We start from the raw sequence: 110737 nt of genomic DNA, 5'->3' as shown, positions 1-110737 counted from the left end.
TGATGTTGAATTTCTTGGCAACGCGCTTGGTGTAGATCTTGACGATGTCTTTGTCGGCAGCCGGAACCAGCTGATCGGCAAATTCCACCACGTCGATCTCGGAGCCCAGGGAGGAGTACACGGTACCCATCTCCAGACCAATGATGCCGCCACCGATAACCAGCAGTTTGCCGGGAACGGTTTTCAGCTCCAGCGCGTCGGTAGAGTCCCATACGCGGGGATCGTCATGAGGGATGAACGGCAGTTTCACCGGACGGGAACCGGCCGCGATGATGGCGTTGTCAAAGGTGATGGTGGTCTTGCCATCGGCGCCTTCCACCTCGAGGGTGTTCGGACCGGTGAACTTGCCAAAGCCATTCACAACCTGAACCTTACGCATCTTGGCCATACCGGCCAGACCGCCGGTCAGCTGGGTGATGACCTTCTCTTTCCACAGACGCACCTTGTCGATGTCGGTCTGCGGGGCACCGAAGACGATGCCGTGCTCGGCCAGCGCCTTCGCTTCTTCAATGACTTTGGCGACGTGCAGCAGGGCCTTGGAGGGAATGCAACCCACGTTCAGGCAGACGCCACCCAGGGTGGAGTAACGCTCGACGATAATGGTATCCAGGCCCAGATCGGCGGCGCGGAAAGCAGCGGAATAACCGGCAGGGCCAGCACCCAGTACTACGACCTGGGTTTTGATTTCTTTACTCATCATGACCTCTTTGTCGTTCTTATATCCCCAGGACTGCGCACTCTTAAACCTTCTTTTTGTTGCAAAACAAGGCGGCTGCAGCCGTGAAAAAAACGGGGCAAGTTTACAATCCTGTTAACGAAATGAGAAGTAAAAAGGGCAGGCTCTGGGCCCGCCCTCTCACTTACAGGACCAGTCGACGAATGTCGGACAGGACACCATTCATGGTGGTGATGAAGCGGGCTCCATCGGCACCATCGATAACGCGGTGGTCGTAGCTCAGAGCCAGCGGCAACATCAGACGCGGCACAAACTCCTTGCCGTTCCACTTCGGCTTCATTTCGGACTTGGAGACGCCCAGGATGGCCACTTCCGGCGCGTTGACGATCGGGGTAAAGCTGGTACCACCGATGCCACCCAGGCTGGAGATGGTGAAGCAACCGCCCTGCATGTCGGCAGCGGTCAGCTTGCCGGCACGGGCCTTCTTGGAGATCTCGGCCAGATCGCGAGACAGCTCCATGATGCCCTTCTTGTTGACGTCGCGCACCACGGGCACAACCAGACCGTTGGGGGTATCCACCGCCACACCGATATGGATGTACTTCTTCATGATCAGCTTGCTGCCATCTTCGGACAGGGAGCTGCAGAAGCGCGGATGGGCTTCCAGAGCCTTGGCGGCGGCTTTCAGGATGAACACCAGCGGGGTGATCTTCACGTCTGCCTTCTGCTTCTCGAGCATCGCGTTCTGCTCTTTGCGGAACGCTTCCAGCTCGGTGGTATCGGCTTCGTCGAACTGGGTGACATGGGGGATCATGACCCAGTTGCGGTGCAGGTTCGGACCAGAGATCTTCTGGATGCGGGTCAGATCGACCTCTTCCACATCACCGAACTTGCTGAAATCGACCTTCGGCCACGGCAGTACGCTCATGCCGTTGCCAGTGCCGGTGCCGGCAGCTGGTGCGGACTCGGCGCGCTTGACCGCATCCTTCACGTAGGCCTGCACGTCTTCTTTGACGATGCGGCCCTTGCGACCGGAGGCCTTCACCTTGGCCAGGTTGACGCCGAATTCACGGGCCAGACGGCGCACCGCCGGAGAGGCGTGGACGTAGGCATCGTTGGCGACGAAGTCGGAGGCGGCAGCAGCCTGGGCAACCGGAGCAGGAGCAGCGGCAGCCGGAACTGCAGCAACAGGTGCAGCGGCAGGAGCCGGAGCAGCCACGGCAGCCGGAGCAGCACCAGCCACTTCGAATACCATGATCAGGGAACCGGTGGAGACCTTGTCACCCGCCTTCACCTTGATCTCCTTGACCACACCGGCGAACGGCGCAGGCACTTCCATGGAGGCCTTGTCACCTTCCACGGCGATCAGGGACTGGTCTGCTTCGACCTTGTCACCCACGGCCACCATGATCTCGGTGACTTCCACTTCGTCACCGCCGATGTCCGGTACGTTGACGTCTTTCGCGCCAGCGGCAACGGAGGCGGCAGCAGGAGCTGGTGCAGCAACGGCAGCCGGCGCGGCGCCAGCCACTTCAAAGACCATCACCAGGGAGCCGGTGGAAACCTTGGCGCCGGCGGCAACCTTGATCTCGACCACGCGGCCAGCGAACGGTGCCGGCACTTCCATGGAGGCCTTGTCACCTTCCACGGCGATGATGGACTGATCGGCCTCGACCACGTCGCCCACGGCAACCATGATCTCGGTGACTTCGACTTCGTCACCGCCGATATCCGGTACGTGCACGTCCTGACGGGCGGCAGCAGCCGGAGCGGCGGCAGGAGCAGCAGCAACCGGTGCAGCCACTTCTGCAGGTGCGGCGGCAGCGCCTTCGGCTTCGAAGATCATGATCTGGGAACCGGTGGCGACCTTGTCGCCCACCTTGATCAGGATCTCTTTAACGATGCCTGCGGCCGGCGCCGGGACTTCCATGGAGGCCTTGTCGCCTTCTACCGCGATGATGGACTGGTCGAGCTCGACCTTGTCACCCACGGCTACCATGATCTCGGTAACTTCAACCTCATCGGCGCCGATATCCGGCACCATAATCTGTTTGGACATTGTGCTTTATCCTCTTGCGTACATCCGCGTTGCTGGCTGACAGCCTCACGCGCATCTCGCGTTAACCTTTGCAAGGCCGTGCCGGGCAGCTTGTCCCGGCACGGCACTTGATCCTCTTACGCGTACAGCGGGTTCACCTTGTCGGCGTCGATGCCGTACTTGGTGATGGCCTCGGCCACAACCTGCTTGTCGATCTCGCCGCGCTGGGCCAGCTCGGTCAGGGCAGCAACCACCACGTAGAACTCGTTCACTTCAAAGTGACGACGCAGGTTGGCACGGCTGTCGGAGCGGCCGTAACCGTCGGTACCCAGCACACGGTAGTTCTCGGTCGGAACGAAGGCACGGACCTGATCGGCGAAGGACTTCATGTAGTCGGTCGCGGCGATGGTGGCCTCGGTGCCCAGCACCTGAGCGATGTACGGCACGCGAGCTTCGCTGGTCGGGTGCAGCATGTTCCAGCGATCCGTGTCCTGACCGTCACGAGCCAGCTCGTTGAAGGAGGTGACGCTGAACACGTCGGAGCCGACACCGTATTCGGTGGCCAGGATCTGGGCGGCCTTGCGCACGTGACCCAGGATGGAGCCACAGCCCAGCAGCTGTACCTTGGCCTTGGTGCCGGCCACGGTTTCCAGCTTGTAGATACCCTTGCGGATGCCTTCCTCGGCGCCTTCCGGCATGGCCGGCATGGCGTAGTTCTCGTTCAGAGTGGTGATGTAGTAGAACACGTTCTCCGGGTTCTCGCCGTACATGCGACGCAGACCGTCCTGTACGATCACCGCTACTTCATAGGCGTAGGACGGGTCGTAGGAGACGCAGTTCGGGATGGTGTTGGCCAGGATGTGGCTGTGACCATCTTCGTGCTGCAGACCTTCGCCGTTCAGGGTAGTACGACCGGAGGTCGCACCCAGCAGGAAGCCACGGGCTTGCTGGTCACCGGCTGCCCACGCCATGTCGCCGATCCGCTGGAAGCCGAACATGGAGTAGTAGATGTAGAACGGGATCATCGGGCAGTCGTTGGTGCTGTAAGAGGTCGCAGCAGCCAGCCAGGAGGACATGGCGCCCAGCTCGTTGATACCGTCTTGCAGAACCTGACCCTGCTTGTCTTCCTTGTAGTAGGAGACGATGTCACGGTCTTGCGGGGTGTACTGCTGACCGTGCGGGCTGTAGATACCGATCTGGCGGAACAGACCTTCCATACCGAAGGTACGGGCTTCGTCAGCCAGGATCGGGACGATGCGCTTGCCGATGGACTTGTCTTTCAGCATCACGTTCAGGGAACGCACGAACGCCATGGTGGTGGAGATTTCGCGCGCCTGTTCGCCCAGCAGCGGGCCGAAGGCATCCAGTGCCGGGATTTCAAGCTTGGTGGTGCTCTCGCGCAGACGGGTCGGTACATAGCCCTTCAGTGCGGCACGGCGGGCGTGCAGGTACTTGTGCTCTTCGGTACCTTCTTCGATCTTCAGGTACGGCAGGTCGGCCAGCTGCTCGTCGGATACCGGTAGGCTGAAGCGATCACGCAGGTGACGCACGGAGTCCAGCTCCATCTTCTTGACCTGGTGAGCGATGTTCTTGCCTTCGGCCGCTTCGCCCATGCCATAGCCCTTGATGGTCTTGGCCAGGATAACGGTCGGCTTGCCCTTGGTTGCTGCGGCTTTGGAAAAGGCAGCAAACAGTTTGCGAGGATCGTGACCACCGCGGTTCAGGGCGAAGATCTCCTCGTCGGTCATGTCTTTGACCAGGGCGGCGGTTTCCGGATAACGGTTGAAGAAGTGCTCGCGAACGTAGGCGCCGTCGCGGGACTTCATGGTCTGGTAGTCACCGTCCACGGTCTCGTTCATCAGCTGGATCAGCTTGCCGGAGGTATCCTTGCGCAGCAGCTCATCCCACTTGCGGCCCCAGATCACCTTGGTGACATCCCAGCCGGCGCCGGCGAACAGGCCTTCCAGCTCGTTGATGACCTTGCCGTTGCCCACAACCGGGCCATCCAGACGCTGCAGGTTGCAGTTGACCACAAACACCAGGTTGTCGAGCTTTTCACGCACGGCAACGGTCAGGGCGCCCTTGGCTTCCGGCTCGTCCATCTCGCCGTCACCCAGGAAGGCGTAAACGGTCTGCTCGGAGCAATCCTTGATGCCACGGTCGGTCAGGTACTTCAGGAAACGGGCCTGATAGATGGCGGCGATGGGGCCCAGACCCATGGAGACGGTCGGGAACTGCCAGAAGTCCGGCATCAGTTTCGGGTGCGGGTAGGAGGGGATACCCTTGCCATCCACTTCCTGACGGAAGTTGTCCAGCTGCTCTTCGGTCAGACGACCTTCAGCGAACGCACGGGCGTAGATGCCCGGGGAGATGTGACCCTGGAAGTAAACCAGGTCGCCACCATCCTTCTCGTTGCGGGCACGGAAGAAGTGGTTGAAGCAGACTTCGTAGATGGTCGCGGAAGAAGCGAAGGAAGACATGTGACCACCCAGGTCCAGGTCTTTCTTGGAGGCGCGCAGCACGATCATCATGGCGTTCCAGCGGATGATGGCGCGAATACGGCGCTCCATCTCCAGGTCGCCCGGGTAGTCAGGCTCTTCGCTGGACGGAATGGTGTTGATGTAATCGCGGTTTGCCTTGGCAGCCACGTCCACACCGCTTGCGCGGGCTTTCTCGGCCAACTGTTCAAGGATGAACTGAGCGCGTTGGGGACCCTCTTCACGCAGCAGGGATTCCAGAGAGGCAAGCCACTCCAGCGTTTCTATCGGGTCCACATCGTTCTTCAGGATATCAGACATGGCTGGTTCCTATTTTGTTGTGATTGCACGGCATTGCACGGCGAAGGGCGCAAGCATTCGACAATAAAAGAAAGCCTTGTGGGATTAGTTTTCCTGCTGACGGATCCGACGCATGGATCGCTGGATCCGGCTGTCTTCCCTCTGCATATCCAACAAGGTGTCCTCGATAAAGGCCAGGTGCTCATGACAAGCAGCTCTGGCCCGCTCCGGAGCCCCCGAAAGAATAGCCTCGATCAGACTCGCACGATGGCGACGGATCTTGGCTACCACTCCCGGGCGGCGATTCAAAATCTCGTTATTTTGCAGAATGTTCTGCTCCAGCATGGGGCTCATGGCCCGCAACAGGTGCAGCAGCACCACGTTGTGGGAGGCCTCGGCCACCGCCAGATAAAACTGGGTCACGGCAGCGGATTCCGCCACCAGCGACCCCAGCTGCCCAGCCTCCTCGATGGAGATCTGCACTTTGCGGATCCGCTCGAAGTCTGACTCAGTACCCCGCAATGCGGCGTAGTAGGCACAGATGCCTTCCAGCGCATGACGGAACTCCAGCAGATCGTAGCGAGCCTCGGGGTGGGTGCTGAGCAGCTCGAACAGGGGATCGGCGATCCCCTTGCTCAGGGCATTCTGCACATAAGTGCCACCGCCCTGACGGCGATAGAGCAGCCCGCGCGCCTCCAGCCGCTGGATGGCTTCGCGCAGGGAGGGGCGCGAAACCTGAAACTGGATGGCCAGCTCGCGCTCGGGGGGCAGTTTCTGTCCCGGCTGCAGGCTGCCTTCCAGAATCATCTGTTCCAGTTCGGCGACGATGGCGTCAGCTAACTTGGGTTGCGTGATCTTGCGATAGGGCATGAGGCTACTTTGTTAAATTGGTATTACCAATTTTATGGATGGGGCGAAAATTAGCAGAGGGGCATTGAAAAGTCCACCCAAAAGATGATCTGAATCAAGAATGAAAGGCACCACTTAAGGGGTAAATTGGCGCAAACATGATTTAGCTCATAGAAAATGGTCTTACCAATATTCTTGAGATAGCTCACAAATAACATTTGGATAACCAGCAATAAAAATGGCCTACCACATTGGCAAGCCATTGATTTAAAAAGGCAAAGTGAATTTTAATTTTTACAGGAAACGTTGAGTTTCTGGCGAAAATCCTGCCATTGGAAGCTGTCCCCCGGATCCGTCTTGCGCCCCGGTGCGATATCGCAATGACCCACAATTTTTTCCAGAGTGATGGCCGGATAATGGTCACAGATGGCCCGAGCGAGCCCAATCAGCACTGCATATTGCGCCTCCGTGTAGGGAAGCTCATCCGTCCCTTCCAGCTCGATACCGATGGAGAAGTCGTTGCATGCTTCCCTTCCCTGCCAGCTGGATACTCCCGCATGCCAGGCGCGGGCACCGAACGGCACATACTGCACCAGTTCACCATCGCGGCGGATCAGGCAGTGGGCCGAAACCCGTAGCTGATGGATGTCGGCAAAATAGGGATGAGCCCCGGGATCCAGCCTGCCCATAAAGAGATCGTCGATAAAGGGGCCGCCAAACTCGCCAGGGGGCAGGCTGATGCCGTGCACCACCAGCAGGGAGATATCGTCCGGTACGGGGCGCTCGTTGTGATGGGGGGACGGAACCCGGCGTGCCTCCCGGCACCAGCCGGCGGCGTCGATGGAAAAATGTGTGTTAGGCTGGGTCATCTTTGGCTCGATATGGATGAGGTATGCAGCAAACGGCGCGCTGGTTCTGGTTACTGGCCTGGCTCTCTCTGATGGGTCTGCTGACCCTCTACTTCCACTCCCGCTCCCAGCCGAGCGTCACCGCCAGCGGCGAACTGCTGCTAAGGGCCGACCAGAGCGGACACTATCGTCTGGAGGGTGCCATCAACGGTCAGCCGGTGCAACTGCTGCTCGACACCGGCGCCACCCGCATAACCGTGCCGCTGCCGGTCGCCGAACGGCTGGGACTGCCCGCCCATGGCAGCAGCCAGGTCAACACGGCGGCCGGGATGATCCGGGTCGGCAACGGCACCATCGAAACGCTGGCGATGGGCCCTTTGACCTTGTACGATCTGGCCATCTTCATCAATCCGGCGGCAGAGGGAGACGAGGTGCTGGTAGGCATGAATGCCCTCGGTCGGCTGGAGCTGGTTCAAAAGGAGCGGCAGTTGCTGCTCAGACCCTTGCAGGAATAAGGCATGTTTCAACAGGATGTCAGCCGCGCCGTGCGCGCCGCACTACTCGAAGATCTGGGCGATGCCCTCACCACGCTGGACCAGCCGGATGCCAGCGCCGATATCACGGCCCAGCTAATCCCCGCCGATCGCATCTCCAGCGCCCGGGTCATCACCCGCGAGGCCGGCGTCTTCTGCGGCCAGCCCTGGGTGGATGAAGTCTTTACCCAGCTCGGCGGTGAGGTGAAGGTGGAGTGGCTGGTACAAGATGGCGAGCACCTCTCCCCCAATCAGGAGCTGTTTCGCCTCCATGGTCCGGCCCGCCTGCTGCTGACTGGCGAGCGCAATGCCCTCAACTTTGTGCAGACCCTCTCCGGCGTCGCCACCCTCACCGCCCGTTATGTGGCCGAGCTGGAAGAGACCGGTTGCCGCCTGCTCGACACTCGCAAGACCATTCCCGGCTTGCGCAGTGCCCAGAAGTACGCCGTCACTTGCGGCGGCGGCAAGAACCACCGCATCGGCCTCTTCGACGCCTACCTCATCAAGGAGAACCATATCCTCGCCTGTGGCGGCATCGCCGGCGCCATCCAGGAGGCCCGCCGCCTCAATCCGGACAAACCGGTGGAGGTCGAGGTCGAATCCCTGACCGAACTGGAGCAGGCACTGACCGCCGGTGCCGATATCGTGATGCTGGACAACTTCGGCCTGACCATGATGCGCGAAGCGGTCGCCATCAATCAGGGGCGCGCCAAGCTGGAGGTCTCCGGCAACGTCACCCTGGAGACCTTGGCCGAGTTTGCCGCGACCGGAGTGGACTATATCTCGGTGGGCGCGCTGACCAAGCATGTGCGGGCGCTGGATCTCTCCATGCGCTTTATCTAAACGGATTGTGACCGTTTCGGCTACGCCACCCGAATGTCTGGCAGATACCATCACCTCTATAGGTAATGGCTTGATAAGGCAGCTAAAACAGACTCATTGAGAGGCCCGTCAACATAACCGCCCCCTCGACTTGCAAAAGGCGCCCTCGGCGCCTTTTCTTTATATGTCGTACCAGCAACAAGAGAAGGGGGAGGCAATTAAGCAGAAACGGGTCAGTTTTCGCTCTTTTTTCACCCAAATAGAGGATTGGATCAAAAACTTTAATGACGGGCCTGCGCACTTGTTGCCAACGCCATTCGCTCAGATAAGATATTGACGTGTGGTTAGTTTTCCACCGTCACTTCCCAGGAACAATGGATAAAAGGACATTTCCTATGAAAAGCAAAATGAAGAAACAGTCAGGCTTTACCCTTATCGAATTGATGATCGTGGTCGCGATCGTCGCCATCTTGGCTGCAGTAGCACTGCCGGCTTATCAGACTTACACCAAAAAAGCGAAATTTACTGAAGTAGTTGCAGCTACTGGTGCCTATAAAACCGCAATTGAAATTTGTGCTCAAACAACAGGTGCAGCCTCAGGGGCGCTGAGCACCTGTGATGCAGGATCTAATGGTGTACCCTCCAACCTTACAGCCGGAACAGGAGAGGTTAAAAGTGTTGAGGTCAGTGATACAACCAACGCGATAACTGCAACCGGTAAAGAAGCTACTTTTGGTACTGGTATGACATATATCTTGACACCGAATGTTGAAGCGGATGGCAAAGTAACATGGGCTACATCTGGTGCCTGCAAGACAAGTGGCATCTGCTAAAGCTAACGCATGACCTCTAGCCCCCATAGCGGCCTGGCGATAAGCCTGGCCGCCTCTTCGTTGATCAGCGAAGAGGATTCCCAGCGCTACCTGAGTCAGGCCAAGGCCCAGCGCAAACCCTTCGTGGCGTTTCTGGTGGAAAACCAGATCCTCGACAGCAAGGCGTTGGCCGATTTCTGCGAGCTGGAGTATGGGGTACCTCTGCTGGATCTTGCCGCCTTCGACCTGGCCGAGATCCCGCAGAAGTACCTCAATCAGAAGCTGATTGAGAAACATCATGTGCTGCCCATCTACACCCAGGGCCACACCCTCTATATCGCCATGTCGGATCCGACCAATGTGTCGGCACTGGAAGATTTCGGCTTCAGCTTCGGGCTCCATACCGAGGCGCTGCTGGTGGAAGAAAACAAGCTCACCACCGCCATCGGCAAGCTGCTGGAAAACGAAACCGATGTCCTCGGCATGGAGGATATCGACGAATCTGAAATCTCGGATCTCGAGGTCTCTGACGAGGGCAGTCGCCTCGACGAGAGCGTCAACACCACGGACGATGACGCCCCCATCGTCAAGTACATCAACAAGATCCTGATGGATGCCATCAAGCGCGGCGCCTCCGACCTGCACTTCGAGCCCTATGAGCAGAAGTACCGCATCCGCTTTCGCATTGACGGCATCCTGCACGAAATTGCCACACCACCGGTCAATCTGGCCAACCGCTTCTCGGCCCGCCTCAAGGTGATGGCACGGCTCGATATCGCCGAACGGCGCCTGCCCCAGGATGGCCGCATCAAGCTGAAGCTGTCACGCAACAAGTCGATGGACATGCGAGTCAACACCCTGCCCACCATGTGGGGAGAGAAGATCGTTATCCGTCTGCTGGACTCCTCGGCGGCGCGGCTCAATATCGAGCAGCTCGGCTTTGACGATCGGCAGAAAGCGCAATACCTGCGCGCCCTCTCCAAGCCCCAGGGGATGATACTGGTGACCGGCCCCACCGGCTCGGGCAAGACGGTCTCGCTTTACACTGGCCTCAACATTCTCAACACCACAGAGGTGAATATCTCTACCGCCGAGGATCCGGTGGAGATCAACCTGCCCGGCGTCAACCAGGTGCAGGTCAATCCCAAGGCAGGCCTCACCTTCGCCAGCGCACTGCGCTCCTTCCTGCGTCAGGATCCTGATGTGGTGATGGTCGGGGAAATACGGGACTTGGAAACCGCCGAGATCGCCATCAAGGCGGCGCAAACCGGCCACCTGGTACTCTCCACCCTGCATACCAACTCGGCGGCCGAGACCCTGACCCGGATGATGAACATGGGGGTGCCCGCCTTCAACATCGCCTCCTCGGTGACCCTGATCATGGCCCAGCGGCTGGCCCGCAAGCTGTGCGATCACTGCAAGGCGCCCGAAGTGGTGCCTGAAGCCGAGTTGCTGGAGCTGGGCTTTACCCCGCAGCAACTGGCGGCGGGGCTGAGGCTGTTCAAGCCGATAGGTTGCAAGGAGTGCTCGGGCGGCTACAAGGGACGGGTCGGCATCTACGAAATCATGCTGATGTCGGAAAATATCGCAAAATTGATCATGCAGGGAGCCAACTCGCTGCAGATCGCCGCCATCGCCCAGAAAGAGGGGATGCGGACCCTGCGCACCTCCGGGTTGGAAAAGGCACGCCTGGGTGTCACCAGTCTGGCGGAAGTGAACCGGGTCACCACCAACTGACTAAGTGATGCCCCTCTACGGACAATGTCGGATCGTGCCGCAACGCCTTCTGGAAGCTGGCAACATAAATACGGGATGCCAGAGAGCAAATCGGGCTGGCGCCAAGATGGCCCCCCATCGAATCAGTATCCCGCTGGCAAGTGCCAACCGGGAACCTTGACCAGGTCAATGGCGAAGAGGTACGACACCCCATACGCCCGACCCAATTGCAGGATGCAGTGATGGCAACGCTAACCAACAAGAATAATGCCCCCAAGAAAGTCTTCGCGTTTCGCTGGAGCGGGGTTAACCGCAAGGGCCAGAAAGTTTCTGGCGAACTCCAGGCCGACAGCATCAATACCGTCAAGGCCGAGCTGCGCAAGCAGGGGGTCAATGTCACCAAGGTGACCAAGAAATCCCAGGGGCTGTTCTCCAAAGGCGGCGCCAAGATCAAGCCGATGGATATCGCCATCGTCTCGCGCCAGATCACCACCATGCTCTCCGCCGGTGTACCGCTGGTGCAGAGCCTGCAGATCATCGCCCGCAGCCATGAAAAAGCCTCGATGCGCGAGCTGATGGGGATCGTCGCCGCCGATGTGGAGACTGGCACCCCCATGTCGGAGGCGCTGCGCCGCCATCCCCGCTACTTTGATGCCCTCTACTGCGACCTAGTGGAGGCGGGCGAGCAGTCCGGCGCGCTGGAGACCATCTACGATCGCATCGCCACCTATCGGGAAAAGTCGGAAGCGCTCAAGTCCAAGATCAAGAAGGCGATGTTCTACCCCACCATGGTCATCCTGGTGGCCATCGTCGTCACCTCCATCCTGCTGCTGTTCGTCATCCCCCAGTTCGAGGACATCTTCAAGAGCTTCGGCGCCGAGCTGCCCATCTTCACCCAGTTCGTCATCGGCATCTCCCGCTTCATGCAGAACTGGTGGTATGTCTTCTTCGGCGGAGCGGCGCTCGCCATCTTCCTCTACGTCCGCGCCTGGCGCGCCTCTCAAAAGGTAAGAGACAACACCGACAAGTTTGTGCTGACCATCCCGGTGGTCGGCATGATATTGCACAAGGCGGCCATGGCCCGCTTTGCCCGCACCCTCTCGACCACCTTCTCAGCCGGTATCCCACTGGTGGATGCACTCATCTCGGCGGCGGGGGCCTCCGGCAACTATGTCTATCGCACCGCAGTCATGGCCATTCGTAACGAGGTAGTAGCGGGCATGCAAATCAACGTGGCGATGCGCACCGTGGATCTCTTCCCCGACATGGTGATCCAGATGGTGATGATCGGCGAGGAGTCAGGCGCCATCGATGATATGCTCTCCAAGGTCGCCACCATCTTCGAACAGGAGGTGGATGATCTGGTGGATGGCCTCACCAGCCTGCTGGAACCCCTCATCATGGTGGTGCTCGGGGTGCTGGTCGGCGGCATGGTGATCGCCATGTACCTGCCCATCTTCAAGCTTGGCGATGTCGTGGGTTGATTCATGAGGGCATGCCGGCCAAGGCCGCCCATGCCCTTTCCTTCATTTGATGACTGACGGTTGGTTATGACACTTCTTATCGAGCTGGCGCACGGCTTGCCCTGGCTCTATCTCTCCCTGGTTTTTCTCTTCTCTCTGATGATCGGCAGCTTCCTCAACGTGGTGATCCACCGCCTCCCCATCATGTTGGAGCGGGAGTGGCAGGCCGAGTATCACGGCTACTTCGAGACACAAACGCCAAACAACGAGTCGGCTGAACGCTACAACCTGATGGTGCCGCGTTCTGCCTGCCCCCACTGCGGCCATGCCATCACGGCCGTCGAGAATATCCCGCTCCTGAGCTGGCTCTGGCTCAGGGGTCGCTGCCGGGAGTGCCAAGCCCCCATCTCGGCCCGTTATCCCCTAGTGGAATTGCTGACTGCCCTGCTCTCGGTGGCGGTAGCCACGACCCTGACCCCGGGCTGGGGGGTATTGGCAGCCCTGCTGCTGACCTGGGTGCTGGTGGCGCTCACTTTTATCGATCTGGACAAGATGCTGCTGCCCGACCAGCTTACCCTGCCGCTGCTGTGGGGCGGGTTGCTGTTCAATCTGCTGGGTGGCTTTGTACCACTGGCCGACGCGGTGGTCGGGGCCATGGCCGGCTATCTGGTGCTGTGGAGCCTCTACTGGGCTTTCAAGCTGCTGACCGGCAAGGAGGGGATGGGTTATGGCGACTTCAAGCTACTGGCGGCACTCGGTGCCTGGCTGGGCTGGCAGTCGCTGCCCATCATACTGCTGCTCTCCTCCCTGGTGGGCGCCATCATTGGCATCACGCTGATCGCGCTGCGCAAGCACCATCAGGGCAACCCCATCCCCTTTGGCCCCTATCTGGCCATCGCGGGCTGGATCGCCCTGCTGTGGGGCGATACCATCACCCGCTGGTATCTCGAAATGGTGCTCTGACCCATGTATGTAGTCGCAATCACCGGCGGAATTGGCAGCGGCAAGACCACGGTGGCCAACCAGTTTGCCGAGCTCGGCATCGACGTGATCGATGCTGACGTCATCGCCCGCGAGGTAGTGGAACCGGGCACCCCGGCCCTTGCCGCCATCGCCGCCCACTTTGGCCCGGATGTCATCGCCTCCGATGGCCGGCTCGATCGCCGCCAGCTGCGGGAGCGGGTGTTCAGCGAACCCGATGCCAAGGCCTGGCTCAATGCCCTGCTTCACCCCCTCATCCGCAGCGAGATGCAGCGCCAGTGCGCAGCCGCCCGCTCCCCCTATTGCCTGCTGGTGGTTCCCCTGCTGGTGGAGAACAGGCTCACCGGGCTCGCAGACCGGGTGCTGGTGATCGACGTGGACGAAGCGACCCAGATCGCACGCACTTGTCGCCGGGATGGAGTGAACCCGGAGCAGGCCAAGGCCATTCTGGCAGCTCAGGCCAGCCGGGATGAACGTCTCGCGGTCGCCGACGACATCCTCGACAACCGGGTAGAGGACAAAATGGCAATCAGAACGCAAATTTTGGCCCTGCACCAAACATATCTGGCGTTTGCCTCTCAACAAGCCCGGCAACTGTGAGTACACTAGGCCGGTTTATGGCTGGCCAGGATTAGGCATGATTTACGATTTTCCCCTCAATGAAAAAAGCCGGACTTATCTGCGTCTGGAATCCCTGTTTTCCCAGATCCACGACAATCTGGAGAGTGACCAGTCCTGGGCACATATCGCCTTTTTCAAGGGGCTGTTCGATCTGCAGGAGTTGCTTGAGCGCGGCGATCTGCGGGCCGATCTTATCAAGGATCTGGAGCGCCTCAGCCAGCGTCTGAGCCACTGGGCCAACTTACCTGACGTGGATCTGGAGCAGGTCAAGCTGATGCAGCAGGAGTGCAGCCAGCTCTCCCGCAGCCTGCTGAACGCCCCCCGCCCCGGTGCCCGTCTGAAAGAAGATCGCCTGCTCGGCTCCATCCGCCAGCGTTTCTCCATTCCGGGCGGCCTGTGCGCCTTCGACGTGCCGCAGCTGCACCACTGGCTCGCCACACCTGCCATCAGCCGTCATCAGCAGATGCAGGGCTGGCTCAGCGACATCACCCTGATGATGAATGCCATCTCCCTGCTGCTGCGCCTGTGGCGCGAGTCAGGCTGCTTCAGCGATCAGGTGGCCACCAACGGCTTCTTCCAGGACACCGCCGAGAGCGCCGAGCTGATCCGCATCCGTCTGGCGGACAACCTGCTCTGCTACCCGACCCTGAGCGGTCACAAGAATCGCTTCGCCCTGCGTTTTCTGCCCACCACAGAGCAGCAGATTGGCGATGTACCGTTCCAACTCGCCTGCTGCTAAGGAGTGCTCATGGTCACCAAGGTCAAGTGCCCTACCTGTAACAGTGAAGTGGAATGGGGCCCACAGAGCCCCTTTCGCCCCTTCTGCAGCAAGCGCTGCCAGCTGATCGATCTCGGCGAATGGGCCGATGAAGAGAAGCGCATTCCGGGGGAGACAAACCCGGACCTGTTGCCAGATCCGGAAGAGGGCGACCGCTGGCTGTAAGCAGCATCCGCCAAGATACAAAAAAGGGCCTGAAGGCCCTTTTTCATTTCCGGATCAGAGGATCAGCCCTGCAGGCGCGCCACTATGGGGCCATTGGCATCGGGGAAGTGATAGTTGTGCAGCTCGGCCACCGGCACCCAGAGACACTCCTGCCCCTCTTTGCCGAACGGCTCACCGCTAAAGCGCGTCACCTTCCAGATATCCAGCAACACCTGCTTCTCGGGATAGTCGTGGTGCAGTTCCATGAAGGGGGAGCAATCCTGCACCCGGATGCCGATCTCCTCCCACAGCTCCCTGTCCAGGGCGGTGAGCAAGTCTTCACCCGACTCCACCTTGCCACCAGGAAATTCCCAGCGATCCCCCTGATGGCGGTCGGAAGATCGCTTGGCGATGAAGATCTCGCCCCGCTCGTTCTCGATGACGCCCACCGCCACCCAGATCCGTTTTTTCTGTTTCATCTCGGTTACCTCGTCAGATACGGCCACTGCGCGTTCCTCATCAATAACAAGGCGGGCACTGGGCCCGCCTTGTAATGGCATCGCGCGTTATCAGGTCAACTGACCGTGACAGTGCTTGTACTTCTTGCCGGAGCCACAGGGGCAGGGATCGTTGCGACCTACTTTCTGCTCGTCCCGCACGAAGGTGGTGTGGCCCTCGTCGGAGGCTGCCTCTTCACCCGCCAGCTGGTTCTCGGCACTGGCATGGGTGTAGGTGCGGGGGGCAGCTTCAGCCTGCTGGCGCTGCTGGGCCTCCATCGCCTCCACGTCGCGCTCCTGCACCTGAACCCGGCTCAGGATGCTGACCACGTCGCGCTTGAGGGTTTCCAGCATCTGGGTGAACAGATCGAAGGATTCGCGCTTGTACTCCTGCTTGGGGTTCTTCTGGGCGTAACCGCGCAGATGGATGCCCTGACGCAGGTGATCCATGGCCGCCAGGTGCTCCTTCCACAGGCCATCCAGGGTCTGCAGCATCACGGCCTTCTCGAAGTTGCGCAGCACCGCGGTGCCGACCAGCTCTTCCTTGTGGGCGTAGAGCTTGCGAGCCTCGTCCAGAATGCGCTCGCGCAGCTTCTCTTCGTAGAGTTTGTCGTCTTCTTCCAGCCACTTGACCAGTGGCAGGTCGAGGGAGAAGTCACCCTTGAGGCGCGCTTCCAGGCCGGCCACGTCCCACATCTCTTCCAGAGACTGGGGCGGAATATATTCGTCGATCACGTTGTTGTAGACGTCATCGCGGATCACGTGGATGGTCTCGGAGATGTCATCGGTATCCAGCAGCTCGTTGCGCTGCTCGTAGACCACCTTGCGCTGGTCGTTGGCCACATCGTCAAACTCGAGCAGGCTCTTGCGGATGTCGAAGTTACGACCTTCCACCTTGCGCTGGGCGTTCTCGATGGCCTTGGTCACCCAGGGGTGCTCGATGGCTTCGCCCTGCTCCATGCCCAGCTTCTTCATCATGCCGGTCACGCGATCGGAGGCGAAGATCCGCATCAGGGTATCTTCCATGGAGAGATAGAAGCGGGAGGAGCCCGGGTCACCCTGACGACCGGAACGGCCGCGCAGCTGGTTGTCGATACGGCGGGACTCGTGGCGCTCGGTGCCGATGATGTGCAGACCGCCAGCGGCCAGTACCGCGTCGTGACGCGCCTGCCAGGCTGCCTTGATCTCACGGATCTGTTCATCGGTCGGGTTCTCCAGCGCGGCGATCTCCGCCTGCCAGTTGCCACCCAGCACGATGTCGGTACCACGACCAGCCATGTTGGTGGCGATGGTCACGGCGCCGGACTGGCCAGCCTGGGCGACGATCTCCGCCTCCATGGCGTGGAACTTGGCGTTCAGCACCTTGTGCGGGATCTTCTCCTTGGTCAGGATGCCGGAGAGCAGCTCGGAGTTCTCGATGGAGACGGTACCAACCAGCACAGGCTGGCCCCGTTCGACGCAACCACGGATGTCGTCGATGATGGCGGCGTATTTCTCATTGGCGGTCAGGTAGACCAGATCGCCCATGTCTTTGCGCACCATCGGCTTGTTGGTCGGGATTACCACGGTATCCAGGCCATAAATCTGCTGGAATTCAAAGGCTTCGGTATCAGCGGTACCCGTCATGCCCGCCAGCTTGTTGTAGAGGCGGAAGTAGTTCTGGAAGGTGATGGAGGCCAGGGTCTGGTTCTCGTTCTGGATCTTGACCCCTTCCTTCGCCTCGACGGCCTGGTGCAGGCCGTCGGACCAGCGACGACCCGGCATGGTACGGCCGGTATGCTCGTCGACGATGACGATCTCGTCCTTCTGGACGATGTAATCCACGTTGCGCTCAAACAGGGTGTGGGCACGCAGACCGGCGTTGACGTGGTGCAGCAGGCTGATGTTGGAGGCGGAGAACAGGGAGTCGTTTTCGTCGAGCAGCCCCTCTTTCTTGAGCAGCTCTTCCACGAAGATCTGGCCGTTCTCGGTCAGCAGCGCCTGGCGGTTCTTCTCGTCCACCGTATAGTGGCCGTCGCCTGTGTACTCTTCGGTGTCTTCCTTGTCCTGCTTGACCAGCAGCGGGATCAGCTTGTTGACGCGGATGTAGAGTTCGGAGCTGTCTTCGGCCGGGCCTGAGATGATCAGCGGGGTACGGGCTTCATCGATGAGCACGGAGTCCACTTCGTCCACCAGGGCGTAGTTGAGCGGACGCTGCACGCGCTGTTCCGGCGAGAAGGCCATGTTGTCGCGCAGGTAGTCGAAACCGAATTCGTTGTTGGTACCGTAGGTGATGTCGGCGGCGTAGGCATCGCGCTTCTGGGATGCATCCATGCCCGGTACGTTGCAATCCACCGTCATGCCGAGGAAGGTGAACAGCGGGCGGTTCGCCTCGGCGTCACGCTTGGCCAGATAGTCGTTCACCGTCACCACGTGTACGCCGCGACCGGAGAGCGCGTTCAGATAAGCCGGCAGGGTGGCGGTCAGGGTTTTACCTTCACCCGTCTTCATTTCGGCGATGCGGTTGGAGTTCAGCACCATGCCGCCGATCAGCTGTACGTCGAAGTGGCGCATGCCAAATACCCGCTTGGAGGCTTCGCGCACGGTGGCGAACGCTTCCGGCAACAGCTGCTCCAGGGTCTCGCCCTGCTCCAGACGCTGACGGTACTCGGCGGTCTTTGCCTGCAGTTCGGCGTCGGACAGCGCCTCGAACTGCGGCTCCATCGCATTGATCTGTTTTACAATTTTGCGCAAAGCCTTGAGCGTTCTGTCGTTCCGGCTGCCGATAATCTTGGTAAGCAGTGTGCTAATCATGGGTACCAACTATTTCTGGTTATAAAAGCGTTCCGTCACTGGAACCTGAAGAAAAAAACCTAACCCCGGCTGGCACTCAGAAAGCGTGCGGGGTTGACCTGACGACCGTCTTTCAACACTTCGTAATGCAGATGGACGCCGGTCGCGCGACCGGTACGCCCCATCAAGGCAATCTTCTGACCCTGATCGACCAGGGTACCAACTTCGACCAGCAACTTGGAGTTGTGGGCATAGCGGGTCACCAGGCCATTGCCGTGGTTGATCTCCACCATATTGCCAAACTCCGGATGACGACCGGCCCATCTCACCACCCCCGGGCCCGTGGCCAGGATGGGGGTGCCCACCTTGCCACGATAATCCACCCCTTTGTGCATCTTGGCCCGACCGTTGAACGGGTCGACCCGTCCTCCGAAGCCGGACGACACCCAGACCCGCTCCTGCTGGACCGGCGTACCGGAGATGAAACCGGCATCAGTGATATGGTGATTCATGATGAAAGATTCAAGTACCGACAGCTGCTCTTCACGACTGCTGAGCTGCTGGCTGAGATGCTTCATGGAGTCCTGCAGCTCGTTGAGGCTGACTTCCAGATCTTCATCGTAGGAAGGCCCGCCCATGGGGGGCAGCTCCTTGAAATTGAACTCCTCGGGATCGAGGTCTGCCTGCTCGGTCAGACGTTCACCGAGGGCATTGAGACGCCCCAGCTGCCCCTGCATGGTGCCCACCTGAGCCGCCAGCATGGCAAGTTGTTCACGGGCTTCGTCGCCACTCTGTTTGGCGGATTGCTGCTCGGCCATGGCCAGCGCCAGTTCCAGCGCGTCCATTTTCTGCTGCCAGCTCTGCCAGAGCCAGCCGCCACCAAGGGCCAACAGGGAGAAAATGATACCGCCGACCCAGGCCAGACGCTGTTTGGGTACGTGCAACTTGCGTCGCTGCTTGCCGTGGAGGATCAGGGTAATGCTCATAGAAATCTGTCTGCTCGGTCAGGTACGGTCCAGGGACTGCACGGGAAATAAAACCGGGAGATAATCGGTATTGAAGGATGGAATAAACAAATGACGGAACGTCGGTGCGGAGAGAGGACCGACGTTCCGTTGCACAGCTATCAGGCCAGAACCAGACCGTTGTCGTAGTAAGCGATAGGCGCTTTGTCGCCCTCGCCTTCAAAGGTCACCAGTTCCCAGGCCTCCTGCTCGGCCAGCAAGGCACGCAGCAGCTTGTTGTTCAGGGCATGGCCGGTCTTGTAGGCACGGAATTCGCCGATGATGCTGCGGTTGCACATGTAGAGGTCACCGATCGCATCCAGCATCTTGTGCTTGACGAATTCGTCCTCGTAGCGCAGACCATCTTCGTTCAGCACCCGGTAGTCATCCAGTACCACGGCGTTTTCTAGGCTTCCGCCCAGCGCCAGGTTCTGGGAACGCAGGTACTCGATATCACGCATGAACCCGAAAGTACGGGCACGGCTGATCTCTTTCACGAAGGAGGCACCGGAGAAGTCCAGTACGCAACGCTGGTTGCGCCCTTCAAACACCGGATGCTGGAAATCGATCTCGAGATCCATCTTGAAGCCGTTGCGATAGGGGTGGAATTCCGCCCACTTGTCGCCGTCTTCAACCCGGATGCTCTTCTTGATCCGCACAAACTGCTTGGCCGCATTCTGTTCACGGACCCCGACTTCCTGCAACAGGTAGATAAAGGGGTGTGCACTGCCGTCCATCACCGGGATCTCGGGTGCGTCAACCTCGACGTAGAGGTTGTCGATCCCCATCCCGGCAAGGGCTGCGGAGAGGTGCTCAATGGTAGAGACACGAACACCGGCTTCGTTGACCAGTGCGGTACAGAGCACGGTATCGCGCACCTGATCGGCATTGGCTGGCAGCTCCACCACAGGATTCAGGTCGGTACGCAAGTAAACGATCCCTGTGTTCACAGGAGCCGGACGGAATGTCATGGTGACTTTCCGGCCAGAATGCAGGCCGACGCCAGTCGCCTGTACACTCGTTTTCAAGGTTCTTTGTCTAATCATGGGTGTACCCTAAACAGCTTAAAATCCGGACCAGATGGTCGTTGGCAGGCCATCTTAGCACATTCCTTAAGCAACAAACAAACCAGCCCCATAAGAGGCTTAGTCAGCCTGCTTGCGCAGGAACGCCGGAATATCCAGATAATCCGGTTCGCGACGAGCCTGCGGTTCGGCGTTGACCACCTTGGCCGGAGCCTCTTCCATCACGCGGCCCTGCATCATGTCGCTGACCAGCGGCTGGCGCACCGGGCGCTCTTGCACCTGGCTGCTCTTGACCAAGGTGATGTCCGGCTTGCGCTCGGCACCGATACCGGTCGCAACCACGGTCACACGTAGCTCGTCGTGCATTTCCGGATCGATTACGGTACCCACCACCACGGTGGCGTTCTCGGAGGCGAAGGCCTTGACCGCATTACCCACGGTCTCGAACTCTTCGATGGTCATGTCCATGCCGGCGGTGATGTTGACCAGGATGCCACGGGCACCGGCCAGATCCACGTCTTCCAGCAGCGGGCTGGAGATGGCTTTCTCTGCCGCTTCTTCGGCACGATCGTCACCGGAGGCGGAACCGGTACCCATCATGGCAGTACCCATTTCGCGCATAACGGTACGCACGTCCGCGAAGTCGACGTTGATCAGACCCGGACGGGTGATCAGCTCGGCGATGCCCTGTACCGCGCCCAGCAGCACGTCGTTGGCAGCCTTGAAGGCGTCCAGCAGGGAGATACCGCGGCCCAGCACTTTCAGCAACTTGTCGTTGGGGATGGTGATCAGGGAGTCGACATTCTTGGACAGCTCTTCGATACCATGCTGGGCAAAGCCCATCCGCTTCTTCCCTTCGAAGGAGAACGGCTTGGTCACCACTGCCACGGTCAGGATGCCCATCTCGCGGGCCACTTCGGCCACGATCGGCGCAGCACCGGTACCGGTACCGCCGCCCATGCCGGCTGCGATGAAGACCATGTCGGAACCGGTCAGCAGCTCACGCAGCGCTTCCCTGTCTTCCATGGCGGCGTCACGGCCCACTTCCGGGTTGGCGCCAGCGCCAAGACCCTTGGTGATGCCACCGCCGATCTGCAGGGTGGTGTTGGCACTGGAGTTGCGCAGTGCCTGGGCGTCGGTGTTCACCGTGATGAACTCTACGCCCTCGATGTTCTGACGCACCATGTGCTCGACGGCGTTGCCACCGCCGCCACCGACACCGATCACCTTGATGACGGCTTCGTCAGTATGGCTATCCATGAATTCAAACATATCGTCTCTCCGCTTTATTTGCTGACTTCAGCAAAATTCTTAGAACTCGCCACGCAGCCAGTTGCTGACCCGTTTGACCAGACCACCGACACTTGCCTTGGCGGCATATTCTTTGTTGCTACCTGTCGCCTGATGAGTACGGCCGTACTGCAACAACCCGACCGCAGTCGAGTAGACAGGCGCCTGCACGTAATCGCTCAAACCACGTATATTCATGGGCTCACCCACCCGGACCTGGCACTGGAAGATCTGCTCTGCGCACTCCACCACGCCTTCGATCTGGGCCGCACCACCGGTCAGAACCACACCGGCAGCCAGTTGATGCTTGACCCCTTGCGCTTTCAATTCGCTTTGTACCCGCACCAGCTCGTCATTCACCATGGAGAGCAACTCGGTGTAACGGGGTTCGATCACTTCAGCCAGTGTCTGCCGCTGCAGGCTGCGCGCCGGACGGCCGCCGACACTGGGTACTTCAATATTGTCTTCCTTGCTGACCAGTCGGCCGAGGGCGCAGCCGTAGCGCACCTTGATCGCCTCGGCGTCCAGCGGCGGTGTGCCGAAGGCGTAAGCGATGTCGCTGGTGACAGTGCTGCCGGCATACGGAATCACCTTGGTGTGACGCAGGGCACCGCCGGTAAACAGCGACATGTCCATGGTGCCACCGCCGATGTCCACCACGCAGACACCCAGCTCCTTCTCGTCTTCGGTCAGCACCGCATAGCTGGAGGCCAGGGCGGAGAAGATCAGCTGATCTACCCGCAGACCTACCTTCTCCACGCATTTTTCGATGTTGCGCGCCATGTCGTTGTGGCAGGTCACCAGATGGACCTTGGCCGCCATCCGCACGCCGGAGAGACCGACCGGGTTCTTGATCCCTTCCTGGTAATCGATGGCGAACTCCTGGGGCAGCACGTGCAGCACCCGCAGCTCGTCAGACAGACGTACCGATTTGGCGGTGTGGATCACGTTGTCCACATCCTCCTGGGTCACCTCCTCGTCGGAGATAGGCACCATGCCGGTCTCGTTGCGACAATCGATATGCTTGCCGGACAGACCGAGGTAAACCGAGCTGATCTGGCAGTCGGCCATCATCTCGGCCTCTTCCACGGCACGACGCAGAGACTTGACCACGGAGTCGAGATCGTTGACCCCGCCCTTCTCCATGCCGCGGGATGCGTGACTGCCCATGCCGATGACGTTCAGTTCGCCATCCGGCAATACTTCCCCGACCAGAACCGCCACCTTGGTAGTGCCGATATCCAGTCCGACAATCAAATTCCTATCTGCGGTGTTGGTCATGCACTTTCTCTTCGCTCTTCTTCCAGCCAACCGCCATTCCGGTGTCGTATCGAAGATCCACGTACGCAACCTGCGAACGGGGTTCGATCACCGGGAAGGCATCGATAAACCGCTGCAACCGGAGCGCGATGTCGTTGCGTCCGAGGAACAGCTTGATATTGCCATCCAGGGTCAGTTCCCAGGCATGGCGGGGAGTCAGATTCACTCCCAGCAACTTGTATCCTTTGGCAGCCAGTTGCGACTCGTACTGCTGGCTCTCTTTCAATACCCGAGCCGCCTGGTCATCCGGTCCTGATAGCTGCATCAGCGCTACCTTGACCCGATCCGGAGCACTGAACACCTTGCCCTGGGTATTGACGAAGCGGTTGCCATTCCAGCGCGCCGCCACATCTTCTTCGGTGAGGTAGACCTTGATCTTGTTCGGCCACTTCTTGCGGACCGACACCGAGGCCACCCACGGCAGGGCATTCAGACGCCCCTGCAATTCGTTCACATCCAGCTCGAAGAAGTTGCGCGACTCGGCACCATCCAGCACGGCCTGCCGCAACTCCTCTGTCTGCAAATACTGATGTTGCCCCTGCAGCAACAACTCGCTCATGGGCAACCGATTGGCGTCAGTCAGCCAACCTTTAACATCCAGCGCCGTCCGGTAGCAGCCCCATATCACCAGCAGGAAAAACGCCACTCCTGCGATGAAGCCACCCTTGGTGCGCCCCTGTGCCCTTGACTCCACCCGATCGATCCCCGTGTAACGCGCTAAACCGGCCTTTTGGCAGACCGGTTCGCCATTATATAGGCCCCGGCTTGGCGGTCAAAATACTCATTGGGCCCTCAAGCACCAGATTTCATGCTCTCTATGCTCAATTTCATCTCACCGAGACGACGGGCCAGGGCACCGACGTTACCGGCTCCCTGGGTCAGCACCAGATCCCCCTCGCCAACCAGGTCGGCCAGCACCGCTGGCACGTCATCCGGCGTGGCCACAAAGATGGGTTCCAGGTTGCCGCGAGAGCGGATGGAGCGACACAGGGCACGACCATCGGCACCGGGGATCGGCTCCTCGCCAGCAGCATAAACCTCCAGCATCACCAGCACATCGACCTTGGAGAGCACATCGGCAAAGTCTTCGTAGAGATCGCGGGTGCGGGTATAGCGGTGTGGCTGGAACACCATCACCAGTCGCTTCTCGGGCCAGCCGGCACGAGCCGCGTTGATGGTCACCTTCACTTCGCTCGGATGGTGACCGTAATCGTCCACCAGCATGGCCTTGCCACGACCGGTCTCGAACTCGCCATATTGCTGGAAGCGGCGGCCCACCCCCTCGAACTTGGCCAGCGCCCGGATGATGGCCTCGTCGCTCACCCCGTCCTCGGTCGCGACAGCTATCGCCGCCGCCGCGTTCAGGGCGTTGTGGATCCCCGGCAGATTGAGGGTGACTTGCAGCTCGCCCGCCTCTTTGCGACGAACCCGGAAGCAGCTGTGATTGGTGGTCTGGACAAAATCCAGCACCTGGACGTCGGCATCGTCCGACAGGCCATAGGTCAGGGTCGGACGGGCAATCTCCGGCAGCAGGCCGCGGATCACCGGATCATCGATGCAAACCACCGCCAGTCCGTAGAAAGGCAGGTTGTGGAGAAACTCGATGAAGGTGGCCTTCAGCTTGGCGAAGTCGCCGCCGTAGGTGTCCATGTGATCCGCTTCAATGTTGGTCACGATGGACACCATGGGTTGCAGATGCAGGAAGGAGGCGTCGCTCTCGTCCGCTTCGGCGATCAGGTAACGGCTGCTGCCCAGGCGTGCATTGGTACCGGCACTGTTGAGCAGGCCGCCGATGACGAAGGTCGGATCCCGGTCTGCCTCGGCATAGATGCTCGCTACCAGGCTGGTGGTGGTGGTTTTGCCGTGGGTACCGGCGATGGCGATGCCATGACGGAAACGCATCAGCTCGGCCAGCATCTCGGCACGACGCACGACGGGGATGCGCAGCTCACGAGCCGCCAGCAGCTCGGGGTTGTCCTGCTTGATGGCGGTAGAAACCACCACCACGCTCGCTCCGGCGACGTGCTCGGCACTGTGGCCGACGAAGATGTGGGCACCCAGCGACGCCAGTCGTTCGGTCACTGCATTGCGTGCCAGGTCGGAACCCGTGACCTGATAGCCCTCATTGGCCAGCACCTCGGCAATCCCCCCCATGCCGGCCCCACCGATGCCGATGAAGTGGATGCGACGCACGCGGCGCATTTCGGGGATAACGGTACGCAGTTTTGCCAGTTCAACCTTGGTCATAATCGTCTCTTTATTCTGCCGCAAGCCACTTGCATTCACCGGCAACCCGCCCGGCGGCATCGCTATATTCGGGGATCGCACGGCACGACTCGGTCCGTGCAATCTTGTTCATCACGCTGGCTCGCCCTGCTTGGTGGCGAGCCGTTTGCATTCATCCGCAACCCGCTCTGCCGCATCGATGATGGCGACGCGACGGGCGGCCTGGGCCATGTTAAACAGGGTTTCCCTGCGCCCGGCCAGCCAGGAGAGGCGCGCAGCCAGCGAGGCCGTGGTCAGCTCGGACTGGGGCAGGAATTCAGCCGCACCGCCGTCGACCAGGGTCAGGGCGTTGCGGGTCTGGTGATCGTCCACCGCATGGGGCAGCGGCACGAAAATGGCGGCTACACCGGCGGCGGCCACTTCGGAGACGGTCAGGGCCCCCGCCCGGCAGACCACCAGGTCGGCCCAGGCATAGGCACCCGCCATGTCCTTGATAAATTCACTCACTTCGGCCGCAACGCCCTGCTTGGCGTAGGCTTCGGCCACGGCCTCCCGATTGCCCTTGCCACATTGATGGCGCACCGCAATGGGGATACCGGCAGCCGCCACCGCGGCAGGCACTTGCTCGTTCAGCACCCGGGCCCCCAGGCTGCCACCAACCACCAGCAGGTGCAGCGGTTCGCTGTCACTGCGCAGTTCGGGCTCCGGCAGCGCCACCACTTCGGGACGCACCGGATTGCCAACAACGGCAGTGCGATGGCTCGGCGCAAAAGCCCCGGGGAAGGCCATCAACACCCGTTTGGCAATGCGGGCCAGCAGCTTGTTGGTCATGCCGGCCGCAGCATTCTGCTCGTGCAGCAGCAGCGGGATGCCGGCGAGCCAGGCGGCAACGCCACCCGGGCCGGAGGCAAAACCGCCCATGCCGAGCACCACGTCAGGGCGCACCGTCTTGAGCACCCGGCGCGCCTGCAGGATGGATTTGATGATGCGATAGGGCGCCACCAGCAGCCGCTTGATGCCGTTGCCACGCACCCCCTGAATATCGATGAAGGAGATGGGGTAGCCATGGGCGGGCACCAGCTCGGCCTCCATCCGGTCGGCGGTACCGAGCCAGTGGATAGTCCAGCCCTGCTCCTTCAATCGATCGGCCACGGCCAGACCGGGGAACACATGGCCCCCGGTACCACCTGCCATCACCAACAGCGTTTTGCTCACTAAACCTCCCGCACGCGCGCCTGGGCAGTCGCCTGGCGCAATTCAAAATCGATTCGGATCAGCATGCTCACCGCCACCGTCATGATGATGAGACTGGAGCCGCCGTAACTGACCAGCGGCAGGGTCAACCCCTTGGTCGGCATCATGCCGCTGGCGGCGCCGACGTTGACGAAGGTCTGGAAGCTGAACCAGATACCGATGCCGATGGCCAGATAGCCGTCATAGAGGCGGTCGGCCTGCAGGGCGCGATGGCCTAGCTTGAGCGCCTTGACCGCCAGGGCAAAGATGAGGAACAGGGCACCCAGCACGCCGATATAGCCCAACTCTTCACCCAGAATCGCAAACACGAAGTCGGTGTGGGCCTCCGGCAGGTACTCCATCTTCTGGATGGAGTTGCCGAGCCCCTCGCCGAACCAGCTGCCACGGCCAAACGCCATCAGGGACTGGGTCAGCTGGTAGCCGCTGCCGAACGGATCGGCCCAGGGGTCCATGAAAGAGGTCACCCGGCGCATCCGGTAGGGCTCGACGATGATCAGCAGGATCACGCCCCCCAGACCGCCGCCAATCAGGATCATGAACTGCCACAACTTGGCGCCGGCCAGAAACAGCATGCCGAACGAGGTGACGAACATCACTACGGTGGAGCCCAGATCCGGCTGCAACAGCAACAGGATGGCCAGCACCCCGAACACCGCCAGCGGTTTCAAGAAGCCGAGCCAAGCCTCGCGCACTTCGTTCTGGCGACGCACCAGGTAGCCCGCCAGATAGACGAACAGCGCCAGCTTGCCGAATTCGGCAGGCTGCAGGTTGAACGGTCCGAGCGGCAGCCAGCGCACCGCCCCGTTGACGTTGCGCCCCACCAGCAGCACCAGCACCAGCAACAGGATGGCCAGCAACAGCATGGGACCGTTGTGCTGTTGCCAGCGCGCCATGGGCACCTGCAACACAAACCAGGAGATACCGAGCGCCATCACCAGGAACATGCCGTGACGCTTGACGAACATGAAGGGATCATCGCCCAGGGCAATCCCCTCCGGGATCGAGGCGGAGGCCACGATCACCACCCCGACCGCCATCAGCGACAGCGCCAGCAGTACCAGCTGCCGGTCGTAGAGACCGGCGGGTCGCGCCGGCAACAACCAGCGCTGGAACAGGCCTGCGACTGCGCGAAGGGCGTTCATAGGGCCATCACCATTTCGGTGAAGCGGTCGCCACGCACTTCGAAGGATTTGAACTGATCCAAGCTGGCGCAGGCTGGCGCCAGCAGCACCCAGTCGCCGGGCCTGGCATCGGCGGCCGCTTTGGCGACGGCGGCGTCAAGGTCCGCCACTCGCTCGGTCTGCTCACCCAGGGCCAGCAGCACCTCGGCATCCTGGCCGAAGCAGTACATGTGATCAATCTGGTTGCCAAGCAGCGCCTGGATGGGGCCGAAATCCTGCCCCTTGCCCTGGCCACCGGCCAGCAGCAGCAGACGCCCTTTTACGGACTCACGCACGCCGGCCACGGCGGCCAGGGTCGCCCCCACGTTGGTGGCCTTGGAGTCGTTGATCCAGCGCACGCCCCCCACCTCGCGCACGAAGCGGGCACGGTGCGGCAAGCCTTCGAAGCGGCGCAGCACGGCGAGCTGGGCATCGCGGGGGATGCCGACCGCATCGCACAGGGCCATGGCGGCCAGCGCGTTGGCCTGGTTGTGGGCACCGACGATCTTCATCTCGTCGACCGCCAGCAGGGGATCGCCATGGAGGGTGAGCCACTGACGGCCATCAAGCAGGCAGCGGCCGTAGCCGTTGCAGTCGAGGCCGAAACTCTGCCACACCTGACCCACATCGGGCAGAGTCTGGGCATCGTCACGGTTGACCAGAATGTGTTGGGAGTGCTGATGGATCTCCATCTTGGCGGCGCGATAGTCGGCCATCCCCTGATAGCGATCCATATGATCTTCGGAGAGGTTGAGCACCACGGAGGCCGCGGCGCGCAGGCTGTAGGTGGTCTCCAGCTGGAAGCTGGAGAGCTCCAGTACGCAGAGATCCATCGGTTGCTTGAGCAGCTCCAGTGCCGGTGTGCCGATATTGCCGCCCACACCGACCTTGAGCCCGGCCTCGGCGATCATCTCGCCCACCAGGGTAGTCACCGTGCTCTTGCCGTTGGAACCGGTGATGGCGATCACCGGCACTTCGGTGTCGCGCACGAACAGCTCGATGTCGCCGATGATCTGCACGCCGCACTCGGCAGCGGCTTTCAGCTCGGGAGTCGCCAGCGCGATGCCCGGACTCGCCACTATCATGTGCGCCTGCTTGAGCAACTCTGCATCGAGCCCCTGGACCAGCTCCACCTCGGGCGGCAGCTGATCCTTGCCCGGCGGGTTGGCGCGGGTGTCCATCACCAGCGGCGTGACGCCACGACCGAGGAAGTAATCGACGCAGGAGAGTCCGGTTTTACCCAATCCGATGATGATGACCATGGCCTTATCTCACCTTCAGGGTGGCAAGACCCAGCAGCACCAGCACGAGGGTGATGATCCAGAAGCGCACGATGACGCGCGGCTCCGGCCAGCCCTTCTTCTCGTAGTGGTGATGGATCGGCGCCATGCGGAAGATCCGCACGCCACGCAGCTTGTAGGAACCGACCTGCAGGATCACAGAGACGGTCTCCATCACGAAGACCCCGCCCATGATCACCAGCAGGAACTCCTGGCGCACCAGCACGGCGATGGTACCGAGCGCGCCACCCAGTGCCAGGGAGCCCACGTCTCCCATGAAGACCTGGGCCGGATAGGTGTTGAACCAGAGAAAGCCCAGACCTGCCCCGACGATGGCGGTACAGACGATCACCAGCTCGGAGGTGTAGGGCACATAGGGGATATGCAGATAGCTGGCGAAGTTGACGTTACCGGTCGCCCAGGCTATCAGGGCAAAGCCCCCCGCCACCATCACGGTCGGCATGATGGCCAGGCCGTCGAGACCATCGGTCAGGTTGACCGCGTTGGAGGTGCCGACGATGACGAAGTAGGTCAGCAGGATAAACATCAGGCCGAGCTGGGGCATCACATCCTTGAGGAAGGGCACCACCAGCTGGGTCTGGCCATCGTGGGTCGCCGTGGTATAGAGGACGACCGCCACGATCAGCGCGACTGCCGACTGCCAGAAGTACTTCCAGCGGGCGATCAGACCGTCGGTATTCTTGCGCACCACCTTGAGGTAGTCATCGGCAAAACCGATGGCACCATAGGCCCCCAGCACGAACAGCACCAGCCAGACATAGGGGTTGTCGAGGCGGCACCAGAGCAGCACAGAGGTGAAGATGGCGGCCAGGATCATCAGACCGCCCATGGTGGGGGTGCCACGCTTGCTGAGGTGGGACTCGGGACCGTCGTTGCGGATCACCTGGCCGAATTTCAGGATCTGCAGGCGGCGGATGAGACGCGGCCCCAGCCAGAGCGCGACCCCCAGACCCGTGATGATCGACAGGATGGCGCGAAACGTCAGGTAGGAGAAGACGTTGAAGAAGGTGAAGTGCGGGGTGAGCAGTTCCGCCAGCCAGACTAGCATGAGGCTGACTCCTGACGGTCTTTGACCATCTCGACGATATCTTCCATACGGGAGCCGCGGGCCCCCTTGACCAGAATTGAAATTTCCTGATTTTTATCAATCATTTGCGCAAGCACTTCGAACAACGACGCCTTATTGTCAAAATGTCGGCCAGCCGCGGCATCTGCGGTATGGCGACTATGTTCCCCTACTGTCAGCACGGCATCCAGACCGCACTCGCGGGCATGACGGCCGACCCGGGCATGTTGCTCGGCAGACTCCTCACCCAGTTCCCGCATGTCACCGAACACCAGCACCTTGAAGCCACCCATGGCGGTCAGGGCATCGATGCCCGCCAGCACGGACTCCACGCTGGCGTTATAGGTATCGTCCACCAGGGTGAGGCCACCCCAGCGCAGGGCGCAGAAACGCCCCTTGACCGGCGCCATTTGCTCCAGGCCCGCCTTGACGGAGGCCAGTGATGCACCCAGCGCCAGGCAACCCGCCGCCGCCGCCAGGGCATTGGCCACGTTGTGGCGGCCCGGAATGGCCAGGGTCAGTGCCACTTCACCCTGTGGTGTCACCATCACGAATTCGGCACAGCCCTGCCCGTTGATCAGCAGATCGCGGGCATGGAATGGCTGGCTCTGATCGTCGATGGAGAAGGCACAGGTAATGCCGCGCTCGCGCCACTTGGGCCAGAACTCGTTGTCGGCATTGACGATGGCGGTGCCACCCTCGCCCAGCCCCTCGAAGATCTCGCTCTTGGCGTGAAACACCCCTTCCAGGGAGCCAAAACCCTCCAGATGGGCGGCCGCCACATTGTTGATGAGGGCGGCGTCGGGTCTGGCAAGGGAGGTGGTCCAGGCGATCTCGCCCGGGTGGTTGGCGCCCAGCTCCATCACCGCGAACTGGTGTTGCGGTTCCAGGCGCAGCAAGGTGAGCGGTACCCCCACCTCGTTGTTGAAGTTGCCGGCGGTGGCCAGCACCTCCCCTTCGTGGCGCAGGATGGCGGTCGCCATCTCCTTCACCGTGGTCTTGCCACAGCTGCCGGTGATGGCCAGCACTTTCGGATTGATGCGCTCGCGCACCAGCTTGCCAAGCAGCCCCAGCCCCTTGAGGCTGTCGGCCACCACCAACTGGGGCACGGCCAGCGGCAGTTCACGCTCAACCAGCAGGGCGGATGCCCCGGCGGCAACGGCCTGCTCACAAAAATCATGGGCATCGAAACGCTCGCCACGCAGGGCGACAAACAGGGCTCCGCCACCCAGAGTGCGGGTATCGGTACTGACTGCGGTGATCTCACCATCTTCACCAATCAGACGGGCATCGAGCGCCTGCGCCAGGTCGGCAAGCCTGAGGGTCATCATGTGAATGACTCCAATAATGTATGCAAGGCGGCGGCGACGGTTTCCCGGTCGCTGTAGTGCCGCTTGTCGGTTCCAATAATCTGATAATCCTCGTGGCCTTTGCCGGCCACCAGGATGATGTCCTGCTTGCTCGCCTGTCCAAGTGCCAGGTTGATGGCCCTGACCCTGTCGTGTTCCACCTGCACCGTCGCGGGATCGCGAAGACCCGCTACCATGTCGGCCATGATCCGGGCCGGATCCTCGGTGCGGGGATTGTCGTCGGTCAGGATCACCCGATCCGCAAACTGTTCCGCCACGGCGGCCATCATGGGACGCTTGCCGCGATCCCGGTCGCCACCACAGCCCACCAGACACCAGAGCTGGCCCTTGCAGTGCACCCGCAGGGCCTGCAACGCCTTCTCCAGGGCATCCGGGGTGTGGGCATAATCGACAACGGCAAGCGGCGCATCGCCACCGCCGAAACACTCCATGCGGCCAGTCACTGGTTGCAGTTGCGGCGCGGTGGCCAGCAGGGCGTCAAAGTCGTAGCCCAGCACCAGCATGACCCCCATGGCCGCGAGCACATTGCTGACGTTGAAGCGGCCGAGCAAGGGGGCGGATAATACACCATCCCCCCAGCTGGAGTTAATCCGTGCACGGAAACCTTGCTGATGAAAATCGAGTTGCTGCGCCGTTAACTGACGGCCAGGATGGTTCTCAACCGGACCATGGACACTGAAGGCGACCGCATCCGGGTATTTCGCCAGCCATTGGGCACCCAGTTCATCGTCCCGGTTTATCACCGCATGGCGTTCATCCACCAGTTGCAACAGCAGCTCCTTGGCGGCGCCATAGGCCTCCATGGTGCCGTGGTAGTCGAGGTGATCCCGGCTCAAGTTGGTGAACACGGCGGCGGCAAATGGCAGGGCTGCGACCCGGTATTGCACCAGACCATGGCTGGAGACCTCCATCGCCGCCAGATCCGCCCCTTGCGCCTGCAGGTCAGCGAGATTGGCCTGCACCTGGACGGCGCTGCCTGTGGTGTTTTCCGCCTCAATCAGCTCACCAAACAGCCCGTTACCTATGGTGCCCATCACCCCGGCCTTGCCCCCCAGCAGGGTGCGCCAGTTGGCGACCAGCAGCGCGGTCGTGCTCTTGCCATTGGTGCCGGTGATCCCCACCAGTTGCAGCTTGTTCGCCGGCTGATCGTAGAAATAGCCCGCCAGCTCGGAGAGACGGGCAGGCAGATCCACCATGCCGATACAGGGGATTGACGTCGCAGGAGCGACGAATTCATCGTCCTCCTCATACACAACAGCGGTCGCTCCCTGAGCCACCGCTTGTTCGATAAACCGTCTGCCGTCGACCTGATGCCCGCGAATGGCGATGAAGAGAGAGCCCGGGCCGACCCGCCGACTATCCAGCTGGATGTCGGTCAGGGGAAGCGCCGGCGCCTCGACTCCGAATGGGCGCAGCAACAGATCAAGTGCGCGGGACTGCATTGTTAGCCTCCGTACGGGCAAGTTTGGTGGGAACTGATGGCGGTACTGCATCGGGACGAATATTGAAGAGCTGCAGCACCCCTCCCATGGCCTCGGCAAAGGGTGGCGTCGCCACGGCGCCACCATAGTAGGCCTTGCCTTTGGGTTCGTTGATCACCACCACCATGACGAAGCGGGGATCGCTGGCCGGGGCAAACCCGGCAAACCAGGCCATGTAATCCTTGCCGTAGCCGCCAGCCACGGCAACCTTGGCAGTACCACTCTTGCCGCCGACCCGGTAACCCGGGATCTTGGCCTTGGGAATGGCGTTGTCGACCACGTATTCCAGCGCCTGCAGCATGGCGGCGGCGTTGTTGTGATCGATGACCTGCTCACCCTTGGGCGGCTTGGTCACCTTGACGATGGAGATGGGTACCCGCTTGCCCTTGTTGGCCAGGGTGGCGTAGGCAGACGCCAACTGCAGCGGGGTGACCCGCAGGCCATAGCCAAACGACAGGGTCGCCCGTTCGATATCGGACCAGCGACGACGCTGGGGCAGCATGCCGCTGCTCTCCCCCATCAGGCCGCTACCGGTATCCATGCCGAAGCCGAACATGCTGAGGGTGTTGATCATCTCCTGGGCCGGCATCCGCAGGGCGATGCGTGACATGCCGATGTTGGAGGAGTAACGCAGGATGTCGTACAGGTTGGTCGCCTTGTGGATACTCACGTCACGGATTTGCTTGGCCCCGATATAAAGCGGCCCGCCCGGAATGAAATCCTTCCAGCTGGTGACGCCTGCCTGCAATCCACTCAGCAAGATCAATGGCTTGATGGTGGAGCCCGGCTCGTAGGTATCGGTCACCACCCGGTTGCGCACCCGGAAGCTCTGGTACTGACCGCGGTTGTTGGGGTTGTAGGAGGGGGTGTTGACCATGGCGAGCACTTCGCCGGTCTTGATGTCCAGCATCACCATGGAGCCGGAGGTCGCCTTGTTCTCGTCGGTGGCGCGCTTGAGGGCGCGATAGGCCAACGCCTGCACCCGCTGATCGATGCTCAGCTGCAGATCGTTGGCGTTCTTGCCCTCCTTGACGATCCCCAGCCGTTCGATGACCCGGCCCTGCCTGTCCTTGCGCACCCGCATCTCGCCTGGGGTAGCGGTCAGCCACTCGTTGTAGCTGCGTTCGATCCCCTCGATGCCGCTGCCGTCGATGTTGGTTACTCCCACCAGATGGGCACTGATCTCGCCAGTCGGGTAGAAACGGCGCGACTCGGGGCGCAGGTAGACGCCCCCCAGCTTGAGCCCCTTGATGTACTCGGAAACCGCCGGCGTCACCTGCCGCTGCAGGTAGACGAAACGTTTGTTGGGATTGGCGATGCGCCGCTTGAGGGTGTTGATGTCGAGCTTGAGCACGGCGGAGAGCGCCAGCCAGGCCCGCTCGTTGTTGATGGCGCCGGACTCGTGCACCGTCTTGGGATCCGCCCAGACCGCCTCGACCGGCACGGAGACTGCCAGCTGTTCACCGTTGCGATCGGTGATCATGCCGCGCACCGCCTGGGTGGAGGTGGTACGCAGGGAGCGCATATCCCCCTCCTGGCGCAGGCGATCCGGATTGATCACCTGGATCCACGCCAGGCGCAGGATCAGGCCGACAAACGCAATGCCGATGAAGACCACCAGTGTGCGAAAGCGCCATGGATAGATGGAGGGCGCCTTGATATTCGCTTTGGCCGATTTGGCTGTCGCCTTGCGTTTCATGGTTGGGTTATTACCTTCTCGGTGGTCACCAGCGGGCGAGCCATCTGCAACTTGTCCATGGCCAGACTCGCCACCCGGGAGTGTTCCGCCAGAGTGCCCTGCTCCAGCAGGAGGTGACGCCACTCGATATTGAGGCGATCCTCTTCCGCCATCAGATCGTTCTGCTTGGCGGTCAGGCCGCGAGTCATGTTGGTCACCAGGATCACGGCAAAGGCGGTCACCAGCACGGCGACCGACAGAAAAATCTGCAGCTTGTGCCGCCAGAGATCGCTTGCGATCTCCTTGGCCAGATGAACGCGCACCTCACTCATGGTTTAATCCGCCAGACGCTCGGCCACTCGCAGCACCGAGCTGCGTGACCGGGTGTTTTCAGAGACTTCATGATCGGAAGGCTTGAGCGCCTTGCCGACCGACTTCAACTTGCGGCCACCCGCCAGCTGCGCCTCGGTGAGCGGGATGCCGTGTGGCACTTCCGGCCCCTTCTCGTGCTTGCGGATGAAATGCTTGACCAGCCGATCTTCCAGAGAGTGAAAGCTGATCACCGACAGGCGGCCATGAGGTGCCAGCACCTCCAGCGCACCATTCAGCGCAGTTTCAATCTCGTCCAGCTCGCTGTTGATATAGATGCGAATAGCCTGGAAGCTGCGGGTTGCGGCGTGCTTGCCCTTCTCCTTGCTGGGATTGACCCGGGCAATCATCTCCGCCAGCTGGCGGGTGCGCACATAGGGTTCGGTGACCCGATCGTGCACGATGGCGCGGGCAATCTTCTTGGCAAAGCGCTCCTCACCGAAGGTCTTCAATACCCAGGCGATGTCATCCACGTCAGCCTTGGCCAGCCACTCGGCGGCGCTCTGGCCCGTGGTGGGGTCCATCCGCATGTCGAGGGGGCCGTCTTTCATGAAGCTGAAACCGCGCTCGGCGTCATCCAGCTGGGGAGAAGAGACGCCCAGGTCGAGCAGGAAGCCGTCGACCTTGCCCAGCAGGCCACGCTCGGCCAGATAGCCGGTGATGCCGGAGAAGGGGCCATGCACAATCTCGAAGCGGGGATCCTGGATCTTGGCCGCCTCGGCGATGGCTTGGGGATCGCGATCGATGGCGATCAGCCGGCCATTGGGGCCCAGATGCTGGAGGATCAGACGGGAATGACCACCACGGCCAAAAGTACCATCGACGTAGACACCGTCCGGCTTGATGGCCAGACCTTCGACGGCTTCGTGCAACAGCACTGTGATATGTTCAGCGGCTTGGGTCATTTATAAAGAGAAATCCTGTAGTCGTGGTGAACTTGCCCAATCGTCCCCGGGCAGTCCCAAGATGTCGTCATTGACCTGTTGCTGCCAGCGGGCTTCATCCCACAACTCAAACTTGTTGAGCTGGCCCACCAGCATGATCTTCTTGTCCAGCCCGGCGTGGGTGCGCAGCGGCTGGCTGAGCAGCAGACGGCCATTGCCGTCCAACTCGCATTCGGTGGCATGTCCCAGCAGCAGGCGCTGCAAGCGGCGCTCCTGGGGGTGCATGCTGGAAAGGGTCCTGAGCTTGCGCTCGACCTCTTCCCATTCGGTCAGGGGATAAAGGAGCAGACAGGGGTGGGCAATATCGATGGTGCAGACCAGCTGGCCGTCGCTTTCATCGCGCAGCCAGTCACGAAATTTGGTCGGAATCGCCAATCGCCCTTTGCTGTCCAGGCTGATGGCGTGAGCGCCACGCAACAAATTGAAGTCCCTGAAAGGTAAATGAGTGGCTGGATGCCCCTCTAAAAACCACTTTGATCCACTTTTCCCCACCCTGAAGTTTAAGGACGTGCAAGGGGCTTTTCAAGCAAGGAGATGGGACAGGGGGAACATATTGGCGCGGCGTTTCCGCAGTGCCGATTAAATGAGTTGATTTTTCACAAGTTATTTATTTGGAAACCGGTGAAGATTAATTTTTGCCAAGGAAGTCGCGACCACTCATGGCGCAATAATGAAGCGGAACAATACGACTGCACACAAAATAATGCTTACGCCTACGACCGGATAAATGATGTAACTATCACTGAAACGGCGGGCTCGCAGGCACACCAGCTGGCAGAGCAACAAGTTGTACACAATCAGCAGCAGGGTGAGCAGGATATTCACACCCAGAGTCAGTTCACCGGCATGCCAGATGTACAGCCCCATCAATACAAAATTGGCGAGGATCAGGTAGAGCAGGAACTTCTGGATTATTTTCCCCGCTTTGGGTGACTTTTTGACTCGTGCTATCATGTTTTACATCCTTGACTCCACATGACCTAGCGACTAAACCCATCAAAAACTGTTGAGATATATCATGTTTTTTCCATTATGCCTGCATTTCCCCGGCAACAGAAAATGACATTCCCAAGATTGTATCTGGCCCTGGGACTATTTTTATTCTCTTCAGTTTGTCTCGCTTACGATAAATATCACTGGCAAAGCGGCTTTCCTGCCCCGATCCAGGGGGAAGGAGCGACTCTGGTTGCCCAGCAGCACGAATATCTGCTGAAGCAGAAATCCTATTTGCAGCGCCGACTGGCGGACAACCAACCCGTGATCCGCTGGATATCCGAGCAGGTCAAAAACCGCCATCTTCCCCCCTTACTGGCGTTTGTTCCCCTGATTGAGAGCAGCTATCGCCTCGATGTCGTCTCCGCCGCCGGCGCAGCGGGCCCATGGCAGTTGATGCCGGACACGGCGACCCGTTTTTCCGTGCCCATCACCCGCGAGTTCGATGGTCGCTACTCGCTCCCGCTGGCTACCGAGGCAGCCCTCACTTATCTGGGCTGGCTCTATCGTTTCTTCGGTGAAAACTGGCTGCTGGCGCTGGCAGCCTATAACGCCGGCGAGGGGCGCGTCTTGAAAGCGGTCATGAGGGCGGAGAGCCGCAACGTCTGGGAACTGGACCTGCCGACCGAAACCCGGCTATATGTGGCGCGGTTCGTCGCGCTCGCCAATCTGCTCGACCGGGCCGAACGTTTCCAGTTGCAACTGCCGCCCTGGCAAGCAGGATCCGATGTGCAGGTATTCCAGAGAGTCGCCAATTGCTCTCTCATGGCGTGGGCTTCGGCAAAAGGCATCTCGATGAACCAGGCACTGCGCTGGAACCCGGCCTGGCAACTGCCAGAGGCCAGCGGCATCGGCAACTGTCCTGTGGTATATCGCAAGGAAGAGAAAGTCATGGTCGCCGGACAACCAGTCCGGCCGCAGGAGAGAAAGGCGGTCTCCCTCGAGAGCCTGCACGATCCCTTGTTGCTGCGGGCTGCCCGGGGATTGGACATGACCCGCAGCGAGATCAGGCTGCTCCCTTCTCCGGATCCGTTGGGGATGGGTCAGACGCGGCCTCTGTTCTGAGCGCCCTGAAGCAATGGCGCCAGTGGCTGAGCAAGGGAGCCAGATCCACCTGTTCGGGCTCGCTCCAGCGAGCGCCATAGAAACGCAGGTAGCGGCCGATACCCCGGCGATGAGTGATATGGCAGGTCAGGGTCATGGCGGGAGCCAGCTTCAGGGTCACCTGTTCGGGCAACTCGAAGCGGGCCGGCGCTAGAAATCCGACGCCTCCCGGCCCCAGATCCTTGATCACCGCCCGACCTATGCTGCGGTCAAACAACAGGCCCGATACCAACAGACGGGCCGCGATACCGCAGCTCTGTGACTCCAGCGGCGTGGTGCCGTCGTGCAGGTACCAGCGCGGCAGCTTGCGTCTGGGATCATCACTGCTGTTTTGAAACAACAGATCAGTTTCTTGAATTTCCATGGTTAAGGGCATCCTTGGCCTGCTGGGCAGCAGCCTGGGTTTGGGAACTGAACAGTTGTTTCAGGCTGTTTTCCGCCTGGGTCGTCATGATCAGCAATTCGATACGGCGATTCTGGCTGCTGTGGGGATTTGCCCGATCTTCCAGCATGGTATCCGACATGGCGCTTACCTGGCCAACCCGATCGGGTGGCATGCCGCCCGCCTGCAGTACCCGTCTCGCCATCATGGCGCGATCCGACGACAACTCCCAGTTGCTGTAGTTGTCGCCCGCAAAGGGGGTGCTGTCGGTGTGACCCGAAATCATGATCTTGTTCTCGATGCGCTGGAACACGGGCGCCAGCGCCAGCAGCATGTGACGGAAGAAGGGGGTGATACGTGCGCTGCCGCGGCTGTACATCTCCCGCTGCTCGTCGTCCCGGATCAGGATCCGCAATCCCTGTGGCACCAGCTGCAGTTCAAGGTTGTTCTTGGCCTGCACCTCATCCGCCAGCGAGCCGATGAAACCGGCCAGCTGTTTCATCTGTGCTTCCCCTTCGATCTTGCCGACCAGCAGGCTCTCGTAGCCGTTCTTGCCTTCATCCGAGAAAATGCTCCTGTTGCCCGAGATATGTCTCGGCATCGGCTGGCCTTCGGTCTGGTATTTGGGCATGACTTCGTCAAGCACGGAGGGATTGCCCCCGAGATCGACCGGGTAGGGGCTGTTTCTGATATCGAAAGGGTTCGCCTCGCTGTCCATGATGCTGTAGTCACGCAGACGACTGGCCACCACTTCCCGCTCCTCCTGGTTGGAGACGGCGAGGATCCAGAGCACCATGAAGAAGGCCATCATGGCCAGGGTGAAATCGGCGAAAGCAACCTTCCAAGCGCCCCCGCTCTTGGGACCGGTGTTGCGACGCTGCTGGCGCTTGACGATGATCTGTTCGTGATTGCGCATTACATCGCCCTGTTGGTCACCCAGTCTTCCAGCTCAAGGAAGCTGGGCTTGACCTCAGGCTCCAGGATCTTGCGACCGGAATCCACCGCCAGCAGGGGAGTCTTGCCACGCAACTGAGCCAGCAGAATGGACTTGATGCACATCAGCAGGCCGATGCGACGCTTGACCATCTCCTCCATGGCGTTGCTGAGGGGTTCGAGCAGGCAGTAACAGAAGAAGATGCCGAGGAAGGTGCCGACCAGCGCAGCAGCCACATGCACGCCTATGTTGCTGAGCGGACCGTCCAGCTGCTGCATGGTGATGATGATCCCCATGACCGCCGCCAGAATGCCAAAGCCCGGGCATGCCTCGCCGGTCTTGTGCAGGGCATGGGCCGGCTTGAGCATATCTTCCTCGATGGCCATGATCTCCTGCTCCAGCAGGGTATCGAGCTCGTGAGGAGTGATCTTGCCCATCCCCAGCAGGCGCAGGTTCTCGACGATGAAGCCGAGCAGCTGGGGATCTTCAGAAACCTGGGGATACATCAAAAACACCGAGCTCTGCTGGGGATTCTCAATGTGTTCATCGAGGGCCTTCATCCCCTTGCTGCGGGTCTCTTCCAGCAGTTGGTGCATCAGGGTCAGCAGCTCGCGGTAGACTTCTTTCTCTTCCTTGTTCGGCTTGAAGCACTGTTTGATCTGCCGCCACATCTCATGCATCACCTCCTTGGAGTTGCCCAGAAACATGGAGCCAGCCGCCGCGCCAATAATGATGATGAGTTCCGAAGGCTGCCACAGCGCGATCGGGTTGCCCCCGGCCATCATGAAGCCCCCCAGCACACATATTAAAGTGACACCGATGCCGATCTGTTTTTGCATGAATGCTCCCGCACAATTGAACGAACCCCACCCGCCAAGGGGAAGAGACTACTATATGGAGTCGACCAGTCTCTGCTTTAGCTGAAGCACGCATTGCTTGTGCAGCTGACAAACTCTGGATTCCGTGAGCCCGAGCACCAGCGCAATCTCTTTCATGTTCAGTTCGTGCTGGTAGTAGAGGGAGAGCAGCAGCTGCTCGCGCTTGTCCAGCGACTTGAGCACCTTGCTGATGGTCATGGCGAGATCAGTGTCATCCGACTCGGCGGCCGGAGCCCGGCCACCGTTTTCGAGCCAGTCCTCGAGGCTCTGCAGAGCCTCCGCCTGACTGGCATAGGCCAGCTGGCGCACCTCGTCGACGGAGCAGTCGAGGGCCTGTGCCAACTCCTGTTCCGTCGGCACGCGCCCCAAGCGGTTGTGCAGCTCCCGCTGCATCTGGTTGTGGCCATGAACCTGCTGGCGCAGCTGGCGAGGGCGCCAGTCAAGTCTGCGCAATTCGTCCAGCATGGCGCCACGGATCCGCTTGAACGCATAGCTCTCAAACTGGGCATCCGGCTCACTGCCGTAGCGACGCCAGGCCTCCAGCAGCCCCATCATGCCGACCTGCTCCATGTCTTCCTGGTCGAAGGCGGCCGTCACCTGACTGCGCAGGTGGCTGGCGGCACGCTTAACCAGCGGCAGATAACGGGTGAGGATGGTCTGTTCGCTCGTGGCCGGCGCACTGGTGCCGAACTCGTGCTGCATATCCCAGGCGGAGTCGATCATGAGGGGTTACTGCACCAGTACCTTGGTGATCAGCACCTCGTCGAGATAGGGCTTGTAGCCATAGCTCTGCAGGGTTGTGACCAGTTTGCCCAGCAGGGAGGTCTGCAAGGCAGTGATATCCTTGAGCTCCTTCTGGACATCGTCATTGGAGCGGTGACTGAAGTACTGCACCATGGCGTTGCGGATAAGCGGGTTGAGCATACGCAGCTCCTCCAGCTGGGCGGGATTATGGGTCACCAGCGCCAGCTCCAGCACCAGCACCAGGTAGTGGGACTGGGAATCCCCCTCCAGGCTTATCACGAACCGATCCAGCGGCTTGAACAGCGGCTTTTCGCTCAACTCGGGTTTGGGCTCTTCCAGCCCCAGCCAGACGGCGATCAGATCGCGCTTGAGATAAGCACCATAAGCCAGGGCGGCCAGCAAGACGATCGCCAGCACGACTATCATCAACCACTTCATCACTCGCCGAATCATATCAATCCACTCTCTCTTTGCCTGAAGGCAACGGTTACACCAGGGTATTCAACCAATCGGGACGGCTCTTGCCGCTCTGCTCCAGCTCATCAAGCCACTGTTGGCGTCCGGCCAGGATCTCGTCTCCCTGCCAGCGCTGTTTGGGGTTCTGCTCCCCCCCTTGCCCGACATTGACGTCGACGCCGCCAGAGTGGTGGGGAGCCAGGCTCATGCGCAGCCGCTCCATCGACTGGATCAGGGCATCGCGCACGGCGGGGTTGGTCGCATTGAGCTGCACGTTGAGGCGATCGCCCTCGACCCGCACGGTCAACTCCAGCCGACCCAGCTCGGGAGGATCGAGCCGGATATGCGCTTGCTTGACCTGCTGGTTCACCTGCAGCTCGACCTTGTCATGAAGCAGGCTCATCAGTTGCTGCCCCCACTGGGCCTGATTGTCCGGCAGCTTGACCGGGGCCCACTGGTATTCGGCAGGCTTGCTCGGCGCCAGCTGGCTGGCCGGCAGCACCATGAGTTTCGGATCAAGCGCCACCGGCTCCCGCTCGCCGCTCTGGGGCTGGGCATTGAGCATGGGTTGCAGGGTGCTGATCAGCCTGGCCTGCACTCCTTCCCGTACTGCCCCCTTGGCATCCCCTGCGGCGCGAGCCTGCTCGGCCACGGGGGCTGCAGAGGCATCCTGACCGGGCAAGGCACTCTCCTTGAGCTGGGGAGCAGCATTGCTGAACGCAACGCTCCCCTGTTCAGCCAGCAGGGTGCGCTGCTGCAGGCCACGAAACGAGAGCGGTGGCTGGGTCAGGGCAACCTCTTCCACCATCTGTGCCGGTGGCACGGCTCCCTGGGACGGGATCGGAGACACGGCTCCGCTTGCCGACTGCTGGACACGCTCTTCCAGCAATACGAAGGAGGGCAACATGCGGCTGAATGCCTGCAACTGTTCGCTCGCCCCCTCCAGCTGTTCCCCTTGCACTTCATCGGTCACTGGGGCCTGTACGAAGCCAGCCACCGGCTCCGCCTGCAACTCTTCCTGCGCCAGGGCATCCGCCTGCAGGTAGGAGTCATCCCCCTCCTGCGACGACTGGTTCAGTCTGTGTTTCGCAAATGATTCTCGGGTCGGTGCGAGTTCACCACCCGCCAGCGGGATCATTGCCATTGTTGTACCTCGTCATAGGCTGCCAACCCCTCGCGCTGACCATTGAGCGCCTGCCACGCCCCCTTGAGGCGATCGGTCTCGTGCTGGCAAAGGGTGATGGCACTCTGATAGAGGGTTCTGACCTCTGCTCTCGTGGTGGCCATCGCCGCCCAGCTTTGCGGGTGCTTGTCCGCCATCTGGCTGGCAAAACGTGCCAGCCTGGCATCCGTCTCTTTCAGGACTTCCCATTCCCCTGCCTGCGCCTGCTGCAACAGCAGACGCGCCAGTCCGAGCACTTGCAATGACAACCGCTCCTGTTCCTGAGGGGACAGGGGTCGTGCTGTATCAAGGGACATAAATGGGTACCAAATGAGATTCTTTTGCTGACATGCCCAGAGCTAAGCAAAGAGCACGCCAGAATGATATTGCGCCCCGCATCGCGGCGGAGCGCAAGATCCGGGGAACAGGCGGGAAACTGCACTTCCGCCTTAACGGGGTTGACGGGCCATGACTTCCCATCCGTCCTTCAGTTCACCCAGAATGCTGCGCACTTCGGCAAAACCGGCCACATTGTTGGACACGCTGATCTCGAACAGCTTCTGTCCGCAATAGTCATAGAGACGATGCAGATTGGCGGCCAGCTCACCCCCCTTCTCCATGTCCAGAGCGCTGTCGAGCCCTCCCAGGATCTGCAGGCACTTGCTGATCGCCTGTCCCTTGCGCTCAAACTGCTTGGCCAGAATGTGCCCCTCAGCCCTGGCAATCTCGTCCAGCAGGCCATCCATCAGCATCAGCACCAGCTGGTGCGGATCAGCGCTGGCCGCCTTGGCCTGGGTGGCAGCAAACTGGTAAGCATCATAACCATCTTGAGGTTCAAACATCTCGGACTCGCTCGATTAAGGTTCTGCGACAGAGTGGTGACGTCAGAACGCCCCCATGCTCTGCAGCATCTGGTTCATAGTGGTGAACTGGTTGAGGTAGCGTTTATACGCGGCTTCCATCTTGCGATCCAGCGCAGCCATCCGGTCATTGACCCGTTTTTCATTGGCATCCAGACCGGCGTTGCGCGACTTGAGCACGCCATCACGCTTGACGTAAGGGTCGAGATCCGTGCTCATCCGCTTGAGCAGACCATCATCCCCCAGCAGAGCCTTGCCCAGCAGCTCAGGATCCTTCTCCAGCGCCTTGTTGAAGTCGGTCTCGTTGAAGGAGAGTTTGCCGTATCGGTCGGTCTTGATCCCGAGCGAACCCAGGGTCATGCCGTTGGGCAGATCCCGCACGCTGTTTCCCAGCATGCTCTTGAGGCTGCGGATGCCGCTGTCCGATGCCAGCGCTCCCGGTGATTTGGGGTCGCTCGAGGTCATCTTGGCCAGCTCGTCCACCAGCTCGTTGTAACTGTCGACAAACTTCTTGAGTGAACCGGTGACCGCCTCCTTGTCCTGGGCGACTACCACCTGCAGCGGCGCCTCCCCCGGCTTTTGCGCTTTGGTCAGCTCCAGGGTCAGGCCGTCGATGACATTCTCCACCTTGTTGCTGGCGGAGACTATGGTCAGCGGGTTGTCCCCCCCCATCTGCAGCTTGGCATCCTGCGCCTTGGTGATGTCGCGCTTGCCGGCCAGAGCCGTGCCCAGCATGTCGCCCGCATCGCCGGAATAGTTGATGGCGATGGCGTTTTCGGTACCGGTTTCGGTGCTGGTCAATACCAGGTTGACCTTGCCATCGGAGCGCACCAGGGTGGCCTTGACCCCGGGATTGTCCTTGGCGTCATTGATTTCGGACACCAGGTCCTTGACGGTGGAACCGGCGGGCAGGCTGGCCAGATCGATCTCCAGCTTCTTGCCCTTCACCTCCAGCGAGAGGGTGCCGGTGGCGGGCAGCTGGGCGCTCTCGCTATCCAGGGAGAGGCCGACCTGATGAGCCTGGGCAAGCTGTTCGACAAAGAGGTTGTACTGGCCTGAGCTGGCGGTGCCATCGCTGGTCACTTTCATGAACCCTTCTTGCGAGACCGTCCCCTTCTGGGCCTGCAGGTTGGAGGCCTTGTTGAGATCCTTGAGCATGGTCTGGAAGCTGGAGAGCTTGGTGTGCAGGGCTGTGAGCGCCTTGCGCTGACCCGTGATGCTGTCCATCTGCTTTTTCAGCAGTTTGTCCATGTTCTGCCGCTCAAGGGCGACCAGTTGCATCGCCGTGCTGGCGGGATCGATCTGCATTCTTCATACCCTTCTTGAAAGCTTGATGGCATGTCTGTGGCAAAAGGCCGGTTTCCCCTTTGCCCCAGACACGGCAAGAAAACGGGCCACCCGCAGGCGGCCCGCCACACCATTAACGCAGCAGGGAAGTTACCATGCCGGTCATCTGGTTGGAGTTGGACAGCACGGACATGCCAGCCTGCATCAGCATCTGGTTCTTGGTCATGCTGGTGGTTTCCTGGGCGAAGTCGGCATCCATGATGCGACCGTTGGCCATGTCGGTGTTCTCTTTCATGTTGGAGAGGTTGTTGATGGTGTGGTCCAGACGGTTGATGTTTGCACCGAAGGTGGAACGGGCTTCACCAATCTTCTCCAGCATGCCTTCCATCGCGGTGATCTGGGCAGAGGCAGTGCCAGCAGTCAGGTCGGCAGCGGCAGCGGTACTGATGGCGGTGTTGACGCTCTGAACCTTGGTGGAAGCGTCCATTTTCAGCACTTCATCCTTGCTGCCACCGATCTGGAAGGAAACGGCTTCTTTCTCGAACTTGCCATCTTTCTTCAGCAGAGCAGTGCCACCGAAGGTGGTGTTGTCACGGATGTTTTCCAGCTCTGCGCCCAGCTCTTTGAACTCGGCGTTCATGGCTTCGATGTCTTTGGTGCTGTTGGTGCCGTTGGCAGCCTGGGTAGCCAGATCTTTCATGCGCTGGGTGATGTTGGTCATCTCGTCCATGGCGCCTTCGGCGGTCTGCATCATGGAGATGGCATCCTGGGCGTTGCGCATACCGACTTTCTGGCCGTTGGACTGGGCCTGCAGACGGGTGGCGATTTGCAGACCGGCTGCGTCATCGGCGGCGGAGTTGATACGCAGACCGGTACCCAGACGCTGCATGGCGGTGCCCAGCATCTTGTTGGTGCTGTTCAGCTGGCTTTGGGTGGTCATGGATGCGAAGTTGGTATGAATGGACAAGCCCATGGTGATTTCCTCTATGTGGGGCTGCGCAGCAGCTTGTTTGGTTGACAAAGAGTAAGGACGACCATGGCCCGCCAAAAATTGAGAATCCGGACCAGTTTTTTTTCACCCTGCAGCCGCACACGGCCTCCCAAATAAAAATGCCGGCACCGGGCCGACATTTTCTCTTCTTTGCCAATCCGTCCCTATGACAGCTCGGCGGCCAGCCGGTCCAGCAGCACCGGCAGTTCAAACTCCAGATAGTCGCACAGACCGAACCAGTCATGGCGCTCCTGACACTGCAGCAGCAGCTTGGAGAGGGCCAGCATCTCCCCCTGCACATCGGCAGACATCTGGGGCATGAAGGGGATCAGCAGTTGCAGCATGCGACCGCACTCATAGCAGGCGGCCTCATCCTGACCGGCCCGCAGCATGCCCGCCAACGCATCCGCCCCTGACTTGAAGCTCTCGATATCCAGCATCAGGCGAACTCCTCGTTATAGGTGGTACCCAGAATGCGGGCCCCTTCCCGGCTGCTGTTCATAAAGCGAACCCCGGGCTGCATCTTGATGTAGAGCTCCATATAGTTCAGATAGATACAGAAGCTCAGCAGGGTTTTTACCGGTGCACCATGACCGTTTGGTACGGTACGGCGACCGTAATGGGACTGGGCCCCCAGCTGCCCCTCATCCCAGCCGGTATGGCTCTTGTCTCTCGGATAGGCAAAATCGGCCCCGAACAGGGTGATCTGCCGGGCCCCCATCTTCACCGCCAGATCGGTGGCGGGGTGGATCACGCTGCCACCGGTAAACAGAGTGGCCCGTGGAGCGACCCTGTTGAGCTCGGCATAGCTATCCAGCTGCTCGTAGGCACCGTAACGCGGCCCCTTCCAGCCGGAGAGTACGGCCTTGCTCACCATGGGGATGTAGACCAGGGCAATATCGTCAGACCACTCGGGGTGCAGGATCCCCTGGTGAATGTTGATATCCACGCTGACCACTATGTCGGGCCGGATCCCGTGCTCCTGCAAGGGACGCAGGGCAGTATCCACGCTGATGAACAGGGGGCGGTTCGCCTGCTCCCTAATTTGCCTGAGCCTGGGCAGATGATCCGCCAGGGTGGGGCCGGTCGCCAGAATATAAGCTTCCCGTCCCTTCAGGGTGTTGAACAGGCTGGCCACATCCCGATCCTGATGCAGCAACTCGAGGTTGTCGTGCAGGCGATTGACGATCCTGTCGCTGGCATATTCGGCGTTGAACAGCTCACGGCGGCTCTGGATCAATACCCGATCCCGGATCTTGGCGCTCTGTTCGTCGGCCAGCTCCAGCTCGGAGGCTAGGAACAGGAAGGGGGACATCACCAGCTCGTTCTCTTCCGGCAGCATCAGCCGCACCCTGGGGTCGGCCAGCCAGTCCCCCTGATCCGTCAGGTGCAGCACCAGCGCAAAGACGGCGGAGTTCATCACCTTGATGTTGAGCTGGCGCAGCCGTTTGCGGCGCAGCAACACCCTGGGCAGATCTCCGAGTCCGGTCCCGTACAGGGTCAGCTCGCCGAGATCCTCGGGGGCACCTGCGGCAATTTTTTCGGCCTCGCGTACCCTGTCATGACGGCTGGTCAGCTGGATGCCATTGATGACGAGGGTGGAGCTCAACCCTTCAATGAGTTCGGCCGGTACGGCATTGATGTCACAGCCTTGCAGATGGGCCAGCAGGCGCGGCCAGCGCCTGGCCAGCACCTCGGCGTGCTGCGGGAAGTAGTCAATCATGGTTTTGCTGCCACTTGATATGAGGTATCGGAAGAGCGTCTCTTCAGCTCAGGAGTGCCACTACGTTCTGGCGGGAAACATTGGCCTGGGCCAGCAGGCCCGACATGGTGCCGGCAAAGCCCCCTTCCCTGAGCTGGCTGGCCAGCAGCGACTGGATCTGCTCCAGCTCCGCCGGGGTGGCCGACTGGGTGCGCGCCTTGACCTGAGCCAGCTGCTTGACCATCTTCTGGCGAAACTGTTTGAGATCGCGCACCGAGTGTTCGATCTCCGCCAGCATCCGTTGCAGCCGTTGCCGCTCCTGGCGCAGCTCACCCTGACTGATCCCCTCTCCCAGCCGGGTCAGCTGACCCGCTGCGGCCTTGAACTGGATTGGCACAGGGTTGCCCGCCGGGATGCGGATCCCCTCGCCACTGATCAGCACGGGTTCATCGAGCTTGCGCCGCTGGTTGTCGGCGATGGAGAGCTCCAGCTTGCCCAGTTCGTTGAGCCGGGCCTGGATATGCTCCTTGCGCAGCGCCTGATCAAGGCGACCGACGGCCTCCTTCTGGCTGGCGCCGGCAGGCAGTTGCACTTCCACCGCACTGCCACTCTGGGGAAAGGAGAAGACCAGTCGTTCGCTGCCATTGCGGGGGGAGAGCAGATCCAGCTGATCGGCACTGTAATTGATCCGGCTTTCGCTCGCCGATGCCAGCAGGCGCGGCTTCAGTTCTGCGGTCAGCGGCCCCTGGGGCTGGATGAGCTGGGCTTCCATCTGTTTGAGACGGCTGGCGATATCGCTGCCGGCCACGCTGCGTTGTGACAGTTGCTGCTCGACCCGCTTGAGTTCGCCCCAGATACGGCTGAGGGCCTGTTCGCCCCCCTGGGCATGGGCGATCCTTTGCTGGGCCACGCTCATCAGGGCCCAGCGATCCAGCTTGGTGACATCGGGGGCCCGAAAAGAAGATTTCTTGCCAGAATGAAGGGGTTGCTCAGCCTCCGTCCGCCCCTGCAATCTGGGGTGCGCGGGGGTCTCTGCTATCCCGCCGGCTCGGGTGGCCTGGATCTTCATCATGGTTTCTCACTTGTTACGGCATGTAGTTGAACAGGCTGAGCCCGTTCACTTTGACAAACGCCTGCTGCTGTACTTGCAATGCCATCAGGACATGAGCCTGCTTGGTCACCGCACTGGCATAGTCAAGGGACTCAATCTGGTTGCTGAGTTCCTTGCTGTAGATGCCCTTCTCTTCATGACCTTCATCGACCTGATCGAGCAAGTTCATGCGGGCGCCTATATTACTCACCATGTCGCTGATGTCATCCTGCAGGGTGGCACTGCGATCCAGCATGGCACCCGCTTTCTCTCCCGCATCCGGGGCGCCGCTCTCCAGCGCCGCCACCGTCTCATCAAGCTGCTTGAAGAAGTCGCCATCATCGATGAACAGCTTGTCGGCGGTCTGGTTCAACCCTATGGTGACCCCCTTGGCGATAGTCACCTCGCGCACCAGGCCATCACCCTTGTAGCTGTAGCTGCCATCGGCCTCTTTCACTATGGTGGTGTTGTTCACCTGGCTGCCGGCAAACAGGCTGGAGCCGCTCTCGTTGCGCGCGTTGGCCAGATCCAGCAGACCATCCTTGATGATGGCCATCTCGCTGGCGGCGGCCCGACGGTCCTCATCGGACATGGAGCCGGTAGCCGCCATCTGGGTCAGATCCCGCAGGCGCATCAGCATATTGGTCATGCTGTCGAGCTGGATCTCCCCCTGGGAGAGCTGGCTCTTGGCGTTGGCGATGTTCTTCTGGTACTGCTCCATCGCACTCTGTTCCTTGTGCAGCCCCAGCAGGCGCACGCTGCCGACCGGATCGTCGGACGGCTGCAGAATCCGCTTGTTGCTGGCGATCTGGCGATCGAGGCGGGCATAGTCCCCCAGTCCCCGTTGCAGGTTGTCGAGCATGCCAAGCTGGATCTGGTTGGTACTCACGCGCATGACGATGCTCCTTAGAACAGGTTGAGGATGGAGCCGAACAGCTGGTCGGCGGTGCTGATCACCTTGGCATTGGCCTGGTAGAGCTGGGTGTAGGACATGATCTTCATCCCCTCTTCATCCAGGTTGACGCCACTGACGCTGCTGAGGTTGCGAGCCAGCTGCTTCTCCATGTTGGCGTCCGCCTCCATGGTGGCCTTGGCCTGACCGCTCTTGACCGCCAGGTCCCCCAGCAGGGAGCTGTAGGCGTCGTACTGGGCGTCCTTGATGGTCAGCATATCCTGCAGGTTGCTGTTGTCCCCCGCCCCGCCGGTCTTGGCGAAGGCCAGATCCGAACCGGTGAAGCCATCGGCCAGACGCAGGGTCCCGGCAGGATCCAGCGGGTCATAGACGAACATCGCCTTGCCCGGCTTGCCGTTCAAATCCACCCCGGCGATCTGCACCTTGTTGAAATCATCCGCCAGTTGCTTGGCGATCTGGCCGATCTCGTCTCGCATCGGGCGCAGGGTGTTGGCACGATAATCGAGGATACCCGCCAAGCTTCCCCCTTGCAGGGAGGGGATCTCGAAGGTTTGTCCGGCAAAATCCAGCTTGAGCTTGTCGCCGGTCAGGGCGAGGCGGCTGGCGCTGCCCCCCACCACCAGCGGCTGGCCTTGCGGCAGGCTGAGGGCATAGGAGCCATCGCCCTGGCGGTTGACCCGCACTTCCACCAGACCGGAGAGTTCGCGCACCACCTGATCCCGGCTGTCTTCGAGGGCCGAGGTGTTGACCCCCTTGCTCTGCTGATCGGCGATCTGCTGGTTGAGCTCGGCAACCTGGTTCAGGTAGCTGTTGACCTGCTTGACCGAGCTGCCCAGCTGGTCGTCGATCTGCTTCTCCTGGGTCAGCAGACTCTCGTTGAGCTGGCCGAAGCGGTTGATCAGGGCACCCGCCGAACTGACAATCTGGCTGCGCTGCGCCGGGGTTTCCGGGCTGTCCACCGCGGCACTCAGGGCCGAGAAGAAGCTGTCCAGCCCCTTGGAGATGTTCATCGACTCACTGCCCAGCAACTGCTCGGCGGTGTTGATGTACTGGTAATGAGAAAGGGAGGAACCGACGGCAGACATGCCGCGCCAGTGCTGGGTCACCATGTAGGCATCGGTTATCCGGCGAACACCGTTGACCGCCACTCCCATGCCGTTGTCCATGCGGCCGAAACCGGCCAGGGTGCCCATGGTGGCCTCCTGGCGGCTGTAGCCGGCGGTATCGACGTTGGCAATATTCTGGGCGGACACGTTGAGGGCTATTTGGGCCGCGCTCAAACCGCTAAAACCGATATTGATCAGTGACATCAGTCAACCTTCTTCATTTTTGCCGAATTCAGAGGCTGGCTGAATGCAGCCAGGGTCTGGGAGTCTGAAGCGACCACGGGCTCGACATTCTTTAGCGCGCCCCCCAACTGGCTGACCATATGTTCCTTGAGCCCCAGACCGCCGCGCTTGACCATGCTCATGGCCAGCTGGCTGTCGTACATGTCGCGGTAGAGGCTCTCCCCCTTGATCAGCTTGTCCTCTTCATCCTGCAGGGCATCACTGGCCGAGCGCATGTGCTTGAGCACGGTTTGCAGAAAGCTCACCTCGAATTGGCCTGCGGCCGCCTCGAGGGCGGCCCGCTGGTCCGGATTGCTTTTGATCTGCTGAAGTTCGTTGAGATCCTGATAGAAGCCAGGCTCGCTCGTAATTCTGGTCATATGAATCCTTAAATAACCACCAACTCCCCTTCGAGAGCACCCGCTTCGTCCAGCGCCTGCAGAATTGCCATGATGTCATCCGGCGTGGCGCCAAGGGAGTTGACTGCCTTCACGATCACCTCGAGGGAGGTGCCTTCCGGCCAGACAAACATGTTCTTGCGTTCCCGATCGACCTGCACCCGGGAGTTGGGCGTGGTAGTAGTCTGGCCGTTGGAGAAGGCATTGGGCTGGCTGACCGTCTTGCTCTCGCCGATGGTCACCGTCAGGCTGCCATGGCTGACCGCCGCCTTGCGCACCTTGACCCCCTGCCCCATCACCACGGTACCGGTTCGGCTGTTGAACACCACCCGGGGACGCTCTTTGCCCGTATCGACCTGGATATCCTGCAGCAGGGCCATAAAGGAGACCCGCTGGCTCTCGTCCTTGGGGGCCATCACCTGGATGCGCCCCGCACTCACCGCCCGGGCGACCTGCCCCAGCTGCTGGTTGATGGCACGCTCGACGTTACGGGCCGTCTTGAAGTTCGGCTGATGCAGGTTGAGGGTCACCTCCGGCTTCTCGGTGAAGCTGCTCTTCACCTCCCGCTCTATGGTGGCCCCGTTGGGGATGATGCCGGCGGTCGGCACATTGATGGTCACCGACGAGCCGGACTGGCCTTCCGCCTTGACCCCCGCCACCACCAGGTTGCCCTGGGCGACCGCATAGACTTCGCCGTCAATGCCCCGCAGCGGCGTCAGCAGCAGGGAGCCCCCGCGCAGGCTCTTGGCATCCCCAATGGACGTGACGGTCACGTCCACCAGCTGCCCCTTGCCCGCCAGCGCCGGCAGGGTGGCCTGTACCGAGACCGCCGCCACGTTCTTGAGCTTGGGATCTATGTCTTCCGGCAGCTGGACCCCGAACTGCTTGAGCATGTTGGTCATCGACTGGCCGGTAAACTTGACCTGTCCCTTGTCACCGGTACCGGACAGGCCGACCACCAGGCCGTAACCCACCAGCTGGTTGGTGCGCATCCCCTGCACATCGGCGATGTCCAGCAACGGCCGCTTGGCCGGCGCCGGTGCAGCCGCCTGGGCCAGCCAGGGCAGGCAGAGACAAATCAGGGGAATAAACCACTTTTTCATGTCAAACCTCAAAATGGCGCGAAGGCCGAGCTGAAGAACCTCGCCAGCCAGCCCATCTGGTTGCTGTCGGCCAGGGCGCCGCGCCCGGCATAGGTGATCCTGGCGTCGGCGATGCGCTGGGAAGAGATGCGGTTGCTCTGGTCGATGTCTTCCACCCGCACCATGCCCCCGAGGCGGATATATTCATCCCCCTGGTTGAGGCGGATCCACTTCTCGCCGCGGATCTCGAGCACCCCGTTGGGGTAGACATCCGCCACCGTCACCGTGATGGCCCCCGCCAGGGTATTCTGCTGGCTGGAGGTAGCGCCGCCGTCGAAATCCCGATCGGCACTGACGCTGGCCCCCCAGTCCGGCCGCAAGGTACCACCGATGGAAGGGGCAGGCACATTCATGCTGCTGTTCTTGCTCATGCTGGTGTTGGCCTTCTTGCTGGACTGGGTCCGCTCCTCCAGCATCACGGTCAGGATGTCGCCCACCCGGTAGGCGCGACGATCCTGGAACAGGGTCATCATGTAGTCGCCCCGGTAGAGCCCGCCGTCTTCACCCTGGACGTTGGCGATCATCTTGGATCGGGAAGGAGCCCACTTCTCGTCACCGGGCTCGGGCGCCTTCAGTTCATAGGTGGCACAGCCCCCCAGCAGCAGTACCAGCCAGATATAACGCAGCAACGCCATCATCAGAGCGCCTGGGTCACGAACTTGAGCATCTGATCGGCCGCGGAGACCACCTTGGCGTTCATCTCGTAGGCACGCTGGGTAGTGATCATGTCGACCATCTCCTCCACCACGTTGACGTTGGAGCTCTCCAGGGTGAACTGCTTGATGGCTCCCATTGCCTCCTCGCCCGGCACCCCTTCGATGGCCTCGCCGGAAGCACCGGTGGCACGGTACAGGTTGCCCCCGAGGGCTTCAAGACCCGCCGGGTTGGCGAAGTTGGTCAGGGTGATGCGACCCAGTTCGACGTTCTCCTGCTGGCCCGGCAGGGTGGCGCTGACGGTACCGTCCGTACCGATCGACACCTTGGTGGCGTTGTCCGGGATCTCGATCTGCGGCACCATCGGCAGGCCGTCGGCGTTGACCAGCAGGCCGTCGGCATTGCGGTGCCACTGGCCGTTACGGGTATAGGCAGTCTCGCCGTCCGGGCGCTCAACGCCGAAGAAGCCAGCCCCCACGACCGCCATGTCCAGCTCCTGGTTGGTGTTCTGGAACTGACCGGAGGTGAAGACCTTCTGGGTGCCGACCACCCGCACACCATTGCCCATCTGGATGCCGATCGGGGCCTCGTTCTGCTGATCCTGCTGGGCACCCGGTTGGCGCTGAACCTGATAGAACAGATCTTCAAACGCCACGCGATCGCGCTTGAAGCCGACCGTGTTGACGTTGGCCAGGTTGTTGGAAATGCTGGCCATCTTGGTATCTTGCGCGGCCAGACCCGTCTTGCCGACCCACAGTGCTGCGTGCATCTTGTCTCTCCATTCGTTTGCTGGCCGCCAGACCCTTGCCCGGCGACCGGAATAATCCGGCTATCAGCCTTGACCCGAGATGAGGCGTGCCCCCTGGCGGGCCTGATCATCGGCGCTCTTCATCAACTTGACCTGCAACTCGAAGTTGCGGGTCAGCGCCATGCTGCTGACCAGTTCGTCCACGGCATTGACGTTGGCCCCTTCCAGAAATCCGGAGGCCATCACCACCTCGTCACTCATCTCGGCATCCTCGCCCTGACGCTGGCGGAACAGGCCGTCCGGCCCCTTCACCAGTTCACGGGTGTCCGGATTGACCAGCTTGAGCCGGCCGACTTCGAGGCGGGCACCGCCCCCCGGCGGGGTGACGCTGAGGGTGCCGTCCTTGCCGAAGTGGATGTCGCGATAGGCGGGCAACACCAGCTCACCGCCATCACCCAGCACGGGGCGACCGTTGAGGGTGAGCAGGCCGTCGGCATCCTGGGTCAGATTGCCGGCCCGGGTGTAGGACTCCTTGCCATCGGCGGACTGTACGGTGAAGAAGCCTTCGCCACGGATCGCCACGTCCAGCGGGCGACCGGTCTGCATCAGGACACCGGCCTTGAAGTCGGTGCCGGCCAGCTCTTCCCGCGCCATCACGCGACTCTGGTAGCCGTCGCCGGTCAGGGCAAGGGCCGAGACGCGCTCGAAGTCGGCCCGAAAACCGGCCGTGTTGACGTTGGCCAGGTTGTTGGCCCTGATCTGCTGTGCCATCAGGGTGTGTTGCGCCCCCGACATGGCGGTATAGATAAGCTTTTCCACGGTTCAGCCTTAGAAGGAGTTGAACAGGACCTGGGTCATCTTGTCAGCGGAGCTGATGGTCTTGGCGTTGGCCTGATAATTGCGCTGGGACGTCATCAGGCTCACCAGTTCACCGGTCAGATCCACGTTGGAACCCTCATAGGCACCGGCAGTCAGTTTGCCCAGGGTGCCCGAACCGGGAACCCCCAGCACCGGCTGGCCGGAGCTGAAAGACTGCTGCCAGGTAGTGTTGTTGGTCTGCAGCAGGCCGTTGGGGTTGGCGAAGTTGGCCATCACCACCTGCCCCTGCAACAGGCTCTGCCCGTTGGTGAAGGTGGCATACACGCCGCCATCGGCATCCACCCGCACGCCGGTCAGATCCCCGGCGGTGTAGCCGTTGGACTGGTTGCGGGTCGCGTTGAAGTCGGATGCGTACTGGCTCACCTTGCTGATGTCGACGGTGAGCTCAAGGGGGTTGGCACCCGGCGGGGTCAGGGCCAGCTTGGGCATGGCGGTAGGCGTGGCCAGGGTACCATCCTTGTTGAAAGTCAGCGCGACCGGCGCCTTCAGATCGGTGCCGTCGAAGGTGTAATGCACGGTCCAGCTGTTGTCGCCGGTCTTGACGAAATACTGGGTCACGCTGTGTTCGCTGCCGAGGGAGTCGTAGACCTTGCTGGTCTGGGAGTAGCTGTAGCTCTCGCTCTTGGCCGGATCGAACGGGTTGGCAGTCGGGTCGATCACGCTGGCATCGGCCTTCAGGTTGGCGACGAACTCCAGGGTATCGGAGGCCTTGGCGGGCAGGCTGCCGGCCTGAACCTGGATATCCCCGATCACCCCGGCCTGCAGCTCGCCTGCCGCGTTGGTGGAGTAACCCTGCAGGCGGGCGCCGTTGGCAGCCACCAGATGGTTGCTGGCATCACGCTGGAACATGCCGGCGCGGGTGTAGGAGCTCTGGCCGTTGGCCTCTTTCAATACGAAAAAACCGCTGCCGGAGATGGCCAGATCCAGTCCGCGCCCGGTGCGCATCAGGTCGCCGTTGCGTTCGAAGTTCTGGGAGACGTTGTTCATCTCCACCCCGCCCGCCTGGCCACCGCCATAAATGGCGGCGAATTCGGCACGGCTGGATTTGAAGCCGGCGGTGCTGGCGTTGGCCACGTTGTTGCTGATGACGCTCAGCTCCTGGTTTACGGCGCGCAGGCCGCTCAATCCGATATTGAAAGACACGGGTTCAATCCTCTGTTAGTTACGCCGACTTGCCAAACTGAACTGCGCTGAAGAGGGGAACTTCACCCACCCCGGCGACCTGCAACATGATCTCGCCCGTTCCCGGTAGCGACACGCGTTCCACTGTGCTGGCAACATAATTCTTGGTAGTGACCGCGGCCCCATCCATGGATGCCTTGACCTCGAAGCTGTACTTTCCGGGCGGCAGCGCGGGCAACTCATAGTCGATCGCCCCCGGTTTGCTCTCGCCCCAGTTCTGGCTGGCCACCTGCTGGCCATGCTCGTCGAACACCTTGAGCTCGATCTGGTTGGCGGTGCTGGGCAGCTCGATCTGGCCGCGGATCGCCTGCTCTTCGGAGAGCTCCAGCGTACCGCTGGGTACCATCACTTCCTTGTCGATAAGGTCGGTGCTCTGCAGTACCTGCTGGGTGTCCATCATGGCGATGGACTGCTGTTGCAGGATCTTCAACCCTTCGACCCCCTCCACCATGCTGAACTGGGCCAGCTGGGTGACGTACTGGGCGCCGTCGAGGGGATTGGTCGGATCCTGATTCTGGATCTGGGCCACCATCATCTGGAGAAATTCATTGCGCAGCTGAACGCCCTGGCTGCCTTGGGAACCCTGATTTCCCTCGGTTTGTCCCGCATTGTTTGAGGCTATCTCCGGGGTGGCGCCAGCGCGCTGGCTGCCCCGTGCACTGTCCAGATTGCTGACTTGTGGCAGGCTCATCGGTTAGACCCCCTGACCAAGACGCAGCAGCCCCTGCTGCATGCTGTTGACCCGGTTGATCACCTCGACCGAGGTCTCGAAGCCACGGGAGGCGCTCATCATGTCGGCCATCTCTTCCACCACGTTGACGTTGGAGTAGTAGACATAGCCATCTTCATCGGCGAGCGGGTTGGTGGGCTCCATGCGCTTCTCGACCATGCGGTCGGACTGCACTATGCCGGCGACCTGTACCTGGGCCGCACCCAGTCCTTCAGCGTCCTGAACGCGCTGGTAGAGGGTGGAGAAGACAGGTTTGATCGCACGAAAGGCGCTCTCTTCGCTGCTCGCGGCGCTGTCGACGTTGGCCAGGTTGGAGGCAACGGTGTCGAGTCGTACCGTCTGAGCCCGCATGGCGCTGCCCGCGATGTCATAGATCTTGTTGAATGACATGATTAACGTCCCTCGATCGCCTTGGCGATCCCGGTGATTTTCATATTGAGAAAGGTCAGGCTGGTCTGGAAATCGGTGGCGTTGTTGGCAAACTTGCTCTGCTCAACGCTCAGTTCGGCCGTGTTGCCATCCATGGATGGCTGATAGGGAATGCGGTATAGCGGATGACGCATCTCGTCGGCCATGCTGCCCTGAGTGATGGCGGCGCTTTCGTCACCGCGCGCAACTTGCCGTGCGACCCCGTTCAAAATCGTCTTATAATCCACATCCCGCGCCAGATACCCGGGGGTATCCACGTTGGCCAGGTTGCCAGCCAGAATGCGGGCGCGATCCGCTCTGACTTCAAGCGCATAGGGGTGCACGCCAAGGGCGCGGTCAAACGAGAGGCTCATGTTTTATCCTTTTCCATCAATCGGACCGATGCGGGTGTTATCAAGAGTCATGCCAATCCTGACAATCCACGCCAAGGGCGGCCTCGCGCCGGTCCGGGGGCAAACCGGCAACCAAGAGGTGGAAGCCAGACTTCCTGCATGGAAATCCGGGCTCGCTCTCTTCCTGCTGCTCGGCAGCGTTAATGCACACGCGGCCCAGACTCTGGCCGACGAGCTGGAGGATGCCCTGATCCGGGACGCCCGTACCACGCTGGAGGAGTACGTCACGCAGCAAGGCTGGCCCACCCCGACCGCTGACTATCAGGTCTGGCTCTCGTCGGCGGTGGCCCACCTCCCCCCCTGCGAGCAGCAGGTGCAGTTGCAGGCGGGCGGTCAGTATCGCCAGCCCTGGGGACGCCGCCCCTATCTCATCACCTGCCTGAGCCCGAGCTGGCAGTTGCGGGGCCGGGTGGAGGTCAATCTGACCCTGCCGGTCTGGGTGGCCGCGCAGGACATCCAGCGCGACGTCCCGATCACCGCAGCGGACGTGCTGGTGCAGGAGCTGGACGTCAGCCGCCTGCAGCGGGGATTCATCCCCGCCAACCAGTCGCTGCAGGGTTACAAGAGCAGCCGCCATCTCAGGGCTGGCCATCTGCTGGGGGAGCTGGATTTGCAGAAACCCTGGGCCATCGAGAAGGATCAAGGGGTACTGATCCGGGCCAGCGATGGCTCCTTCTCCGCCACCACCCGGGGCGAGGCGCTGGAAAACGGCGCCATCGGGGATGCCATCAAGGTCAGAAACAGCCGCTCGGGCAAGGTGATCCAGGCCTGGGTCGTCGGCCGGGGGGAAGTGGAAACCCGTTTTTGACCTTCCGCCACGATTCGATTCAAGTTCAGCGTGACTTGGGTCGCCTATTTCAGGGTAAGACCATCAGGAAGCCAGATTATGAAGATTACTCGCACCGATCCGCTCTATAGCCAGCCCCAAGCGGCCCGCAAGCAGGAAGCACCGGCGACCCAGGCACCGGCCAGCCAGCCCCGGAGCGATGCCAAAATCAGCGCCACCGCGCAATCCGTGACCCAGGCCAGTGCGCTCCTGAGTACCACCTCGGATGTGGACATGGACAAGGTGAACCAGATCCGCCAAGCCATCAGCGAAGGCCGGCTGGAACTGGACATGGACGCCCTGAGCCAGGCCATTGTGGACATGCACCGCCGATGAGCCTGACAGCCAAGGAGCGGGTACGTGAGCTGATCGTCGGCATCCAGCAGGATACCGGACGCTATCAGGAGCTGGAGCAGGTGTTGCAGCGCCAGCACGCCCTGTTGGCAGCCCATGACGTGGACAGCCTTGCCACCCACAACCAGCAGCAGAACCGGCTGATGGCCCAGGTGCAGTTGCAGGCCCAGCAGCGCTGCCAGCATCTGCTGGCGCTGGGGCTCAAACCGGATGAAAAGGGGATGGCCAAACTTATAGCCAAGCTGCCCGACAACCTGCAGCGCCAGGTCGGCGCGCAGTGGCAGCAGCTGGAGCACTCCCTGAAACGCTGCCTGCACCAGAATGAACTCAACGGCCGCCTGCTGGCCGGACAGATAGAGACGATCCAGACCCTGCTCGGCCAGGAGCCCGGCTACGGTCAACCGGACGACTTTCGCGACTGAGCAACCCTTCCTGATGTGAGTGCTCAGCCTCCCCTGGCGAGGTAACGCAGGCTGGCCAGCTCGTCGAGCTGATGCTGATCCCGCTTCTCCTGCTGTTGCTGTCCCTGTGCCGCCCGGCGCGCCAGCAGCAGCTCAAGTCCCTTGACCCGACCCACCTGCTGTCGCATCACTCCTTCATGATGATCCAGGTCCATCCTGGCCAGAGTCGACTGCTGCACCTGATGGGAGAGCATCTTGCGCAGCTGGCCATCCATCTGCTGACGGTTCTGCCACAGCAGGGGATGAAACGGCTCGGCACCGGGACGCAGGGCGGCGATCACCTCCTGCAGCTTGTGCGCCCGTTGCTCTTCCTGCAGGGCGATCTCGCGCAGCCGCCGCCGCTCCTGACCCAGCTTCTCCAGCTCATCCTGTTGCAATCCAAGATACGACTTGAGCATGACGACTTACCCCTGTCCCAACACCTGCTTGAGGCCCGCCATCACCTGCTGGAAGGGCACTTCCTCATGAAGCCCCTGCTGCAGGAAGGCGGCGATGGCCGGATAGCGCTGCACAGCCTCATCCATCTGCGGATCGGCGCCGGGCTGGTAGCCACCCAGAGGCAGCAGCTCGCGCACCTGCTGATAGCGCCCCCACAGCTGGCGCAGCGTCACCGCCAGTTGCTGCCATTCGCCCGGCACCACCTGGGGCATCACCCGGCTGACCGAGGCGCCGATATCGATGGCCGGATAGTGCCCCTCCTCCGCCAGACGGCGGGTCAGCACTATATGACCATCCAGGATGGCCCGGGCGGCATCCACCACGGGATCCTGCTGATCGTCCCCTTCCGCCAGCACCGTATAGAAGGCGCTGAGGCTGCCATCCGGGTGGGTGCCGTTGCCAGCCCGCTCCACCAGCTGGGTCAGCATGCCGAAGACTGAGGGGGGATAGCCGCGGGTCGCGGGGGGTTCCCCGACCGCCAGTGCGATCTCGCGCTGGGCCTGGGCGTAACGGGTCAGGGAGTCCATCAGCAGCAGCACGTCCTGCCCCTGCTCCCGGAAGTATTCGGCGATCCGGTGGCAGAGCTGGGCAGCCCGCAGCCGCATCAGGGGAGACTGGTCGGCCGGCGCGGCGATCACCACGGCCCTGGCCAGCCCTTCGGCCCCCAGGCTGTGCTCGATGAACTCACGCACCTCCCGGCCCCGCTCCCCAATCAACCCTACCACCACGATCTGCGCCGCCGTGTTGCGGGTCATCATGCCGAGCAGCATGCTCTTGCCCACCCCGGAACCGGCAAACAGGCCGAGGCGCTGGCCCTTGCCCACCGTCAGCAGGCCATTGATGGCACGGATCCCCACATCGAGGGGCTCGCGCACCGGCACCCGCAACAGCGGGTTCGGAGGCATGGCAAACAGGGGAACCGGCTCCCCCGCCTCGGGCAGGGGACGGCCGTCGAGTGGCTGGAGCAGGCCGTCGAGCACCCGCCCCAGCAGATGGGAACCGATGCGTACCGTCTCCTCCCCCTCGACCGGTTCGACCCGGGCACCGGAATAGAGACCGCTAATAGGCTGAAGAGGCATCAGGAAAGAGACGTCGCGGTTGAAGCCGACTACTTCGGCCAGCAGGGGGGCCCCGCCGGCCGTGCTGACCCGGCAACGCTGCCCCATCACCAGCTGGCAGCCCACCACTTCAAGGGTCAGCCCGGTGACTCGCACCAGGCGACCATAACGACGAAAGGAGGGCAGCTCATCGAGGTTGTCGAGCGCCGAGGTCAGCGCCCGCTGCAGAGCGTCATGCATCCTGGGTGACGCTCAGCGAGCTGTTGACCTGCTCGATGCAGGCCGTCAGACGGGTGCTGGTGCTGACTTCCACCACGGCAGCCCGGGTCTCGATGCGGGCGTCGCCCACCGCCAGGGCCGGATCCACCTGCAGGGGCCACCCTTCGCAGCGGGTCACGCCCTGCTCCAGCAGACGTTCGCGATCCCCTTCGTTGAGGTAGATCACCAGCTCTTCGGGATCGGCTGGCAGGGTCGCCAGCGCCTGTTCCACCTGATGCAACACCTGTTGCGGGTTGAGGGTGAACTCGGCCATGATGACCCGCCTCGCCACCTGCTCCACCAGCTGGGCGATCAACGCCTTCTGCTGCTGCATCTTCTCCTGGGTCAGGGCGCTCCACTGCTCCTGCAGTTTGGCAAAGGGGGCCATCGCCTTCTCGAACTCGGCACGCCCCTCTGCCAGCCCCTGGGCAAAGCCCCGGGTCTGTCCCTGTTGCAGTCCCCGACTCTCCCCCTCCTGCAGGCCGCTGGTCAGGCCCTGCTGATAGCCGGTCTGATAACCTTCATCATGACCCTGCTCCAGCCCCTGCTGATAGCCGTATTCGAACTGTTCCTGCTGGTTCTGGGCCTCTTCGCCACTCTGGCCCAGGGCAGGAAAGCGGTACAGACGGGTCGCCCCAGGCTGCAACTTGCGCACATGGTGACTCATGGTTGCCTCCTGTTAGCTGACCGTGGGCTCTTCGAACAACATGAACTCGATCTCGCCCTGCTCGACCAGTTCGCGCACCAGTTGCATGACTTCGGTGCGGGCCTGTTCGACCTTGCGCAGGGAGACGCTGCCCTGATTCTGGATCTGGTCGTCGAGCGCCTGTGCCATCCGCTTGGGCATGGCACCCAGCACCACCTTGCGGAAGCTGGCCTCGGTATTCTTGAGCGCCAGGGCCAGCAGCTCGCTTGGCAGCTCCTGTACCAGACGCTGCAGGGTTTCGTCGCTCTGGCGACGCAACGCCATGAAGTCGAACATGTTCTTCTCGATCTCGATGGCCATCTCGCCATCGTGTTCGCGCAGCAGGGAGAGCATTTGCTCCTTGTTCCCCTGATAACGGTTGAGAATATCGGCGACCTGGCGAACCCCGTTGACCTTGGCACCGGCCTGATCGGCTACATAGGCCAGGCAGCGCTCCAGAGTCAGACGCAGCTCGCCCAGCACATGCTCGCTCACCGTGCTGAGGCCGGCGACCCTGACCAGCAGGTCGTCGTGAACCGAGCCCGGCAGGGCATCGAGTACGGCCGAGGCAGTCTGGGGTGGCAGGAAGGCCAGCAGTACCGCCTGCATCTGGGGGTGCTCGTTGCGAAAGAAGCGGGCCAGCACGTCGGCCGGCACCCACTGCAGACGCTGGATATCCTGGCTCATCACGTCGCCATACAGGCTGTCGAGCAGGCTGCGGGAGAGAGACTGGCCGAGGGCCAGATCCAGGGTCTGTTCCAGATACTCCCGCGATGCACTGCCGATGCCGCTCTGCTCGCGGTACTGGTTGAAAAACTGCTGCAGGGTCCAGCGCGCCTCCATCGAGCTGACGCCGGGCAGCCCCGCCATCTTGGAGATGAGGCGCTGCACCTCGTCCCGGGAGAGCTTCTGCATCACCTTGGCGGCCGCCTCCGTGCCCATGCTCAGCAGCAGGATGGCGGCCTTCTCGAGGTCGTCGATGTCAACATCGACCGCATTCTGGTTCAGGTTAACGTTGTTCATTGCCACTCACCCATGTTCTGATCACTTCCGCCACTCTGGCGGTGTCCTTCTCAACCAGCAGCTGGAGGTGCTTGAGCTGGACCTCCAGCTCCGAGCCAGGCTCGGGCAGCGAATCCATGTCGACGGCGGCGAAGTGCGGCTGGCCGGCACCTTCCGAGCGGATCAGGCTGTTGGACATGGCCGTCGCCGCCTCATCCTCTTCATCGCCGCTGCGGCGCATGGCGAGACCGACGGTCGGCTCCTGCTCCTCTTCCTGTTCCACCGTCTCATCGACCGGCTGCTGGGTACGCACCAGATGCTTGACCAGAGGTCGGATGCCGAAGAAGACCAGTGTCAGGCCCAGCAGACCGCCGACCAGATAGCGCAGGGAATCCTGCCAATAGGGGGTTTCCCACCAGCTGGATTCGGGGATGGTGACCGCCGGGGCGCCGGTGAAGCTGAACACCTGCAGGCTGATCTGATCGCCGCGCGTCTGATCGAAACCGACGGCGCGTTCCACCATCTGGCGGATCTGCTCGAGCTGATCGGCATTCCAGCCCTCCTTGGGCGCGATCTGCTGGTTGAGCAGCACAGAGACGTTGATCTTCTCCAGCCGGCCCTGCTGATAGCGGGTATGTACTATGGTGCGGCTGTTCTCGTACTGCTTGGTGACTTCCTGACGCTCAGTACGCGCATCCCCCTTGGAGGGCGCCTCCTTCTCCTTGCCATCCTCGGCCGCATTGGCGGTCGTCTCCGGCGGACGGTTGGAGAGGGCCCCCGGTATGCCGAGTGCCAGGGAGTCGATGGTCTTGTCGGACTTGCTGGACTCACGGGTCAGCACGCCGGACGGATCGAGCTGCTGCTGGGTCTCTTCCACCGCATTGAAATTCACATCCGCGGCGATCTGCACCCGGAAGTTGCCGTTGCCCAGCATGGGGATCAGCATGTCGTTGGCCCGCTGACGGATGTATTGCTCCAGCTTGCGGGTGTACTCCATCTGCTGCACGCTCTGCTTGCCGAACGTGGCCTTGTCGCCCACCTCGGCACTGAGCAGCTGGCCGGCCTGGTCGACCACGGTCACGGCGCCGGGCTTCATGCCGGAGATGCTGCCCGCCACCAGGTTGGCGATGGCCTCGACCTGACCGGGCTCGAGGGACTGGCCCGGCTGCAGATCCAGCATCACGGAGGCGCTGGGCTTCTCTTCATCCCGACCGACGAACAGGGTCCGCTTGGGGATCGCCAGATGTACCCGGGCACTGCGGATCGCATCGAGAGAGATAATGGTTCTGGCCAGCTCCCCTTCCAGGGCATGGCGATAGCGTGCCCCTTCCATGAATTCACTGGTGCCGAGACCCGTCACCGCATTGAGCCCTTCCAGCCCGGCAGGCATGGCGGCACGCACCCCGCGCGCGGCCAGCGCCATGCGCACAGGAGCCAGCTGGTGTTCAGGCACCAGGATCTGCCCTGAGCTCTTCTCCAGCCGGAACGGTATCTGCTCCTTTTCCAGCATCTCCATGATGTTGGCGGTGTCGTACAGTTCCTGCTTGCCGTAGAGCGGGACGTAATTCTTGCTGGAGGTCCAGAGGATCACCACTATGGTGCCGGCGACGATGGCAGCCAGCAGCGCGATGGTCAAAATGGATTTGTTGTCGCGGGATAGATTGCGCCAATGCCGCAATCCCTCTTGCAACCTGTCTTTCAGCGAGCCGTCCTGTTCCCCCGGCCTGGATGTCACGAGTTCAGTCATCTGTTACCTCAGAGCGGCATGCGCATGATGTCGTCAAACCCGGTCATCAACTTGTTGCGCACCTGCATCAGGGCGGAAAAGCTGAGGCCGGCCTTTTGACTCGCCACCATGGCACCCACCAGATCATCGCTCTGGCCGGTATCGACGGCAGCCATCAAGCGGGACGAGACATTCTGCTGCTCGTTGACACGACCGATGACATCCTGCATGGCGTTGCTGAAGGAGACTTCCGGCGTGCCGTTTGACTCGATGGAAGGCGCCTGGCTGGCGACACGCTGCATCTCCTGCATCTGCTGCAGTAGTGTTACTTGTGATGACATCATTTCAATCTTCACTCTTTATCCCTCTGCTTGAATCTGCCGTTCGATATCAATGCCTTGCTCACGCATTGCCGCCAGCTTGTATCGCAATGCCCTGGTCGTCATCCCGAGCGCATCCGCGGTACGGGTACGATGGCCACGAAAGCGACGCAAGGTTTCCAGTACGAATTGAAATTCCGCATTGCGGCGGGTCTCGCTCAACCCGTCGCATGACCCCACCAGGTCAACAGGCGCACTCTCGTCATCCTGCTGATCGATGGGCAACATCAAATCGATCGCCTGTATATGCAAACCCCGAGCCATGATCAACGAACGCTGGATGACATTGTCGAGCTCGCGCACATTGCCAGGCCATTGATAAGTAACCAGTTGCCGGGCGGCGGCCTCGCTCAGACGGTAGCCCTGAGCGGGGGCATGTTGCTCGATGAAAAAGCGGGCCAGCGGCAGAATATCTTCCGGCCGCTCACGCAGGGCGGGCCAGCTGATGGGCAGCACATCCAGCCGATAGAAGAGGTCTTCGCGGAACTGTCCTTCCGCCACCAGGGTGCGCAGTTCCTTGTTGCTGGCGGCGATGATCCGCACGTCGAGGGAAATGGTCTGGTGGCTACCGAGACGCTCCACCTCTTTCTCCTGCAGGACGCGCAGCAGCTTGGTTTGCAGGGGCAGGGAGAGTTCGGAGATCTCGTCCAGCAGCAGGGTCCCCCCCTGGGCCAGCTCGAACTTGCCGGGCTGGGCACTGGTGGCGCCGGTGAAGGCCCCCTTGTTGTGACCAAACAGGATGGATTCCAGCATGGCTTCGGGGATTGCCGCACAGTTGATGGCGACGAAGGGCTTGCCCGCCCGGCAGGACATGTCGTGGATATAGCGGGCGAGGCACTCCTTGCCTGTGCCCGACTCGCCGCCGATCAGGATGGTGGCACAGGTCTTGGCCGCTCGCCGTGCCAGCTGGAGTACCTGCAGGCTCTTGTTCGAGACGGCGACCAGGTTCGGGATCTTCTGGCGCAGGCGCAGGCCACACTGGATGGTTTCCAGCAGTTGTTGGGCACTGAAGGGTTTGACAATGTAGTCGATCGCGCCGGCACACATGGCTTCGGCGGCCAGATTGGCCTGGTTCTCGTTGACCAGAATAATAGAATCAACACCGGCAAACGATTTCAATATTCCGGGGCCAGCTTCCGTCATGGCATCCATGTCAAATAAGATGAGACCCGTGCGATTTTTATTAACAAAATCGCCAACCTTATTTACTGAATTAACCCTGACTACCGGATATCCATGCCCTGACAATATGTCTGCAGTGTGACAAGTTGCAGCAAATTCCGGCTGCACTAACAAAATAGGCAGGTTCGAGACATGATGTTCCCGTATTTCATCAAATACGGGCATATTATTATCATTCATTAATGTCAGACACCCTTGCTGATGGATTTAGCAATAAACCAAGCATGAGTCGTCAAAACGCGCACCCACAGTCCAAAAAAGGACCGTGTTATTAAAGTAAAACCATGATAACCAAGATGATTGGCTGTCTGGCAACCCCGCTGTCATAAGCATTACTGCTGTTAGACCGGTAGCTTTGCGTCCTGACTTTTCAGTTCAGTTTGCCCTTGTCCTGTGACAACCCTTTCAGGGATGAGGCGCCTGGAAGAGGCGAATCCATTCAGTGTCGGACACTAATGATATATTAGTGTTCAACACGACGAAAATTGTCAAAAGCTGTCACATAATAACTTCTTTAAATTGCATAGCAAGTAAGCATGCGGAAAAAAAACTTCCCACAGGAATCCCTTCCTGAACATAAATTATCCAAGAGTGCCTATTACTTCGACTCTTAAATCTTCGGGAACCTCATTATATGAGAGTACTTTGAGGCCTTTGGCGAAAGAACGGGCATATCTGGCCATTAATGGCCTCAATTGCGGCATGACTACCAATACGGGGGCATGACCCAGCTGCTGCAACTGCTCCTTCACCAACGGCATGTTTTGCTGCAACTGGCCAAGCAGCTGGGGATCGACCGGGAAGCTGTCCAGCTGGATCTTGCCCTGCTGCTGGGCCTGGTTCATGGCGGCCAGCAGGGTCTGCTCCAGCCGATCGTCGAGGGTGAAGGTTGCCAGCACGTCCCGCGTGCCGATCGACTGGCGGACGATCTGCCGTTTCAGGGCGCAGCGCACATCGGAGGCGAGCAGAACCGGATCCTTGGTCAGCTCGCTGGCGTCGAGCAGGGTGGTCGCTATGGTCCGGATATCGCACAGGCTGACCTGATCCTTGAGCAACTGGCGGAAAACCCGCAGCTGCTGCATCTGGGTCAGCGCCTGATTCAGCTCCTCGGCGAGACGGGGAGACTGGTTGGCCAGGAACTGGCCCAGCTTGCCCACCTCGTCATGACCAAACAGGGTATCGAGCTGCTCGCGCAGCAGCTTGCTGGCGTGGGTCGCGATCACGGTGGCCGAGTCCACCACCGAATAACCCAGGTTGAGGGCCTTGGCCTTCTGTTCCGGCGAGATCCAGACCGCACTCATGCCATAGGCAGGATCCTGGGTCAGCTCACCATCCAGAGAGCCGTAGGTCTCACCGCTGCTGATGGCCATCAGTCGGTGGCAATCCACATTGCCCCCGGCCAGCGACACGCCGGAGAGCTTGATGCGGTATTGATCCGGCTGGAGCTGCAGGTTGTCCCGCACCCGGATCTCCGGCAGCAGGAAGCCATACTGCTCGGAGAGGGTCTTGCGAATGCCTCTCACCCGGGCCAGCAGCTCGGCCCCCTTGTCCTGCTCGGCCAATGGCACCAGGCGATAACCCAGCTCGATGGCCACCGCATCCACGGTCGGCAGATCGCTCCAGTCCAGTACCTGCTGTTCAGGCTGGGTCAGCTGGCGGCTCAGTTCCTGGACGGCGTCCAGATCCGGTTGCTGCACACGGCGCTTGCTGACGCTCCAGCCTGTCCAGGCCAGCACGGCGGCAAAGCTGAGGAAGGCCAGCATCGGCATGCCCGGCACCAGACCCAGGATCAGCATGATGGCGGCGGCGGTATAGATGACGCGGGGGGACGCCAGCACCTGCTGTCCCACCTGCTCCGACATCTCACCCTCATCGCTCACCCGGGTCACTATGATGGCGGCAGCCGTCGACATCAACAGGGACGGGATCTGCGCCACCAGACCATCACCAATGGTCAGCAGGGCGAAGCGCTGGAACGCCTCTCCCACCGGCAGCGCATGCTGGAAGATACCGATGGCCAGACCGCCCACCAGGTTGATGATGAGTACCAGCAGGCCGGCGATGGCATCGCCGCGCACGAACTTGGAAGCACCGTCCATCGCACCATAGAAGTCCGCCTCGCGGGCGATCTCCTCGCGGCGGATCCTGGCCTGATGCTGATCCAGAATGCCGGCATTGAGATCCGCATCGATGGCCATCTGCTTGCCGGGCATGGCATCCAGGGTGAAACGGGCCGACACCTCCGAGATCCGCTCGCCCCCCTTGGTGATCACCACGAAGTTGATGATCATCAGGATCACGAACACCACCAGACCGACCACATAGTTGCCGCCGATCACCACTTCACCGAAGGCCTGGATGACCTTGCCGGCGGCATCTCCCCCTTCGTGGCCATGGAGCAGCACGACACGGGTAGAGGCCACGTTGAGGGACAGGCGCATCAGGGTCGCCACCAGCAGCACGGTCGGGAAGACCGAGAAGTCCAGCGGACGGCGGGCAGATACCGAGACCAGCAGCACCAGCACAGCCAACACTATGTTGAACGTGAACAGGGCGTCCAGCAGCCAGCCCGGCAGAGGCAGGATCATCATGGCCAGGATGGCCAACAGCATCAGCGGGATGGCTGTGTAGGATTGGGTCAAGATACGCCAGTTCAAAACTTACCTCTCAGGTTGACGTAATTCGGGCGGCACATGCAGGGGAGCAAGAGGCCTTGGCTTCTTGCCCTTGCCTGCCTGATAGGCCCGCAGCTGCAATACATGGTTCAATACATAGGCCACGGCGGTGAACAGGCCGGCCGGAACCTCCTGATCCACCCGGGTGGAGTAATAGATGGCCCGGGTCAGGTCCGGCAGGCTCATCACCGTCTTGTCGTGTTGTTTGGCCACTTCCCGGATCCGCGCCGCCATGCTGTCGACCCCCTTGGCAATCACGAAGGGGGCATTGGCCCTGGCGGGATCATATTTGATGGCGACCGCATAGTGGGTCGGGTTGACGATCACCACGTCGGCCTCGGGCACCCGCTGCTCGATGCGCGCGCGCGCCAGCATCCCCTGCACCTGACGGATCTTGGCCTTGATCTCGGGCCGCCCCTCGCTGTTGCGGTGTTCGTCCTTCACCTCCTGCTTGGTCATCCGCAACTGCTTATTGAGGGACCAGCTCTGGTAGGGGACATCCAGCACCGCGATCAGCAGTTGCACACTGCCGAGCAGGATAAAGGCCTGGGAGAGGATCCGCAGTGCCTGCTCCATCGCCAGCTGGGGCGGCATCCGGTTCATCATCAACAAATGGGGCCACTGGTGTTCCAACATCATGGCCAGGGTGCCGCCGATGAGCAGCATCTTGAGCAAGGATTTGACCAGCTCCATCAGGCTGTGATGGGAGAACATCCTGCCCAATCCTTTGATCGGATTTAGCTTTTCGCCACTTGGCAGCAGTTTTTTCCAGGTCAGCACCAGGCCGCCAGGCACTATGCTGAGCAGGATCAGCATCAGGGCAAGAAACCCGAACAGCGGCAGCAACACCCAGAGCATGTTCAGCAAAGCCTGTGCCAGCCACTCCGTCATCATCGCCGGGCTACGCTCCCCCTGCCAGTCGAAGCGAATGGGCTGACGCATCAGCTGTGCGAAAAACTGGCCAAAGGCAGGCACCATCCACTGCATGACCAGACCGCCAAGCAGCAGCAAGCCTGCCGAGCTCAGCTCCTTGGAGCGGGCGATCTGCCCCTCTTCCCGTGCTTTCTGCCGTTTCTGGCCGGAGGCCTCTTCGGTTTTGTCCTGGGCACTGCTCTGGCTCATGAGGGAGTCAACGCCTTCAGTTGTTCCAGTACATAGGTCACCAGATCAAGGTAACGGGCGGGGACGCCGCCAATGGAGAGCGCCATGGTCAGCAGCCCCAGCAACAGGGTCATGGGAAAGCCGAGCGAAAATATATTGAGAGAAGGGGCGGTACGGTTCATCACCCCGAAGGTGAGGTTGACCATCAACATGGCGACCACGGCGGGCAGGGTGAGAATGAGCGCCGCCCCGATCGACCAGCCAAGCAGGCCGACGACCCCCTTGATGTCGAGCAAATCCAGGGAAGAGCCGGGCGGCCAGCTGCGCAACCCCTGCACCAGAATATCCAGTGTCACCAGATGACCATTGAGCCCAAGAAACAGCAGGGTACAGAAGATCAGCATCAGCTGGCTGACGATGGGCGCCGTATCCCCGTTGCTGGGGTCATTCATCACCGCCATCGCCAACCCCATCTGCATGGAGAGGATCTGCCCCGCCATGGTCAGGATCATGAACAGCATCTGGACACAGAGTCCGAACAGCAGGCCAAACATCAGCTGCTCGATGGTCAGCACGATTGCCCCCGCACTGAAGGGATCGATCACCGGCAGGTAGTGCATCATGGGGGCCACCAGCAGGCTGAGAATAAAGGCGAGCAGCAGACGCACCTGGGGCGGGACGCGGCCATCTCCGAAGAAGGGCATCACCCAGAAGGCGGTCGCGATGCGGATGAAGGGCCACCACCACTGCCCCAACCAAGCCGTCAGCTCGGCCGCACTGAGGGACAGCAGCGAGTTCATCCTATCAGCCCGGGGATCTTGAGGAAGAGTTCATGAAACAAAGTGGTGATCTGCGACAACAGCCAGTTGCCGGTAAACATCAGGGTCATCAGGGTCACGATGAAGCGGGGCAGGAAGCTGAGGGTCTGCTCCTGGATCTGGGTAGCGGCCTGAAAGATGCTGACCACCAGGCCGACGATAAGGCCGGGCACGATCAGCACAGACACCATGGTCACCACCAGATTGACGGCCCCGCCTACCAGGGCAACGCTCTGCTCCGCCGTCATCTCAACCCCCTCCCCCGAAACTGGCAGCCAGGGTGCCCACCGTCATGGACCAGCCATCCACCAGAACGAATACCATCAGCTTGAACGGCAACGAGATGATGAGAGGAGAGAGCATCATCATCCCCATCGCCATCAACACGCTGGCCACCACCAGATCGATCACCAGAAACGGAATAAACAGCATGAACCCGATCTGGAACGCCGTATTGAGTTCGCTGAGCACGAAGGCGGGCAGCAGTATGCTGAAGGGCACCTCGGATTTCGCCATCTTGGTCGGCTCACCGGCGATCCGCATCATCTGCTCCAGGTCCGGCTCGCGGGTCTGGGCCAGCATGAAGCGGCGCAGTGGCTTCTCGGCGCGGGCGACCCCCTCAGACAGGGTGATCTCGTTCTGATCGAAGGGAACGAAGGCATCCTGGTAAATCTCGGTCCAGACCGGCCGCATGATGAGCAGGGTCAGGATCAGGCTGATGCCGATCAGCACCCGGTTCGGTGGACTCTGCTGCAGACCCAGCGCCTGACGCAAAATGGCCAGCACTATGATGATCCGGGTAAAGCTGGTCATCATCAGCAACAGCGTCGGCAACAACCCGAGCAGGGTCATGAAGAAGAGGATCTGCAACTTGATGTTGTAGTCCTCCCCCCCGCTGGCGCTCGGCGAGACCGAGAACAGCGTCATGTCGGCACCCCATCCGGGCAGTGCAAACAGCAGCAGGGTCAGCGGCAGATAGCGCATCAGTCGTCGACGCCACCCAGCAGGTTGGTGTCGATTACGTCGACCAGACGCAGGCCATACTTGCCGTTGACCACCACGACTTCGCCCTTGGCCAGCAGGCGGCCATTGACCCGCACATCCAGCGGTTCGCCCGCCAGCTTGTCCAGCTCAATCACGGCCCCTTCCTCGACTTTCATCAGATCCCCCAGCGGTACTTCGGTGCTGGCCACTTCCAGGGTGACCTTGACCGGGATCTGCCGGAAGAAGGAGAGATCCCGCTGCTTGCTGTTGCTGGTCGGCGCCATGTAATCCGCCGCGCTCGGCATGCTGATATCGTCGCCAAACAGCTGATCCAGTCCATCCAGGTCCAAGGGGTCATTCATCGTTTGCTCGCTCATGATTCGGTTTACTCCTCTACCACCGATGCAACCTGGTAGACCAGGCTGCCTTTATGTTCTGCAATCCGCCCGCTGAAACAGGGACGAGCACCAATCAGGGCCGGAACGACCTCGGGCAATTCCAGTGACAAGACATCTCCCACCTGGAGACACTCCAGATCGGCCAAAGTCATAGAGAGCTGCCCCATCACCACCCGCAGTTGCACGGGAACATGAGGCAGGACGCGGGACAGCTGCCCCTCCGGCAAGCTGGAAGTCGCCGGCTGCACCGACTCTTCGGCGGGCAACAGCCACATCTGCCATTCGTGCGCCATGTTGCCGGCCTGCATGGAGGCTCTGGTCACCAGCAACGGATGGGAAGGCAGCGCGTCCGGCTGTACTACGTTCAACTGCCACTTCAGATCTCCCAACCCCAGGCAAGCGGACCAGATATCGGTCTGGTATTGGCACAGGCGCAGCAGCAGGCGTTGTTCGGTATCTGTCACCCCTCGCGTGGCTGACAGGGGAGTCTCTTCTTTTTGCGGTTGCAGGGTACCGCCAAAAAACAGCACCGCCAGGCGGTAGAGCACCTGATGGGAAATGGAGAAATAGACGATGCGTTTCGAATCCAGCGGCGTCTTCGCCTCGACCCAGATCAATGGCGCTGCGCCGCGGGCCGGCGCCTCGGCCGCAAACTCGCTGTACGCCAGCTCGCAGTCGGCACTGTTGAACAGCTGGGCCATGCAGCTCGCCGCCTGGAGCGAGAAAGTGCTCAAGGGGGCATTGACCTGTTTCAGCCGGGCCTGATTGACCCGCTCTATGCCCAGCAAATCATAACGAGGAAGGGCTCTCCCCTGCTCCGCACTGAGCAGGCGGGAAGGTGTGTGCGCTACGCCGCTTGATGTCATTGAAAATCCACCTTAACCATTTCATCTCGCTTCACAGATCCCGGCTCGTTCATCAAACCAGCCCACGATAGATACTTGTTCGTTCACGCGGATCATTACGACTAAAAAAAGTTGGAACTTTAATCGAAAGTTCAAAAATTCCGCTATGACAGGAGACAAATTTTTAAGCAATAAAAAATCCCGATGCCGCAGGCATCGGGATTGTCGTGACGCATCACGGGAATTGGGTCGGAGTCGGCCTGTAAGCCGGGTTCTGTACCGGGTTGCCCCGGTGGCAATCATTCCTCTAGGCCAGCAATCGCTCGCTGGCTCAAGCAACCTACCCGCCCCCAACGCGGGCCGCGCCAATGGGGGCCTATTTGGTCTTGCTTCGGGTGGAGTTTACCGTGCCACGAACTGTTGCCAGTCGCGCGGTGCGCTCTTACCGCACCCTTTCACCCTTACCTGATCCCTTGCGGGCCATCGGCGGTCTGCTCTCTGTTGCACTGGTCGTAGGCTCGCGCCCCCCAGGCGTTACCTGGCACCCTGCCCTGTGAAGCCCGGACTTTCCTCCCCTCCGCCCGTCTGTCCCGAGGGACACAACGACGAAGCAGCGACTGCCCGGCCAACTCCGAGGCGCGGATTATAGCCTCGTGACGGAGTCGGGTAAACCGGCAATTCCCCTTAACCGGAATTAATAGTGTTCGAGACCGTATTTGTAGAGGGCGTTCTTCTTCACCCCGTGGATCTCGGCGGTGAGGGCCGCCGCCTTCTTGAGCGGCAGCTCGGCCACCAGCAGCCCCAGGGTACGGATCGCCTCGGCCGGCAGTTCCTCTTCTTCTTTATTGGCACCTGCCACCACCAGCACAATTTCGCCACGACAGCGGTTCTCGTCTTCGCCGAGCCAGGTCAGCATCTCGGAAGCAGGCAGGCCGTGGATCGATTCGAAGGTCTTGGTCAGCTCGCGGCACACCACCACCTGGCGTTCACCGAGGATACGGGCGATCGCCTCCACCGTGTCCTGCACCCGGCGCGGGGATTCGTAGAACACCAGGGAGCGGGTGTCTTCGATGACCGCCTGCAGCCGATCATCACGCCCCTTGCTCTTGGCTGGCAGGAAACCCTCGAACGCGAAACGGTCGGTAGGCAGGCCGGCGGCGCTCAGGGCCGTGATGGCGGCGCAGGGGCCAGGCAGCGGCACCACCTTGACACCCGCTTCGCGACAGCGGGTGACGAGATGGTAACCGGGATCGCTGATAAGCGGGGTGCCGGCATCGGAGACCAGGGCGACGCTCTTGCCCTCCTTGATACGACCGATTAGCACATCGGCCTTCTGCTGCTCGTTGTGGTCGTGCAGGGCGAAGGTCGGTACCGAGATTTGGTAGTGGCTGAGCAGGATGCCGGTATGGCGGGTATCTTCGGCGGCCACCAGATCAACACTGCGCAGGGTATCGAGGGCCCGCTGGGTGATATCCGCCAGATTGCCGATCGGGGTGGGGACTATATACAGGGTTGGGATGTCACTCATGGGATCTCCGAGTGCCCCGACAATTGTGTCGTCATATTGGCCCGTTTACACTAGGGGGAATTTCAACACTGGTCGGGGAATGAACTTGAACCGGGTTACAAAGCAGCTAAGTGTATCACGACTCTTCGGCATCATACTCGCGGCAGTCCTGCTTGCCGCCTGTGCGTCGGAGCCCAATCAATCTTCCGGACAGCCGGGCATGCCGTCCGCCTTCTCGGAAATCACCAAGAACGCCCAGTGGTATCTGGAGCAGGTTGACCCGGCCAAGCCGGCTGAAGCCTTCACCTGGCAGATGCTGGCGGCGCGCAGCTATCTGGCGCTCGGCCAGAGCAAGCCGGCTGCAGCCCTGTTCCAGCAGTTGCAGAAACAGGCGCAGAGTCCAGAGCAGAAGGCCCAGCTGCAACTGCTGCAGGCTCATCTGTTGCTGGCCCAAGGGCACGCCAATCAGGCGCTGATCCTGCTTGAAGGCAAGCCGGATGTCGCGCTGGATGCCGATACCCAGAAGAACTGGTATCGCCAGCGAGTCGTGCTGCAACTGGACATCAACAACAAGTTTGGTGCCGCCAAGTCTCTCATCGCCATGGAGCCCTACCTGGCCCAGAGCGAGCTGACCACCAACCACCAGCAGATCTGGTCGCTGCTGAAAAGCATGACCCCCTCCACCCTGCAGGCGCTGGAAGAGGCCCCGGCCCCCGACGTGACCACAGGCTGGCTGCGACTGGCGGCCCTGGTCAACGAATTTGGCGCCCAGCCGAACCTGCTGGCCCGCCAGCTGGATGGGTGGAAGCGTGACTTCCCGAACCACCCTGCCCAGAGTGACATGCCCGCCGGCCTTGGCGATCTGGCCTCCACCAGTGGCACCACCGTGCAGCAAATTGCGGTGCTGCTCCCCCTCTCCGGCAATCTGGAGCCACAAGGGGCTGCCATTCGCAACGGCATGCTGATGTCCTACAAGGAGAACCAGGGTCAGTTCACCCTGAACTTCTACGACACCCAGCTCAAATCGACCGCCGAGCTCTACAAGCAGGCGATCCAGGAAGGGGCGGACATGATCATAGGTCCGCTGCTCAAAGACAGGGTCGGGGAACTGCTCAAGGCCAACCCGACCGTGCCAGTGCTGGCGCTCAACGAGCTGGATCAGCCGATCGTCAATGACAGCACCTACTACTTCTCCCTCTCGGCCGCTGCCGATGCCGCCCAGGCCGCCCAGTACCTCTATGGCCAGGGCTACCGCAAGCCGTTGCTGATCGCCGCCCAAGGGCGGATCGGCTACAGCAGCATCAAGGCGTTCGAGCAGACCTGGGCCACCCTGAGCCAGGACAAGCCCGTGGTCGCCACCTTTGGCGCCCGCAACGAGGTGCAGGGCATGGTGAAAAACGCCCTGAGCGGCCGTTCCACCGCCCGCGCCGGCGAAGTGGTGCAACTCTCCGATGCGGCACCGCGCAGCATCGATGCCGTCTATGTGGTGGCCAACAGCCTGGAAACCCGGATGATCAAGCCCTACGTGGACATCTCGGTCAATCCGATGGGCAGCCTGCCCATCTATACCGGTTCCCGTGGCTATGACAGCGCCGCCACCGAGGTCGCCTCCGAACTCAACGGCCTGCATATCGGCGAGATGCCGCTGCTACTGGGCGGTTTCGAGAAGGAACGCGAGCAGATCGCCCTGCTCTGGCCACAGACCCAGGGAGACCTGCTGCGCCTGTTTGCCATGGGCTATGACGCCATCAGCCTGGCCGAAAACCTGCCGCAGATGCGCAAGCTCGGCACCATGCAGCAAGCAGGCATGAGCGGACAGCTGAGCGTGGATGCCAAGGGCAACATCATCAGAACGCTGAACTGGGGCACTTACCGGAATGGCAAGCTGGTCGATGACAACGCAGCCCCGCAACTGGAGGCCCCTTCCAATGAAGAGAGCATTGGCGTGGATGAACCAGCAGTGGCAGAACCTGTTCCCGTCAGCGACGAGCAAGGGACAGTACTTTGAACAGCAGGCCGAGCGCTGGCTGACCGCGCGCGGCCTGCAACTTGCCGCGCGCAACTACCGCTGCCGTGGCGGCGAGATCGATCTCATCATGCACCAGGGCCAGACCCTGGTGTTTGTTGAGGTAAGATACCGCGCCACCACCAGCCATGGCGGGGCCGCCAGCTCGGTCACCCGCACCAAGCAACAGAAGATCAAGCTGGCCGCGCGCCACTATTTGAAGCAACATGCCATCAACGAGGCCAACCAGGCCTGCCGATTCGATGTGATTGCGTTTGAGGGCGACCAGCCCGACTGGTTCCAGAACGCATTTTAAGAGGACCCTATGACTGACCGCATCAAAGAGAACTACACCGAAAGCATCCAGACCAAGATTGCCGCCGCCGAGGCGCTGCCGGATGCCATCCATACGGCAGCCCAGATGATCACCATCTGTCTGCTCAATGGCCACAAGGTGCTGGCATGCGGTAATGGTCCCTCTGCCGCCCTGGCCCAGCTGTTCATCTCAGAGCTGGTCAACTGCTACGAAACCCAGCGCCCTTCCCTGCCTGGCATGGCGCTCACCCCCGACATGGCCACCATCAGCGCCATCGCGACCGACCACGGCTTCGAAGAGGTGTATGCCAAGCAGATCCGCGCCCTGGGCCAACCAGGCGACATCCTGGTCGCCATTACCACCTCGGGCCACAGTCGCAGCCTGATCAAGGCCGCCGAAGCCGCCCTGTCACGGGACATGACCATAGTGGTGCTGAGCGGGGGCGATGGCGGCGAGATGGCCGGTCTGCTGGGGCCCAATGACGTGGAGATCCGGGTGCCATCTGCCCGCCGTCCTCGCATTCTGGAGGTGAACCTGTTGACCCTGCACTGCCTGTGTGATCTCATCGACCAGACTCTTTTCCCGCAACAGGAAGATTGAAACCATGAACAAGAAGTTACTCATGCTGGGTCTGCTGACCGGCTCCCTGCTGCTGCAAGGTTGTGCTGCCGTCGTCGTCGGTGGTGCCGCGGGTACCGCCAAGGTGTCCGGCGACCGGCGCACCCTGGGTGCCCAGTGGGATGATCAGACCATAGAGCTGAAAGCAGCCAACCTGCTGGCTGACAACAAGCCACTGAGCGCAGCCAGCAAGATCAGCGTCTACAGCAACAATGCCCGGGTGCTGCTGGTTGGTCAGACTCCTTCCGAAGCCTACAAGCTGGAAGCCGGCAAGATCGTCGGGCGCATTGACGGCGTTCGCCATGTTTACAACGAACTGCGTCTGGGTGAGCCCGCCAGCTTCACTACCCGCAGCAACGACTCCTGGATCACCTCCAAGGTGAAAGCCGACATGTTTGCCGCCAAAAACTTCGACAGCGCCAAGGTCAAGGTTGTGACAGAGAATGGCGAAGTGTTCCTCATCGGTCTGGTGACCCGTGAGGAGGGAGAACAGGCAGTCAATATCGCTCGCCATGTCAGTGGCGTGAAGCGCGTCATCAAGGCGTTCGAATACGCCCAGAACTGATGACAACCCCCCAGAAAAAAACGCAGCCAATTGGCTGCGTTTTTTATTTGATGACTTTCAGCGTCGGCTTGCCGCTCGGGCGTGGCGGCTCAGGGTCCGGCTCTACCGGCTCCTCGGCCTGCTCCAGCCAGAGATCATAGCCAGGTTCCGGCGGGAACAGGGTTCCTACGCCGTTTTCCCGGGCATGAATGGCCAGTACCGCCGCCATCGGGATGTAGACCTGCTGGGCTACGCCACCGAAGCGGGCACTGAAGCTGATGGCATCATTATCCATGTGGAACTGCATCACGGCACGAGGCGCAATGTTCAATACAATCTGGCCATCCTGGGCAAACTGCATCGGTACCATCACATGGGGAATATTGACGTTGACCACCAGATGGGGGGTCAAATCGTTGTCCAGCAACCAGTCATAGAACGCCCGCAACAGGTACGGGCGGCTCGGCGTCATTGTCGGTTCCATGCTCATACGCCGGCACGGATCTCGCGCTCGGCTTCAGTCAGGGAGGCCTGGAAGGACTCACGCTCGAACAGGCGGACCATGTAAGCTTTCAGCTCCTTGGCACCACGACCGGTCAGATCGATACCCAGGCTTGGCAGACGCCACAGCAGCGGGGCCATGTAGCAATCCACCAGACCGAACTCTTCGCTCATGAAATAGGGCATTTCACCGAAGATGGGCGCGATGGCCAGCAGGTTGTCCCGCAGCTCGTTGCGCGCAGCGTCGGCATCGGTACCGGCCATGATCTTGTCGGCCAGAGAGTACCAGTCCAGCTCGATGCGGTGCATCATCAGACGGCTGTTGCCGCGGGCAACCGGGTAGACTGGCATCAAGGGCGGATGCGGGAAACGCTCGTCCAGATACTCCATGATGATGCGCGAGGTATAGAGCGCCAGCTCACGGTCTACCAGAGTCGGTACTGAGTTGTACGGGTTCAGCTCGGCCAGCTCATCCGGCAGATTGTTTGGGTCAACCTGGCAAATATCCACGCTAACACCCTTCTCCGCCAGGACAATACGCACCTGATGGCTGAACATATCGTTGGCACCGGAAAACAGCGTCATAACCGAACGCTTATTGGCAGCTACAGCCATTGAACCCTCCCCTCATTTAAAAGCAGAAACGGCAATGAAGCATCTTGGACTTCATTGCCGTGCATTATATTACCCGTATCTGGTCGCTTAGTGAACGTCGCGCCAGAATTCCTTCTTCAACAGCACAGTGAAGATGAAGAAGATTACGATGAATCCAAGCACCCAGAAGCCCATGCGTTCACGCTCCTGTTGTACCGGTTCAGCCGAGTAGACCAAGAAGTTTACCAGATCCAGCACCGTCTGATCATACTCTTCGTTATCCATTTCACCATTGCCGTCAGATTTGATGCTGACAACCTGCTGGGTTTCGACGCCATCGACAGTATGTGTCGTAAACTCGGCGCGCGGTGTGCCCTGCAGCGGCTCCAGCACATGGGGCATGCCCACGGACGGGAAAACTGCATTGTTCACCCCGAACGGACGGGTCGGATCGACGTAGAAGGAGCGCAGATAGGTGTAAATCCAGTCTGCCCCACGAACACGGGCCACCAGCGTCAGATCGGGGGGCGGCGCACCAAACCACTTGGCAGCATCCTTCTCGGACATGGCGATCTTCATCAGATCACCGACCTTGGCATCGGTAAAGATGAGGTTGGCTTTCATCAGATCCTCGGGGATTTCGAGATCCGCCGCAACCCGGTTGTAACGCTGGTACTGGGTAGAGTGGCATCCGGCACAGTAGTTCATAAAGGTGGCGGCACCACGCTGCAACGAGGCCTTGTCATCCAGATCGTAATGGGCCTTGTCCAGCGGGAAATTGCCCCCTGCCGCGACCGCCAGGCAGGGTAACAGGGCCAGCACTGCAAATATTATTTTTTTCATTTGAATGTCACCCTTTCCGGCAGCGGCTTGGTTTGTTCGTTTTTGCTGTAGAAGAACAACAGGACGAAGAACCCGAAGTAACCCAGGGTACAGATCTGGGCAACCAGTGTCAGAGTCGGAGTCGACGGCAGCACACCCAGTACACCCAGGATAATGAAGCAGACCACGAACTGGGCAATGTTCAGCTTGTGCAGCTTGCTGCGGTAACGTACCGAGCGCACCTTGCAGCGATCCAGCCAGGGCAACAGGAACAGCACCACGATGGAAAGACCCATCATGATGACCCCGAACAGCTTGTCAGGGACCGCACGCAGAATGGCGTAGAAGGGGGTGAAATACCACACCGGAGCGATATGCGCCGGGGTCTTCAGACCATTCGCCACTTCAAAGTTCGGCTTCTCAAGGAAGTAACCCCACATATCCGGCTTGAAGAAGATGATGGCGCAGAAGAAGAACAGGAATCCCGCGACACCGATCATGTCCTTGACGGTGAAGTAGGGGTGGAACGCCACCGCATCCAGCGGCCAACCGTTGGCATCCTTGTGCTTCTTGATGTCGATGCCATCCGGGTTGTTGGAACCCACTTCGTGCAGCGCCAGGATGTGCATCGCCACCAGCATCACCAGTACCAGCGGCAAGGCGATGACGTGCAGCGCAAAGAAGCGGTTCAGGGTGGCACCTGAGATGACGTAGTCACCACGGATCCACAGGGTCAGGTCGTCGCCGATGACCGGAATGGCACCAAACAGCGAGATGATGACCTGAGCACCCCAGAAGGACATCTGGCCCCACGGCAGCAGATAGCCCATGAAGGCTTCGGCCATCAGTACCAGGAAGATCAGCATGCCGAAGATCCACAGCAGCTCGCGCGGCTTCTGGTAGGAGCCGTAGATCATGCCACGGAACATGTGCAGATAGACAACCACGAAGAAGGCGGAAGCCCCGGTGGAGTGCATGTAACGCAGCAACCAGCCATATTCCACATCCCGCATGATGTACTCGACGGAGGCAAAAGCACCTTCCGCCGAGGGGTTGTAGTTCATGGTCAGCCAAATGCCGGTGATGATCTGGTTGACCAGCACCAACATGGCGAGGGAGCCGAAGAAGTACCAGAAGTTCAGGTTCTTCGGTGCCGGGTACTTGGCCATGTGATCGTTGTACATGGCAGTGAGCGGGAATCGATAGTCGATCCAGCCCATCAGTTTACTCAACATGATCAGGCCTCCTTGCCATCGGCACCGACCAGGATGGTGGTGTCATTAATGAATTGATAGGGCGGCACGACCAGGTTGAGCGGTGCGGGTACCCCCTGGAACACACGACCGGCCATATCGAACTTGGAGCCGTGGCACGGGCAGAAGAACCCGGAGGTGACGCCCTGCACCTGTTCGCCAAAGCTGTCAGGCAAGTAGGTCGGTGAGCAGCCGAGGTGAGTACAGATCCCGACGGCCACGAAGATCTCGGGTTTGATGGATCTGTAACCGTTGTGGGCATAATCGGGCTGCTGAGGTTCATCAGAAGCGGGATCGCGCAACTTGTCATCATGAGCGGCCAGGGCATCCAGCGTCTGCTTGGTGCGGTTGACCACCCAGACCGGCTTGCCACGCCACTCGACACGGATGAGCTGGCCCGGTTCCAACTTGCTGATATCGACTTCGACCGGAGCACCGGCGGCTTTGGCCTTGGCACTCGGGTTCCATGATTTTATAAACGGCACTGCGGTAAAAGCAGCTCCTACCCCACCAACGGCAACCGTTGACCAGGTAAGAAATCTGCGGCGACCGGTATCAACTGGCGCATTGCTCATCCAAAAACTCTCCCATGTGGACTCCGCGCATTCTTATAGTGTCCCTGTTCCCCATTTCTCCGTGACAACAGCGGCGGAAGCTGGAGTTACAATTGCCACAGAAAACAGGGGAAATTTTAAAGAAAAGATAACAACTTGACAAGAAAGAGCGGTGAGCAATAAAAACAATAAAGAAACAATTTTTTGTCTTTTGTGACCTGTGGTTAGCATTGATATCGGTAATATTACCAATAAAAAAAGCCTGGCAATCGCCAGGCTTTTTTGACACTCGAAAGAGTGAGTACCAGAAGCGAATTAACGCTTGGAGTACTGCGGACGCTTACGAGCTTTGTGCAGACCAACTTTCTTACGCTCAACCTTACGGGCATCACGAGTAACAAAGCCAGCTTTACGCAGTTCGGAACGCAGGGTTTCGTCGTACTGCATCAGAGCACGAGTGATACCGTGGCGGATCGCACCAGCTTGACCGGAGATGCCACCACCGTTAACGGTGATGTACAGATCCAGTTTCTCGGTCATCTCAACCAGTTCCAGCGGCTGACGAACTACCATGCGGGCAGTCGGACGGCCGAAGTACTGCTCCAGGGAGCGCTGGTTGATTACGATCTTACCGCTGCCCGCTTTGATGAATACGCGAGCAGTGGAGCTTTTGCGACGGCCGGTACCGTAGTATTGATTTTCTGCCATGTTGCCAGTTCCCGATTAGATATCCAGTACTTGAGGTTGCTGAGCAGCATGAGCGTGCTCGGCGCCTGCGTAAACTTTCAGTTTACGGAACATGGCACGGCCCAGAGGACCTTTCGGCAGCATGCCTTTAACAGCAGCTTCGATTACCATTTCCGGTTTACGCTGAATCAGCTTGTCGAAGCTGATGGACTTGATACCACCCGGGAAACCGGAGTGAGCGTGGTACATTTTATCGGTAGTTTTGTTACCGGTTACACGTACCTTCTCGGCGTTTACAACGATGATGTAGTCACCGGTGTCAACGTGCGGAGTGTACTCAGCTTTGTGCTTACCACGCAGACGAGCAGCGATCTCGGTTGCGATACGACCCAGAGTTTTACCTTCTGCGTCCACAATGTACCAGTCACGTTTTACGGTTTCTGGCTTGGCAACGAAAGTTTTCATTAAGTTAAACCCAATTACCTGTTACAGACCCAATTGCTTATGGGGGCTCTCCCACAAACAACAAACGATGGCCTACCTGTACCCCTTCGAATACAAGTAAAGCTTAAAGTGTTGCTGCCTTATCGACAGCTGTAACGTGGGCCGGGCGATTATAAGTGAAGTTGCCTTAAATATCACCTGCTAATTTCACTGCCATGAAGCTAGCAAATGTCGCCCGGCCCTACCTGCCGCAGATGCCCATCCGACTGGCAGGCGCGGTATTGTGACTAAGGAAGGTGCACTCTTGCAAGGTATTCGTGCGATTGCATTTCCTGAAGCCGTGAAAGACAGCGTTGGAATTCGAAATTCAGCAGCCCTTCACCATAGAGATCCGCCATGGGAACAGCTGCCGAAATGATGAGCTTGACGTGCCGTTCATAGAATTCATCTACCATGGCGATGAAGCGGCGAGCCGCGTCATCCGTACCTGCTCCCATTGGCTGAACGTTGGCCAGCAAGACAGTGTGAAACAACCGGGCCAGTTCGATATAGTCGTTCTGGGAGCGGGGAGTACAGCAAAGTTGCTCGAACTCCATGTAAAGCACCCCTTCCCCCATCCCCAGCGACACCAGCTGGCGATGATTGATCTCAAGATCCCCCACCCGGGCCTCGTGACCACCTGTTAATTGCTGGAAATAACGCTCAAGGTTCGATTTTGCCTGTAGATCCAGCGGACAGTGATAGATCTCGGCCTGCTCCAGGGTTCGCAAGCGATAGTCGATGCCGCCATCCACATTAAGTATCTCGCAATGACGCTCGATCAGCGCGATGGCAGGCAGAAAACGGGCTCGTTGCAGTCCATTGCGATATAACTCTTGCGGAGGAATATTAGACGTAGCGACCAGCACTACGCCGTGGCCAAACAGTTCCTGAAACAGGGTGCCCAGCAACATGGCGTCTGTAATGTCGGAGACGAAAAACTCATCGAAACAGATGATATCCGTCTCGCTGGCGAGCTTGCTGGCAATCTGCTTGAGTGGATCGGTCTGGCCGTTCAATGCATTAAGTTCATCGTGGATGCGGTGCATGAAACGGTGAAAATGGCAGCGCAGTTTACGCTCACCCGGCAGGCTCTCGAAAAAAGTATCCATCAGCCAAGTCTTGCCTCTGCCGACACCGCCCCACATATAGATACCCTGGATGGGCTCGGGCGGTTTCGGCTTTTGCAGCCAGCCCAACAGTCCGCCGGATCTGGTCGGAGTCGGGCGCCGCTGCAAATCCTGATACAGTCGCTCCAGCCTGCTGATCGCCATACGCTGGGCGGGGTCGGCCTGAAAACCCGGACGCAGCAGATCCTGCTGATATTTTTGCTGCGGTGTCATCCTTGATGTGCCTCTCCAAGTCCCTGAATAGAGGACAAAATGGTATCACGGCCTCGGGACGCACGGTATAGTGCCAACCAGGCATGGCGGTTTGTTCAACCGAATCAACACACTGTTTTAGCTGTAACAAGGAGCATCTATGAGTCTGTTAACTGGGATCCTGCTGGCTGTCGCGGCCCTGATCATCGGTATCATCATCGGCCGTTTCTCGGTACGTAGCCGTGATGCCGGCCGTCTGGAACAGGAACTGAAGAAGGCCCACAAAGAGCTCGAAAGTTATCAGGGCCAAATCAATACCCACTTCGCCGACAGTGCGGCGCTGATGGAGCAACTGGCCGAGCAATATCAGACCCTCTACCGCCACATGGCAGAGCAGAGCAAGTTCCTGGCCAAGGCTCAAGAACCCCTGTTCCGTGAGCCGCCGGTAGAAGAAACGCAAACCAGCACCGAGACTGAACCCGGCATTCCTCCCCGTGACTATGCCGGAGCCTCTTCCGGTTTGCTCAAGCAAACAAGCTAGTGCCTCGCGGAACTAATCCGCCAGCCCTGTGGTCTGACCTTGACGATTGCAATGCAACTTTTTCTGGGAGCTGTTTTTCATATGCGTAAACCTCTTTCCATGCTCAGTGTGCTAGCCCTCAGTGTCGGTATCGCCATGTCTGCGGCCCCTGCACAGGCTGCAATGCCTTCCCTGTTCGAATCTAACCAGGAGATGCCGAGCCTGGCACCGGTTCTTGAGCAAGTTACCCCTGCCGTGGTCAATATCTCCGTCTCCGGCAAGAAAGTGACCCGTCAGCGTCTGCCGGAACAGTTCCGTTTCTTCTTTGGCCCCAACATGCCTGACGAGCAAGTGAGCGAGCAGCCGTTCCAGGCGCTGGGCTCCGGCGTCATCATCGATGCCAAGAAAGGCTATGTCATCACCAATGCTCACGTGGTACACGAAGCGGACGAGATCAAGGTCAACCTGAAGGATGGCCGCGAGTACGCCGCCAAGAAGATTGGTGAAGACAAGCAGTCCGATATCGCTCTGCTGCAAATCAAGGCCGACGATCTGGTGCAGATCAAGTTTGCCGACTCCGACGAGCTGCGAGTCGGCGACTATGCGCTGGCCATCGGCAACCCGTTTGGGCTGGGCCAGACCGTGACCTCGGGTATTGTCAGCGCCCTGGGCCGTAGCGGCCTCAACATCGAAAATCTGGAGAACTTCATCCAGACCGATGCGGCCATCAACTCCGGCAACTCGGGTGGCGCCCTGCTCAACCTGCGTGGCGAGCTTATCGGTATCAACACCGCCATCCTGGGCCCCAACGGTGGCAACATCGGCATCGGCTTTGCCATTCCGTCCAACATGGTGCGCAACCTCTCCGAGCAGATCATCAAGTACGGTGAAGTGCGTCGTGGCCAACTGGGGATCACCGGCACCGAGCTCACTTCGGAGATTGCCAAGACCTTCGGTTACAACAAGAAAGATGGCGCCTTCGTCAACCAGGTCATGCCTGACTCTGCTGCAGCCAAGGCCGGCATCAAGGCTGGCGACATCATTGTCAGCATCGATGGCAAAGCCATCCGTTCGTTTGGTGAGCTGCGCGCCAAGATCGCGACCATGGGTGCCGACAAGCAGGTTGCCCTCGGCCTTATCCGCGACGGAAAAGAGCAGACCGTCAAGGTTACCCTGAAGAAGGCAGATGATAGCGAGCTCCTGGCCAGCGCCCTGCATCCGGCACTGGAAGGGGCCAAGCTGAGCACCACTACAGAACCTGTTTCCGGCGTCGCCGTGGCCGATATCGACCCACGCTCGCCTGCGGCGGCTTCGGGCTTGCAGAAAGGTGACATCATCATCGGAGTCAACCGCCTGCGGATCAACACACTGGGCGAGCTGACCAAAGCACTCAAGAACAAACCTGACGTGCTGGCACTCAATATCCAGCGGGGTGACTCTTCACTCTATCTGGTGATCCGCTAATCCCTCCCCCACCCGCGGCATTCGCCGCGGGTGATTTTTATCCACCGATGATGTTATTCTCTGCCCGCAGCCTGTACGGATGAGAATGACATGAAAATCCCCCCTTTAGTCAGTTACTTGGGCAAGTCCATCGGCTTCGGTTTGACCGTCGCGGCGCTGCTGCTTGTGTTGTTTCCCAATTTTCGTGGGGGGGCCCAGCTACCCGGTCTCATCACCAATGCCCGCGAGTTGAGCTTCTCCTACGCCGCCCATCGCGCCGGCCCTGCCGTCGTGAATATCTACACCCGCAGCTTTGCCGCCAATCAGGGGAATCAGGGGGAACTGCGCCCACAGGGGCTGGGCTCCGGCGTCATCATGACTTCCCGCGGTTACGTGCTGACCAATTATCACGTCATTGCCGATGCCGACCAGATCATCGTCGCACTGCAGGATGGCCGGGTGTTCAGCGCCGAGCTGGTCGGTACCGATCAGCTGACCGATCTCGCCGTACTCTATATCGAAGCGGACAATCTGCCGGTCATCCCGCAGGATCCTGAACGACAACCCGAAGTGGGTGATGTGGTGCTTGCCATAGGCAACCCTTACAACGTGGGCCAAACCATCACTCAAGGCATCATCAGCGCGACCGGGCGCGCCGGGCTCTCCAGCATGGGACCCGACAGCAATGGCCGCCAGGATCTGCTGCAGACCGATGCCGCCATCAATGAGGGCAACTCGGGCGGGGCTCTGGTCAATGGTCGTGGCGATCTGGTGGGGATCAACACCGCTACTTATCACCTCAACGGCAATCAGGAGACTTACGGCATCAGCTTCGCCATCCCCTACCGGCTAGCCAAGCGGATCATGGATGAGCTGATCGCTAACGGTCGGGTCATCCGTGGCTACCTCGGCGTCTCCAGCGTCGAGATCAACCCCATCGTCGCTCGCATGATGAACCTGGGCGATCTGCGCGGTCTGGTGGTGGAGAGCCTGGATCCCAACGGCCCGGCCAGCAAGGGAGGTCTGAAGCGGGGAGATGTACTGCTCAAGATCAACGGAGAGGCCATCAGCGGCGTTCGGGCCGCCATGGACAAGATTGTCGAGAGTCGCCCGGGCACCAAGCTCACCATATCGGTATTTCGTGAGGGCAAACCGCTCGAAGTCGTAGTCACCATAGAAGAAGACCTGCGCTACCAGAAGCGGGCAACCCGCTAGGGTGCTGTACACGCAGGACGTCGACGGCAGGAGATAGCGGAGTGGGAAGGAGAGAGAATACCTGAGAAGCCGCAGGTATTCTCCTTATGCGTGGCGTCTCATACGCCAGAAGGCTGAGCGACTACTCTTCATTGAAACCGGACGTAAACAACGCGACAACGGCAGCCAGGGCTTCCACCTCGTCGGGCCCCTCCACCTGAACTTCCACCTGGCGGCCCTGGGCAGAGTCCAGCATCAGCAAGCCAATCACACTGTCGGCATCAGCCTCAACACCATCCTCATTGCGCAGCAGCACATGAGCATCAAAACCCTGTACCAGCTCAAACAGCATCATGGCTGGCCGAGCGTGGATACCCAGCTTGTTCTTCACTTCAACCGAGGCGGAAACTGTCATCAGGTCGTCCTATTGGGGTATCACGCTTGGGAACTGCTCTTGTCGAGGGTACGGTGGCGAATTTGCACGTTCTTGCCGAGCTGCCGGAAGGAGTTGGCCAGGCGTTCGGCGATGAATACCGATCTGTGCTGGCCCCCGGTACAGCCGATGCCGACCGTGAGATAGCTGCGGTTGTTACGCTCCAGATGGGGGAGCCAGGTCACCAGCATGTGTTCGATTTGCTGGGTGAACAGCATCACGTCCGCCTGGGCCGAGAGGTAGCTGGCCACCGGCTCATCCTTACCGGTAAAAGGCTTGAGCTCGGGGATCCAGTGCGGATTGGGCAGGAAGCGAGCGTCGAACACGAAATCGGCATCCTTGGGTATGCCATATTTGAAACCGAACGACTCGAACACCAGCACCAACTCGTTCTCTTTCTTGCCGAGCACCCGAGTCTTGATGAGCTCGCTCAAGTCGTGAATGCTGAGGCTGGTAGTATCGATGCGCAGATCGGCAGTTGAGGAGATCGGCGCCAGCAGATGGGTCTCTTCCCGGATCGCCTCGTCCAACGACAGTTTGTTGCGCGACAAGGGGTGCAGACGGCGGCTCTCGCCATATCGTTTGAGCAGCGTGGTGTTGTCGGCATCGAAGAAGAAGCTGGCAAACTCGACCCTGCCCTCGTTGCGCACCTGAGCCAGCAAATTCTCCAGTTTTTCCGAATCATTCGGCAAGTTGCGCACGTCTATGCTGACTGCCAGCTTGTCGTACTGGCTCTCGACCGAAACGATCAGCTGGGGCAACAGGTTGACCGGCAGGTTGTCCACACAGTAATAACCCAGATCTTCCAATACCCTCAGGGCTACGGTTTTACCGGAGCCCGAGCGTCCACTTACCACGATTAACTGCATCTTGTTCCCTCACGCCAAAACGGGTGTGTGATCCTGGCCTGTATATCAGGCTGAGGTCATGATCTGATAGAGCTCTTCATCGCTGGTTGCCTGGCGTAACTGGCGGCATACCGCCTTGTCACCCAGCTTGGAAGCCATCAGGGAAAGGGTCTTCAGATGCTGTTTGCACTCGCTTTCCGGTACCAACAGGGCAAACAGCAGGTCAACCGGTTGATTGTCGATGGAGTCGAAAGGGATGGGATCGGCAAACGTCATCAGAATAGCGGTGGGCGGAAATTCATCGTCGATACGACCATGAGGGATCGCGATACCGGCACCGATCCCGGTACTGCCCATTTTTTCGCGGGCCAGCAAGCATTCAAACAGCGCCTGGCGTGAGGTACCCAGGCGCTCGGCGGCCAGCTCGCTGATGATTTCGAGGGCCCGTTTCTTGCTTGTACAAGGGACTGCACTCTTGGTGCAGTCCCGACTCAGTATGTGTTCAAGTTGCATGGTTATTTTTTATTTAACTTGTCTTTATGCTTGATGATCTGCCTGTCCAGCTTGTCGAGCAGGGTATCTATCGCGGCATACATATCGACATGCTCGGAGTTGGCGAAGACCTCGCCGCCACTGACATGCAGTTTGGCTTCGGCGATCTGGTTCAGTTTTTCCACGCTCAGTACCACATGCACGTTGTTGATGTGGTCGAAGTGACGCTCGAGTTTGGCAAATTTGTTATTCACATAATCACGCAGAGCTTCGGTAATCTCGACATGGTGTCCGGTCAGGTTAATTTGCATAACGTCATCCTTTTGTTTTGCCTAAACCAGGCGTTTGCGCTGATTGGAAGGTGGGATAAACAGGGATTCGCGGTACTTAGCGATCGTGCGTCTAGCCACCATAATACCCTGTTCGGCCAGCAAATCCGCGATCTTGCTATCACTTAGCGGCTTGGCGGGGTTCTCCGCCGTCACCAGCTTCTTGATGAGCGCACGGATTGCGGTCGATGAGCACTCTCCTCCTCCTTCTGTATTCACATGGCTGGAGAAAAAAAACTTCAGTTCGAAAATACCGCGGGGGGTATGCATGTATTTCTGGGTTGTTACACGGGAGATGGTCGACTCATGCATCTCCACCGCTTCGGCGATATCGTTGAGCACCATCGGCTTCATCGCCTCTTCACCATATTCGAAAAAACCCTGTTGCTGCTCGACGATGCAGCTGGCCACTTTCAACAGGGTGTCGTTGCGGCTCTCAAGGCTCTTGATGAACCACTTTGCTTCCTGCAAGTGGGAACGGATAAACTGGGTATCCGTGCTGCTACGGGCGTTACGTGCCATAGCGGCATAGGTCTCGTTGACCCGGATGCGCGGGGATGAATCAGGATTGAGTTCCACCACCCAGCGATTCTGCCGTTTGACTACGGAGACGTCCGGGATCACGTACTGGGAGTCGCTCTGGATGATGCCGTTGCCCGGCCGTGGCTCCAACAGCTGGATCAGATCCAGCACCTCCTTGAGGTCGCTCTCCTTGAGCCGAGTCTTGCGCGCCAGGGTGCGGTAATCGCGATTGCCGAGCAGATCCATGTGCTCCTGGATCACCTCCTTGGCCTCACTGATCCAGGGAGTCTCAGTGTCGTACTGCTCCAGCTGGATCAGCAGGCACTCCTGTACCGAACGAGCTGCGATACCCACGGGATCGAAGTGTTGCACCCGCTTGAGCACGACCTCGATTTCATCGAGTTCGACCTCCACTTCGTCGCTGCTCACCGCCGCCTGGATATCTTCCAGCGACACAGTCAGATAACCGGATTCGTCGATGGCATCTATGATGGCAAGCGCGATGGCGGCATCCACATCGCTGAACGGGGTGAGGCGCATCTGCCACAACAGGTAGTCCTGCAGGTTCTCGGTGGTCTCCCCCTGGTAGACGGTGTCATCTCCATCATGGATGGGTCCGGCACTCTGGGCCGTCCCCGCGGAATAGACCTCGTCCCAGGTCGTATCCACCGGCAACTCGTCCGGCATCTGATCCTGGGCCATGGCATCGCTGGAATCCAGCTGGCTGGCATCGACCTGATCTTGCGGGGATGTCTCCTGCACCTCGCTCTCTTCCTGCTCCAGCAGGGGATTGTTTTCGAGCGCTTGCTGAATTTCCTGCTGAAGTTCCAGAGAGGAGAGCTGGAGCAGACGAATCGCTTGTTGTAATTGCGGCGTCATGGTCAGGGATTGACCGAGACGCAACTGTAATGTCGGCTTCATCTACGTCGGGATATCCTTATGTTCAGCGAGGCACGCGGCAAAGGAAATGAAGGCATGCCCCCTTACTATAGACTGAATTGATCGCCCAAATAGACGCGCTTGACCTGCTCATCGGCGAGGATATCAGCCGGCGCACCTTCAGCAATCATCTGGCCGTGGCTGACGATATAGGCCTTCTCACATACGTCCAGAGTCTCTCTGACGTTGTGGTCGGTAATCAAGACGCCCAGCCCCCTATCTTTCAGGTGCTGGATGATCTTCTTGATGTCTATCACAGAAATGGGATCCACACCGGCAAACGGCTCATCCAGCAGGATAAAGCGCGGCTCCGCCGCCAGGGCGCGGGCAATTTCGACCCGGCGCCGCTCGCCACCGGACAAACTCTGACCCAGGTTGTCGCGGATGTGGGTGATGTTGAACTCTTCCAGCAGCTGTTCGACCTTGTCTTCCCGCTCCTCGCGACTCAACCCCTTGCGAGTCTGCATGACTCCCATCAGGTTGTCGAACACCGAGAGACGGCGGAAAATCGAGGCTTCCTGCGGCAGATAGCCGATGCCGTTGCGGGCACGCACGTGCATGGGCTGCAGGCTGATATCCTGATCATCGATGGTGATGAGACCGGCATCACGCTGCACCAGGCCGACAATCATGTAAAACGAGGTCGTCTTGCCGGCGCCGTTGGGTCCGAGCAAGCCGACGATCTGGCCTGTGCCTACCTCCAGACTCACATCACTGACCACCATGCGGCGCTTGTAGCTCTTCTGCAGGCCCACTGCTTTCAATACTGCCATGGCTTATTTTCCCTGGGTCTGCTGATCGGCCGGCTTGTCGAAATTCTCTACCTGATCCGGCAGGAAGACGGTTTTGACCCGCTGGTTCGGTGTCTTGCTCTCGGCGATCATCTTCTGTTTAACGATGTCGTAGCGGATCAGGTCACCATTGACCTGACTATCTTCCTGCTTGAGCTGGCCATTGCCGGTGATGGTCACCAGGCGCTTCTTCAACTCGTAGCGAATGCTGTTGCCGTGGGCGTTGACCGGCTTGCCATTGTCCAAGATCTGGAAGAAGGTAGCGGGTTTGCCATAAGCGGTCATCACCTCAGCCCCTTTCTCGCCGGAGCGGGTCACAACAACTTTGTCGGCCTTAATCTTGATAGTGCCCTGAGTGATGATCACATCCTGCTCGAAGGTGACGCGATTATCCTGCATCTCTGCGACCTGCTTGATGGCATCGACATAAACCTTCTCGGCAAAGTCGGACTCTTTGGCGGTCACAACACCGCAGAACAACAAGGCTGCGAGGGCCAGATTAACGTTTTTCATTGAAATAGATGGCATGACCTTGATCCAGTAACTCAAAATATTTGCGGTCCAGATGGCCTTTCAGGCCAACCCCTTCGGTCTGGAAATCCTGACCCAAAATCTTCACTTCCCGATTGCTGCGCACATCCTGGGTCACCAGGTCCAGCTCCAGATAGGGAGTATCGAGCGTGGAGATGAAGGAGGTGGGCAGCAGACCGTCCAGATGCACCTTGTCCCGCATGATCACGTTGTCATCGGTGTTGAGCACACCAGTGTCGGCCGTGACTTTCCATTCAGCCTCCCCCTTGTCATCGAACATGTAGACGACGGGCTTGTCGAATGTCGCCTGCTCGATGATCTGGTAGTACTCGGCATAGGCCGACTCCAACCGTTCGGTACGCTTGCCGTTCACATCGAAACGGGTGGTCACCAACTCTTTGGCGACAAAATCCGGCTGATAATGCTCGGTTTTTACCGTGCTCTCCGGCACCAGCTCCACCTTGCTCAACTGCCAGGCGACCAGGGCAACCAGAAACAACAGGGCAAACAACAGGGTCTGTCTGTTCATACCGATGCCTCAGGCTGGTAATCTCCGTGCCCCTGGGCCTGCAGGATCAGGTCGCATACCTCGCGCACCGCGCCTGTGCCGCCAGCCAGGCGAGTCACCATGTCGGCCCGGCGCAAGACCAGAGGATGGGCATCGGCCACCGCAATACCAAGGCCACAAGCCCCCATCACCGGCAGATCTATGGTGTCATCGCCCATGTAGGCAGCCTGCGACGCATCCAGGCCCAGCTTGGCCAGCAATGCCTCGAAGTGGGGCAATTTCTTGTCCGCCCCCTGTACCACGTGATTCACTCCGAGACTCTTCATCCGATCACTGACGATGCGGGAGTTACGCCCCGTGATGATGGCGATCTCGATCCCGGCGTTGAGCAGCGCCCGCATGCCTGCACCATCGCGGGTACAGAAGGTCTTCAGCTCCTCGCCGTTGTTACCCATATAGATGAGGCCATTGGAGAGCACTCCATCCACATCGCACACCAGCAGGCGGATTTGCGCCGCCTTGTCATACTGGCTGCGCGTCACCGGACCATAAAGGGTCGGTACGTTTTGCATCAAATTACTCCGGCTTTCAGCAGGTCGTGCATGTTGAAGGCACCCAGCGGGCGCTTGTCTCCATCCACCACCAGTAATCCGTTGATCTTTCTGGTTTCCATCAGTTTGACGGCTTCCGCCGCCATCATTTCCGGCCCTACGGTAACACAGTTGGCGGTCATCACGCGGCTGATCGGGGTGTGATGGATGTCCACCTGCTGATCGAGAATGCGGCGCAGGTCGCCATCGGTAAAGAGTCCCGCCAGCAGGCCATGCTGATCGACGACTGCCGTCATGCCAAGCCCTTTACGGCTCACCTCCAGCAGTGCCTCGCTGATGGTGGCATCAATAGAAACCAGGGGCAACAGGTCACCACTGTGCATCAGATCGCCGACCCGCAGCAACAGGCGCTTGCCAAGCGACCCGCCCGGGTGGGAGAGAGCAAAGTCATCGGCGGTGAAGCCACGCGCTTCCAGCAGGGCCACCGCCAGCGCGTCCCCCATCACCAGGGTTGCCGTGGTGCTCGATGTGGGCGCGAGCCCCAGCGGGCAGGCCTCTTTTTCCACCTTGATGCACAGGTGCACATTGGCCTCCTTGGCCATGGTCGAAGCGGGGTTGCCGGTCATGCAGATGAGCGGTATGCCACGGCGCTTGAGCACCGGCAGCAGGGCCAGGATCTCGTCGCTCTCGCCCGAGTTGGAGATAGCGATAATGAGATCGCCTGCGGAAATCATCCCCAGATCCCCATGGCTGGCTTCCCCCGGATGGAGGAAGAAGGCGGGAGTGCCGGTGCTGGCCAGGGTCGCGGCAATCTTGCTGCCGATATGGCCAGACTTGCCCATCCCTGTGACCACTATCTTGCCACCACAACGCAGCACCATCTCGCACGCCTTGTCGAAGGCGTCATTCAGATACTGGTAGAGTCCATCAATCGCTTGCTTTTCCGTGTCCAGCACCGCGCGGGCACTGCGACGAAAATCGAACAGGTCAGACACTTTCTCAGGCTTTACAGACATAAAGACACAGCTCCGGGCCGAAATTAGCTGCGGGATTATAAAAAAGTCTGTCCGGATAAGCGAATCGGATGGTGGATCCCCGGCAGGATGACGCACTTTGTTACACAAATTTGGCGTACAAACGGGCTGCCAGCCTGTTCAATAGTTGTTCCTTGATGTTGCTTAGACCTAGACTAGCCCATAAAATTCGCTCCTCATTTGCACCGGATGGACAATTGTTTGAACAATGACCTGATCACCATCTCCGACCTGACCTTCAGTCACGGAGATAGGCTGTTGTATGACGGGATCAACCTGACCATCCCCCGTGGCCAGGTTACCGCCGTCATGGGTCCGAGCGGCATCGGCAAGACCACCTTGCTGCGGCTGATCGGTGGCCAGCTCAAGCCCGAGTCCGGTCACATTCTGTTTGACGGGGAAGATATCCCAAGCCTCTCCCGTTCGCGCCTCTATGAGGTGCGCAAGCGGATGAGCATGCTGTTTCAGAGCGGCGCCCTGTTCACCGGCATGACGGTCTACGACAACGTGGCCTTCCCGCTGCGGGAGCACTCAGGCCTGCCGGAAGAACTGATCCACACCATCGTCATGATGAAGCTGCAGGCCGTGGGGCTGCGCGGTGCCGCAAAACTGATGCCATCCGAGCTCTCCGGCGGCATGGCACGGCGTGCGGCGCTGGCACGGGCCATCGCGCTCGACCCCGACCTCATCATGTATGACGAACCCTTCGTCGGTCAGGATCCCATCACCATGGCGGTGCTGGTGAAGCTGATCAAGGAGTTGAACAATGCCCTCGGCATCACCTCCGTCATTGTCACCCACGATGTGAAGGAGGTGCTCGGCATCGCTGATTACGCCTACATCATTGCCAACCGCCAGGTAGTGGCACACGGCACGCCGGCGCAACTGCGCGAGGAGCACAACCCCGAAGTCGAGCAGTTCCTGAAAGGATTGCCCGATGGTCCTGTTCCGTTTCATTTTCCGGCAGGCGACCTGCTACAGGATCTCTGATGTTGACAAGCCAAATAAGCAAGCTGGGACGACGCGGCGTACGTTTCATTACCGCCATCGGCCGGGCGACCATCATGCTGTTCCATGCGCTGGCGGGCAAACCCGCGCCGCGCAAGCACTTCCCGCTGCTGATCCAGCAGCTCTATGTGGTCGGGGTGCAGTCGGTGGCCATCATTCTGGTGTCGGGTCTGTTCATCGGCATGGTGCTCTCCTTGCAGGGTTACAACGTGCTGAAAGACTTTGGCGCCGAGCAGAGCCTGGGGCCTCTGGTCTCCCTCTCCCTGCTGCGGGAACTGGGTCCTGTGGTGACCGCCCTGCTGTTTGCCGGCCGCGCGGGTTCTGCCCTGACCGCGGAAATCGGCCTGATGAAGGCCACCGAACAGCTCTCCAGCCTTGAGATGATGGCGGTGGATCCGCTGCGCCGGGTGGTGGCACCCCGCTTCTGGGCTGGAGTCATCAGCATGCCGCTGCTGGCCTTCATGTTCAGCCTGATCGGCATCTTCGGTGGCAAGCTGGTCGGCGTGGACTGGCTGGGAGTGGATGAAGGGGGCTTCTGGTCCGCCATGCAGGCCTCCGTCGACTGGCAGGATGACATCATGCAGGGTGCCATCAAGAGCCTGATCTTCGCTCTGGTGGTCACCTGGATTGCCCTTTTCAACGGTTATGATGCCAAGCCGACCTCGGCCGGGATCAGCCAGGCCACGACCCGCACCGTGGTTCACTCATCCCTGGCCGTGCTCGGTCTGGATTTTATACTCACCGCAGTCATGTTTGGATAAGGTAAAGATGAAGTTCAGCAAAGTAGAATTCCTGGTCGGCCTCTTCATGCTGGCTGGCATCGGTGCCATTCTGGCACTGGCTCTGCAAGTGGCCGGTTTGAGCTTCAAACCGGAGGGAGAAACCTATACCCTGCACGCGCATTTCGATAATATCGGCGGCCTGAAAGTACGCTCTCCGGTCAAGGTCGGTGGCGTGGTGGTCGGTCGGGTGAGCGACATTACACTCGACCCGCAAACCCAGGTTCCCGAAATCACCCTGCAGATGCAAAAGAGTGCAGGTGAGTTTTCCGAAACCAGCTCTCTCTCCATCCTCACCTCCGGCCTGCTCGGCGAGCAGTACATAGGTCTGACCCCAGGCTTCACCGATGAGGACATGGGCACCGGCATGCTCAAGGATGGTGACATGATTGAAGACACCAAATCCGCCATCGTGCTGGAAGATCTGATTGGCAAGTTCCTCTACAGCCAATCCTCTGACAGCAAATCAGACAGCAAGTAAGGAGTAACCATGTTCAAGAAGATCGCCCTGCTGCTGGGCCTGATGACCAGCATGCTCTTTTCCCTGTCCGCCCAGGCCGCGGTGGACGCCACCGATCCCAATGCGCTGGTCGACATGGCCGCCAAGCAGACCTTCGCTCGTCTGAAGGCCGATCAGGCACAGATCAAAAACAATCCTGACCACCTGCGCGTCATCATCCGCGAGGAGCTGTTGCCCTACGTAGACAACCGCTTCGCCGCCTACAAGGTGCTTGGTAACCAGATCAAGCAGACCACCCCGGCCCAGCGCGATGCCTTCGTCGAGGTCTTCACCGAGTACATGGTGAGCTCCTACGCCGATGCCCTGGCCCACTTCGACAAGCAGACCGTCAAGGTCGAGCCGGGCAAGGCCCCCAACGGCAATATCACCGCCGTCAACGTCAGCGTGAAAGAAGCCGGCAAGCCGGACATCTTCCTCGAGTTCAAGCTTCGCAAGAACAACAAGACCGGCGAATGGAAAGCCTTCGACATGGTCGCCGAGGGGATCAGCCTGCTCTCCGCCAAACAGAGCGAACTCGGTGGCCTCATTCGCCAGGACGGCATCGATGCAGTGATCGCCCAGCTGCGCGAGCACAACGCCAAGCCGCTGGTGATCAAGTCATGATCTTCAAGGGCGAGCTGCAGGCGCCACAGGTCAATGACCTGTGGCAACGCCGCGCCGACTGGTGGCAGGACGACAAGCTGGAGCTGAGCCAGGTCACCACCCTGGACTCCGCCGGCCTGGCCCTGCTGGTCAAATGGGCCAAAGCCGCCCTGGCACGAGGCGCAACACCGCAACTGGTGGGCGCCTCCACTGATTTCTATACCCTGGCCAACCTCTACGGGGTGGCCAGTCTGTTTCAATCAACCCCGCTCACAACTGAGGACGCATAATGCAAGTCTCTGAAATTGAAGCGATACTCCTTGAGGCTCTGCCATTGTCCGAAGTCCATGTCAAAGGGGATGGCAGCCACTACCAAGTGATTGCCGTCGGCGACATGTTTGACGGTATGAGCCGAGTCAAGAAACAGCAGGCCATCTATGCCCCGCTGATGGACAAGATCGCCAGCAACGCCATTCACGCCCTCTCCATCAAGGCCTTTACCGAAGCCGAGTGGAAGCGCGAACGTAAATTCCTATTGCCCTCCTGATTTGGTAACGAAGTAACCATGGACAAATTCAAGATCACCGGCCCCTGCACCCTCTCCGGTGAAGTGACCATCTCCGGCGCCAAAAACGCCGCCCTGCCGATCCTGTTCGCCACCCTGCTGTGCGACGAAGAGGTTCAGCTCTCCAACGTGCCGCGCCTCAAAGACGTGGGCACCACCATCAAGCTGCTGGAGATGCTGGGCGCGACCACCAAGGTGAACGGCAACGTCACCGTGCTGGCCGGTGCCGTGAACAACCACGTGGCCCCGTACGAGCTGGTCAAAACCATGCGCGCCTCCATCCTGGCGCTGGGCCCGCTGGCTGCCCGCTACGGCGCGGCCGACGTCTCCCTGCCCGGTGGCTGCGCCATCGGTGCCCGCCCGGTCAACCTGCATGTGCACGGCCTGGAGCTGATGGGTGCCAAGATCGCCATTGAGGATGGCTACATCAAAGCCCGCGTCGACGGTCGTCTGAAAGGTGCTCACATCCTGATGGACATGGTTTCCGTCACCGGTACCGAGAACCTGATGATGGCCGCTACCCTGGCTGACGGTCGCACCGTGATCGAAAACGCCGCGCGCGAGCCGGAAGTGGTCGATCTGGCCAACTTCCTCAATACCCTGGGCGCCAAGATCCAGGGGGCGGGCACCGACACCCTGGTCATCGATGGCGTCGAGCGTCTGCACGGTGGCAGCTACAGCGTGCAACCTGACCGCATCGAGACCGGAACCTTCCTGGTGGGCGCAGCGGTCACCGGCGGCAAGATCACCTGCCGCAAGACAGACCCGACCCTGCTGGAAGCGGTACTGGTCAAGCTGGAAGAGGCCGGCGCCCTGATTGAGAAGGGTGAAGACTGGATCACCCTCGACATGACCGGTCGCACCCTCAAGCCGGTCACCATCAAGACTGCCCCCTACCCGGCGTTCCCGACCGACATGCAGGCCCAGTTCACCGTGCTGAACGCGGTAGCTCAGGGTACCGGCATGGTCACCGAGACCATCTTCGAGAACCGCTTCATGCACGTACCCGAGCTGGTGCGGATGGGCGCCGACATCGAACTGCAGGGCAACGTCGCCATCTGCCGCGACGCCCAGCAACTCAAGGGTGCCCAGGTGATGGCCACCGATCTGCGCGCTTCCGCCAGTCTGGTGCTGGCCGGCTTCGTGGCCGAAGGGGCCACCATTGTCGATCGCATCTACCACATCGACCGTGGCTACGAAGACATCGAGCAGAAGCTGCAAGGCCTGGGCGGTTGCATCGAGCGCATCAAGGGCTGATTGCCACCCCTTGATCACGGCTGATAAAAAGGCCCCCTCGCCAACGCGAGGGGGCCTTTTTCATGCCGGCTGATCGGGTCGAACGGGCGGAGGATTAATGCCCCGCCAGCTTCATGTTCTCGACCAGCACTGAGCCGGTCTTGAGGCTGGAGCGTTCATCCTCGTCGCAACCCACCGCCACTATGTGGCTGAACATATCAGCCAGATTGCCGGCGATGGTGATCTCCTCAACCGGGTAGGCGATTTCTCCATTTTCAACCCAGAAACCGGCGGCGCCGCGGGAGTAGTCACCATTGACGATGTTGACCCCCTGCCCCATCAGCTCGGTCACCAGCAGGCCGGTGCCCATCTCCTTGAGCATCCCCTGGAAATCCTGACCGGTATTGGATACCTGCCAGTTGTGGATGCCGCCGGCGTGGCCCGTGGTGGTCAGTCCCAGCTTGCGGGCAGAGTAGGAGGTGAGCAGCCAGCTCATCAGCTCACCGTTGCGCACTATATCCATGTCACGGGTGAGCACCCCTTCCCCGTCAAACGGGGTACTGGCCAGGCCTCCCAACAGGTGGGGAAACTCCTGGATGGTGAGCCACTTGGGCAGGATCTGCTTGCCCAGCTTATCGAGCAGGAAGCTCGACTTGCGGTAAAGATTGCCACCACTGATGGCCATAACCAGGTGGCCCCAAAGCCCGGCCGCCGTATCGGGATGAAACAGCACGGGGGCATGGCGAGTGGTGATCTTGCGGGCGCCGAGGCGGGAGACAGTGCGCTCCACCGCCTCGTCGGCGATGCGCTGCGGGCTCCACAGTCCCTCGAGGGTACGGCTGGAGGAGTAGCCGTAATCCCGCTGCATGTCGCCATCCTGCTCGCCGATCAGCACGCAGCTCAGGGAGTTGCGCGACGCCGCATAGCCTTTGACGAAGCCGTGACTGTTGCCATAGACCTTGATGCCGAGGTGGCTGGAGAAGCCGGCGCCATCGGAGTGCTTGATGCGCGCATCGCGCCCCAGCGCCAGCCGCTCGCACTCGATGGCCAGTTCGATGCCATGCTGGGGATCGAGGGCCACCGGATGGCACAGCTGCAGATCCGGGGCATCCCAGGCCAGCAGTTCGGCAGGCGCCAGGCCGGCGCAGTCGTCGGGAGAGGTGTGACGGGCAATTTCCATCGCCGCCTCGACGGCAGCGCGGATGGCCGGCTTGCTCAGGTCCGTGGTCGAGGAGGAGCCCTTGCAACCGTCGCGATAGACGGCGATGCCGAGCGCCCCATCCTTGTTGAATTCGATGCTTTCCAGTTCACAGCCCCGGGTGTTTACCGACAGCCCGGTCTGCTTGCTGATGGAGACTTCGGCCAGCGAGGCGCCCAGTCCTTTGGCTATCTCCAGGGCCTCGGCAACCACGGCCTCGAGATGGGCTTGATCCTGGCGGATTTGGTCTTGCTGATCCATAACTCACATCTGTATGAAGGAAGGAAAGGGGCTAAGCATATCAGACCCCTGCGCCCAGCGGGAGAAGCTGGTAACATATCCGCCAAACGTGAAAGACAGGAATCAAGAGACCGATGAGTCACTATCAAGACGACAACGAGTGGGAAGACTGGGGACCCAGCAAGAGTCAGCTCAAGCGCGACGCCGAGGCCTTGCAAAAGATGGGTGAGGAGATCGTATCCCTCAGCCACAGCGAACTGGAAAAGATCCCGCTGGATGAGGAGCTGGCAGAAGCCGTCGAGCTGGGTCGCAAACTCAAGCCGAAGAAGGATGAATCCTTCCGCCGCCATCTGCAGTTCATCGGCCGCCTGATGCGCAGCCGGGATGTGGAGCCCATCGCCGAAGCGCTCTCCATCATCAAGAATCGCCACTCCACCGTGAATGCTCGCCTGCACCGTCTGGAGCAGTGGCGGGAGCGGCTGATCAGCGAAGGGGACAGCGCCCTCAACGAACTGATGGCCCAGTTCCACGAGCTGGACCGCCAGAAACTGCGCCAGCTGATCCGCAACGCCAACAAGGAGCGGGAGCTGAACAAACCGCCGGTGGCCTTCCGCGAGATTTACCAGTATCTGCGCGGTGAAATCGAAGATCTGCTGTGATCCCCGCAACACGCCTCCCCTGCGGAGGCGTGTTGGTCATTGCCCCCTTAACATCCCCCTTTTTCTCTGCGTTTAATATATCCACCACAGATTCTACTGGGCAGGCTACCCATACACACTAAACGCCCATAAAAAGGGGCACTCAAGCGATACCACTTTTATTTTGTTAACAATATTGCATCATTTTGTTTGACATATTGAACGGCATTGGCAGACTGGAAAGAAGATCCCGGCTGTTGCTGTCCGCTCCGATCGACGATGCTGACCCCATGCAACACGGGATTGCGAGATCATGCCTTCGGCATGCCTTTGCCAAACATGGAGTTGCAAGGGCTTGCCCAAGGCACAGGACGAGACTTCACCGCCAAGGATAGCCAAGGTGCCCTATGCCCAATCCCACAACCTTTACCAATCGCAAACCTGTCGTACTGATGACCATGGGCGCCCAGCCCCGTAACGGTCACGCCTATCAGGTCATGACCCACAAATACATTGCCCCGCTGGTGGAGATCAGCGGTTGCGTCCCGCTGCTGGTACCCACTTGTTGCGGCACCGCCGATCTGGAGCAGTATCTGGATCTGGCCGACGGGATCTACCTGAGCGGGGCTGGCTCCAACATAGATCCGGCGCTCTACGGTCAGGAGAACCTCACCCCGGAGAAGCAGCAGGATCGGGAGCGCGACCTGTTCGATCTGCCGTTGATCAAGGCTGCGCTCCGACGGGGGCTGCCAATCCTCGGGATCTGCCGCGGCATGCAGGAGATCAACGTGGCACTGGGGGGGAATATTCATCAGAAGGTGTACTGCGAACCTGGCTACGACGATCACCGGGAAGATGCCGACGATCCGGTCGATGAGCAGTATGGCGAGAGTCACCCCATCAATCTGGTGCCAGGCAGCTGGTTTGCCCAGTTGATGGGGGAGGAAAGCATCCCGGTGAACTCGCTCCATGGACAGGGGATCGACCGGCTGGGTGAAGGTCTGGAGCCGCTGGCTCACGCGGAAGACGGGTTGATAGAGGCGATCCATGCCCCGACCATTTCCCCCTTCCTGTTGGCGGTGCAGTGGCATCCGGAGTGGAAGGCCAGCGAAAACCCCCACTCCATCAAGATATTCCAGGCTTTTGGCGATGCCTGCCGCCAACGCAGCGTCCGCCTCGCAGCCTAAGGAAAGTTACTCGTCGAAACCACGCGCCTTGAGCTTGGGCAGCGCGCCCCGCTGAAGGCGCATTTCGCGACAGCTATCCAACCCCTTAAGCCCGCGCTGGATATAGTCCGGGGAGTGGCCAAATACCATGCCGTTGCTGCGATAGAGCTTGTTGTCGTCGAGTTCGAACCGCTCGCCGCCTATCAGCAACTGCTCCCGGCCATTGACGACGTCCCCCCGTTTGAGCGGCAGCGCCATGTCGCTCAACACCTCGCCGGTGGCACACCCTTCACGCCAGTGCACCTCGTTGGAAAAGGGCATGATGGCGATCTCGCGCCAGGAACCGTCCCTGAACTCGACCCTGTATCTGTCCACCAGCAAATCACAACCCGCCAATGGCCATGCCGCCATCAAGCAGATGATTTTCTTTGATAATTGCACAAGATTGCACTCCATTGACTTGTTCGGCACAGCATAAATAAATTGCCCCGCCGCTGCACCATTTACCCTCACAACTCCAACTATGCTGGATGTAAATAGTCACAAGGGGCTGTTATGTCTGGCGATAATCTCATCATGCTGCCGACCCTGATCTGGATCCTGGAACACCCGTTCTGGATCCTGCTCACCCTGTCACTCCTGCTGATCCACTTCTGGCGCAACCCGGGGCAACGGCGAGAGAAACTCTCCGAACTCGGGTTCGTGATCATCAGCCTGGTCATCATACTGCTGATCCAGGTGGAGGGAGGCTGGTTTCGCCTGCCACTGCCCCGCCACTGGCTGATCGAGATCTCCACCCTGCTGGCAGGTCTGGTGCTGGTCAAACTCTGGGGGATCCTGCTGTTCGAGCTGCTGCTCCCCCTCTGCCATGTGAAGATCCCGCGCATCATTGCCGACATCGTCATCACCATCGGCTACATCGGCTGGGGGCTGTTCAGGCTCTATGCCTCCGGCATGGCGCTGGGAGAGATAGTCACCACCTCGGCGGTGATCACCGCCGTCATCGCCTTTGCCATGCAGGACACATTGGGCAACCTGCTGGCCGGCGTCTCGATTCAGCTCGACAACTCCATCGCCATCGGTGACTGGTTGCAAGTGGACACCATCCAGGGCCGGGTGGTGGAGATCAACTGGCGCGCCACCACCATAGAGACCCGCAACTGGGAAACCGTGGTGATCCCCAACAGTCATCTGCTCAAGCAGCGCTTTACCGTGCTCGGGCGTCGGCGCGGCCAGCCCCTGCAACTACGGCGCTGGGTCTGGTTCGATCTCACCCTGGATACCCTGCCGACCCAGATCATTGCACTGATCGAGAAGGCATTAAGGGAAACCAAGCTGCCCTGCGTCGCCAAATCACCGCCCCCCGACTGCCTGCTAATGAACGTGGAAGGCGGAATAGCCCGCTATGCAGTGCGCTACTGGCTGACCGATCTGGCGCGTGACGATCCGACCGACTCCATGGTGCGCAGCCTGGTCGATGCAGCCCTGCGCCGCAACGATCGCCGCCTCACGCCCCCCATCTTTAACGTCTTCATGAGCAAGGAGAAACAGCATCAGGATGCGCGCCACAAGCGGCATACCGCCGAACGCACCGCCACCCTGCGCAAGCTGCCGCTGTTTGCCATGCTGCAGGAGGAGGAACTGACCCAGCTGGCGGATCAGGTGAAGTTCGCCCCCTTCGTCAGCGGCGACATCATGCTGGAGCAGGGGGAGGTCTCGGGCTGGCTGTTCGTGCTGGTGCGAGGCGAGGCCGAGATGCTAGTCAATCTGGAAGGGCGGGAGCTGCGGCTCGGCGCCCTGCAGGCGGGGGACTTCTTCGGTGAGTTGAGCATGCTCACCGGCGAGCCCAGCTCGTTTACCGTGCGCGCCCTGGGGGCCGTCGAAACCTACCGCATCAATCAGGCCATGTTCCAGGCACTGGTGCTGCAGCGCGAATCCCTGGTCGAGCCGCTCTACCAGGTGTTGAGTGAGCGCCAGCAAGAGCAGCAGGCCTTGCTGGCACGGGAGGCAGAGTCAATGAAACAGCTGACCCCGCCGCGCGACCTGCTGGACAAGCTGATGACCCTGTTCAGGGGCCGCTAGCCGCAGACCAGCCCTCTTTTGGAACCGAGCCCCGCATATGGCGGGGCTCGTGATCCGCATCAGAGCAGCAGCTCGCCCAGCTCATCCAGGGTCGCCAGCTCCACATCCGGCAATAGCCTCAACTGCCGCCAGGGCAGCTGCCGCTCGTTGAGCCAGGCGGCGCGAAAACCGTGCAGGCGCGCGCCCAGCACATCGGTTTCCGGATGATCCCCGACGTGCAGTATCTGCTCGGGAGCAAGGCCGAGGCTCTCCTGTACCTGCCTGAACATATCCGGCGCCGGCTTCATCCTCGCGCCCTCCCCGGCCTTGCAGACCAGGGTGAAGTAATCGGCCAGCCCGGCCTGCGCCAGGTCCAGATTGCCATTGGTGATGACCGCCAACGGATAACGCTCCGCCAGACGGACCAGCAGGGCATGGGTCTCGTCACTCACCTCGATCTTCGAGCGCTCGGCAAGAAAAGCGGCAAAGACCCGGACCGCCTCTTCTGAGGCTTGAGATTCCGCCATTCCCCCCGCCATCATGGCTTCACGAATGCAGTGTTCACGGGTCAGGCTGACGTCGTGGCGCAGCTCGGGAGATGCGAGCAGCACCTCGCGCTTGAGTGCCTGCCAGCGCGCTTGGTCGAGCATGGCGGTAGCCAGGTATTCACTGCGCAAGTGAGCCAGCATCCACTGTTCGGCCCGCTCGATGGCGGGACCGTTGTCATAGAGGGTATCGTCGAGATCGAACGAAATGGCAGCAACCGGCTGCCAGCGGCGATAAAAATGCATGCACACTCCTCAATCAGGGTCGGTGTGGACTCACGCCCTGCCGGCTGGCCAGACGGCAAGAGGCGCACGGCAACACGTCATTCATCATCCCCTGACCCGGATCCACGTTTGGCCCTGGGATGGGCACTGTCATAGACCTTGGCCAGATGCTGGAAGTCGAGGTGGGTATAGATCTGGGTGGTGGAGAGATCGGCGTGCCCTAGCAGCTCCTGCACCGCCCGCAGATCGCCGGATGACTCCAGCATGTGGGTGGCGAAGCTGTGACGCAGCTTGTGGGGATGAACATGGGCATTGAGCGCCTGCTTGTTACCCCAGCCATCGAGCCGCTCCTGCACCGAGCGGGCCGACAGTCGCTGCTTGCGCCTGGAGACGAACAGCGCCTCGGCCTCGTCGCCAGCCAGCAGGGGACGTATCTTGAGCCATTTGTGCAGCCACTCCACCGCCATCCGCCCCATGGGCAGTACCCGCTCCCGCGATCCCTTGCCGATCACCCTGAGCTGGCGCTCGTCAAGCTTCACATCCGCCAGATTGAGCCCCACCAGCTCGGCAAGGCGCAGGCCGGAGGAGTACATCAGCTCCATGATGGCGCGATCCCGCACCGCCAGTGGATCCTGCTCGTCAGTGATGTTGAGCAGCTGATACATCTCGTCCACGTCCAGGTTCTTGGGCAGCGGCCTTCCCTGCTTGGGGGTCACTATGCCGCGAGCCGGGTTGGCGACGAGTCGTCCCTGGCGCACCTGCCAGTCGCAGAAGCTGCGCAGGGCGGAGACCTTGGTGGCAAGTGATCGGGGCGCAAGACCAGCCTTGTGCATCCGGGTCACCAGGCTGCGCACCTGGCTGGCCTCAAGCCGACACCAGTCATCAAGCCCCAGTTTCACCAGCTCGACCGTCATGGCCTCCAGATGGGCCTGGTAGTTGCTTCGGGTGTGAGGGCTGAGCTGGCGCTCGACCCTCAGGTATTCGATAAAGGCCGCCAGCTCCTCCGCCAGCGCGGGAGGCAGTGGCTCGCTGGCGGAAACAGGCCCCTTAGCCATGCGCCAGCTCGGGCAGCCGCAGCTGCAACAGGCGGCCCAGCTGACCCAGCAGCAGGGTATCGTTATGGGGAGTGAAGTGGCTGGGATCCGAGCTGGCGAAGGCCAGCACGCCGAGATCGCCGATCCGCATCAGGGCCACCGAGTTGACCAGCACGTCGTGGCCAAACAGCGTCTGTTTCTCGCTCTGGCTCAGACGGCCGAAGTAGTAATCCTGCCCCGGCAGGCGCTGACCCAGCAGTTGCTCCAGCTGTTTGCCCTCGGCCAGAAAACGCGCCTCCGGGCCGCTCAGGAGGAACTTCTTGGGATTGAGCCAGAGGCGCAACCCGGTCAGGCGCAGGCGCTGCACGAATGTCTTGCCCATCACGGCGCTCATTTCAAACAGGGTCTGACAACCATAGAGGTCGCCATACAGATCGGCATAAATCCGGAAGATCCGCTCATTTTCGCTGGCGATCCCCATCAGTTCGGTGATCTCCTGCTCCAATTGCTCGATCCGCTCGCGCTGCCGGTCAAGCTGGCGCTCCACCAGCGAGACCGAGCCCTTGCGCTCGTGGGGAATGCGGATCCGGTCCAACACGGTGGCGTGACGTTGGAAAAACTCGGGGTAACGGGCCAGGTACTCCAGCACACAGGCTTCGTCCACCAGTGGCTCCTGCCGTTTGAGTTCACTCATAAATTGTTCGATCCATTGCAAAACAGGGCCTCTGGCCCCGATATCATGGGCAAAGGGGGACATAGCCCCCACATCCCAACCGCATCTGCCAGAAACTGGCAACTGCCTACACCTCTATCTGACCGTCAAACACATGCTCGGCTGGCCCCGTCATATAGACAGGCTGACCCGGCCCCTTCCAGGCGATGGTCAGCTTGCCCCCCGGCAGGGTAACGGTGACCCTCTCCTTGAGCTTGCCCTGGCTCATGCCAATCACCGCCGCCGCACAGGCGCCGGTGCCGCAGGCGAGGGTCTCCCCCACGCCACGCTCGAATACCCGCAGCTTGATCTCGGTGGCGTTGACCATCTCCATGAAGCCGACGTTGACCCGCTCGGGGAAACGCTCGTGCCGCTCCATGATGGCTCCCAGAGTCGTCACCGGCGCATCGGCCACCGAGGGTACCTCGATGACGCAATGAGGGTTGCCCATGGAGACGGCGCCGCACATCACTGTGTGTTCCTGTGCCCGCAGCAGATAGGTCTTCTCCGCCTTCTGGGCGCGAAACGGGATCTTGCCCGGCTCGAACTGGGGTACCCCCATGTTGACCGTGACCTGGTTCTCCCCCTCCAGTTGCAGCACGATGCGGCCACGGGCCGTACTCACCGCGATGCGATCCCGGTTGATCAATCCCTTGAGACGCACGAAACGGGCAAAACAGCGGGCACCGTTGCCACACTGCTCCACCTCGCTGCCATCGGCATTGAAGATGCGATAGTGAAAGTCGAGTTCAGGGTCATAGGGTGGCTCCACCAGCAGCAACTGGTCAAAGCCGATCCCGAAGTGGCGATCCGCCAGCTTCTTGATGACGTCATTGCTGAAAAACACCTTCTGGGTGACGCCGTCCACCACCATGAAGTCGTTACCCAAGCCATGCATCTTGGAAAAATCTATCAACATCGTGCATTCCTGTGCCGTTAGGGCGTAAATGCTCACCGAACCCAAGCTCGACAAACACAGTGAAGTCGTTATCCAAAGCCCCGGCATCCCGAAGAGCGCGAGCTGAGTCACGCTCTTCTGTTCAGGGCACGGCGTCAGGGCACCAGGTGCTCACCACGCCAGAGATCGGCCAACTGTTCACGCTCCCTGATGAGGAACGATTGGGTGCCATCCACCAGCACCTCGGCCGCACGGGGACGGGTGTTGTAGTTGGATGACATGGTAAAGCCATAGGCACCGGCCGAACGCACCGCCAGCAGGGAGCCCTCGGCGATCGCCAGGGTACGCTCCTTGCCGAGAAAGTCGCCAGTCTCGCACACCGGGCCCACCACGTCGTACAGCGCGGGGGCATGACCGGCGCGACTGTCCACCTCGATGATGTTCATCCAGGCGCCGTAGAGGGACGGGCGCAGCATGTCATTCATGCCTGCATCGATCAGGGCGAAATTGCGGGTCTCCCCCGGCTTGAGGTACTCGACCCGGGTCAGCAGCACGCCGGCATTGGCCACGATGGCACGGCCCGGCTCGAACAGCAGGGTCAGGTCGCGACCGGCCAGCTTCTGCTTGAGCGCCTCTGCATACTCGGTGGGATGAGGTGGCTGCTCGGCACCATAGTTGACCCCAAGGCCGCCCCCAACGTCCAGGTGATGGATGCGGATACCGTCTGCCGCCAGCTCGTCGATCAGCCTCAGCAGCTTGTCCGCGGCCTCCATAAAGGGATTGAGCTCGGTGAGCTGGGAGCCGATATGGCAATCCACCCCGACGATCTCGATGTTGGCCATGGCCGCCGCCTTGCGGTAAATGGCGGGGGCCTGTTCGATGGGAATGCCGAACTTGTTCTGCTTGAGGCCGGTGGAGATATAGGGATGAGTGCCGGCATCGATATCCGGATTGACCCGCACCGACACCCGGGCCTTCTTGCCCATGCTGCCCGCCACCCGGTTCAGACGCTCCAGCTCGGCTTCCGATTCCAGATTGAAACAGAGGATCTCTTTATCCAGCGCGAGGCGCATTTCGGCTTCGCTCTTGGCCACCCCGGAGAAGACCACCTTGGCCGGATCGCCCCCCGCCGCCAGCACCCGCGACAGCTCGCCGCCGGAGACGATGTCAAACCCTGAGCCCAGGCGGGCCAGCAGGTTGAGCAGCGCCAGGTTGGAGTTGGCCTTGACCGCATAGCAGATCAGGTGGGGAATATCGCCGGCCGCCTTGTCGAAGGCATGCCAGTGACGCTCGAGGGTCGCGCGGGAGTATACGTAAAGCGGAGTGCCGTACTGCTCGGCAAGGTGTTGCAGCGAGGTTTGTTCGGCCTGAAGCTGGCCGTCGGCGTCGTAGTTAAAGTGATCCAAGGGGCGGTTCCTTCCTGAATTTAGTGCGGTGCGGCCTCGGTGGCAGCCTCTGAGGTCGCAGGCGGTGCCGTTTGCGGTGTACTCTGGCTCTGGGGCTGCTCGGGGGGCGGCATGTAGAGCGGCCCTTTCAGACCGCAGGCGGCCAACCCGAGAGAGAGAAGAGTGGCAAGCAGACACTTGGTGAACTGGGTAATCATAATGGTTCGCTGCGAAAAAATTTTTGGCCCTCTATAATCGCACTCACATTGTTAAAAGCAACAGGATAAACCGATGAAGGATCACGAGTATCACGCCCTGACCGACGCCTTTTTCCAGTATGTGGAAGACACGCTCGACGAGGGGTATCCGGATATCGACTGCGAACGCAACGGGGGCGTCTTGACCCTGTCGTTCGAGAACAAGACCAAGGTCATCATCAACAAGCAGGAGCCGCTGCACCAGATCTGGGTGGCCACCCGCGAGAACGGCTTCCACTTCGAGCTGCAGGGTGAAACCTGGATCGACAACCGCTTCGGTCACGAACTCAAGGCCCTGCTGAGCCAGGCCTGCAGCGCCCAGGCGGGCGAACCCGTCCAGTTCCCATGATGGCGCAACCTGCCATGATCGATCTCCACCCCGAGGGGGCCCGTCATGCGGTGATCTGGCTGCACGGCCTGGGGGATTCCGGCGCCGGGCTCGCCCCGCTGGTGGATGCCCTGGATCTGCCCGCCGATCTGCCGGTACGTCACCTGCTGCCCGATGCGCCCGAACGCCCCATCACCATCAACATGGGGTACAAGATGCGCGGCTGGTATGACATCAGGAGCTTCGAGGATCCGGCTGAGCGGGCCGTGGAGTCACATGTGCGCGAATCCGCCGCCCAGATCGCCAGCCTGCTGGACCGGCTGGTGGCCGAGGGGTTTGCTCCCGAGCGGATCGTGCTGGCCGGCTTCTCCCAGGGCGGAGTGATCGCCTCCTTCACCGCCTTGCGCTATCCGGCGACGCTGGCGGGCCTGCTCTGCATGTCCACCTATCTGGCGGTGCCCGATACACTGGCTGGCGAGATGAGCGAGGCAGCCCGCACCCTGCCCATCTGCTACATGCACGGCATCTATGACGATGTGGTGAGCCTGTCGCTGGGCTGGGATGCCAAGAACCGGCTGGAGGCGGCGGGACTCTCCCCCGAGTGGCACGAGTACCCCATGCGCCACGAGATCTGTCGACCGCAGCTCGATGACATCCGGCACTGGTTGCTGGCCCGTCTCGGTGCCTGACGTCAGCTCAATCCCAATAAAAACGGCCTGCATCAAGCAGGCCGTTTTTATTGGTGTCGTGCGATGGGACACTCGCCCATATTAACCCACATCCCGGGTCGGCGGGGTCTGTTCCCGTCCCGTTCCCTGGCTGCGATAGGGGATCACAGCAAGCTCGCCACCCTGCTGCACTATCTCGTAATACTGGGGCAGGTTGAAGTTGATGAACTGGCCATCGTCGCTGAAGCGCTCGTGGCTGGAGGTATAGAAACGGTTGACCCCGGTCACCAGCTCATCCTTGTTGCCGGCAAAGTGCTGGTACACCTCCACCCGGTTCGCCTCATCCAGGATGTAGATGTTGGTGCCCGCATCCCGGGTATCGAAGAAAAATTGCACCAACCCTTCGCTGGCATAGGCATCGACGATGCTTGGCAGATGCTGGCTGTGGGTCTTGTCGAGCCGCAGCGGCAGGTGATCCAGCTTGTTGTGGGAGATGTGGCGGTAGAAGTCGATGGCGTTTTCCAGCTTCTTGACCGACACCCCGCGCCGCTCGAAGAAGATGCCGTACTTCTCCTTGCCCAGCGCCATGGTCTTGACCAGTTGCTGCTTGTCACGGGCGAGGCGCAGCTCGATACACTCCGCCACCAGACTCTGGAAGCGGGTGCGAACAAGGGAGCGGAAATGCTGGCTGTAGCAGAACACCTCGATCATCTCGGGTGCAGCGGCATCTTGGTGCATCTTGCCGAGAATGGTGGTGAGAGCGTCCACCACAGCCTCGTCGCCCTGGAAATGCAGGGTACGGATCTCGCTCCAGGAGTTGCGATAGACCAGATCCACCGAGCCCACCAGACACTCCTGATTGCGGCCAAAGGAGAAGACATCCACCGTATTGGCGTCGAACTCGATCACCTGTCCCACCCAGTGACTGGAGGGATCCACTTCCAGGTTCAGGAAAATGGAGAGCTGG

Annotated in this window: 122 protein-coding genes, 1 other RNA gene and 1 riboswitch (2 of these 124 only partly in view); of the genes, 33 read left to right on the top strand and 90 right to left on the bottom strand. The window is 60.4% G+C overall.

The window, feature by feature from the left end; genetic code table 11:
• From lpdA to ampD, 5 genes are all read right to left on the bottom strand, one after another.
• Positions 1 to 697 carry the 5' portion of a dihydrolipoyl dehydrogenase gene (lpdA, locus tag I6L37_RS06650; RefSeq protein WP_042025101.1) on the bottom strand. Its footprint begins 731 nt before the window's first position, so 697 of the gene's 1428 nt are visible here — the first part of the coding sequence; the start codon lies at positions 695 to 697; the stop codon falls past the left edge of the window.
• Positions 698 to 860: 163 nt separating this feature from the next.
• A complete protein-coding gene (aceF, locus tag I6L37_RS06645; protein ID WP_216993574.1) occupies positions 861 to 2735 on the bottom strand; it encodes a pyruvate dehydrogenase complex dihydrolipoyllysine-residue acetyltransferase in 1875 nt (624 codons plus the stop codon).
• A gap of 116 nt (positions 2736 to 2851) precedes the next feature.
• Positions 2852 to 5512 carry a pyruvate dehydrogenase (acetyl-transferring), homodimeric type gene (gene aceE / locus I6L37_RS06640; RefSeq protein ID WP_216993573.1) on the bottom strand — a complete coding sequence of 887 codons (2661 nt, stop codon included), beginning with the start codon at positions 5510 to 5512 and terminating at the stop codon, positions 2852 to 2854.
• An 84-nt stretch (positions 5513 to 5596) separates the two neighbouring features.
• The gene (gene pdhR / locus I6L37_RS06635) at positions 5597 to 6361 is read right to left on the bottom strand and encodes a pyruvate dehydrogenase complex transcriptional repressor PdhR (RefSeq protein ID WP_026456603.1); all 765 of its coding nucleotides are present in this window, start codon (positions 6359 to 6361) and stop codon (positions 5597 to 5599) included.
• A 266-nt stretch (positions 6362 to 6627) separates the two neighbouring features.
• Positions 6628 to 7209, bottom strand: a complete 582-nt coding sequence (gene ampD / locus I6L37_RS06630) for a 1,6-anhydro-N-acetylmuramyl-L-alanine amidase AmpD (RefSeq protein WP_216993572.1) — start codon at positions 7207 to 7209, stop codon at positions 6628 to 6630.
• A gap of 23 nt (positions 7210 to 7232) precedes the next feature.
• On the opposite strand from ampD, the gene I6L37_RS06625 reads away from it, so the two are divergent.
• The 9 genes from I6L37_RS06625 (at position 7233) to yacG (ending at position 15079) form a co-directional block, all read left to right on the top strand.
• Complete coding sequence (locus I6L37_RS06625) at positions 7233 to 7703, top strand: TIGR02281 family clan AA aspartic protease (RefSeq protein WP_042025097.1); 471 nt, start codon at positions 7233 to 7235, stop codon at positions 7701 to 7703.
• Positions 7704 to 7706: 3 nt separating this feature from the next.
• Positions 7707 to 8564 (top strand): carboxylating nicotinate-nucleotide diphosphorylase, encoded by an 858-nt coding sequence (gene nadC / locus I6L37_RS06620; protein WP_216993571.1) that lies wholly within the window; start codon positions 7707 to 7709, stop codon positions 8562 to 8564.
• Between the two features lie 386 nt (positions 8565 to 8950).
• Positions 8951 to 9376 carry a type IVa pilus major pilin TapA gene (tapA, locus tag I6L37_RS06615; RefSeq protein WP_124238858.1) on the top strand — a complete coding sequence of 142 codons (426 nt, stop codon included), beginning with the start codon at positions 8951 to 8953 and terminating at the stop codon, positions 9374 to 9376.
• A gap of 9 nt (positions 9377 to 9385) precedes the next feature.
• On the top strand, positions 9386 to 11092 hold the full coding sequence (gene tapB, locus I6L37_RS06610) for a PilB family type IVa pilus assembly ATPase TapB (protein WP_216993570.1): 1707 nt from the start codon (positions 9386 to 9388) through the stop codon (positions 11090 to 11092).
• A 221-nt stretch (positions 11093 to 11313) separates the two neighbouring features.
• Positions 11314 to 12555, top strand: a complete 1242-nt coding sequence (locus tag I6L37_RS06605; protein WP_201980459.1) for a type II secretion system F family protein — start codon at positions 11314 to 11316, stop codon at positions 12553 to 12555.
• A 66-nt stretch (positions 12556 to 12621) separates the two neighbouring features.
• Positions 12622 to 13497, top strand: a complete 876-nt coding sequence (locus I6L37_RS06600) for an A24 family peptidase (RefSeq protein ID WP_216993569.1) — start codon at positions 12622 to 12624, stop codon at positions 13495 to 13497.
• Positions 13498 to 13500: 3 nt separating this feature from the next.
• The gene (coaE, locus tag I6L37_RS06595; protein ID WP_216993568.1) at positions 13501 to 14115 is read left to right on the top strand and encodes a dephospho-CoA kinase; all 615 of its coding nucleotides are present in this window, start codon (positions 13501 to 13503) and stop codon (positions 14113 to 14115) included.
• Between the two features lie 37 nt (positions 14116 to 14152).
• Positions 14153 to 14875, top strand: a complete 723-nt coding sequence (gene zapD, locus I6L37_RS06590; protein ID WP_201980463.1) for a cell division protein ZapD — start codon at positions 14153 to 14155, stop codon at positions 14873 to 14875.
• A 9-nt stretch (positions 14876 to 14884) separates the two neighbouring features.
• On the top strand, positions 14885 to 15079 hold the full coding sequence (gene yacG / locus I6L37_RS06585; RefSeq protein ID WP_026457308.1) for a DNA gyrase inhibitor YacG: 195 nt from the start codon (positions 14885 to 14887) through the stop codon (positions 15077 to 15079).
• Positions 15080 to 15141: 62 nt separating this feature from the next.
• On the opposite strand, the gene mutT is transcribed toward yacG, so the two are convergent.
• From mutT to mraZ, 18 genes are all read right to left on the bottom strand, one after another.
• Complete coding sequence (mutT, locus tag I6L37_RS06580) at positions 15142 to 15537, bottom strand: 8-oxo-dGTP diphosphatase MutT (RefSeq protein ID WP_216993567.1); 396 nt, start codon at positions 15535 to 15537, stop codon at positions 15142 to 15144.
• Positions 15538 to 15627: 90 nt separating this feature from the next.
• Positions 15628 to 18348, bottom strand: coding sequence for a preprotein translocase subunit SecA (secA, locus tag I6L37_RS06575; RefSeq protein ID WP_124238853.1), 2721 nt, complete (start codon positions 18346 to 18348; stop codon positions 15628 to 15630).
• 59 nt (positions 18349 to 18407) lie between these two features.
• Positions 18408 to 19313 carry a M23 family metallopeptidase gene (locus I6L37_RS06570; RefSeq protein ID WP_042025086.1) on the bottom strand — a complete coding sequence of 302 codons (906 nt, stop codon included), beginning with the start codon at positions 19311 to 19313 and terminating at the stop codon, positions 18408 to 18410.
• A 140-nt stretch (positions 19314 to 19453) separates the two neighbouring features.
• Entirely contained in the window at positions 19454 to 20377 is a 924-nt protein-coding gene (gene lpxC / locus I6L37_RS06565; RefSeq protein WP_026456701.1) for a UDP-3-O-acyl-N-acetylglucosamine deacetylase, read from the bottom strand.
• A gap of 99 nt (positions 20378 to 20476) precedes the next feature.
• Complete coding sequence (ftsZ, locus tag I6L37_RS06560) at positions 20477 to 21628, bottom strand: cell division protein FtsZ (RefSeq protein WP_026456700.1); 1152 nt, start codon at positions 21626 to 21628, stop codon at positions 20477 to 20479.
• A gap of 39 nt (positions 21629 to 21667) precedes the next feature.
• On the bottom strand, positions 21668 to 22927 hold the full coding sequence (gene ftsA, locus I6L37_RS06555; protein ID WP_026456699.1) for a cell division protein FtsA: 1260 nt from the start codon (positions 22925 to 22927) through the stop codon (positions 21668 to 21670).
• Positions 22908 to 23660 carry a cell division protein FtsQ/DivIB gene (locus I6L37_RS06550; RefSeq protein ID WP_216993566.1) on the bottom strand — a complete coding sequence of 251 codons (753 nt, stop codon included), beginning with the start codon at positions 23658 to 23660 and terminating at the stop codon, positions 22908 to 22910. The genes ftsA and I6L37_RS06550 overlap by 20 nt, the downstream gene beginning before the upstream one ends.
• Positions 23661 to 23758: 98 nt before the next feature.
• A complete protein-coding gene (gene murC / locus I6L37_RS06545; protein ID WP_201980467.1) occupies positions 23759 to 25213 on the bottom strand; it encodes a UDP-N-acetylmuramate--L-alanine ligase in 1455 nt (484 codons plus the stop codon).
• A gap of 111 nt (positions 25214 to 25324) precedes the next feature.
• Entirely contained in the window at positions 25325 to 26407 is a 1083-nt protein-coding gene (gene murG / locus I6L37_RS06540) for an undecaprenyldiphospho-muramoylpentapeptide beta-N-acetylglucosaminyltransferase (protein ID WP_216993565.1), read from the bottom strand.
• The gene (gene ftsW / locus I6L37_RS06535) at positions 26407 to 27588 is read right to left on the bottom strand and encodes a cell division protein FtsW (protein WP_042025080.1); all 1182 of its coding nucleotides are present in this window, start codon (positions 27586 to 27588) and stop codon (positions 26407 to 26409) included. The genes murG and ftsW overlap by 1 nt, the downstream gene beginning before the upstream one ends.
• Positions 27585 to 28868, bottom strand: a complete 1284-nt coding sequence (gene murD / locus I6L37_RS06530) for a UDP-N-acetylmuramoyl-L-alanine--D-glutamate ligase (protein WP_216993564.1) — start codon at positions 28866 to 28868, stop codon at positions 27585 to 27587. Before murD ends, ftsW begins: the two co-directional genes overlap by 4 nt.
• Before the next feature lie 4 nt (positions 28869 to 28872).
• Entirely contained in the window at positions 28873 to 29955 is a 1083-nt protein-coding gene (mraY, locus tag I6L37_RS06525) for a phospho-N-acetylmuramoyl-pentapeptide-transferase (RefSeq protein ID WP_026456764.1), read from the bottom strand.
• Positions 29949 to 31304, bottom strand: a complete 1356-nt coding sequence (murF, locus tag I6L37_RS06520; RefSeq protein WP_216993563.1) for a UDP-N-acetylmuramoyl-tripeptide--D-alanyl-D-alanine ligase — start codon at positions 31302 to 31304, stop codon at positions 29949 to 29951. Before murF ends, mraY begins: the two co-directional genes overlap by 7 nt.
• Entirely contained in the window at positions 31301 to 32785 is a 1485-nt protein-coding gene (gene murE / locus I6L37_RS06515) for a UDP-N-acetylmuramoyl-L-alanyl-D-glutamate--2,6-diaminopimelate ligase (protein WP_216993562.1), read from the bottom strand. The genes murF and murE overlap by 4 nt, the downstream gene beginning before the upstream one ends.
• Positions 32766 to 34523, bottom strand: coding sequence for a penicillin-binding transpeptidase domain-containing protein (locus I6L37_RS06510; RefSeq protein WP_042025075.1), 1758 nt, complete (start codon positions 34521 to 34523; stop codon positions 32766 to 32768). Before I6L37_RS06510 ends, murE begins: the two co-directional genes overlap by 20 nt.
• The gene (gene ftsL, locus I6L37_RS06505; protein WP_026458062.1) at positions 34520 to 34834 is read right to left on the bottom strand and encodes a cell division protein FtsL; all 315 of its coding nucleotides are present in this window, start codon (positions 34832 to 34834) and stop codon (positions 34520 to 34522) included. Before ftsL ends, I6L37_RS06510 begins: the two co-directional genes overlap by 4 nt.
• A 3-nt stretch (positions 34835 to 34837) precedes the next feature.
• On the bottom strand, positions 34838 to 35776 hold the full coding sequence (rsmH, locus tag I6L37_RS06500) for a 16S rRNA (cytosine(1402)-N(4))-methyltransferase RsmH (protein WP_042070833.1): 939 nt from the start codon (positions 35774 to 35776) through the stop codon (positions 34838 to 34840).
• The gene (mraZ, locus tag I6L37_RS06495; RefSeq protein ID WP_216993561.1) at positions 35777 to 36235 is read right to left on the bottom strand and encodes a division/cell wall cluster transcriptional repressor MraZ; all 459 of its coding nucleotides are present in this window, start codon (positions 36233 to 36235) and stop codon (positions 35777 to 35779) included.
• 114 nt (positions 36236 to 36349) lie between these two features.
• On the opposite strand from mraZ, the gene I6L37_RS06490 reads away from it, so the two are divergent.
• On the top strand, positions 36350 to 36748 hold the full coding sequence (locus I6L37_RS06490) for a hypothetical protein (RefSeq protein ID WP_216993560.1): 399 nt from the start codon (positions 36350 to 36352) through the stop codon (positions 36746 to 36748).
• Between the two features lie 126 nt (positions 36749 to 36874).
• Positions 36875 to 37873, top strand: a complete 999-nt coding sequence (locus I6L37_RS06485) for a lytic transglycosylase domain-containing protein (RefSeq protein ID WP_197064429.1) — start codon at positions 36875 to 36877, stop codon at positions 37871 to 37873.
• Here the strand turns inward: I6L37_RS06485 and I6L37_RS06480 are convergent.
• From I6L37_RS06480 to lfgB, 24 genes are all read right to left on the bottom strand, one after another.
• Positions 37815 to 38276: a PilZ domain-containing protein gene (locus I6L37_RS06480; RefSeq protein ID WP_026456516.1), complete on the bottom strand. Its 462-nt coding sequence runs from the start codon at positions 38274 to 38276 to the stop codon at positions 37815 to 37817. The genes I6L37_RS06485 and I6L37_RS06480 overlap by 59 nt on opposite strands.
• The gene (gene lafU, locus I6L37_RS06475) at positions 38257 to 39210 is read right to left on the bottom strand and encodes a lateral flagellar motor protein LafU (RefSeq protein ID WP_026456515.1); all 954 of its coding nucleotides are present in this window, start codon (positions 39208 to 39210) and stop codon (positions 38257 to 38259) included. The genes I6L37_RS06480 and lafU overlap by 20 nt, the downstream gene beginning before the upstream one ends.
• The gene (lafT, locus tag I6L37_RS06470; RefSeq protein WP_026456514.1) at positions 39210 to 40067 is read right to left on the bottom strand and encodes a lateral flagellar motor stator protein LafT; all 858 of its coding nucleotides are present in this window, start codon (positions 40065 to 40067) and stop codon (positions 39210 to 39212) included. Before lafT ends, lafU begins: the two co-directional genes overlap by 1 nt.
• Positions 40068 to 40118: 51 nt before the next feature.
• Positions 40119 to 40829, bottom strand: a complete 711-nt coding sequence (gene lafS, locus I6L37_RS06465) for a lateral flagellar system RNA polymerase sigma factor LafS (RefSeq protein ID WP_026456513.1) — start codon at positions 40827 to 40829, stop codon at positions 40119 to 40121.
• Positions 40830 to 40835: 6 nt separating this feature from the next.
• The gene (gene lafF / locus I6L37_RS06460; RefSeq protein WP_302057025.1) at positions 40836 to 41288 is read right to left on the bottom strand and encodes a lateral flagellar basal body-associated protein LafF; all 453 of its coding nucleotides are present in this window, start codon (positions 41286 to 41288) and stop codon (positions 40836 to 40838) included.
• Between the two features lie 49 nt (positions 41289 to 41337).
• Entirely contained in the window at positions 41338 to 42450 is a 1113-nt protein-coding gene (locus tag I6L37_RS06455; RefSeq protein WP_216993559.1) for a flagellar hook-length control protein FliK, read from the bottom strand.
• Positions 42441 to 42737 carry a LafX gene (locus I6L37_RS06450; protein WP_156140985.1) on the bottom strand — a complete coding sequence of 99 codons (297 nt, stop codon included), beginning with the start codon at positions 42735 to 42737 and terminating at the stop codon, positions 42441 to 42443. Before I6L37_RS06450 ends, I6L37_RS06455 begins: the two co-directional genes overlap by 10 nt.
• A gap of 180 nt (positions 42738 to 42917) precedes the next feature.
• Positions 42918 to 43310 carry a lateral flagellar export chaperone LafC gene (lafC, locus tag I6L37_RS06445; protein WP_042025072.1) on the bottom strand — a complete coding sequence of 131 codons (393 nt, stop codon included), beginning with the start codon at positions 43308 to 43310 and terminating at the stop codon, positions 42918 to 42920.
• A 42-nt stretch (positions 43311 to 43352) separates the two neighbouring features.
• Entirely contained in the window at positions 43353 to 44636 is a 1284-nt protein-coding gene (gene lafB, locus I6L37_RS06440) for a lateral flagellar capping protein LafB (protein WP_026456510.1), read from the bottom strand.
• A 112-nt stretch (positions 44637 to 44748) separates the two neighbouring features.
• Positions 44749 to 45588: a lateral flagellin LafA gene (lafA, locus tag I6L37_RS06435; RefSeq protein ID WP_026456509.1), complete on the bottom strand. Its 840-nt coding sequence runs from the start codon at positions 45586 to 45588 to the stop codon at positions 44749 to 44751.
• 182 nt (positions 45589 to 45770) lie between these two features.
• Complete coding sequence (locus I6L37_RS06430; RefSeq protein WP_216993558.1) at positions 45771 to 46046, bottom strand: hypothetical protein; 276 nt, start codon at positions 46044 to 46046, stop codon at positions 45771 to 45773.
• The gene (locus I6L37_RS22055; RefSeq protein WP_254203549.1) at positions 46046 to 47329 is read right to left on the bottom strand and encodes a motility associated factor glycosyltransferase family protein; all 1284 of its coding nucleotides are present in this window, start codon (positions 47327 to 47329) and stop codon (positions 46046 to 46048) included. Before I6L37_RS22055 ends, I6L37_RS06430 begins: the two co-directional genes overlap by 1 nt.
• Before the next feature lie 43 nt (positions 47330 to 47372).
• A complete protein-coding gene (locus I6L37_RS22050) occupies positions 47373 to 48380 on the bottom strand; it encodes a hypothetical protein (RefSeq protein WP_224212338.1) in 1008 nt (335 codons plus the stop codon).
• Positions 48381 to 48393: 13 nt separating this feature from the next.
• Entirely contained in the window at positions 48394 to 49293 is a 900-nt protein-coding gene (gene lfgL, locus I6L37_RS06420; protein ID WP_026456963.1) for a lateral flagellar hook-associated protein LfgL, read from the bottom strand.
• A gap of 11 nt (positions 49294 to 49304) precedes the next feature.
• Positions 49305 to 50621 (bottom strand): flagellar hook-associated protein FlgK, encoded by a 1317-nt coding sequence (gene flgK / locus I6L37_RS06415; protein WP_216993557.1) that lies wholly within the window; start codon positions 50619 to 50621, stop codon positions 49305 to 49307.
• The gene (locus I6L37_RS06410; protein WP_026456965.1) at positions 50621 to 51019 is read right to left on the bottom strand and encodes a rod-binding protein; all 399 of its coding nucleotides are present in this window, start codon (positions 51017 to 51019) and stop codon (positions 50621 to 50623) included. Before I6L37_RS06410 ends, flgK begins: the two co-directional genes overlap by 1 nt.
• A gap of 8 nt (positions 51020 to 51027) precedes the next feature.
• Entirely contained in the window at positions 51028 to 52140 is a 1113-nt protein-coding gene (gene fgIL, locus I6L37_RS06405; RefSeq protein ID WP_026456966.1) for a lateral flagellar basal body P-ring FlgIL, read from the bottom strand.
• 8 nt (positions 52141 to 52148) lie between these two features.
• Positions 52149 to 52820, bottom strand: coding sequence for a flagellar basal body L-ring protein FlgH (gene flgH, locus I6L37_RS06400; RefSeq protein WP_082037444.1), 672 nt, complete (start codon positions 52818 to 52820; stop codon positions 52149 to 52151).
• Positions 52817 to 53602 carry a lateral flagellar basal-body rod protein LfgG gene (gene lfgG / locus I6L37_RS06395; RefSeq protein WP_026456968.1) on the bottom strand — a complete coding sequence of 262 codons (786 nt, stop codon included), beginning with the start codon at positions 53600 to 53602 and terminating at the stop codon, positions 52817 to 52819. Before lfgG ends, flgH begins: the two co-directional genes overlap by 4 nt.
• A 63-nt stretch (positions 53603 to 53665) precedes the next feature.
• Positions 53666 to 54400, bottom strand: coding sequence for a lateral flagellar basal-body rod protein LfgF (lfgF, locus tag I6L37_RS06390; protein WP_124238842.1), 735 nt, complete (start codon positions 54398 to 54400; stop codon positions 53666 to 53668).
• 9 nt (positions 54401 to 54409) lie between these two features.
• A complete protein-coding gene (gene flgEL / locus I6L37_RS06385; RefSeq protein ID WP_216993556.1) occupies positions 54410 to 55603 on the bottom strand; it encodes a lateral flagellar hook protein FlgEL in 1194 nt (397 codons plus the stop codon).
• A 19-nt stretch (positions 55604 to 55622) separates the two neighbouring features.
• Positions 55623 to 56333 (bottom strand): flagellar hook assembly protein FlgD, encoded by a 711-nt coding sequence (locus I6L37_RS06380; protein WP_216993555.1) that lies wholly within the window; start codon positions 56331 to 56333, stop codon positions 55623 to 55625.
• A 3-nt stretch (positions 56334 to 56336) separates the two neighbouring features.
• Entirely contained in the window at positions 56337 to 56762 is a 426-nt protein-coding gene (gene flgCL / locus I6L37_RS06375; protein ID WP_042025062.1) for a lateral flagellar basal body rod protein FlgCL, read from the bottom strand.
• A 2-nt stretch (positions 56763 to 56764) separates the two neighbouring features.
• Positions 56765 to 57154 (bottom strand): lateral flagellar basal body rod protein LfgB, encoded by a 390-nt coding sequence (lfgB, locus tag I6L37_RS06370; RefSeq protein ID WP_026457765.1) that lies wholly within the window; start codon positions 57152 to 57154, stop codon positions 56765 to 56767.
• Positions 57155 to 57203: 49 nt separating this feature from the next.
• Here lfgB and flgA point away from each other — a divergent pair, with 49 nt between their 5' ends.
• The 3 genes from flgA to lfgN all read left to right on the top strand — a co-directional run bounded on the left by flgA (position 57204) and on the right by lfgN (position 58795).
• Positions 57204 to 58001, top strand: coding sequence for a flagellar basal body P-ring formation chaperone FlgA (gene flgA, locus I6L37_RS06365; RefSeq protein ID WP_052445728.1), 798 nt, complete (start codon positions 57204 to 57206; stop codon positions 57999 to 58001).
• 78 nt (positions 58002 to 58079) lie between these two features.
• A complete protein-coding gene (gene flgM / locus I6L37_RS06360; RefSeq protein ID WP_026458467.1) occupies positions 58080 to 58355 on the top strand; it encodes a flagellar biosynthesis anti-sigma factor FlgM in 276 nt (91 codons plus the stop codon).
• Positions 58352 to 58795 (top strand): lateral flagellar protein LfgN, encoded by a 444-nt coding sequence (gene lfgN / locus I6L37_RS06355; RefSeq protein ID WP_026458466.1) that lies wholly within the window; start codon positions 58352 to 58354, stop codon positions 58793 to 58795. Before flgM ends, lfgN begins: the two co-directional genes overlap by 4 nt.
• A gap of 23 nt (positions 58796 to 58818) precedes the next feature.
• Here the strand turns inward: lfgN and lfiJ are convergent, their stop codons facing one another.
• The 16 genes from lfiJ to rsmI all read right to left on the bottom strand — a co-directional run bounded on the left by lfiJ (position 58819) and on the right by rsmI (position 73912).
• Positions 58819 to 59232, bottom strand: coding sequence for a lateral flagellar protein LfiJ (lfiJ, locus tag I6L37_RS06350; RefSeq protein ID WP_026458465.1), 414 nt, complete (start codon positions 59230 to 59232; stop codon positions 58819 to 58821).
• 6 nt (positions 59233 to 59238) lie between these two features.
• Complete coding sequence (gene lfiI, locus I6L37_RS06345) at positions 59239 to 60570, bottom strand: lateral flagellar FliI-like assembly ATPase LfiI (RefSeq protein WP_042025061.1); 1332 nt, start codon at positions 60568 to 60570, stop codon at positions 59239 to 59241.
• Positions 60563 to 61255, bottom strand: coding sequence for a lateral flagellar assembly protein FliH (lfiH, locus tag I6L37_RS06340; protein WP_042025060.1), 693 nt, complete (start codon positions 61253 to 61255; stop codon positions 60563 to 60565). Before lfiH ends, lfiI begins: the two co-directional genes overlap by 8 nt.
• 12 nt (positions 61256 to 61267) lie before the next feature.
• Positions 61268 to 62296: a lateral flagellar motor switch protein FliGL gene (gene fliGL / locus I6L37_RS06335; protein WP_042070863.1), complete on the bottom strand. Its 1029-nt coding sequence runs from the start codon at positions 62294 to 62296 to the stop codon at positions 61268 to 61270.
• Entirely contained in the window at positions 62283 to 64022 is a 1740-nt protein-coding gene (gene fliFL, locus I6L37_RS06330; protein ID WP_026457267.1) for a lateral flagellar M-ring protein FliFL, read from the bottom strand. The genes fliGL and fliFL overlap by 14 nt, the downstream gene beginning before the upstream one ends.
• An 8-nt stretch (positions 64023 to 64030) precedes the next feature.
• Positions 64031 to 64357: a lateral flagellar hook-basal body complex protein LfiE gene (gene lfiE, locus I6L37_RS06325; protein ID WP_026457266.1), complete on the bottom strand. Its 327-nt coding sequence runs from the start codon at positions 64355 to 64357 to the stop codon at positions 64031 to 64033.
• A gap of 3 nt (positions 64358 to 64360) precedes the next feature.
• Positions 64361 to 65629 carry a sigma-54 dependent transcriptional regulator gene (locus tag I6L37_RS06320; RefSeq protein ID WP_328706059.1) on the bottom strand — a complete coding sequence of 423 codons (1269 nt, stop codon included), beginning with the start codon at positions 65627 to 65629 and terminating at the stop codon, positions 64361 to 64363.
• A 241-nt stretch (positions 65630 to 65870) separates the two neighbouring features.
• Positions 65871 to 65958, bottom strand: a riboswitch (cyclic di-GMP riboswitch).
• Positions 65959 to 66144: 186 nt separating this feature from the next.
• On the bottom strand, positions 66145 to 68220 hold the full coding sequence (lfhA, locus tag I6L37_RS06315; RefSeq protein WP_216993553.1) for a lateral flagellar biosynthesis protein LfhA: 2076 nt from the start codon (positions 68218 to 68220) through the stop codon (positions 66145 to 66147).
• Positions 68221 to 68223: 3 nt separating this feature from the next.
• Positions 68224 to 69360 (bottom strand): flagellar biosynthesis protein FlhB, encoded by a 1137-nt coding sequence (gene flhB, locus I6L37_RS06310; RefSeq protein ID WP_216993552.1) that lies wholly within the window; start codon positions 69358 to 69360, stop codon positions 68224 to 68226.
• Positions 69357 to 70139: a lateral flagellar biosynthetic protein LfiR gene (gene lfiR, locus I6L37_RS06305; protein WP_216993551.1), complete on the bottom strand. Its 783-nt coding sequence runs from the start codon at positions 70137 to 70139 to the stop codon at positions 69357 to 69359. The genes flhB and lfiR overlap by 4 nt, the downstream gene beginning before the upstream one ends.
• Entirely contained in the window at positions 70136 to 70405 is a 270-nt protein-coding gene (fliQ, locus tag I6L37_RS06300; protein ID WP_042025053.1) for a flagellar biosynthesis protein FliQ, read from the bottom strand. Before fliQ ends, lfiR begins: the two co-directional genes overlap by 4 nt.
• A gap of 1 nt (position 70406) precedes the next feature.
• A complete protein-coding gene (fliP, locus tag I6L37_RS06295) occupies positions 70407 to 71141 on the bottom strand; it encodes a flagellar type III secretion system pore protein FliP (RefSeq protein WP_042025052.1) in 735 nt (244 codons plus the stop codon).
• Complete coding sequence (gene lfiN / locus I6L37_RS06290) at positions 71141 to 71518, bottom strand: lateral flagellar motor switch protein LfiN (RefSeq protein ID WP_026456147.1); 378 nt, start codon at positions 71516 to 71518, stop codon at positions 71141 to 71143. Before lfiN ends, fliP begins: the two co-directional genes overlap by 1 nt.
• An 8-nt stretch (positions 71519 to 71526) precedes the next feature.
• Positions 71527 to 72405 carry a lateral flagellar motor switch protein LfiM gene (gene lfiM / locus I6L37_RS06285; RefSeq protein WP_026456148.1) on the bottom strand — a complete coding sequence of 293 codons (879 nt, stop codon included), beginning with the start codon at positions 72403 to 72405 and terminating at the stop codon, positions 71527 to 71529.
• 226 nt (positions 72406 to 72631) lie between these two features.
• An RNA gene (rnpB, locus tag I6L37_RS06280) (RNase P RNA component class A) lies at positions 72632 to 73017 on the bottom strand.
• A 61-nt stretch (positions 73018 to 73078) separates the two neighbouring features.
• Positions 73079 to 73912, bottom strand: a complete 834-nt coding sequence (gene rsmI, locus I6L37_RS06275) for a 16S rRNA (cytidine(1402)-2'-O)-methyltransferase (protein ID WP_041210140.1) — start codon at positions 73910 to 73912, stop codon at positions 73079 to 73081.
• A gap of 199 nt (positions 73913 to 74111) precedes the next feature.
• On the opposite strand from rsmI, the gene I6L37_RS06270 reads away from it, so the two are divergent.
• From I6L37_RS06270 to dolP, 4 genes are read left to right on the top strand one after another with little or no spacing between them, the layout of a single operon-like run.
• Complete coding sequence (locus I6L37_RS06270; RefSeq protein WP_223379383.1) at positions 74112 to 75899, top strand: penicillin-binding protein activator; 1788 nt, start codon at positions 74112 to 74114, stop codon at positions 75897 to 75899.
• The gene (locus I6L37_RS06265; RefSeq protein WP_124240007.1) at positions 75820 to 76212 is read left to right on the top strand and encodes a YraN family protein; all 393 of its coding nucleotides are present in this window, start codon (positions 75820 to 75822) and stop codon (positions 76210 to 76212) included. Before I6L37_RS06270 ends, I6L37_RS06265 begins: the two co-directional genes overlap by 80 nt.
• 9 nt (positions 76213 to 76221) lie before the next feature.
• Entirely contained in the window at positions 76222 to 76812 is a 591-nt protein-coding gene (locus I6L37_RS06260) for an SIS domain-containing protein (protein ID WP_026456151.1), read from the top strand.
• A gap of 4 nt (positions 76813 to 76816) precedes the next feature.
• Positions 76817 to 77395, top strand: a complete 579-nt coding sequence (gene dolP, locus I6L37_RS06255; protein WP_026456152.1) for a division/outer membrane stress-associated lipid-binding lipoprotein — start codon at positions 76817 to 76819, stop codon at positions 77393 to 77395.
• 43 nt (positions 77396 to 77438) lie between these two features.
• Here dolP and I6L37_RS06250 read toward each other — a convergent pair whose 3' ends face one another.
• The 8 genes from I6L37_RS06250 to zapE form a co-directional block, all read right to left on the bottom strand.
• Complete coding sequence (locus tag I6L37_RS06250; RefSeq protein WP_042025050.1) at positions 77439 to 77864, bottom strand: ClpXP protease specificity-enhancing factor; 426 nt, start codon at positions 77862 to 77864, stop codon at positions 77439 to 77441.
• Entirely contained in the window at positions 77861 to 78490 is a 630-nt protein-coding gene (gene sspA / locus I6L37_RS06245; protein WP_026456153.1) for a stringent starvation protein SspA, read from the bottom strand. Before sspA ends, I6L37_RS06250 begins: the two co-directional genes overlap by 4 nt.
• 87 nt (positions 78491 to 78577) lie before the next feature.
• A complete protein-coding gene (locus tag I6L37_RS06240) occupies positions 78578 to 79312 on the bottom strand; it encodes a cytochrome c1 (protein ID WP_216993550.1) in 735 nt (244 codons plus the stop codon).
• Complete coding sequence (locus tag I6L37_RS06235; protein WP_026456155.1) at positions 79309 to 80526, bottom strand: cytochrome bc complex cytochrome b subunit; 1218 nt, start codon at positions 80524 to 80526, stop codon at positions 79309 to 79311. Before I6L37_RS06235 ends, I6L37_RS06240 begins: the two co-directional genes overlap by 4 nt.
• A 2-nt stretch (positions 80527 to 80528) precedes the next feature.
• The gene (gene petA / locus I6L37_RS06230) at positions 80529 to 81119 is read right to left on the bottom strand and encodes a ubiquinol-cytochrome c reductase iron-sulfur subunit (RefSeq protein ID WP_042025048.1); all 591 of its coding nucleotides are present in this window, start codon (positions 81117 to 81119) and stop codon (positions 80529 to 80531) included.
• 294 nt (positions 81120 to 81413) lie between these two features.
• Complete coding sequence (rpsI, locus tag I6L37_RS06225; protein WP_005336286.1) at positions 81414 to 81806, bottom strand: 30S ribosomal protein S9; 393 nt, start codon at positions 81804 to 81806, stop codon at positions 81414 to 81416.
• A gap of 15 nt (positions 81807 to 81821) precedes the next feature.
• Positions 81822 to 82250, bottom strand: a complete 429-nt coding sequence (gene rplM, locus I6L37_RS06220) for a 50S ribosomal protein L13 (protein ID WP_026456103.1) — start codon at positions 82248 to 82250, stop codon at positions 81822 to 81824.
• 266 nt (positions 82251 to 82516) lie between these two features.
• Positions 82517 to 83611, bottom strand: coding sequence for a cell division protein ZapE (gene zapE, locus I6L37_RS06215; RefSeq protein WP_216993549.1), 1095 nt, complete (start codon positions 83609 to 83611; stop codon positions 82517 to 82519).
• Between the two features lie 139 nt (positions 83612 to 83750).
• Between zapE and I6L37_RS06210 the strand changes: the two genes are divergently transcribed.
• The 3 genes from I6L37_RS06210 to degS all read left to right on the top strand — a co-directional run bounded on the left by I6L37_RS06210 (position 83751) and on the right by degS (position 86768).
• Positions 83751 to 84131 carry a YhcB family protein gene (locus tag I6L37_RS06210; protein ID WP_042070879.1) on the top strand — a complete coding sequence of 127 codons (381 nt, stop codon included), beginning with the start codon at positions 83751 to 83753 and terminating at the stop codon, positions 84129 to 84131.
• 81 nt (positions 84132 to 84212) lie between these two features.
• Positions 84213 to 85574, top strand: coding sequence for a Do family serine endopeptidase (locus I6L37_RS06205; protein ID WP_216993548.1), 1362 nt, complete (start codon positions 84213 to 84215; stop codon positions 85572 to 85574).
• Positions 85575 to 85664: 90 nt separating this feature from the next.
• Positions 85665 to 86768 carry an outer membrane-stress sensor serine endopeptidase DegS gene (degS, locus tag I6L37_RS06200; RefSeq protein ID WP_026456106.1) on the top strand — a complete coding sequence of 368 codons (1104 nt, stop codon included), beginning with the start codon at positions 85665 to 85667 and terminating at the stop codon, positions 86766 to 86768.
• A gap of 121 nt (positions 86769 to 86889) precedes the next feature.
• On the opposite strand, the gene npr is transcribed toward degS, so the two are convergent.
• The 10 genes from npr to I6L37_RS06150 all read right to left on the bottom strand — a co-directional run bounded on the left by npr (position 86890) and on the right by I6L37_RS06150 (position 93707).
• Positions 86890 to 87162: a PTS phosphocarrier protein NPr gene (npr, locus tag I6L37_RS06195; protein ID WP_026456107.1), complete on the bottom strand. Its 273-nt coding sequence runs from the start codon at positions 87160 to 87162 to the stop codon at positions 86890 to 86892.
• A gap of 20 nt (positions 87163 to 87182) precedes the next feature.
• On the bottom strand, positions 87183 to 88049 hold the full coding sequence (gene rapZ / locus I6L37_RS06190; protein WP_042070881.1) for an RNase adapter RapZ: 867 nt from the start codon (positions 88047 to 88049) through the stop codon (positions 87183 to 87185).
• A 45-nt stretch (positions 88050 to 88094) separates the two neighbouring features.
• Positions 88095 to 88541 carry a PTS IIA-like nitrogen regulatory protein PtsN gene (ptsN, locus tag I6L37_RS06185; RefSeq protein WP_005336322.1) on the bottom strand — a complete coding sequence of 149 codons (447 nt, stop codon included), beginning with the start codon at positions 88539 to 88541 and terminating at the stop codon, positions 88095 to 88097.
• A 2-nt stretch (positions 88542 to 88543) separates the two neighbouring features.
• Positions 88544 to 88831, bottom strand: coding sequence for a ribosome hibernation promoting factor (hpf, locus tag I6L37_RS06180; protein WP_216993547.1), 288 nt, complete (start codon positions 88829 to 88831; stop codon positions 88544 to 88546).
• A 21-nt stretch (positions 88832 to 88852) separates the two neighbouring features.
• Positions 88853 to 90292 carry an RNA polymerase factor sigma-54 gene (locus I6L37_RS06175; RefSeq protein WP_216993546.1) on the bottom strand — a complete coding sequence of 480 codons (1440 nt, stop codon included), beginning with the start codon at positions 90290 to 90292 and terminating at the stop codon, positions 88853 to 88855.
• 65 nt (positions 90293 to 90357) lie between these two features.
• Complete coding sequence (gene lptB / locus I6L37_RS06170) at positions 90358 to 91083, bottom strand: LPS export ABC transporter ATP-binding protein (RefSeq protein WP_026456111.1); 726 nt, start codon at positions 91081 to 91083, stop codon at positions 90358 to 90360.
• A 3-nt stretch (positions 91084 to 91086) separates the two neighbouring features.
• The gene (gene lptA / locus I6L37_RS06165; protein WP_026456112.1) at positions 91087 to 91614 is read right to left on the bottom strand and encodes a lipopolysaccharide transport periplasmic protein LptA; all 528 of its coding nucleotides are present in this window, start codon (positions 91612 to 91614) and stop codon (positions 91087 to 91089) included.
• Positions 91601 to 92161 carry an LPS export ABC transporter periplasmic protein LptC gene (gene lptC, locus I6L37_RS06160; protein ID WP_026456113.1) on the bottom strand — a complete coding sequence of 187 codons (561 nt, stop codon included), beginning with the start codon at positions 92159 to 92161 and terminating at the stop codon, positions 91601 to 91603. The genes lptA and lptC overlap by 14 nt, the downstream gene beginning before the upstream one ends.
• Positions 92158 to 92712 carry a 3-deoxy-manno-octulosonate-8-phosphatase KdsC gene (gene kdsC, locus I6L37_RS06155; RefSeq protein ID WP_216993545.1) on the bottom strand — a complete coding sequence of 185 codons (555 nt, stop codon included), beginning with the start codon at positions 92710 to 92712 and terminating at the stop codon, positions 92158 to 92160. Before kdsC ends, lptC begins: the two co-directional genes overlap by 4 nt.
• On the bottom strand, positions 92712 to 93707 hold the full coding sequence (locus tag I6L37_RS06150) for a KpsF/GutQ family sugar-phosphate isomerase (protein WP_216993544.1): 996 nt from the start codon (positions 93705 to 93707) through the stop codon (positions 92712 to 92714). The genes kdsC and I6L37_RS06150 overlap by 1 nt, the downstream gene beginning before the upstream one ends.
• 207 nt (positions 93708 to 93914) lie before the next feature.
• Here I6L37_RS06150 and mlaF point away from each other — a divergent pair, with 207 nt between their 5' ends.
• Genes mlaF through murA form a run of 7 tightly spaced genes read left to right on the top strand, consistent with a single transcriptional unit; the run spans position 93915 to position 98436 of the window.
• Positions 93915 to 94715: a phospholipid ABC transporter ATP-binding protein MlaF gene (mlaF, locus tag I6L37_RS06145; RefSeq protein WP_026456358.1), complete on the top strand. Its 801-nt coding sequence runs from the start codon at positions 93915 to 93917 to the stop codon at positions 94713 to 94715.
• On the top strand, positions 94715 to 95494 hold the full coding sequence (mlaE, locus tag I6L37_RS06140) for a lipid asymmetry maintenance ABC transporter permease subunit MlaE (protein WP_216993543.1): 780 nt from the start codon (positions 94715 to 94717) through the stop codon (positions 95492 to 95494). Before mlaF ends, mlaE begins: the two co-directional genes overlap by 1 nt.
• Before the next feature lie 7 nt (positions 95495 to 95501).
• On the top strand, positions 95502 to 95993 hold the full coding sequence (mlaD, locus tag I6L37_RS06135; protein ID WP_026456359.1) for an outer membrane lipid asymmetry maintenance protein MlaD: 492 nt from the start codon (positions 95502 to 95504) through the stop codon (positions 95991 to 95993).
• A gap of 9 nt (positions 95994 to 96002) precedes the next feature.
• Positions 96003 to 96635 (top strand): phospholipid-binding protein MlaC, encoded by a 633-nt coding sequence (gene mlaC / locus I6L37_RS06130; protein ID WP_216993542.1) that lies wholly within the window; start codon positions 96003 to 96005, stop codon positions 96633 to 96635.
• A complete protein-coding gene (locus I6L37_RS06125) occupies positions 96632 to 96904 on the top strand; it encodes a lipid asymmetry maintenance protein MlaB (RefSeq protein WP_216993541.1) in 273 nt (90 codons plus the stop codon). Before mlaC ends, I6L37_RS06125 begins: the two co-directional genes overlap by 4 nt.
• The gene (gene ibaG, locus I6L37_RS06120; protein ID WP_026456362.1) at positions 96904 to 97161 is read left to right on the top strand and encodes a BolA family iron metabolism protein IbaG; all 258 of its coding nucleotides are present in this window, start codon (positions 96904 to 96906) and stop codon (positions 97159 to 97161) included. Before I6L37_RS06125 ends, ibaG begins: the two co-directional genes overlap by 1 nt.
• Positions 97162 to 97179: 18 nt before the next feature.
• Complete coding sequence (gene murA, locus I6L37_RS06115) at positions 97180 to 98436, top strand: UDP-N-acetylglucosamine 1-carboxyvinyltransferase (protein WP_042025037.1); 1257 nt, start codon at positions 97180 to 97182, stop codon at positions 98434 to 98436.
• A 94-nt stretch (positions 98437 to 98530) separates the two neighbouring features.
• Here the strand turns inward: murA and pmbA are convergent, their stop codons facing one another.
• Positions 98531 to 99874: a metalloprotease PmbA gene (pmbA, locus tag I6L37_RS06110; protein WP_216993540.1), complete on the bottom strand. Its 1344-nt coding sequence runs from the start codon at positions 99872 to 99874 to the stop codon at positions 98531 to 98533.
• 113 nt (positions 99875 to 99987) lie between these two features.
• Here pmbA and yjgA point away from each other — a divergent pair, with 113 nt between their 5' ends.
• Both yjgA and I6L37_RS06100 read left to right on the top strand, forming a co-directional pair.
• Positions 99988 to 100512: a ribosome biogenesis factor YjgA gene (gene yjgA, locus I6L37_RS06105; protein ID WP_026456364.1), complete on the top strand. Its 525-nt coding sequence runs from the start codon at positions 99988 to 99990 to the stop codon at positions 100510 to 100512.
• A 386-nt stretch (positions 100513 to 100898) separates the two neighbouring features.
• The gene (locus I6L37_RS06100) at positions 100899 to 101678 is read left to right on the top strand and encodes a gamma-glutamyl-gamma-aminobutyrate hydrolase family protein (RefSeq protein ID WP_216993539.1); all 780 of its coding nucleotides are present in this window, start codon (positions 100899 to 100901) and stop codon (positions 101676 to 101678) included.
• A 6-nt stretch (positions 101679 to 101684) separates the two neighbouring features.
• Here I6L37_RS06100 and I6L37_RS06095 read toward each other — a convergent pair whose 3' ends face one another.
• Positions 101685 to 102113, bottom strand: a complete 429-nt coding sequence (locus I6L37_RS06095) for a hypothetical protein (protein WP_156140987.1) — start codon at positions 102111 to 102113, stop codon at positions 101685 to 101687.
• A 99-nt stretch (positions 102114 to 102212) separates the two neighbouring features.
• On the opposite strand from I6L37_RS06095, the gene I6L37_RS06090 reads away from it, so the two are divergent.
• Entirely contained in the window at positions 102213 to 103739 is a 1527-nt protein-coding gene (locus I6L37_RS06090) for a mechanosensitive ion channel family protein (protein ID WP_216993538.1), read from the top strand.
• A gap of 59 nt (positions 103740 to 103798) precedes the next feature.
• On the opposite strand, the gene I6L37_RS06085 is transcribed toward I6L37_RS06090, so the two are convergent.
• The 6 genes from I6L37_RS06085 to I6L37_RS06060 form a co-directional block, all read right to left on the bottom strand.
• Positions 103799 to 104509 carry an HAD-IA family hydrolase gene (locus I6L37_RS06085; protein ID WP_216993537.1) on the bottom strand — a complete coding sequence of 237 codons (711 nt, stop codon included), beginning with the start codon at positions 104507 to 104509 and terminating at the stop codon, positions 103799 to 103801.
• Positions 104510 to 104586: 77 nt separating this feature from the next.
• Positions 104587 to 105543 (bottom strand): tyrosine recombinase XerC, encoded by a 957-nt coding sequence (gene xerC / locus I6L37_RS06080; protein WP_216993536.1) that lies wholly within the window; start codon positions 105541 to 105543, stop codon positions 104587 to 104589.
• On the bottom strand, positions 105536 to 106216 hold the full coding sequence (locus I6L37_RS06075) for a DUF484 family protein (RefSeq protein WP_042070902.1): 681 nt from the start codon (positions 106214 to 106216) through the stop codon (positions 105536 to 105538). The genes xerC and I6L37_RS06075 overlap by 8 nt, the downstream gene beginning before the upstream one ends.
• A gap of 106 nt (positions 106217 to 106322) precedes the next feature.
• Positions 106323 to 107153: a diaminopimelate epimerase gene (dapF, locus tag I6L37_RS06070; RefSeq protein WP_216993535.1), complete on the bottom strand. Its 831-nt coding sequence runs from the start codon at positions 107151 to 107153 to the stop codon at positions 106323 to 106325.
• A gap of 134 nt (positions 107154 to 107287) precedes the next feature.
• Entirely contained in the window at positions 107288 to 108538 is a 1251-nt protein-coding gene (gene lysA, locus I6L37_RS06065) for a diaminopimelate decarboxylase (protein ID WP_216993534.1), read from the bottom strand.
• Positions 108539 to 108558: 20 nt separating this feature from the next.
• Positions 108559 to 108735 (bottom strand): lipoprotein, encoded by a 177-nt coding sequence (locus I6L37_RS06060; protein ID WP_082791909.1) that lies wholly within the window; start codon positions 108733 to 108735, stop codon positions 108559 to 108561.
• A 73-nt stretch (positions 108736 to 108808) separates the two neighbouring features.
• Between I6L37_RS06060 and cyaY the strand changes: the two genes are divergently transcribed.
• Both cyaY and I6L37_RS06050 read left to right on the top strand, forming a co-directional pair.
• The gene (cyaY, locus tag I6L37_RS06055) at positions 108809 to 109123 is read left to right on the top strand and encodes an iron donor protein CyaY (protein ID WP_026457068.1); all 315 of its coding nucleotides are present in this window, start codon (positions 108809 to 108811) and stop codon (positions 109121 to 109123) included.
• A 14-nt stretch (positions 109124 to 109137) separates the two neighbouring features.
• A complete protein-coding gene (locus I6L37_RS06050) occupies positions 109138 to 109791 on the top strand; it encodes an alpha/beta hydrolase (protein ID WP_216993533.1) in 654 nt (217 codons plus the stop codon).
• An 81-nt stretch (positions 109792 to 109872) separates the two neighbouring features.
• On the opposite strand, the gene I6L37_RS06045 is transcribed toward I6L37_RS06050, so the two are convergent.
• Positions 109873 to 110737: the end of a class I adenylate cyclase gene (locus I6L37_RS06045; protein ID WP_216993532.1), read on the bottom strand. Its footprint extends 1655 nt past the window's final position; 865 of the gene's 2520 nt are visible here — the last part of the coding sequence; its start codon lies beyond the right edge, outside the window — the gene reads right to left on this strand; it ends in the stop codon at positions 109873 to 109875.

Source organism: Aeromonas sp. FDAARGOS 1407 (assembly GCF_019048725.1).
Taxonomy (GTDB): Bacteria; Pseudomonadota; Gammaproteobacteria; order Enterobacterales; family Aeromonadaceae; genus Aeromonas; species Aeromonas enteropelogenes.
This window is presented reverse-complemented; position numbering and strand designations above follow the sequence as displayed.

Coding starts and splice junctions, on each gene's coding strand:
- I6L37_RS06085 (WP_216993537.1), bottom strand. CDS start 104,509: ATGCATTTTTATCGCCGCTGGCAGCCGGTTGCTGCCATTTCGTTCGAT.
- I6L37_RS06600 (WP_216993569.1), top strand. CDS start 12,622: ATGACACTTCTTATCGAGCTGGCGCACGGCTTGCCCTGGCTCTATCTC.
- rsmH (WP_042070833.1), bottom strand. CDS start 35,776: ATGACCCAAGCCGCTGAACATATCACAGTGCTGTTGCACGAAGCCGTC.
- lafT (WP_026456514.1), bottom strand. CDS start 40,067: ATGCAAAAACAGATCGGCATCGGTGTCACTTTAATATGTGTGCTGGGG.
- rsmI (WP_041210140.1), bottom strand. CDS start 73,912: ATGAGTGACATCCCAACCCTGTATATAGTCCCCACCCCGATCGGCAAT.
- ftsZ (WP_026456700.1), bottom strand. CDS start 21,628: ATGTTTGAATTCATGGATAGCCATACTGACGAAGCCGTCATCAAGGTG.
- murE (WP_216993562.1), bottom strand. CDS start 32,785: ATGCAGTCCCGCGCACTTGATCTGTTGCTGCGCCCATTCGGAGTCGAG.
- petA (WP_042025048.1), bottom strand. CDS start 81,119: ATGAGCAATGCGCCAGTTGATACCGGTCGCCGCAGATTTCTTACCTGG.
- ftsA (WP_026456699.1), bottom strand. CDS start 22,927: ATGACCAACACCGCAGATAGGAATTTGATTGTCGGACTGGATATCGGC.
- I6L37_RS06455 (WP_216993559.1), bottom strand. CDS start 42,450: ATGGCAATGATCCCGCTGGCGGGTGGTGAACTCGCACCGACCCGAGAA.
- lfgN (WP_026458466.1), top strand. CDS start 58,352: ATGAGCCTGACAGCCAAGGAGCGGGTACGTGAGCTGATCGTCGGCATC.
- I6L37_RS06075 (WP_042070902.1), bottom strand. CDS start 106,216: ATGAGTGAACTCAAACGGCAGGAGCCACTGGTGGACGAAGCCTGTGTG.
- lafF (WP_302057025.1), bottom strand. CDS start 41,288: ATGAAGTGGTTGATGATAGTCGTGCTGGCGATCGTCTTGCTGGCCGCC.
- aceE (WP_216993573.1), bottom strand. CDS start 5,512: ATGTCTGATATCCTGAAGAACGATGTGGACCCGATAGAAACGCTGGAG.
- I6L37_RS06125 (WP_216993541.1), top strand. CDS start 96,632: ATGATCTTCAAGGGCGAGCTGCAGGCGCCACAGGTCAATGACCTGTGG.
- flhB (WP_216993552.1), bottom strand. CDS start 69,360: ATGAGCCAGAGCAGTGCCCAGGACAAAACCGAAGAGGCCTCCGGCCAG.
- ptsN (WP_005336322.1), bottom strand. CDS start 88,541: ATGCAACTTGAACACATACTGAGTCGGGACTGCACCAAGAGTGCAGTC.
- yjgA (WP_026456364.1), top strand. CDS start 99,988: ATGAGTCACTATCAAGACGACAACGAGTGGGAAGACTGGGGACCCAGC.
- fliFL (WP_026457267.1), bottom strand. CDS start 64,022: ATGACTGAACTCGTGACATCCAGGCCGGGGGAACAGGACGGCTCGCTG.
- I6L37_RS06100 (WP_216993539.1), top strand. CDS start 100,899: ATGCCCAATCCCACAACCTTTACCAATCGCAAACCTGTCGTACTGATG.
- coaE (WP_216993568.1), top strand. CDS start 13,501: ATGTATGTAGTCGCAATCACCGGCGGAATTGGCAGCGGCAAGACCACG.
- tapA (WP_124238858.1), top strand. CDS start 8,951: ATGAAGAAACAGTCAGGCTTTACCCTTATCGAATTGATGATCGTGGTC.
- I6L37_RS06260 (WP_026456151.1), top strand. CDS start 76,222: ATGACTGACCGCATCAAAGAGAACTACACCGAAAGCATCCAGACCAAG.
- I6L37_RS06250 (WP_042025050.1), bottom strand. CDS start 77,864: ATGAGCATGGAACCGACAATGACGCCGAGCCGCCCGTACCTGTTGCGG.
- flgK (WP_216993557.1), bottom strand. CDS start 50,621: ATGTCACTGATCAATATCGGTTTTAGCGGTTTGAGCGCGGCCCAAATA.
- npr (WP_026456107.1), bottom strand. CDS start 87,162: ATGACAGTTTCCGCCTCGGTTGAAGTGAAGAACAAGCTGGGTATCCAC.
- flgCL (WP_042025062.1), bottom strand. CDS start 56,762: ATGTCATTCAACAAGATCTATGACATCGCGGGCAGCGCCATGCGGGCT.
- I6L37_RS06060 (WP_082791909.1), bottom strand. CDS start 108,735: ATGATTACCCAGTTCACCAAGTGTCTGCTTGCCACTCTTCTCTCTCTC.
- rapZ (WP_042070881.1), bottom strand. CDS start 88,049: ATGCAGTTAATCGTGGTAAGTGGACGCTCGGGCTCCGGTAAAACCGTA.
- lfgL (WP_026456963.1), bottom strand. CDS start 49,293: ATGCGCGTGAGTACCAACCAGATCCAGCTTGGCATGCTCGACAACCTG.
- mlaC (WP_216993542.1), top strand. CDS start 96,003: ATGTTCAAGAAGATCGCCCTGCTGCTGGGCCTGATGACCAGCATGCTC.
- I6L37_RS06270 (WP_223379383.1), top strand. CDS start 74,112: ATGCCGTCCGCCTTCTCGGAAATCACCAAGAACGCCCAGTGGTATCTG.
- I6L37_RS06410 (WP_026456965.1), bottom strand. CDS start 51,019: ATGACCAGAATTACGAGCGAGCCTGGCTTCTATCAGGATCTCAACGAA.
- tapB (WP_216993570.1), top strand. CDS start 9,386: ATGACCTCTAGCCCCCATAGCGGCCTGGCGATAAGCCTGGCCGCCTCT.
- I6L37_RS06175 (WP_216993546.1), bottom strand. CDS start 90,292: ATGAAGCCGACATTACAGTTGCGTCTCGGTCAATCCCTGACCATGACG.
- dolP (WP_026456152.1), top strand. CDS start 76,817: ATGAACAAGAAGTTACTCATGCTGGGTCTGCTGACCGGCTCCCTGCTG.
- fliP (WP_042025052.1), bottom strand. CDS start 71,141: ATGCGCTATCTGCCGCTGACCCTGCTGCTGTTTGCACTGCCCGGATGG.
- lfiM (WP_026456148.1), bottom strand. CDS start 72,405: ATGACATCAAGCGGCGTAGCGCACACACCTTCCCGCCTGCTCAGTGCG.
- degS (WP_026456106.1), top strand. CDS start 85,665: ATGAAAATCCCCCCTTTAGTCAGTTACTTGGGCAAGTCCATCGGCTTC.
- I6L37_RS06240 (WP_216993550.1), bottom strand. CDS start 79,312: ATGAAAAAAATAATATTTGCAGTGCTGGCCCTGTTACCCTGCCTGGCG.
- I6L37_RS06210 (WP_042070879.1), top strand. CDS start 83,751: ATGAGTCTGTTAACTGGGATCCTGCTGGCTGTCGCGGCCCTGATCATC.
- cyaY (WP_026457068.1), top strand. CDS start 108,809: ATGAAGGATCACGAGTATCACGCCCTGACCGACGCCTTTTTCCAGTAT.
- I6L37_RS06150 (WP_216993544.1), bottom strand. CDS start 93,707: ATGTCTGTAAAGCCTGAGAAAGTGTCTGACCTGTTCGATTTTCGTCGC.
- lafA (WP_026456509.1), bottom strand. CDS start 45,588: ATGGGCTTGTCCATTCATACCAACTTCGCATCCATGACCACCCAAAGC.
- lfiI (WP_042025061.1), bottom strand. CDS start 60,570: ATGCATGACGCTCTGCAGCGGGCGCTGACCTCGGCGCTCGACAACCTC.
- I6L37_RS22050 (WP_224212338.1), bottom strand. CDS start 48,380: ATGATGAAGATCCAGGCCACCCGAGCCGGCGGGATAGCAGAGACCCCC.
- fliQ (WP_042025053.1), bottom strand. CDS start 70,405: ATGACGGCGGAGCAGAGCGTTGCCCTGGTAGGCGGGGCCGTCAATCTG.
- fgIL (WP_026456966.1), bottom strand. CDS start 52,140: ATGAAAAAGTGGTTTATTCCCCTGATTTGTCTCTGCCTGCCCTGGCTG.
- I6L37_RS06480 (WP_026456516.1), bottom strand. CDS start 38,276: ATGGAAATTCAAGAAACTGATCTGTTGTTTCAAAACAGCAGTGATGAT.
- yacG (WP_026457308.1), top strand. CDS start 14,885: ATGGTCACCAAGGTCAAGTGCCCTACCTGTAACAGTGAAGTGGAATGG.
- I6L37_RS06235 (WP_026456155.1), bottom strand. CDS start 80,526: ATGTTGAGTAAACTGATGGGCTGGATCGACTATCGATTCCCGCTCACT.
- I6L37_RS06090 (WP_216993538.1), top strand. CDS start 102,213: ATGTCTGGCGATAATCTCATCATGCTGCCGACCCTGATCTGGATCCTG.
- rpsI (WP_005336286.1), bottom strand. CDS start 81,806: ATGGCAGAAAATCAATACTACGGTACCGGCCGTCGCAAAAGCTCCACT.
- I6L37_RS06510 (WP_042025075.1), bottom strand. CDS start 34,523: ATGAAACGCAAGGCGACAGCCAAATCGGCCAAAGCGAATATCAAGGCG.
- nadC (WP_216993571.1), top strand. CDS start 7,707: ATGTTTCAACAGGATGTCAGCCGCGCCGTGCGCGCCGCACTACTCGAA.
- xerC (WP_216993536.1), bottom strand. CDS start 105,543: ATGGCTAAGGGGCCTGTTTCCGCCAGCGAGCCACTGCCTCCCGCGCTG.
- lfiN (WP_026456147.1), bottom strand. CDS start 71,518: ATGAGCGAGCAAACGATGAATGACCCCTTGGACCTGGATGGACTGGAT.
- murF (WP_216993563.1), bottom strand. CDS start 31,304: ATGATGACCCTCAGGCTTGCCGACCTGGCGCAGGCGCTCGATGCCCGT.
- I6L37_RS06605 (WP_201980459.1), top strand. CDS start 11,314: ATGGCAACGCTAACCAACAAGAATAATGCCCCCAAGAAAGTCTTCGCG.
- dapF (WP_216993535.1), bottom strand. CDS start 107,153: ATGTTGATAGATTTTTCCAAGATGCATGGCTTGGGTAACGACTTCATG.
- kdsC (WP_216993545.1), bottom strand. CDS start 92,712: ATGCAAAACGTACCGACCCTTTATGGTCCGGTGACGCGCAGCCAGTAT.
- lfiJ (WP_026458465.1), bottom strand. CDS start 59,232: ATGCTCAAGTCGTATCTTGGATTGCAACAGGATGAGCTGGAGAAGCTG.
- hpf (WP_216993547.1), bottom strand. CDS start 88,831: ATGCAAATTAACCTGACCGGACACCATGTCGAGATTACCGAAGCTCTG.
- flgM (WP_026458467.1), top strand. CDS start 58,080: ATGAAGATTACTCGCACCGATCCGCTCTATAGCCAGCCCCAAGCGGCC.
- sspA (WP_026456153.1), bottom strand. CDS start 78,490: ATGGCTGTAGCTGCCAATAAGCGTTCGGTTATGACGCTGTTTTCCGGT.
- mutT (WP_216993567.1), bottom strand. CDS start 15,537: ATGAAACAGAAAAAACGGATCTGGGTGGCGGTGGGCGTCATCGAGAAC.
- I6L37_RS06490 (WP_216993560.1), top strand. CDS start 36,350: ATGGGACAGGGGGAACATATTGGCGCGGCGTTTCCGCAGTGCCGATTA.
- lptB (WP_026456111.1), bottom strand. CDS start 91,083: ATGGCAGTATTGAAAGCAGTGGGCCTGCAGAAGAGCTACAAGCGCCGC.
- lfgG (WP_026456968.1), bottom strand. CDS start 53,602: ATGCACGCAGCACTGTGGGTCGGCAAGACGGGTCTGGCCGCGCAAGAT.
- I6L37_RS06265 (WP_124240007.1), top strand. CDS start 75,820: ATGAAGAGAGCATTGGCGTGGATGAACCAGCAGTGGCAGAACCTGTTC.
- mraY (WP_026456764.1), bottom strand. CDS start 29,955: ATGCTAGTCTGGCTGGCGGAACTGCTCACCCCGCACTTCACCTTCTTC.
- ibaG (WP_026456362.1), top strand. CDS start 96,904: ATGCAAGTCTCTGAAATTGAAGCGATACTCCTTGAGGCTCTGCCATTG.
- I6L37_RS22055 (WP_254203549.1), bottom strand. CDS start 47,329: ATGATTGACTACTTCCCGCAGCACGCCGAGGTGCTGGCCAGGCGCTGG.
- lptC (WP_026456113.1), bottom strand. CDS start 92,161: ATGAACAGACAGACCCTGTTGTTTGCCCTGTTGTTTCTGGTTGCCCTG.
- I6L37_RS06380 (WP_216993555.1), bottom strand. CDS start 56,333: ATGAGCCTGCCACAAGTCAGCAATCTGGACAGTGCACGGGGCAGCCAG.
- murD (WP_216993564.1), bottom strand. CDS start 28,868: ATGGTCATCATCATCGGATTGGGTAAAACCGGACTCTCCTGCGTCGAT.
- I6L37_RS06570 (WP_042025086.1), bottom strand. CDS start 19,313: ATGAGCATTACCCTGATCCTCCACGGCAAGCAGCGACGCAAGTTGCAC.
- aceF (WP_216993574.1), bottom strand. CDS start 2,735: ATGTCCAAACAGATTATGGTGCCGGATATCGGCGCCGATGAGGTTGAA.
- lfiH (WP_042025060.1), bottom strand. CDS start 61,255: ATGAGTCACCATGTGCGCAAGTTGCAGCCTGGGGCGACCCGTCTGTAC.
- murC (WP_201980467.1), bottom strand. CDS start 25,213: ATGACCAAGGTTGAACTGGCAAAACTGCGTACCGTTATCCCCGAAATG.
- lfgB (WP_026457765.1), bottom strand. CDS start 57,154: ATGAGCCTCTCGTTTGACCGCGCCCTTGGCGTGCACCCCTATGCGCTT.
- murA (WP_042025037.1), top strand. CDS start 97,180: ATGGACAAATTCAAGATCACCGGCCCCTGCACCCTCTCCGGTGAAGTG.
- lptA (WP_026456112.1), bottom strand. CDS start 91,614: ATGAAAAACGTTAATCTGGCCCTCGCAGCCTTGTTGTTCTGCGGTGTT.
- mlaD (WP_026456359.1), top strand. CDS start 95,502: ATGAAGTTCAGCAAAGTAGAATTCCTGGTCGGCCTCTTCATGCTGGCT.
- lpxC (WP_026456701.1), bottom strand. CDS start 20,377: ATGATTAGACAAAGAACCTTGAAAACGAGTGTACAGGCGACTGGCGTC.
- I6L37_RS06430 (WP_216993558.1), bottom strand. CDS start 46,046: ATGCTGGATATCGAGAGCTTCAAGTCAGGGGCGGATGCGTTGGCGGGC.
- rplM (WP_026456103.1), bottom strand. CDS start 82,250: ATGAAAACTTTCGTTGCCAAGCCAGAAACCGTAAAACGTGACTGGTAC.
- fliGL (WP_042070863.1), bottom strand. CDS start 62,296: ATGAACAACGTTAACCTGAACCAGAATGCGGTCGATGTTGACATCGAC.
- lafB (WP_026456510.1), bottom strand. CDS start 44,636: ATGCAGATCGATCCCGCCAGCACGGCGATGCAACTGGTCGCCCTTGAG.
- lafS (WP_026456513.1), bottom strand. CDS start 40,829: ATGATCGACTCCGCCTGGGATATGCAGCACGAGTTCGGCACCAGTGCG.
- lfiR (WP_216993551.1), bottom strand. CDS start 70,139: ATGAACTCGCTGCTGTCCCTCAGTGCGGCCGAGCTGACGGCTTGGTTG.
- I6L37_RS06095 (WP_156140987.1), bottom strand. CDS start 102,113: ATGGAGTGCAATCTTGTGCAATTATCAAAGAAAATCATCTGCTTGATG.
- ampD (WP_216993572.1), bottom strand. CDS start 7,209: ATGACCCAGCCTAACACACATTTTTCCATCGACGCCGCCGGCTGGTGC.
- lafC (WP_042025072.1), bottom strand. CDS start 43,310: ATGTTTGAACCTCAAGATGGTTATGATGCTTACCAGTTTGCTGCCACC.
- I6L37_RS06050 (WP_216993533.1), top strand. CDS start 109,138: ATGATCGATCTCCACCCCGAGGGGGCCCGTCATGCGGTGATCTGGCTG.
- ftsL (WP_026458062.1), bottom strand. CDS start 34,834: ATGAGTGAGGTGCGCGTTCATCTGGCCAAGGAGATCGCAAGCGATCTC.
- lafU (WP_026456515.1), bottom strand. CDS start 39,210: ATGCGCAATCACGAACAGATCATCGTCAAGCGCCAGCAGCGTCGCAAC.
- mlaF (WP_026456358.1), top strand. CDS start 93,915: ATGGACAATTGTTTGAACAATGACCTGATCACCATCTCCGACCTGACC.
- pmbA (WP_216993540.1), bottom strand. CDS start 99,874: ATGGATCAGCAAGACCAAATCCGCCAGGATCAAGCCCATCTCGAGGCC.
- pdhR (WP_026456603.1), bottom strand. CDS start 6,361: ATGCCCTATCGCAAGATCACGCAACCCAAGTTAGCTGACGCCATCGTC.
- I6L37_RS06625 (WP_042025097.1), top strand. CDS start 7,233: ATGCAGCAAACGGCGCGCTGGTTCTGGTTACTGGCCTGGCTCTCTCTG.
- flgA (WP_052445728.1), top strand. CDS start 57,204: ATGCCAATCCTGACAATCCACGCCAAGGGCGGCCTCGCGCCGGTCCGG.
- zapE (WP_216993549.1), bottom strand. CDS start 83,611: ATGACACCGCAGCAAAAATATCAGCAGGATCTGCTGCGTCCGGGTTTT.
- I6L37_RS06205 (WP_216993548.1), top strand. CDS start 84,213: ATGCGTAAACCTCTTTCCATGCTCAGTGTGCTAGCCCTCAGTGTCGGT.
- secA (WP_124238853.1), bottom strand. CDS start 18,348: ATGATTAGCACACTGCTTACCAAGATTATCGGCAGCCGGAACGACAGA.
- mlaE (WP_216993543.1), top strand. CDS start 94,715: ATGTTGACAAGCCAAATAAGCAAGCTGGGACGACGCGGCGTACGTTTC.
- ftsW (WP_042025080.1), bottom strand. CDS start 27,588: ATGAACGCCCTTCGCGCAGTCGCAGGCCTGTTCCAGCGCTGGTTGTTG.
- I6L37_RS06485 (WP_197064429.1), top strand. CDS start 36,875: ATGACATTCCCAAGATTGTATCTGGCCCTGGGACTATTTTTATTCTCT.
- zapD (WP_201980463.1), top strand. CDS start 14,153: ATGATTTACGATTTTCCCCTCAATGAAAAAAGCCGGACTTATCTGCGT.